Source organism: Microbispora sp. KK1-11 (genome assembly GCF_006874435.1).
Lineage (GTDB): Bacteria > Actinomycetota > Actinomycetes > Streptosporangiales > Streptosporangiaceae > Microbispora > Microbispora catharanthi.
The window spans coordinates 1-111,565 of sequence record NZ_VIRJ01000011.1 but is presented as its reverse complement, the minus strand read 5'-3'; the positions used below and the strand labels follow the sequence as shown (position 1 = coordinate 111,565).

The 111,565-nt window shown below is 71.0% G+C and carries 110 protein-coding genes, 1 tRNA gene and 2 pseudogenes (1 of these 113 cut by a window edge); 57 read left to right on the top strand and 56 right to left on the bottom strand.

The features are described 5' to 3' along the window. Both FLW16_RS17885 and FLW16_RS17880 read right to left on the bottom strand, forming a co-directional pair. Positions 1–901 carry the 5' portion of a Gfo/Idh/MocA family protein gene (locus FLW16_RS17885; RefSeq protein ID WP_142561235.1) on the bottom strand. 218 nt of this gene lie to the left of the window's left edge, so 901 of the gene's 1,119 nt are visible here — the first part of the coding sequence; its start codon is at positions 899–901; its stop codon lies off the left edge, out of view. A 103-nt stretch (positions 902–1,004) separates the two neighbouring features. Beyond that, complete coding sequence (locus FLW16_RS17880; protein ID WP_142561234.1) at positions 1,005–1,610, bottom strand: TetR/AcrR family transcriptional regulator; 606 nt, start codon at positions 1,608–1,610, stop codon at positions 1,005–1,007. A 164-nt stretch (positions 1,611–1,774) separates the two neighbouring features. On the opposite strand from FLW16_RS17880, the gene FLW16_RS17875 reads away from it, so the two are divergent. Continuing rightward, positions 1,775–2,746 carry an aldo/keto reductase gene (locus FLW16_RS17875; protein WP_142561233.1) on the top strand — a complete coding sequence of 324 codons (972 nt, stop codon included), beginning with the start codon at positions 1,775–1,777 and terminating at the stop codon, positions 2,744–2,746. A 134-nt stretch (positions 2,747–2,880) separates the two neighbouring features. Next, on the top strand, positions 2,881–3,903 hold the full coding sequence (locus FLW16_RS17870) for an alpha/beta fold hydrolase (protein WP_221891137.1): 1,023 nt from the start codon (positions 2,881–2,883) through the stop codon (positions 3,901–3,903). A gap of 905 nt (positions 3,904–4,808) precedes the next feature. Here the strand turns inward: FLW16_RS17870 and FLW16_RS17860 are convergent. Continuing rightward, positions 4,809–4,893: transfer RNA gene (locus FLW16_RS17860), tRNA-Tyr, on the bottom strand. 147 nt (positions 4,894–5,040) lie between these two features. On the opposite strand from FLW16_RS17860, the gene FLW16_RS17855 reads away from it, so the two are divergent. From FLW16_RS17855 to FLW16_RS17815, 9 genes are all read left to right on the top strand, one after another. Further along, positions 5,041–5,520: a GNAT family N-acetyltransferase gene (locus FLW16_RS17855; RefSeq protein ID WP_260615363.1), complete on the top strand. Its 480-nt coding sequence runs from the start codon at positions 5,041–5,043 to the stop codon at positions 5,518–5,520. Between the two features lie 54 nt (positions 5,521–5,574). Beyond that, positions 5,575–6,066 (top strand): YajQ family cyclic di-GMP-binding protein, encoded by a 492-nt coding sequence (locus FLW16_RS17850; protein WP_142561232.1) that lies wholly within the window; start codon positions 5,575–5,577, stop codon positions 6,064–6,066. Between the two features lie 163 nt (positions 6,067–6,229). Further along, positions 6,230–8,794, top strand: coding sequence for an MFS transporter (locus FLW16_RS17845; RefSeq protein WP_185949474.1), 2,565 nt, complete (start codon positions 6,230–6,232; stop codon positions 8,792–8,794). Continuing rightward, entirely contained in the window at positions 8,791–9,612 is an 822-nt protein-coding gene (locus tag FLW16_RS17840) for a YceI family protein (protein WP_142561231.1), read from the top strand. The genes FLW16_RS17845 and FLW16_RS17840 overlap by 4 nt, the downstream gene beginning before the upstream one ends. Before the next feature lie 35 nt (positions 9,613–9,647). Next, positions 9,648–10,130, top strand: coding sequence for a MarR family winged helix-turn-helix transcriptional regulator (locus tag FLW16_RS17835; RefSeq protein WP_142561230.1), 483 nt, complete (start codon positions 9,648–9,650; stop codon positions 10,128–10,130). A gap of 110 nt (positions 10,131–10,240) precedes the next feature. Then, complete coding sequence (locus tag FLW16_RS17830) at positions 10,241–11,134, top strand: ABC transporter substrate-binding protein (protein ID WP_142561229.1); 894 nt, start codon at positions 10,241–10,243, stop codon at positions 11,132–11,134. Further along, positions 11,131–11,970: an amino acid ABC transporter permease gene (locus FLW16_RS17825; RefSeq protein ID WP_142561228.1), complete on the top strand. Its 840-nt coding sequence runs from the start codon at positions 11,131–11,133 to the stop codon at positions 11,968–11,970. Before FLW16_RS17830 ends, FLW16_RS17825 begins: the two co-directional genes overlap by 4 nt. Next, positions 11,967–12,707, top strand: coding sequence for an amino acid ABC transporter ATP-binding protein (locus tag FLW16_RS17820; RefSeq protein WP_142561227.1), 741 nt, complete (start codon positions 11,967–11,969; stop codon positions 12,705–12,707). Before FLW16_RS17825 ends, FLW16_RS17820 begins: the two co-directional genes overlap by 4 nt. A gap of 76 nt (positions 12,708–12,783) precedes the next feature. Then, the gene (locus FLW16_RS17815; protein WP_185949473.1) at positions 12,784–13,323 is read left to right on the top strand and encodes a helix-turn-helix domain-containing protein; all 540 of its coding nucleotides are present in this window, start codon (positions 12,784–12,786) and stop codon (positions 13,321–13,323) included. Between the two features lie 4 nt (positions 13,324–13,327). On the opposite strand, the gene FLW16_RS17810 is transcribed toward FLW16_RS17815, so the two are convergent. From FLW16_RS17810 to FLW16_RS17790, 5 genes are read right to left on the bottom strand one after another with little or no spacing between them, the layout of a single operon-like run. Then, positions 13,328–14,401 carry a peptidase C39 family protein gene (locus FLW16_RS17810; RefSeq protein WP_142561225.1) on the bottom strand — a complete coding sequence of 358 codons (1,074 nt, stop codon included), beginning with the start codon at positions 14,399–14,401 and terminating at the stop codon, positions 13,328–13,330. Positions 14,402–14,409: 8 nt separating this feature from the next. Then, positions 14,410–16,143: an ABC transporter ATP-binding protein gene (locus FLW16_RS17805; RefSeq protein ID WP_142561224.1), complete on the bottom strand. Its 1,734-nt coding sequence runs from the start codon at positions 16,141–16,143 to the stop codon at positions 14,410–14,412. Further along, a complete protein-coding gene (locus FLW16_RS17800) occupies positions 16,140–16,979 on the bottom strand; it encodes an ABC transporter permease (RefSeq protein ID WP_142561223.1) in 840 nt (279 codons plus the stop codon). Before FLW16_RS17800 ends, FLW16_RS17805 begins: the two co-directional genes overlap by 4 nt. Next, positions 16,976–17,935, bottom strand: coding sequence for an ABC transporter permease (locus FLW16_RS17795; protein WP_185949472.1), 960 nt, complete (start codon positions 17,933–17,935; stop codon positions 16,976–16,978). The genes FLW16_RS17800 and FLW16_RS17795 overlap by 4 nt, the downstream gene beginning before the upstream one ends. Continuing rightward, positions 17,932–19,584, bottom strand: a complete 1,653-nt coding sequence (locus tag FLW16_RS17790) for an ABC transporter substrate-binding protein (RefSeq protein WP_142561222.1) — start codon at positions 19,582–19,584, stop codon at positions 17,932–17,934. Before FLW16_RS17790 ends, FLW16_RS17795 begins: the two co-directional genes overlap by 4 nt. A gap of 190 nt (positions 19,585–19,774) precedes the next feature. Here FLW16_RS17790 and FLW16_RS17785 point away from each other — a divergent pair, with 190 nt between their 5' ends. Then, positions 19,775–20,812, top strand: a complete 1,038-nt coding sequence (locus tag FLW16_RS17785; RefSeq protein ID WP_142561221.1) for a hypothetical protein — start codon at positions 19,775–19,777, stop codon at positions 20,810–20,812. A gap of 155 nt (positions 20,813–20,967) precedes the next feature. Here FLW16_RS17785 and FLW16_RS17780 read toward each other — a convergent pair whose 3' ends face one another. The 7 genes from FLW16_RS17780 to FLW16_RS45235 all read right to left on the bottom strand — a co-directional run bounded on the left by FLW16_RS17780 (position 20,968) and on the right by FLW16_RS45235 (position 29,016). After that, the gene (locus tag FLW16_RS17780) at positions 20,968–21,816 is read right to left on the bottom strand and encodes a M48 family metalloprotease (protein ID WP_142561220.1); all 849 of its coding nucleotides are present in this window, start codon (positions 21,814–21,816) and stop codon (positions 20,968–20,970) included. 103 nt (positions 21,817–21,919) lie between these two features. Next, positions 21,920–23,455, bottom strand: a complete 1,536-nt coding sequence (locus FLW16_RS17775) for an NADH-quinone oxidoreductase subunit N (RefSeq protein WP_260615360.1) — start codon at positions 23,453–23,455, stop codon at positions 21,920–21,922. Then, entirely contained in the window at positions 23,452–25,236 is a 1,785-nt protein-coding gene (locus tag FLW16_RS17770; protein ID WP_142561219.1) for a NuoM family protein, read from the bottom strand. Before FLW16_RS17770 ends, FLW16_RS17775 begins: the two co-directional genes overlap by 4 nt. Before the next feature lie 121 nt (positions 25,237–25,357). After that, entirely contained in the window at positions 25,358–27,244 is a 1,887-nt protein-coding gene (locus FLW16_RS17765) for an NADH-quinone oxidoreductase subunit L (RefSeq protein ID WP_142561218.1), read from the bottom strand. Next, on the bottom strand, positions 27,241–27,594 hold the full coding sequence (nuoK, locus tag FLW16_RS17760) for an NADH-quinone oxidoreductase subunit NuoK (protein WP_142561352.1): 354 nt from the start codon (positions 27,592–27,594) through the stop codon (positions 27,241–27,243). Before nuoK ends, FLW16_RS17765 begins: the two co-directional genes overlap by 4 nt. 52 nt (positions 27,595–27,646) lie before the next feature. Next, a complete protein-coding gene (locus FLW16_RS17755) occupies positions 27,647–28,186 on the bottom strand; it encodes an NADH-quinone oxidoreductase subunit J (protein WP_142561217.1) in 540 nt (179 codons plus the stop codon). Then, entirely contained in the window at positions 28,183–29,016 is an 834-nt protein-coding gene (locus FLW16_RS45235) for an NADH-quinone oxidoreductase subunit I (protein WP_260615359.1), read from the bottom strand. Before FLW16_RS45235 ends, FLW16_RS17755 begins: the two co-directional genes overlap by 4 nt. A 431-nt stretch (positions 29,017–29,447) precedes the next feature. Here FLW16_RS45235 and FLW16_RS17745 point away from each other — a divergent pair, with 431 nt between their 5' ends. The 4 genes from FLW16_RS17745 to FLW16_RS17730 all read left to right on the top strand — a co-directional run bounded on the left by FLW16_RS17745 (position 29,448) and on the right by FLW16_RS17730 (position 32,799). Continuing rightward, complete coding sequence (locus FLW16_RS17745; RefSeq protein WP_260615358.1) at positions 29,448–30,101, top strand: helix-hairpin-helix domain-containing protein; 654 nt, start codon at positions 29,448–29,450, stop codon at positions 30,099–30,101. A gap of 99 nt (positions 30,102–30,200) precedes the next feature. Then, positions 30,201–30,461, top strand: coding sequence for a hypothetical protein (locus FLW16_RS17740; RefSeq protein ID WP_142561215.1), 261 nt, complete (start codon positions 30,201–30,203; stop codon positions 30,459–30,461). A gap of 23 nt (positions 30,462–30,484) precedes the next feature. Continuing rightward, on the top strand, positions 30,485–32,467 hold the full coding sequence (locus tag FLW16_RS17735) for a hypothetical protein (RefSeq protein ID WP_142561214.1): 1,983 nt from the start codon (positions 30,485–30,487) through the stop codon (positions 32,465–32,467). Further along, entirely contained in the window at positions 32,464–32,799 is a 336-nt protein-coding gene (locus FLW16_RS17730; RefSeq protein WP_142561213.1) for a hypothetical protein, read from the top strand. The genes FLW16_RS17735 and FLW16_RS17730 overlap by 4 nt, the downstream gene beginning before the upstream one ends. 6 nt (positions 32,800–32,805) lie before the next feature. Here the strand turns inward: FLW16_RS17730 and nuoH are convergent, their stop codons facing one another. The 4 genes from nuoH to FLW16_RS17710 all read right to left on the bottom strand — a co-directional run bounded on the left by nuoH (position 32,806) and on the right by FLW16_RS17710 (position 35,236). Further along, positions 32,806–33,759 (bottom strand): NADH-quinone oxidoreductase subunit NuoH, encoded by a 954-nt coding sequence (gene nuoH / locus FLW16_RS17725; RefSeq protein WP_142561212.1) that lies wholly within the window; start codon positions 33,757–33,759, stop codon positions 32,806–32,808. Positions 33,760–33,769: 10 nt separating this feature from the next. After that, positions 33,770–34,303, bottom strand: a complete 534-nt coding sequence (locus FLW16_RS17720) for an NADH-quinone oxidoreductase subunit C (protein WP_142561211.1) — start codon at positions 34,301–34,303, stop codon at positions 33,770–33,772. Further along, positions 34,300–34,797 carry an NADH-quinone oxidoreductase subunit B gene (locus FLW16_RS17715; protein ID WP_197042778.1) on the bottom strand — a complete coding sequence of 166 codons (498 nt, stop codon included), beginning with the start codon at positions 34,795–34,797 and terminating at the stop codon, positions 34,300–34,302. Before FLW16_RS17715 ends, FLW16_RS17720 begins: the two co-directional genes overlap by 4 nt. Positions 34,798–34,864: 67 nt before the next feature. Next, positions 34,865–35,236 carry an NADH-quinone oxidoreductase subunit A gene (locus FLW16_RS17710; protein ID WP_030510087.1) on the bottom strand — a complete coding sequence of 124 codons (372 nt, stop codon included), beginning with the start codon at positions 35,234–35,236 and terminating at the stop codon, positions 34,865–34,867. Positions 35,237–35,604: 368 nt separating this feature from the next. Between FLW16_RS17710 and FLW16_RS17705 the strand changes: the two genes are divergently transcribed. The 6 genes from FLW16_RS17705 (at position 35,605) to FLW16_RS17680 (ending at position 42,487) form a co-directional block, all read left to right on the top strand. Then, positions 35,605–37,452 carry a 2-oxoacid:acceptor oxidoreductase subunit alpha gene (locus tag FLW16_RS17705; RefSeq protein ID WP_142561210.1) on the top strand — a complete coding sequence of 616 codons (1,848 nt, stop codon included), beginning with the start codon at positions 35,605–35,607 and terminating at the stop codon, positions 37,450–37,452. Continuing rightward, entirely contained in the window at positions 37,445–38,503 is a 1,059-nt protein-coding gene (locus tag FLW16_RS17700; protein WP_142561209.1) for a 2-oxoacid:ferredoxin oxidoreductase subunit beta, read from the top strand. Before FLW16_RS17705 ends, FLW16_RS17700 begins: the two co-directional genes overlap by 8 nt. 146 nt (positions 38,504–38,649) lie before the next feature. Further along, positions 38,650–39,618 carry an NAD(P)-dependent oxidoreductase gene (locus FLW16_RS17695; protein ID WP_185949471.1) on the top strand — a complete coding sequence of 323 codons (969 nt, stop codon included), beginning with the start codon at positions 38,650–38,652 and terminating at the stop codon, positions 39,616–39,618. A gap of 81 nt (positions 39,619–39,699) precedes the next feature. Then, positions 39,700–40,374 carry a polysaccharide deacetylase family protein gene (locus FLW16_RS17690; protein ID WP_142561207.1) on the top strand — a complete coding sequence of 225 codons (675 nt, stop codon included), beginning with the start codon at positions 39,700–39,702 and terminating at the stop codon, positions 40,372–40,374. 35 nt (positions 40,375–40,409) lie between these two features. Next, on the top strand, positions 40,410–41,357 hold the full coding sequence (locus FLW16_RS17685; protein ID WP_142561206.1) for a glycosyltransferase family 2 protein: 948 nt from the start codon (positions 40,410–40,412) through the stop codon (positions 41,355–41,357). Continuing rightward, positions 41,354–42,487: a GNAT family N-acetyltransferase gene (locus FLW16_RS17680; protein WP_260615357.1), complete on the top strand. Its 1,134-nt coding sequence runs from the start codon at positions 41,354–41,356 to the stop codon at positions 42,485–42,487. Before FLW16_RS17685 ends, FLW16_RS17680 begins: the two co-directional genes overlap by 4 nt. Here FLW16_RS17680 and FLW16_RS17675 read toward each other — a convergent pair. Further along, a complete protein-coding gene (locus FLW16_RS17675; protein ID WP_185949470.1) occupies positions 42,428–43,609 on the bottom strand; it encodes an acyltransferase in 1,182 nt (393 codons plus the stop codon). The two genes, FLW16_RS17680 and FLW16_RS17675, sit on opposite strands and share 60 nt — an antisense overlap. Positions 43,610–43,910: 301 nt before the next feature. Here FLW16_RS17675 and FLW16_RS17670 point away from each other — a divergent pair, with 301 nt between their 5' ends. Both FLW16_RS17670 and FLW16_RS17665 read left to right on the top strand, forming a co-directional pair. Beyond that, entirely contained in the window at positions 43,911–45,227 is a 1,317-nt protein-coding gene (locus tag FLW16_RS17670; RefSeq protein ID WP_142561204.1) for a nucleotide sugar dehydrogenase, read from the top strand. Beyond that, positions 45,217–46,395, top strand: a complete 1,179-nt coding sequence (locus FLW16_RS17665) for a glycosyltransferase family 4 protein (protein WP_142561203.1) — start codon at positions 45,217–45,219, stop codon at positions 46,393–46,395. The genes FLW16_RS17670 and FLW16_RS17665 overlap by 11 nt, the downstream gene beginning before the upstream one ends. A gap of 5 nt (positions 46,396–46,400) precedes the next feature. Here FLW16_RS17665 and FLW16_RS17660 read toward each other — a convergent pair whose 3' ends face one another. Next, positions 46,401–47,252, bottom strand: coding sequence for a glycosyltransferase family 2 protein (locus FLW16_RS17660; protein WP_185949469.1), 852 nt, complete (start codon positions 47,250–47,252; stop codon positions 46,401–46,403). A 4-nt stretch (positions 47,253–47,256) separates the two neighbouring features. Between FLW16_RS17660 and FLW16_RS17655 the strand changes: the two genes are divergently transcribed. The 3 genes and pseudogenes from FLW16_RS17655 to FLW16_RS45230 all read left to right on the top strand — a co-directional run. Beyond that, positions 47,257–47,802 (top strand): dTDP-4-dehydrorhamnose 3,5-epimerase family protein, encoded by a 546-nt coding sequence (locus tag FLW16_RS17655; RefSeq protein WP_142561201.1) that lies wholly within the window; start codon positions 47,257–47,259, stop codon positions 47,800–47,802. Positions 47,803–47,814: 12 nt separating this feature from the next. Next, the gene (locus FLW16_RS17650) at positions 47,815–48,711 is read left to right on the top strand and encodes a right-handed parallel beta-helix repeat-containing protein (RefSeq protein ID WP_142561200.1); all 897 of its coding nucleotides are present in this window, start codon (positions 47,815–47,817) and stop codon (positions 48,709–48,711) included. Beyond that, positions 48,708–49,286 (top strand): annotated as a pseudogene (locus tag FLW16_RS45230) (phosphatase PAP2 family protein); the annotation flags it as partial. The gene FLW16_RS17650 and the pseudogene FLW16_RS45230, both read left to right, overlap by 4 nt. Before the next feature lie 163 nt (positions 49,287–49,449). Here the strand turns inward: FLW16_RS45230 and FLW16_RS17640 are convergent. The 3 genes from FLW16_RS17640 to FLW16_RS17630 are packed head-to-tail and all read right to left on the bottom strand — an operon-like array spanning position 49,450 to position 52,725. Next, positions 49,450–50,970, bottom strand: a complete 1,521-nt coding sequence (locus FLW16_RS17640) for an O-antigen ligase (protein ID WP_260615356.1) — start codon at positions 50,968–50,970, stop codon at positions 49,450–49,452. Between the two features lies 1 nt (position 50,971). Further along, entirely contained in the window at positions 50,972–51,751 is a 780-nt protein-coding gene (locus tag FLW16_RS17635; RefSeq protein WP_142561198.1) for a hypothetical protein, read from the bottom strand. Between the two features lie 14 nt (positions 51,752–51,765). Next, positions 51,766–52,725, bottom strand: coding sequence for a hypothetical protein (locus FLW16_RS17630; protein ID WP_142561197.1), 960 nt, complete (start codon positions 52,723–52,725; stop codon positions 51,766–51,768). 156 nt (positions 52,726–52,881) lie between these two features. On the opposite strand from FLW16_RS17630, the gene FLW16_RS17625 reads away from it, so the two are divergent. Beyond that, positions 52,882–54,072 carry an acyltransferase gene (locus FLW16_RS17625; RefSeq protein WP_142561196.1) on the top strand — a complete coding sequence of 397 codons (1,191 nt, stop codon included), beginning with the start codon at positions 52,882–52,884 and terminating at the stop codon, positions 54,070–54,072. A 3-nt stretch (positions 54,073–54,075) separates the two neighbouring features. Here the strand turns inward: FLW16_RS17625 and FLW16_RS17620 are convergent, their stop codons facing one another. Genes FLW16_RS17620 through FLW16_RS17585 form a run of 8 tightly spaced genes read right to left on the bottom strand, consistent with a single transcriptional unit; the run spans position 54,076 to position 62,477 of the window. Beyond that, positions 54,076–54,972 (bottom strand): glycosyltransferase family 2 protein, encoded by an 897-nt coding sequence (locus FLW16_RS17620; protein ID WP_142561195.1) that lies wholly within the window; start codon positions 54,970–54,972, stop codon positions 54,076–54,078. A 32-nt stretch (positions 54,973–55,004) separates the two neighbouring features. Further along, positions 55,005–56,492, bottom strand: a complete 1,488-nt coding sequence (locus FLW16_RS17615) for an oligosaccharide flippase family protein (RefSeq protein ID WP_142561194.1) — start codon at positions 56,490–56,492, stop codon at positions 55,005–55,007. Beyond that, positions 56,489–57,505, bottom strand: coding sequence for a hypothetical protein (locus FLW16_RS17610; protein WP_142561193.1), 1,017 nt, complete (start codon positions 57,503–57,505; stop codon positions 56,489–56,491). The genes FLW16_RS17615 and FLW16_RS17610 overlap by 4 nt, the downstream gene beginning before the upstream one ends. 5 nt (positions 57,506–57,510) lie before the next feature. Next, complete coding sequence (locus tag FLW16_RS17605) at positions 57,511–58,785, bottom strand: DUF4910 domain-containing protein (protein WP_260615355.1); 1,275 nt, start codon at positions 58,783–58,785, stop codon at positions 57,511–57,513. After that, the gene (locus FLW16_RS17600) at positions 58,782–59,810 is read right to left on the bottom strand and encodes an NAD(P)-dependent oxidoreductase (protein ID WP_142561192.1); all 1,029 of its coding nucleotides are present in this window, start codon (positions 59,808–59,810) and stop codon (positions 58,782–58,784) included. Before FLW16_RS17600 ends, FLW16_RS17605 begins: the two co-directional genes overlap by 4 nt. Positions 59,811–59,815: 5 nt before the next feature. Beyond that, the gene (locus FLW16_RS17595) at positions 59,816–60,478 is read right to left on the bottom strand and encodes a PIG-L deacetylase family protein (RefSeq protein WP_221891136.1); all 663 of its coding nucleotides are present in this window, start codon (positions 60,476–60,478) and stop codon (positions 59,816–59,818) included. Continuing rightward, positions 60,475–61,254 carry a sugar phosphate nucleotidyltransferase gene (locus tag FLW16_RS17590; protein ID WP_142561191.1) on the bottom strand — a complete coding sequence of 260 codons (780 nt, stop codon included), beginning with the start codon at positions 61,252–61,254 and terminating at the stop codon, positions 60,475–60,477. The genes FLW16_RS17595 and FLW16_RS17590 overlap by 4 nt, the downstream gene beginning before the upstream one ends. Beyond that, positions 61,251–62,477, bottom strand: coding sequence for a class I SAM-dependent methyltransferase (locus tag FLW16_RS17585; RefSeq protein WP_142561190.1), 1,227 nt, complete (start codon positions 62,475–62,477; stop codon positions 61,251–61,253). Before FLW16_RS17585 ends, FLW16_RS17590 begins: the two co-directional genes overlap by 4 nt. A 122-nt stretch (positions 62,478–62,599) precedes the next feature. Between FLW16_RS17585 and rfbC the strand changes: the two genes are divergently transcribed. Continuing rightward, positions 62,600–63,190, top strand: coding sequence for a dTDP-4-dehydrorhamnose 3,5-epimerase (gene rfbC, locus FLW16_RS17580; protein ID WP_142561189.1), 591 nt, complete (start codon positions 62,600–62,602; stop codon positions 63,188–63,190). Here rfbC and rfbD read toward each other — a convergent pair. Together rfbD and rfbB are read right to left on the bottom strand one after the other, a co-directional pair. Next, complete coding sequence (rfbD, locus tag FLW16_RS17575; protein WP_142561188.1) at positions 63,172–64,014, bottom strand: dTDP-4-dehydrorhamnose reductase; 843 nt, start codon at positions 64,012–64,014, stop codon at positions 63,172–63,174. The two genes, rfbC and rfbD, sit on opposite strands and share 19 nt — an antisense overlap. Continuing rightward, positions 64,011–64,979, bottom strand: coding sequence for a dTDP-glucose 4,6-dehydratase (gene rfbB, locus FLW16_RS17570; protein WP_142561187.1), 969 nt, complete (start codon positions 64,977–64,979; stop codon positions 64,011–64,013). The genes rfbD and rfbB overlap by 4 nt, the downstream gene beginning before the upstream one ends. Positions 64,980–65,210: 231 nt before the next feature. On the opposite strand from rfbB, the gene FLW16_RS17565 reads away from it, so the two are divergent. Next, on the top strand, positions 65,211–67,079 hold the full coding sequence (locus FLW16_RS17565; protein WP_142561186.1) for a DUF4082 domain-containing protein: 1,869 nt from the start codon (positions 65,211–65,213) through the stop codon (positions 67,077–67,079). Between the two features lie 56 nt (positions 67,080–67,135). Here FLW16_RS17565 and FLW16_RS17560 read toward each other — a convergent pair whose 3' ends face one another. From FLW16_RS17560 to FLW16_RS17540, 5 genes are all read right to left on the bottom strand, one after another. After that, a complete protein-coding gene (locus tag FLW16_RS17560) occupies positions 67,136–68,200 on the bottom strand; it encodes a glucose-1-phosphate thymidylyltransferase (RefSeq protein WP_142561185.1) in 1,065 nt (354 codons plus the stop codon). A 1-nt stretch (position 68,201) separates the two neighbouring features. Then, entirely contained in the window at positions 68,202–69,599 is a 1,398-nt protein-coding gene (locus tag FLW16_RS17555; RefSeq protein WP_260615354.1) for a sugar transferase, read from the bottom strand. A 689-nt stretch (positions 69,600–70,288) separates the two neighbouring features. Beyond that, positions 70,289–70,660 (bottom strand): hypothetical protein, encoded by a 372-nt coding sequence (locus FLW16_RS17550; protein ID WP_142561183.1) that lies wholly within the window; start codon positions 70,658–70,660, stop codon positions 70,289–70,291. 123 nt (positions 70,661–70,783) lie between these two features. Next, a complete protein-coding gene (locus tag FLW16_RS17545) occupies positions 70,784–71,398 on the bottom strand; it encodes a GntR family transcriptional regulator (RefSeq protein WP_185949468.1) in 615 nt (204 codons plus the stop codon). 10 nt (positions 71,399–71,408) lie between these two features. Next, the gene (locus FLW16_RS17540; protein ID WP_142561182.1) at positions 71,409–72,335 is read right to left on the bottom strand and encodes an EamA family transporter; all 927 of its coding nucleotides are present in this window, start codon (positions 72,333–72,335) and stop codon (positions 71,409–71,411) included. 176 nt (positions 72,336–72,511) lie between these two features. On the opposite strand from FLW16_RS17540, the gene FLW16_RS17535 reads away from it, so the two are divergent. Beyond that, positions 72,512–74,611 (top strand): nitrate- and nitrite sensing domain-containing protein, encoded by a 2,100-nt coding sequence (locus tag FLW16_RS17535; RefSeq protein ID WP_185949467.1) that lies wholly within the window; start codon positions 72,512–72,514, stop codon positions 74,609–74,611. Continuing rightward, on the top strand, positions 74,608–74,961 hold the full coding sequence (locus FLW16_RS17530; protein ID WP_142561180.1) for a DUF742 domain-containing protein: 354 nt from the start codon (positions 74,608–74,610) through the stop codon (positions 74,959–74,961). The genes FLW16_RS17535 and FLW16_RS17530 overlap by 4 nt, the downstream gene beginning before the upstream one ends. A 36-nt stretch (positions 74,962–74,997) precedes the next feature. Here FLW16_RS17530 and FLW16_RS17525 read toward each other — a convergent pair whose 3' ends face one another. Beyond that, positions 74,998–75,402 carry a hypothetical protein gene (locus tag FLW16_RS17525; protein WP_142561179.1) on the bottom strand — a complete coding sequence of 135 codons (405 nt, stop codon included), beginning with the start codon at positions 75,400–75,402 and terminating at the stop codon, positions 74,998–75,000. 80 nt (positions 75,403–75,482) lie between these two features. Then, positions 75,483–75,917 (bottom strand): hypothetical protein, encoded by a 435-nt coding sequence (locus FLW16_RS17520; RefSeq protein WP_260615353.1) that lies wholly within the window; start codon positions 75,915–75,917, stop codon positions 75,483–75,485. Between the two features lie 261 nt (positions 75,918–76,178). Here FLW16_RS17520 and FLW16_RS17515 point away from each other — a divergent pair, with 261 nt between their 5' ends. Further along, positions 76,179–76,535 (top strand): hypothetical protein, encoded by a 357-nt coding sequence (locus FLW16_RS17515; RefSeq protein WP_139578999.1) that lies wholly within the window; start codon positions 76,179–76,181, stop codon positions 76,533–76,535. A gap of 70 nt (positions 76,536–76,605) precedes the next feature. Here FLW16_RS17515 and FLW16_RS17510 read toward each other — a convergent pair whose 3' ends face one another. Beyond that, positions 76,606–77,439 carry a Sua5/YciO/YrdC/YwlC family protein gene (locus FLW16_RS17510; protein ID WP_142561178.1) on the bottom strand — a complete coding sequence of 278 codons (834 nt, stop codon included), beginning with the start codon at positions 77,437–77,439 and terminating at the stop codon, positions 76,606–76,608. Between the two features lie 92 nt (positions 77,440–77,531). Further along, entirely contained in the window at positions 77,532–78,086 is a 555-nt protein-coding gene (locus tag FLW16_RS17505) for a TetR/AcrR family transcriptional regulator (RefSeq protein ID WP_142561177.1), read from the bottom strand. 102 nt (positions 78,087–78,188) lie between these two features. Here FLW16_RS17505 and FLW16_RS17500 point away from each other — a divergent pair, with 102 nt between their 5' ends. Both FLW16_RS17500 and FLW16_RS17495 read left to right on the top strand, forming a co-directional pair. Further along, on the top strand, positions 78,189–78,641 hold the full coding sequence (locus FLW16_RS17500) for a nuclear transport factor 2 family protein (protein ID WP_142561176.1): 453 nt from the start codon (positions 78,189–78,191) through the stop codon (positions 78,639–78,641). A gap of 44 nt (positions 78,642–78,685) precedes the next feature. Beyond that, the gene (locus tag FLW16_RS17495) at positions 78,686–79,201 is read left to right on the top strand and encodes a GNAT family N-acetyltransferase (protein ID WP_221891135.1); all 516 of its coding nucleotides are present in this window, start codon (positions 78,686–78,688) and stop codon (positions 79,199–79,201) included. 30 nt (positions 79,202–79,231) lie between these two features. On the opposite strand, the gene FLW16_RS17490 is transcribed toward FLW16_RS17495, so the two are convergent. The 4 genes from FLW16_RS17490 to FLW16_RS17470 all read right to left on the bottom strand — a co-directional run bounded on the left by FLW16_RS17490 (position 79,232) and on the right by FLW16_RS17470 (position 83,066). Next, positions 79,232–80,419 carry an acyl-CoA dehydrogenase family protein gene (locus tag FLW16_RS17490; protein WP_142561175.1) on the bottom strand — a complete coding sequence of 396 codons (1,188 nt, stop codon included), beginning with the start codon at positions 80,417–80,419 and terminating at the stop codon, positions 79,232–79,234. A gap of 30 nt (positions 80,420–80,449) precedes the next feature. Then, the gene (locus FLW16_RS17485; RefSeq protein WP_142561174.1) at positions 80,450–81,709 is read right to left on the bottom strand and encodes an acetyl-CoA hydrolase/transferase family protein; all 1,260 of its coding nucleotides are present in this window, start codon (positions 81,707–81,709) and stop codon (positions 80,450–80,452) included. Positions 81,710–81,799: 90 nt separating this feature from the next. After that, positions 81,800–82,345 carry a MaoC family dehydratase gene (locus FLW16_RS17480; protein WP_142561173.1) on the bottom strand — a complete coding sequence of 182 codons (546 nt, stop codon included), beginning with the start codon at positions 82,343–82,345 and terminating at the stop codon, positions 81,800–81,802. A 271-nt stretch (positions 82,346–82,616) separates the two neighbouring features. Then, entirely contained in the window at positions 82,617–83,066 is a 450-nt protein-coding gene (locus FLW16_RS17470) for a MarR family winged helix-turn-helix transcriptional regulator (RefSeq protein ID WP_260615351.1), read from the bottom strand. Between the two features lie 58 nt (positions 83,067–83,124). On the opposite strand from FLW16_RS17470, the gene FLW16_RS17465 reads away from it, so the two are divergent. Beyond that, a complete protein-coding gene (locus FLW16_RS17465; protein WP_142561172.1) occupies positions 83,125–83,724 on the top strand; it encodes a TIGR03086 family metal-binding protein in 600 nt (199 codons plus the stop codon). Here the strand turns inward: FLW16_RS17465 and FLW16_RS17460 are convergent. Further along, a complete protein-coding gene (locus tag FLW16_RS17460; protein ID WP_142561171.1) occupies positions 83,700–85,145 on the bottom strand; it encodes a S9 family peptidase in 1,446 nt (481 codons plus the stop codon). The two genes, FLW16_RS17465 and FLW16_RS17460, sit on opposite strands and share 25 nt — an antisense overlap. Positions 85,146–85,224: 79 nt before the next feature. Here FLW16_RS17460 and FLW16_RS17455 point away from each other — a divergent pair, with 79 nt between their 5' ends. From FLW16_RS17455 to FLW16_RS17445, 3 genes are all read left to right on the top strand, one after another. Next, positions 85,225–85,788: a helix-turn-helix transcriptional regulator gene (locus FLW16_RS17455; protein WP_142561170.1), complete on the top strand. Its 564-nt coding sequence runs from the start codon at positions 85,225–85,227 to the stop codon at positions 85,786–85,788. Between the two features lie 134 nt (positions 85,789–85,922). Continuing rightward, on the top strand, positions 85,923–86,357 hold the full coding sequence (locus FLW16_RS17450; RefSeq protein WP_185949465.1) for a nuclear transport factor 2 family protein: 435 nt from the start codon (positions 85,923–85,925) through the stop codon (positions 86,355–86,357). A gap of 262 nt (positions 86,358–86,619) precedes the next feature. Further along, the gene (locus FLW16_RS17445) at positions 86,620–88,773 is read left to right on the top strand and encodes a glycoside hydrolase family 6 protein (protein WP_142561168.1); all 2,154 of its coding nucleotides are present in this window, start codon (positions 86,620–86,622) and stop codon (positions 88,771–88,773) included. Between the two features lie 15 nt (positions 88,774–88,788). Here the strand turns inward: FLW16_RS17445 and FLW16_RS17440 are convergent, their stop codons facing one another. Together FLW16_RS17440 and FLW16_RS17435 are read right to left on the bottom strand one after the other, a co-directional pair. After that, on the bottom strand, positions 88,789–91,221 hold the full coding sequence (locus FLW16_RS17440) for a DUF6185 family protein (RefSeq protein ID WP_142561167.1): 2,433 nt from the start codon (positions 91,219–91,221) through the stop codon (positions 88,789–88,791). A gap of 116 nt (positions 91,222–91,337) precedes the next feature. Then, a complete protein-coding gene (locus FLW16_RS17435; RefSeq protein ID WP_142561166.1) occupies positions 91,338–92,306 on the bottom strand; it encodes a lytic murein transglycosylase in 969 nt (322 codons plus the stop codon). A gap of 152 nt (positions 92,307–92,458) precedes the next feature. On the opposite strand from FLW16_RS17435, the gene FLW16_RS17430 reads away from it, so the two are divergent. From FLW16_RS17430 to FLW16_RS17420, 4 genes are all read left to right on the top strand, one after another. Next, positions 92,459–93,586 (top strand): ThiF family adenylyltransferase, encoded by a 1,128-nt coding sequence (locus FLW16_RS17430; RefSeq protein ID WP_221891134.1) that lies wholly within the window; start codon positions 92,459–92,461, stop codon positions 93,584–93,586. A 100-nt stretch (positions 93,587–93,686) separates the two neighbouring features. Then, a complete protein-coding gene (locus tag FLW16_RS45225) occupies positions 93,687–93,812 on the top strand; it encodes a hypothetical protein (protein WP_260615350.1) in 126 nt (41 codons plus the stop codon). Between the two features lie 35 nt (positions 93,813–93,847). Continuing rightward, complete coding sequence (locus FLW16_RS17425) at positions 93,848–94,126, top strand: DUF6879 family protein (RefSeq protein ID WP_142561165.1); 279 nt, start codon at positions 93,848–93,850, stop codon at positions 94,124–94,126. A gap of 21 nt (positions 94,127–94,147) precedes the next feature. Then, complete coding sequence (locus tag FLW16_RS17420) at positions 94,148–95,401, top strand: hypothetical protein (protein ID WP_185949464.1); 1,254 nt, start codon at positions 94,148–94,150, stop codon at positions 95,399–95,401. On the opposite strand, the gene FLW16_RS17415 is transcribed toward FLW16_RS17420, so the two are convergent. Then, a complete protein-coding gene (locus FLW16_RS17415) occupies positions 95,386–96,291 on the bottom strand; it encodes an NAD-dependent epimerase/dehydratase family protein (RefSeq protein WP_142561164.1) in 906 nt (301 codons plus the stop codon). The two genes, FLW16_RS17420 and FLW16_RS17415, sit on opposite strands and share 16 nt — an antisense overlap. Before the next feature lie 161 nt (positions 96,292–96,452). Here FLW16_RS17415 and FLW16_RS17410 point away from each other — a divergent pair, with 161 nt between their 5' ends. The 4 genes from FLW16_RS17410 (at position 96,453) to FLW16_RS17395 (ending at position 99,039) form a co-directional block, all read left to right on the top strand. Beyond that, positions 96,453–97,304, top strand: coding sequence for a helix-turn-helix transcriptional regulator (locus FLW16_RS17410; protein ID WP_142561163.1), 852 nt, complete (start codon positions 96,453–96,455; stop codon positions 97,302–97,304). A 90-nt stretch (positions 97,305–97,394) separates the two neighbouring features. Beyond that, positions 97,395–97,823 carry a hypothetical protein gene (locus FLW16_RS17405; RefSeq protein ID WP_142561162.1) on the top strand — a complete coding sequence of 143 codons (429 nt, stop codon included), beginning with the start codon at positions 97,395–97,397 and terminating at the stop codon, positions 97,821–97,823. A gap of 11 nt (positions 97,824–97,834) precedes the next feature. Beyond that, positions 97,835–98,050, top strand: coding sequence for a helix-turn-helix transcriptional regulator (locus tag FLW16_RS17400; protein WP_396686467.1), 216 nt, complete (start codon positions 97,835–97,837; stop codon positions 98,048–98,050). Then, positions 98,047–99,039 carry an NAD(P)-dependent alcohol dehydrogenase gene (locus FLW16_RS17395; protein ID WP_142561160.1) on the top strand — a complete coding sequence of 331 codons (993 nt, stop codon included), beginning with the start codon at positions 98,047–98,049 and terminating at the stop codon, positions 99,037–99,039. The genes FLW16_RS17400 and FLW16_RS17395 overlap by 4 nt, the downstream gene beginning before the upstream one ends. 6 nt (positions 99,040–99,045) lie before the next feature. Here FLW16_RS17395 and FLW16_RS17390 read toward each other — a convergent pair whose 3' ends face one another. Continuing rightward, positions 99,046–99,447 carry a nuclear transport factor 2 family protein gene (locus FLW16_RS17390; RefSeq protein WP_142561159.1) on the bottom strand — a complete coding sequence of 134 codons (402 nt, stop codon included), beginning with the start codon at positions 99,445–99,447 and terminating at the stop codon, positions 99,046–99,048. Positions 99,448–99,572: 125 nt separating this feature from the next. Here FLW16_RS17390 and FLW16_RS17385 point away from each other — a divergent pair, with 125 nt between their 5' ends. The 4 genes from FLW16_RS17385 (at position 99,573) to FLW16_RS17370 (ending at position 102,059) form a co-directional block, all read left to right on the top strand. Beyond that, entirely contained in the window at positions 99,573–100,157 is a 585-nt protein-coding gene (locus FLW16_RS17385; RefSeq protein WP_142561158.1) for a TetR/AcrR family transcriptional regulator, read from the top strand. Between the two features lie 89 nt (positions 100,158–100,246). Next, the gene (locus FLW16_RS17380) at positions 100,247–101,173 is read left to right on the top strand and encodes an SPFH domain-containing protein (protein WP_142561157.1); all 927 of its coding nucleotides are present in this window, start codon (positions 100,247–100,249) and stop codon (positions 101,171–101,173) included. Positions 101,174–101,176: 3 nt separating this feature from the next. Then, positions 101,177–101,416 carry a hypothetical protein gene (locus tag FLW16_RS17375; protein ID WP_142561156.1) on the top strand — a complete coding sequence of 80 codons (240 nt, stop codon included), beginning with the start codon at positions 101,177–101,179 and terminating at the stop codon, positions 101,414–101,416. Positions 101,417–101,432: 16 nt separating this feature from the next. Further along, on the top strand, positions 101,433–102,059 hold the full coding sequence (locus FLW16_RS17370; RefSeq protein WP_142561155.1) for a GPP34 family phosphoprotein: 627 nt from the start codon (positions 101,433–101,435) through the stop codon (positions 102,057–102,059). Between the two features lie 206 nt (positions 102,060–102,265). Here FLW16_RS17370 and FLW16_RS17365 read toward each other — a convergent pair whose 3' ends face one another. Further along, the gene (locus tag FLW16_RS17365; protein ID WP_185949463.1) at positions 102,266–103,402 is read right to left on the bottom strand and encodes a PrsW family intramembrane metalloprotease; all 1,137 of its coding nucleotides are present in this window, start codon (positions 103,400–103,402) and stop codon (positions 102,266–102,268) included. A 169-nt stretch (positions 103,403–103,571) separates the two neighbouring features. Here FLW16_RS17365 and FLW16_RS17360 point away from each other — a divergent pair, with 169 nt between their 5' ends. After that, positions 103,572–104,291: a MerR family transcriptional regulator gene (locus tag FLW16_RS17360; RefSeq protein WP_142561153.1), complete on the top strand. Its 720-nt coding sequence runs from the start codon at positions 103,572–103,574 to the stop codon at positions 104,289–104,291. Positions 104,292–104,528: 237 nt separating this feature from the next. Here the strand turns inward: FLW16_RS17360 and FLW16_RS17355 are convergent, their stop codons facing one another. Beyond that, entirely contained in the window at positions 104,529–105,164 is a 636-nt protein-coding gene (locus tag FLW16_RS17355; protein ID WP_142561152.1) for an HNH endonuclease family protein, read from the bottom strand. 137 nt (positions 105,165–105,301) lie between these two features. Here FLW16_RS17355 and FLW16_RS17350 point away from each other — a divergent pair, with 137 nt between their 5' ends. Further along, complete coding sequence (locus tag FLW16_RS17350; RefSeq protein ID WP_142561151.1) at positions 105,302–106,291, top strand: pirin family protein; 990 nt, start codon at positions 105,302–105,304, stop codon at positions 106,289–106,291. Between the two features lie 84 nt (positions 106,292–106,375). Here the strand turns inward: FLW16_RS17350 and FLW16_RS17345 are convergent, their stop codons facing one another. Further along, positions 106,376–106,957 carry a TetR/AcrR family transcriptional regulator gene (locus FLW16_RS17345; RefSeq protein WP_142561150.1) on the bottom strand — a complete coding sequence of 194 codons (582 nt, stop codon included), beginning with the start codon at positions 106,955–106,957 and terminating at the stop codon, positions 106,376–106,378. 83 nt (positions 106,958–107,040) lie between these two features. Here FLW16_RS17345 and FLW16_RS17340 point away from each other — a divergent pair, with 83 nt between their 5' ends. The 4 genes from FLW16_RS17340 (at position 107,041) to FLW16_RS17325 (ending at position 111,354) form a co-directional block, all read left to right on the top strand. After that, positions 107,041–108,252 carry an FAD-dependent monooxygenase gene (locus FLW16_RS17340; protein ID WP_142561149.1) on the top strand — a complete coding sequence of 404 codons (1,212 nt, stop codon included), beginning with the start codon at positions 107,041–107,043 and terminating at the stop codon, positions 108,250–108,252. A gap of 203 nt (positions 108,253–108,455) precedes the next feature. Next, positions 108,456–109,367, top strand: coding sequence for a WD40 repeat domain-containing protein (locus tag FLW16_RS17335; RefSeq protein ID WP_142561148.1), 912 nt, complete (start codon positions 108,456–108,458; stop codon positions 109,365–109,367). A gap of 70 nt (positions 109,368–109,437) precedes the next feature. Further along, positions 109,438–110,526, top strand: a complete 1,089-nt coding sequence (locus FLW16_RS17330) for a hypothetical protein (protein ID WP_142561147.1) — start codon at positions 109,438–109,440, stop codon at positions 110,524–110,526. 387 nt (positions 110,527–110,913) lie between these two features. Next, positions 110,914–111,354 carry a MarR family winged helix-turn-helix transcriptional regulator gene (locus tag FLW16_RS17325; protein WP_185949462.1) on the top strand — a complete coding sequence of 147 codons (441 nt, stop codon included), beginning with the start codon at positions 110,914–110,916 and terminating at the stop codon, positions 111,352–111,354. A gap of 8 nt (positions 111,355–111,362) precedes the next feature. Here the strand turns inward: FLW16_RS17325 and FLW16_RS17320 are convergent. Further along, positions 111,363–111,565, bottom strand: a pseudogene (locus FLW16_RS17320) (IS5/IS1182 family transposase); the annotation flags it as partial.

Below are 111,565 nucleotides of genomic sequence, written 5' to 3'. Positions count from 1 at the left end.
GCAGGGTCAGCTCCGACGGCCGAGCACGACCGTGTGAGCCGCGTACCGTGACCGGCCCGAGATGCGGATACCCGGCGGCGGCAACCTCGAGAGTTCCCTCGGTGCCATCGACGAGCAGCGAGAATCCAGGTCCCGACAGCGTTCCGCCACGGTGGTGAACGGAGAGAACGGCTCCGTCGGGCAACGTGCCCGAGACGGCGATCTGATCCTCGGCGGTCATCGGGACCATCCGGCCGGTGCGGCCGAGAGGAACGAGCGGCCGCCTGACCGCTGTCGAGGCGACCACGTCCTGCAGCTCGCCGACGATCATCGACACCAGATCGATGGCGTGCCCGAAAGCGATGGTGAGCATCGTGGCTCCGAGGGCGCGGTCGAGCGTGTACCGCATGCGTTCGGAGACGGGGGTGCCCCACTCGACCGACGAAGCCAGCACTGTCGCGGACAGCAGCTGGCCCACGTATCCGCTGGCGACGAGGTCGGCCAGCCAGCGGGCGGTGGGAGAGGAACGCCCTTGGAGCCCGATGAAGGTACGCGTCCCGCGGACGGCTCGTTGCATCTCCTCGGCCTCGGCCAGATCAACGGCGAAGGGCCACTCGCTGAGCACCGGAACTCCCGCCTCCAGCGCGGGCAAGATCAGTTCGCGATGCCGGGGCACCTTGACCGCGACGACCACCAGGTCGACGTTATCGTCCTCGGCGAGCTGCTTGACCGACGCGTAGCCGGGCACCCCGAATGCCGCGCCGGCGGCGTCCGCCGACGTACGGGAACTCGTCGCCAGAGCCGTCAGTTCCATGCCGTCGACGGCCGACAGTGCGGGTAGGTGCGCTCCGGCCGCCCACCCTCCCGACGCGCTCAGACCCACGATCCCGACACCGATAGGCCGTCGTCCGCGTTCTCCCATCGCCTTCCTTTCGTGTTGCGTGCCATTTATGGCCCATTCGGTACAGAATTCGGCCCGGCGTGAACGGGACTACGAGGCCGTCGCCAGATGATGTACAGAGGTGCTAGCTCGGCCAGGCGAGCAGCGCCGTGTCGACGATCTCATCGAGTTCGTCGGCCCGAAGGCCGTTGGCGGCCTGAACGGCGATGCCGAAGCCCATCGTCATGACGTAGCGGGCGAGACGCCTCGGATCAGCGTCCGGCCCGAGATCGCCCTCGTCGACGGCGCGACGGAAGCGTTCCTCCAGGCGTACGCCCGCATCGTTGCGCCAGTCGACGAGCATGTCGTGCGCCGGCCGGCCCTGCTCGCTCAACGCCAGCGCTCCCTGAACGGACAGGCACCCGGCCGGGGCGCCGGGCGAGGTCGTGGTCCGGACGGCTCCGCGAAGGAACGCCTCAGCCACCCTCCGAGCCGTGGGCTCGTGCAAGGCGCGCGTCGAATAGGAGGCCGGCCCCTCGGCGTAGCGCTCCACGGCCTTGCGGAAGAGTTGCTCCTTGTTGCCGAAGGCGGCGTACATGCTCGACTTGGTGATTCCCATGGCGCCGGTCAGGTCCGTCAGGCTCGTGCCGTCGTATCCCCGAGCCCAGAACACCTGCATGGCGCGCTCCAGCGCCTCGTCGATGTCGAACTCCCGGGGGCGTCCGAACGCCGTACTCCGCGAACCACTCATGGCCGCACCCTCCTGTCGCCGGGGCTGATGCCGGCCGCGCCCATGGGCGCGGCCGACTGCTTCTCTCACACCCGACTTTAGTACCGATCGGTCCTGATGTGCTAGCGTTCTGGACCGATCGGAACTTAAAGCAGTCGGCCTCACCCCAGAAAGAGGACATCGCGATGAAAACCACCTCGCTTGGTGGGCTGGAGATCTCCCGCATCGGTCTCGGCACGATGGGAATGTCAGCCTTCTACACCGGAGCCGGCCGGCTCGACGACCAGTCGATCCGCACGATCCAGCGCGCCCTGGATCTCGGCGTCACCCACATCGACACCGCCGAGGTCTACGGCCCCTTCACCAACGAAGAGCTGGTCGGCCGCGCCATCAAGGGACGCAGGGACGAGGTCGTGCTGGCCACCAAGTTCGGCCTCGTCTCCCACACCGGCCGCCCCGGCCCGGACAGCACCCCGGCCAACATCCGGATCGCCGTCGAGGGGTCGCTGCGGAGGCTGGGCACCGACCACATCGACCTCTACTACCAGCACCGCGTCGACCAGGACACCCCGATCGAGGACACCATCGGAGCCTTGGCGGACCTGGTCGCCGAGGGTAAGGTCCGCCACATCGGCCTGTCCGAGGCCGGCCCTACGACGATCCGGCGCGCGCATGCCGTACACCCGATCGCCGCCGTGCAATCCGAGTACTCGTTGTGGACCCGCGACCCCGAGGCGGAGGTCCTGCCAGTCCTGCGGAAACTCGGTGTGGGCCTCGTCCCCTACTCGCCGCTCGGCCACGGATTCCTCACCGGCAGCATCCGCACGCTCGACGGCATGGACCCCGACGACTGGCGCCGCACCAACCCCCGTTTCACCGGCCGCAACCTCGAAATCAATCTGCGCATCGTCGACGAGGTCCACGCCGTCGCCGCCGAGGCCGAGGCCACCCCCGCACAAGTCGCCCTCGCCTGGCTGCTCGCCCAAGGCGACGACATCGCCCCCATCCCCGGCACCACGCGCATCGACCGGTTGGAGGAGAACACCGCCGCCGACCGCATCGAACTCACCGACGCCCAGATCGCCCGCCTGAACAACCTGCCGTCGGCTGCCGGCGACCGCTACGACGAAGCCAACATGGCTGCCATCGACCGCTAGCGACCTCGAACTCGGACCCGTTTCCAACCCGCGCCGAGCAGCTTCTCGTCCAGCGAGAGCCCGGGCGTCGCTCCGAACCTTCAACTGGATCCACAACGACCGGCCCGAGGCCGATCACGCCTTCTTGGAGAATCATGCGAACGAAAGTGACCGTCCTGACCAGGGCCGTCGTTACCGTCATCACCGCGGCCACCGCTGTCGTGGGGACCGGCCTGGTCTCGGCCGATGCCGCCGTGTCCACGAGGCCGGAGTCGGCCGTCGCGCAGAGCGCGGCCACCGCGACCGAGGAGTCCGTCGGCCGGCTGCCGCACGGCTACCGGTCGAACTACGCGCGGGTGAACGGTTTCCAGATGCACTACCTCCGTGGGGGCAGCGGCTCGCCCGTCGTTCTCCTGCACGGCTTCCCGCAGACGTCCGCCGAGTGGGAGCCGCAGCTCAAGGCACTCGCGAAGAACCACACTGTGATCGCGGTCGACCTTCGTGGAACCGGTGACTCCTCCGTTCCGGAGACCGGCTACGACACGGCGCAGCTGGCTGACGACGTGCATAAGCTGCTCGCCCAGCTCAAGCTCAACAAGGGCATCCAGATCGTGGCCCACGACATCGGCGCTTGGATCGCCTACCCCTACGCCGCGATGTGGCCCTCCGAGGTCAGCCGGATGGTGGTGATGGAGGGGCCCATCCCCGACCAGTCCCTCTACACGTTCCCAGCTTTCCCAGCGGAGGGTGAGCTGTCGACGTGGCACCTTGGCTTCTTCCAGAAGGACTTCGCCCAGGATCTGGTCCGTGGTCACGAGCGTGACCTGGTCAAGGGGTTCATCGAGCAGTACCTGGCCGTGGACAGCGCCTTTGATACTCGCGACTACGAGTTCTACGCCCGTTACCTCCGTGAGCCCGGCCGGTTCAAAGCGTGGATGGACATGTACCAGGCGCTTCACACCGACATCGCCCAGAACCAGAAGTTCCGTGAAGCGGGGCTACTGAAGATGCCCGTCTTGGCCGTCGGCGGCGAAGAAGCGCTGAGCAGTGCCGTCGGTACTCAGTGGAAGGGCTACGCCTCGAACGTTGAGACCCAGGTGATGGCCGACACCGGCCACTGGCTCACCGAAGAACGGCCGCGAGAGCTCACCACGCTGTTGCTCGGGTTCCTGCGCTGACGGCTGAAGACGCTGAGGTCGACCTTTGAATTGTCAAGGCGTGCACTGTTCGGGACTGTGCACGCCCTGGCCTCTCAAGGCGGTGGCCGCGCTGTGGTTGAGCCCGCCTGGGGCGCGGAGTTGGGATTGCTCCCAGTCCGTTTCCCAGACCGCTCGCCGAACCCGCCGTGCCGGTCTCCCGGCAGCGGGCTCTCCACGGTCCCTGCCGTCAGGCGTGGTTGGGTGCCCAGGGGTTGGCGATCTTGCTGCCGCGGTACCGGTGCCGAGTGACCGGGACTGATGCGATGTTGAACAGTTCGATCCCGTCCGCGGTTGGCCGTGTCCATCGGCCGACCTCATCGTTGATGGACTGTTGCTGGAGTTCAAGAGCACCCGCAGAGTCGACCGTTTCCCCTGCCAACGATCCTGCAGCTTCTGGGCTATGCGTTGATGGACTTCAGTGACCACTACCGCATCGACTGCGTCGGCGTGTACCTGACCCGCGCCGGTGCCCTCATCTCTTGGACGATCGAGGATTACCTTGCGCTTCTCGGCGCTCGCCGACGTGACCTCACCGAGTTGCGAGCTGCTTTCCAAAAACTCCTCAGCTGTCCGGGATGCTCCGCGGACAATGATCCATTGCCTGATGAACTGCCCGGCGTCGAAGCACTGTTGGCCGACTTGGCACTCCGGATCCCAAAAGGGTGCTGCCGGGTCTGCGCCCAGCCGCTCACTGAACCGATGATCGGCCCGACCCGCCCCGGGCTGTATTGCTCGCCGTTTTGCCGAAGCCGAGCACCCAGCCTGCGCTGTCACGGTTGGCTAACGTAATCCGGCAAGACTCAGCATGCGGAGCGACACCAGACAGCTGCATGGAGCCGGAAACCAGAAGAGGCCCCGGAGGGCCTCTGAGCTGGGGTTTCTGCTGGTGGCAGGTCCAGGGTTCGAACCTGGGTAGGCTGAGCCGACGGTTTTACAGACCGCTCCCTTTGGCCACTCGGGCAACCTGCCTTGTCTTCCGCTCGCTGCGGCGACAGGTAGAAGAATAGCGGACTTCCCGGGTGCACGTGACATGGGTTCCGGCTCGGCCGCCTCGCCTGCCTCAGGGCCCTGGAAATCCGGGAGCGGGCGCGGCGGCACACCGGCCATAGTGGGACGGTGATCAGACAGGCCGAGCCGGCGGATCTCGCGGCCCTTGCGGAGATCGAGAGAGCGGCGGACGGGATGTTCGTGCCGCTCGGCATCGTCTTCCCGCCGGGCACCACGGTCATCGAAGAGTGCGACGATCCCAGGCGTGTCATCGTGGCCGGCCGGCCGCCGGTGGGGTTCGCCCTGCTCGGGGTGGTCGACGGCCTGACCCACCTCGACCAGATCGCCGTACACCCCGATCACGGCAACCAGGGGATCGGGACCCGGCTCCTCGACGCCGTCTGCACGGCGGCCGCGGAGGCCGGTACTGCCGCGGTGACGCTGACGACGTTCCGGGACGTGCCGTGGAACGCCCCCTGGTATGCCCGGCGCGGGTTCCGGGTCGTACACCCTCACGAGTGGGGGCCGGAGCTCACCGCACTGGTCGAGCACGAGCGGGCCCTCGGCATAGAGGTGGCGCCCCGCGTCGTCATGAGGAAAGACCTCTGATCACATCGGGGCCCACTAATCTCGAAGGGCAACGGAGAGAGGACACGGACACCGATGGCCGACAGCAGTTTCGACGTGGTGAGCAAGATCGACCGGCAGGAGGTCGACAACGCCCTGAACCAGACGGTCAAGGAGGTCGGGCACCGCTTCGACTTCAAGGGTACGGGCGCGAGCATCTCCTGGTCGGGGCAGAAGGACATCGAGATCAAGGCGAACAGCGAGGAGCGGGCCAACGCGGTTCTCGACGTCTTCAAGGACAAGATCGTCAAGCGCAACCTGTCCCTCAAGATCCTGGACGCGGGCGAGCCGAAGCTGTCCGGCAAGGAGTACCGCCTGATGGTGTCCCTCAAGGAGGGCATCGACCAGGAGAACGCCAAGAAGATCTCCAAGCTCATCCGGGACGAGGGCCCGAAGGGCGTGAAGGCGCAGATCCAGGGCGAGGAGCTCCGGGTCAGCTCCAAGAAGAAGGACGACCTCCAGGAGGTGATCTCCCTGCTCAAGGGCAAGGACCTCGACATCGCCCTTCAGTTCGTCAACTATCGGTGATACGCGTCACAGCGCGACACCGACGGAAAGGCCCTGACCTGCGGGTTCAGGGCCTTCGTCGTTTCCGGAGGCCCCCGGACCATGACCACATGGTTGCCCCGAGCAACGATCAGCATATGATTGCTTAGGGTAACTAAGTTTGATCACACGGGGAAGGACTTCGATGGCGAATGCGATGACGCGGGAGACGCCGCCAGGCACGGCGGCCCCCGCGATGACGCACCGGGAGATCCTGGAGGCGCTCTCGGGCCTGATGCTGGGGATGTTCGTCGCGATCCTGTCGTCGACCGTCGTGTCGAACGCGCTCCCCACGATCACGGCGGAACTGCACGCGGACGAGACGACCTACACCTGGGTGATCACCGCGACCCTGCTCGCGGCGACGGTCTCGACGCCGATCTGGGGCAAGCTGTCCGACCTGTTCAGCAAGAAGCTGCTGATCCAGCTCGGGCTGATCGTGTACGTCGTCGGTTCCGCCATCGCCGGCCTGTCGCAGAACTCGTCGATGTTGATCACGGCACGGGTCGTCCAGGGCCTCGGCGTCGGCGGCCTCACCGCCCTCGCGCAGGTCATCATGGCGGCGATGATCTCGCCGCGGGAACGCGGCCGCTACTCCGGCTACCTGGGCGCGGTGTTCGCCGTCGCCACGATCGGCGGCCCGCTCATCGGCGGGCTGATCGTCGACACCTCGTGGCTGGGCTGGCGCTGGTGCTTCTACGTCGGCGTGCCGTTCGCGATTCTCTCGCTGATCGTGCTGCAGAAGACCCTCCACCTGCCGGTGCTCAAGCGCGACGTGCGCATCGACTGGGGCGGCGCGGTCCTCATCGCCGCCGCGGTCTCGCTGCTGCTGATCTGGGTCTCCTTCGCCGGCAACAAGTACGACTGGCTGTCGTGGCAGACCGGCGCGATGGTCGGCGGCGCGGTCGTGCTCGCGGTGCTCTTCCTCGTGGTCGAGTCCAAGGTGAGCGAGCCCATCGTCCCGCTGCGCCTGTTCAGGATCCGGACGGTCAGCCTCAGCGTGGTCGCCAGCGTGCTGGTCGGCGTCGCGATGTTCGGCGGCACGACCTTCCTCAGCCAGTACTTCCAGCTCGCCCGGGGCGAGACGCCGACGGTGGCCGGCCTGATGACGCTGCCGATGATCCTCGGCCTGGCGATCTCCTCCACGGTCTCCGGGCAGATCATCACCCGCACCGGCCACTGGAAGGTCTTCCTGGTCTCCGGAACCTTCTTCCTCACCGCCGGGTTCGCCCTGATGGGAACGCTGCGGTACGACACCGACTACTGGCTCGTCGCGATATTCATGTTCTGCGTCGGCGTCGGCATCGGCATGAGCCAGCAGAACCTCGTTCTCGCGGTGCAGAACCAGGTGCGGGCGGAGGACCTCGGCGCGGGCAGTTCCGTGGTCGCGTTCTTCCGCTCCCTCGGCGGCGCGATCGGCGTCTCGGCCCTCGGCGCCCTGATGGGCGACCGCGTCAAGCGCTACCTGGAGGACGCCCTGGCCGCGCTGGGCGTCCACGGCACCGGCCAGGAGAGCGGCGCGATCCCGAAGCTCTCGGCGCTGCCCGCCCCGATCCGCACGGCGGTGGAGAGCGCGTACGGCCACGGCATCGGTGACCTGTTCCTCTACGCGGCGCCGCTCACCCTCCTCGCACTGATCGCCGTGCTGTTCATCAAGGAGGTCCCGCTGCGGACCAGTGCGATCACGGTCAGCGCCGACGCGCCGGAGGCCGACGACACCCTCGACCCCGAGATCGCCCGCCAGCGGAACGGCGCCGTGGCCGGACGCCACGCCCAGCGCGACAGGCAGCGGCCGATCACGGCCGAGGCCGAGTTCGCCTCGCCGAACGGCCATGCCGCCACGCAGCCCCTGAACGCACGGCCCTTGGACGCGCAGCCCCTGAACGCGCAGGTCCTCACCGCCACGCAGGCCCAGCCGTACGCCGCGCTCGCCATGGAGACGCACGAGCCGGGCGGCGTGGACATCCGCGGGTTCGTCAAGGGCCAGGACGGCGTGCCCGTGGGCCGCGCCACGCTCACGCTGATCGACGTGCGCGGCCACCAGCTCGGCCGTACGGTCACCCGGGACGACGGGGGCTACGCGCTCCAGACGCCGGGCGGCGGGACGTACGTGCTGATCGCGTCGGCGGGCGACCGTGACCCGCAGGTCGCGACGCTGGTCGTGGGCGACCAGCCAGTCGACTTCGACATGGTGCTCGCGGCCTCGGGCCGGCTCGTCGGCACCGTACGCGGCGTCGACGGGACGCCGGTCGCCGAGGCGGTGGTCGTCGTGACCGACGTGCGCGGCGAGGTCGTGGCCAGCAGTTCGACCGACGCCGAGGGCGGCTTCTCCTTCTCCGGCATCGTGGCCGGCACCTACACGCTCACGGTCAGCGGCGCGGCGTACCGTCCGGCCGCCGTTCCGATCGAGGTGCTGGGCACCGGCCAGACCCGGCATGACGTCGTGCTGCTGCCCGGCGCGCGGGTGCGGGGCACGGTCCGCGTCAAGGACGGTGTGCCGCTGGCCGACGCCAGGGTCACGCTGCTCGACGCCGCGGGCAACGTGGTGGGCGTGGTGACCACCGGCGAGGACGGCGAGTACGCCTTCACCGACCTGACCGGCGGGCAGTACACCATCGTCGCCAGCGGCTACGCGCCCGTGGCGAGCACCGTGAACCTGGGCGGCCAGGGCGACGAGCCGTACGACGTGTGGCTGGGGCACGAGCGATGAGCGTCTCCGAGACGGTCCCCAGGGGACTGCACGCCCTGGTCAGGAGCAAGGACGGCTGGGCCGTGCAGCACGCGGTCGTCACGGTGACGGACACGACCGGCCACCAGGTGGCGCGGGCGGAGGCGGACGCCGACGGGCAGGTCGTCACCGCCCCGCTGCCGCCGGGGGTCTACACGGTGGTCGCGACCGCGATCGGGTACGCGCCCGCCGCGTCCACCGCGATCGCGACCGCCTCGGGCGCCGCCGAGGCCGGCACGCTGGTGCTGGCCCGGCAGGGCGGCACCGAGCTTCCGCCGCCCGGGGTGTGGACGATCGACCCGGAACACTCGAAGATCTCCGCCACGGCCCGGCACCTCGGCCTCAGCAGCGTGCAGGGGCGGTTCACCGAGTTCTCCGGCCGGATCGAGATGGGCGCCACGCCGGAGGAGTCGTCCGTGGTCGCCGAGATCGTCGCCGAGTCCATCGACACGGGCAGCCGGATGCGCGATGATCACCTGCGTTCCGCGGACTTCCTCGACGTCCCGGTGCACCCGGTGATCACCTACCGGAGCACCGGGCTGTCGCCGGCGGGCCCGGACCGGTGGACGGTGCACGGCGTGCTGACGCTGAGCGGCGTCAGCCGCCCGGTCGATCTCGACCTGACCTACCTGGGCACAGGCCCGGACCTGTGGGGCGGGCTGCGGGCGGCGTTCCGCGCGGTCACGGAGTTGCGCCGCGAGGACTTCGCGATGACCTACAACCAGGTCGTCCAGGCGGGGATCTCGCTTATCGGCGCGACACTGAAAGTAGAGCTGGACATTCAGGCGGTGCGCGGGTAGACCCCCTGCCACACGCAGTCAGGAGGAGGCAGGCCATGACGGAGGCGGAGATCGTTCCCCGACCGCCCACGGCCGGCGAACGCGAGGCGTACTGCGCGGTCGAGCGGCAGCTCGCCATCCTGCTCCGGCGCGCCAAGGCGTTCTCCGCGGGGATGGGGCGCAAGGTGCATCCCGAGCTGGACCCCGGCGCGTACGGCCTGCTGGTCCGCATCGACCAGAGCTCTCCGATGCGGTCCAGCGACCTGGCCGCATACCTGCGGGTCGGCCGGGCGACGATCAGCCGCCAGCTCAAGGTGCTGGAGGAGCTGGGGCTGATCAGCCGCAGCCCCGACCCCGAGGACGGCCGGGCCCATCTGCTGGCCCTCACTCCCGAGGGCAGCAGGCGGCTCGACGACGCGCGGGTCGCGCGCGAGGGTCAGCTGCGCACGCTGCTGGCCGCCTGGCCGGAGGAGGACGTACGGCTGCTCGCGCGGATGTTGGAGCGGTTCAACATGCTCACCGAGGGCATGCATCCCTGACACCAGAGGTCACAGGCGTTACTGCCTCCGTTCCATGCGGTGGCCAAACCGTCATAAGGGACGCTTAAACTGCGCCTCAGACGTTTTCGCACCACAGCAAGGAGGCCGGTGTGGCTCCCTGGTCCACCTATCGGAAAGCCGCGAGCATCGGGGCGGTGGCGCTGGCGGCGGCGCTGACCGTCACCGCCTGCGGGAGCGACTCCGCCGGCTCGGGCACGGCGACGGCTTCGGCCGCCCCCGGCGGCATCGCCCTCGTGAACGCAGGAAAGATCACGACCTGCACGAACATCCCGTACGAGCCGTTCCAGTTCAACCAGGGCGGCAAGGTCGTCGGGTTCGACGTGGACATCGTCGACCTGGTCGCGAAGAAGCTGGGCGTGACCCAGGACATCGTGGACATCGACTTCGCGGCGATCAAGAGCGGCGCCGCCCTGAACGCCCGCAAGTGCGACGTGGCCGCCGCCGGTATGACGATCACGCCGGAGCGGCAGCAGAACCTGCTCTTCTCCGAGCCCTACTTCGACGCCACCCAGGCGCTGATGGCCAAGAAGGGCAGCGGGGTCACCTCGCTGGACGACGTCAAGGCCAAGAACCTGAAGCTGGGCGCGCAGGCGTCCACGACCGGCCTCGACTACGTCAAGAAGCAGGGCCTCAACCCGATCGAGTTCGCCGACTCGCCCAAGGAGCTGCTCGGCCTGCAGACCGGCCAGGCGGACGTGATCGTGCAGGACCTCCCGGTCGTGCTGACCTGGCTGAAGAAGGCCGACATCGGCGCCAAGTTCGAGCAGGTCGCCAGCCTCGACACCGGTGAGCAGTACGGCATCGGCATGAAGAAGGACAACACGGCGCTCAAGAAGGTCGTCGACGAGGTCCTCGCCGCCGCCAAGTCCGACGGCACCTACAACGAGATCTACAAGAAGTGGTTCGGCACCGAGCCCGGCGGCGCGTCCGGCGGCGGTTCGGGTGCCGGGACCGGAACCGAGTCGCCCGCCGCCGGATCATGAGTGTTGTGAGCGAGCAGCAGGCGCCCTCCCCGGCTGAGCCCCGCAAGGGGCTCAGCCCGCGCAAGAGGCAGCGCATCAGCCGGGTCATCCAGTACGCCGTGCTGGTGGTGATCCTCGTCGTCCTGGTCGCGCTGGCCGACTGGAAGGCGATCGGCGAGTCGTTCCTCAACCTCGACGTCGCCGGCAAGGGCCTGCCCGAGCTGTTCACGGTGGCATTGCGCAACACCGTGATCTACACGCTGTCGGGCTTCGCCCTCGGCTTCGTCCTGGGTCTGGTGCTGGCCCTGATGCGGCTGTCCTCGGTCGCGCCCTATCGGTGGCTGTCGGTGATCTACATCGAGATCTTCCGTGGCCTGCCGATCCTGCTCATCTTCCTGATGATCGGCAGCCTCCCGCTGGCGTTCCCCGGCTTCGAACTGCCCGGCGGCGTGTACGGCAGCGCCGCGCTGGGGCTCGGCGTCGTCTCGGCGGCGTACATGGCGGAGAACTTCCGGGCGGGCATCCAGGCGGTGCCGAAGGGGCAGATGGAGGCGGCGCGGTCGCTCGGCATGCCGCACATGCGGGCGATGGTCTCGATCGTCATCCCGCAGGCGATCCGGATCGTGCTGCCGCCGCTCACCAACCAGCTCGTCATGCTGCTGAAGGACTCCTCGCTGGTGCTGATCCTCGGCGTCACGGCCGCCCAGGTGGAGCTGGCGAAGTTCGGCAATGACGAGTCCTCCACGTACGCCAACCCCACACCGATCCTCGCGACCGGTCTGACGTACCTGCTGATCACGATTCCCCTCGGGTACGTCGCGAGGCGGCTGGAAGCGCGTCAGGGAGCGGGCCGATGAGCACCGTCGAGATCAAGAACCTGCACAAGTCGTTCGGCACCCTCGAAGTGCTGCGCGGCATCGACTTCACGGTCGAGAGCGGCCAGGTCGTCTGCGTGATCGGGCCGTCCGGCTCGGGCAAGTCCACGCTGCTGCGCTGCGTCAACCTGCTGGAGCAGCCGACCTCCGGCACGGTGGTCGTGGACGGTGTCGACCTGACCGACCCCGACGTCGACATCGACGCCGCCCGGCGGCACATCGGCATGGTGTTCCAGCAGTTCAACCTGTTCCCCCACCTGACCGTGCGGCGCAACGTCACGATCGCCCAGGAGCGGGTGCTCAAGCGGAGCAAGGGCGAGTGCGACCGCGTCGCCAGGGAGAACCTGGAGAAGGTCGGCCTCATCGAGAAGATCGACGCCTACCCGCCCCAGCTGTCCGGCGGCCAGCAGCAGCGTGTGGCGATCGCCCGCGCGCTCGCCATGAACCCCTCGCTGATGCTGTTCGACGAGCCGACCTCGGCGCTCGACCCCGAGCTGGTCGGCGACGTGCTGTCGGTCATGCGGAAGCTCGCGGAGGACGGCATGACCATGCTGGTCGTCACCCACGAGATGGGCTTCGCCCGCGAGGTGGCCGACCGCGTGGTGTTCATGGACGGCGGCGTGATCGTCGAGGACGGGCCGCCCCAGCAGGTCATCGCCGACCCGCAGCACGAGCGGACCCGCGAGTTCCTGAGCCGCGTGCTGCACCCCGGCGTCTGACGGCACCCAGGCGTCTGACGCCCGGAGCGCCCCCTTCGTGGAACAATGGCGTACTTCGACAAGGGGGATGGGCGGGGTGGGCGCGCTCTCGGAGCAGGTGCGGGCGGCGATCGCGAGCAACGTGCGGCACGCGCGGCACACGCGCGGGCTCAGCATCCGCGACCTGGCGGACCGCTCCGGCTTCAGCAAGGCGTTGCTGTCGCAGATCGAGCGCGGCCTGGCCAACCCCACGGTCGAGGTGCTGGCGGGGCTGGCCGAGGCGCTCGACCTGTCCTTCGCCGACCTCACCCGGACGCCGCTGTACGAACCGCAGGTGACGCGCCGCGCCGGCGACGACGCGGCGCGCACCCTGCTCAGCTCCCTCGACCGGCGGCGCTTCGAGCTGTACGAGACGCCGCTGCCGCCCGAGCACGCCCACGAGAGCGCGCCGCACGGGCGGGGGTCGGAGGAGTTCGCCTACGTCCTGTCCGGGTCGGTGACCCTGGAGGTCGCCACGTACGAGGTCCGTCTCGAGGCGGGGGACGCCGTGCGGTTCTCGGCCGAGGCCGAGCACGGCTACCGGACCGGCGCGGAGCCGGCCCGGCTGCTGACGCTCGTCTCGATGCCCTCCGACTGATCCCCTACCCGAGCGCGATCATGCTCCGGTAGCTCGGCCGGCCATACCACGCGAGCCGGTCCAGCGTCGCGGCGGGCAGCGGCAGGTCGAGCGCGTCGAGGTAGGTCTCGCCCAGATGGGCGTCCGTCCAGGGGTCGTTGACGTGGAAGACGTCGCCGTCCACCCCGTGGACGGCGATCCAGTGCGGGCAGCTCTCGTCGTGCATGCCGAGCTGCTCGATCAGCACGAGCGCGACCCCGCCGCCCTCGACCACCGCGCGGAGCCGGTCGAGGTCGAAGGCGACGGTCTCCACGTCGATGCCCCTGCGGGACAGCTCGGCACGGAACCCCGTCTGGATGAAGCGCCGCAACTCGCGCTCCTCGTCCGTACGGCACAGCTCCAGCAGGGTCGGCGCCTCGGTGGACAGCAGCACCTCCGGCCGGACGCCCCGGCCGGCGGCGGCGAGCGCGAGGCCCAGGGGGTCGCAGCCGGCCACCGTGGTCGCCTCCCGCCACAGCCGCAGCTCCTCCTCGCGGGAGGGCTCGCCCCCCAGCCCCAGCCCGGCCAGGGCCATCTGCAGCGCCACCGGCCCGCAGGTGAAGTCGGTGGTCTGGCGCATGTACGGCAGCGCCCGCGCGGGGGGCCGGTCGCGCCAGCGCACCTGCCCGTAACCCGTCTCCGAGCCTGTTTCCGGGGCGCCGACGACCGGGCCCGCCCAGGTGGGCACCGGCACCTCCCGGTAGCCCCGGCCCAGCGAGCGTTCCCATGCGGCGTCCCGCGCCGCGAACCACCGCTTGACCGCCACCGCGCCCTCCCGCCAGGCGCGCTCCTCGATGGTGCGCACGAGCGTGTCGGCGACCGCCTCGTCGGACGCCCACACGTCCACGATCTTCCGGTAGGCGGTGAGCGGCCTGTGCACCTCGAAGGCGGCCCCGGCGAGCGCCCCGTCCTCCGTACGGGCCGTGACGAGCGTGCGCTCCTGCACACCGCCCGCGAGCCGCCAGCGGCGCATCAGGTCGGCGGGCACGGCGTCGAGTCCGTCGGCGACGGAGGCCACGTCCCCCGTCACGGGCAGCACGTCGACGCGTAGTTCGGTCATCAGGATCTTCACTCCGCTCGGGTCGCCGCCGGCACGGACGCCAGCAGCCGTTGGGTGTACTCGTGGGCAGGGGCGCCAAGCACGCCGCCGACCGGCCCGGTCTCGACGACCCGGCCGCGGTGCATCACGTACACGCGGTCGGCGACCTGCCGCGCGACGGCCAGGTCGTGGGTGATGAACAGCAGGGTCAGCCCCAGGTCGCGGCGCAGGTCCGACAGCAGGTTGAGCACCTGCGCCTGGACCGAGACGTCGAGCGCCGAGACGGGCTCGTCGCAGACCAGCACCTCGGCGCCGGGTGCGAGAGCCCGCGCGATCGCCACGCGCTGGCGCTCGCCTCCGGACAGCGCGCGGGGCCTGCGCCGGGCGTACGCCGCGGGCAGGCCGACCAGGTCGAGCAGGCCGGGCACCTCCGACCGGGGACGGCCGGCCGCCCTGAGCGCCTCGGCCAGCGAGGCGCCGACGGTGAGACCGGGGTTCAGCGCGGAGTACGGATCCTGGAACACGTACTGCACCCGCCTCGGGCCGGTGGCCCCGCCGCCGAACTCGACGCTTCCTCCGTCGGCCCGTTCGAGGCCGACCACGCACCGCGCGAGCGTGGTCTTGCCGGAGCCGGACTCGCCGACCACCGCGACCGCCTCCCCCGCCGCGACCTCCAGGTCGACCCCGTCGAGCGCCGGCGCGGCCGAGCCGGGGAACCGCTTGGTCAGCCCGCGTACGGTCAGCAGCGCGTGCGAGGAGCCCGCCTCCGGAGGAACGGCGGCGGCAGAAGGAACGGCGGGAAGGGGCGCGGCGACCGGACGCACGTCCGAGGGCCGCACGCACGCCGCCCGGTGCCCGCTGTTTCCTGGACCATGGGCGACCTCCGCAAGGGCCGGCTCGGCCGTACGGCACGCCTCGACCGCCAGATCGCACCGGTCCGCGAAGGCGCAGGCGCCGCTCACCGCGTACGGCCGGGGCACCGAGCCGGGGATCGTCGGCAGCTCCGGCAGGCGGTGGGTGACGGGCGGGTCGCAGGCCGCCAGCCGCGCCGTGTAGGGGTGCGCGGGCCGGTCCATCACCTCGGCCGCCGGGCCCTCCTCGACGAGCCGCCCGGCGTACATCACCATGATCCGGTCGGCCCTTGCCCGGGCGAGCCGCAGGTCGTGCGTGATCAGGATGAGGCCCATCCGACGCGCCCGCTGCAGCCCGGCGACGAGTTCGAGGACCTCGTGCTGGGTGGTCACGTCCAGCGCGGTGGTCGGCTCGTCCGCGATCAGCAGGCCCGGGCCGGCGGCCAGCGCGGCCGCGATCGCCACCCGCTGGCGCATGCCGCCGGAGAGCTGGAAGGGGTACCGCTCGGCGACCTCGGCGGGCAGTCCCACCTCGGTCAGCAGGCGGGCGACCCCGGCGGCGCGGCCGGCGCGCGGCAGCGCCCATCCGATCTGCTCACCGCAGCGGTGCACCGGCGACAGCGAGGTGAACGGGTCCTGGAGCAGCAGCGCGATCCCCGATCCCCGGATGCGCTGCCAGGGCGTGCGCGCGGCCAGGTCGTACGCCTGCCCGGACAGCTCCAGCCGTCCGGTGGCGTGCACGCCCTCGGGCAGCAGGCCGGTCAGCGCCCTGGCGGTCATCGACTTGCCCGAGCCGGACTCGCCGACGATCGCCACGGTCTCCCCCGGCGCCACCGTCAGGTCGACTCCCGCGACGAGGACGCCCGCCGCCGAGGTCACCCGTACGTCGCGGGCGTGGAGCAAGGGACTCATCGCGCCACCACCCTGCGGTCGAGCAGTTCCGACAGCCAGTCGCCGAACAGGTTCACCGCGGTGGCGGTGAGGATGATCAGCACGCCGGGCACGACGGCCGCCAGCGGGTTGTCGCCCAGCAGCGCGCGCCCGTCGGCGAGCTGGCGTCCCCAGTCCGGCGCCCCGGGCGGCACGCCGAGCCCGAGGTACGACAGCGAGGACAGCGCGACCAGCGCGAACGCCACGTTGAGCAGGAGGTTGGCGACCACGATCGGCACGATGTTGGGCGCGATGTGCCGGAACATGATCCGCGTCGGCCGGATGCCGAGGATCTTGGCCGACTCGATGTAGGGCCGGGGTGTCTGCTCCATGACCGCTCCCCGCACGAGCCGCACGTCGGACGGCGAGAACAGCACGATGAGCACGGCGACCGTGATCCAGTAGCCGCGCCCCACGAGCCCGGCGACCACGATGGCCAGCAGCACGGACGGCAGCGCCAGCAGCAGGTCGGCGTAGCGGCCGGCCAGCATGTCCACGATCCCGCCCCGGTAGCCCGCGAAGGTCCCGAGCAGGACGCCGATCACCATCGACCCCACGGCGACCACGATCGGGCCGGCCAGCGCCGAGCGGGCGCCCGCGAGCGAGAGCTGCAGGATGTCGCGGCCGAGCTGGTCGGTGCCGAACAGGTGGCCCTCGACGCCCGCGCCGACCACGCCCAGGTAGACGTCCTGGTCGAGGGCGTGCGGCGCGAGCAGTTCCCGGCCCGCCGCGCACACCACGACGGCCGCGAGCACGACGGCGGACAGGATCGCCACGACCGGCGGCCGCCGCTTCAGCCGCCGCTTCACCGGCTTCATCGGCGCACCGCCCTGGCCCGCACGCGCGGGTCGATCGCGAGGTACGACAGGTCCACGGCGAGCGCGGTCACCGACACGACCAGTGCGACGACGAGCGTCAGCGCCTGCACCACGGGGATGTCCTTGAACAGCACCGACTCCTCCATGAGCGAGCCGAGGCCGGGCAGCGCGAAGGTGACCTCGATCAGCACGGTCCCGCCGAACAGGTAGGCCACCATCAGGCCGAGGCTGGTCACGATGGGGATCGCCGCGTTGCGCAGCACGAGGCGCAGCACCCGTCGCTCGGACAGGCCGCGTCCCCGGGCGAACGTCACGTAGTCCTGGTCCAGCTCCCGGATGACCGCCGCCCTGGTCAGCTTCACGACGAAGGCGCCAAGCCCGAACGCCAGCGCCACCGCCGGGAGGACGAGATGCCAGAGGGCGTCGAGGAACCCCTCACCGGTGCCGTAGACGGGGAACCAGCCCAATCCCAGGGCGAAGACGTACAGCAGGATCAGGCCCACCGCGAAGCCGGGCGCGCTGACGCCGACGACCGAGGCCGCCACGATCACGCGGTCGAGCGGCCGGCCGCGCCGTACGGCGGTGGCGATCCCGGCCGGGACGCCGGCCAGGACCGACAGCAGGAACGCCAGCGCGGCCGTGGCCGCCGTGACGCCGGTGCGGTCGAGCAGCAGCGGCCCGACCTGCCCTCCGGTGCGGATGGACGTGCCGAAGTCACCGGTCACCGCGTGGGACAGCCACCACCAGTACTGCGCGAGGAACGGCTCGTTCAGGTGGTGCAGCTCGCGGATCCCGGCCAGGGCCTCAGGCGTGACGTTGCGGGTGCCCAGCAGGTTGCGGGCGACGTCGCCGGGGGCGAGATACAGCAGCGCGAAGACCAGCAGCGACAGCGCGAGCAGCAGCGCGAGCGTGGCGGCGGCCCGGCGCAGGGCGAAGGCGAGGACGGCGCGGTTCACTTCGCCGCGTAGACCTGCTGCGGCCAGTCGGCCAGCAGCGTGTAGGAGGTGTAGTCCCTGACGCCGATCGCGCTGCCGAACGCGGTCGCCGCCTGGCCCCACCACAGCGGCAGGTACGCGAGGTCGGCGGCCTGTGCGGTCTGGGCCTCGATCAGCAGTGCGGCCCTCTTCGCCGGGTCGGCCTCGGCGGTGGCCTTCGCCATCGTGGCGGTGATCGTGTCGTTGGCGTACTTGGCGGGGTTGCCCTCGCCGAGGAACCAGGTCGCGAGCTCGCCGGGGTCGCCGGTGGTGTTGAAGTACCACATGTAGCTCAGCGGCGGGAACTCGTTCAGCTCCGCCAGCCACTGCTCGATCGGCAGTTCCTTCACCTCGAGCGTGATGCCGATCTTCTTCAGGTCGGCGGCGAACGCCTGCGCGGCCGTCCCCAGATGCGGGCCGGTGTTCGGGTAGGACAGGCTCGCGCTGAACCCGTTCGGCACCTTCGACTGCTCCAGCTCCTGCTTCGCCTTCTCCAGGTCGTACGCGTACTGGGGGACGGCGGCGAGGCGCCCCGCCGCCTCCTGCGGCGACCAGAGCCCGCCGAACTGCTCGGGCGTGGACAGCGCGGTGGCGACCTGGCCCCGGCCGCGCAGGATCTTCTCGACGATCGCCTGGCGGTTCACCGCGTGGGCGACGGCCCTGCGGACGTGCACGTCGTCGAACGGCGCGGCCTTCGTGTTGAAGGTCAGCCCGGCGTAGGAGCGGTCGGGCGCGTAGACGACCCGGGTGCCGGAGGCGCCCTCCCACTGGCGCGACTGCGCCAGCGGCACGTTGAGCGCCATGTCGGCCTTGCCGGCCTTCCACGCCAGCAGGCGGGTGTTCTCGTCGGGCACGAACTCGAACCGGATCTTCGCGATCCTCGGCCGGGTGCCGTGCCAGGTGTCCACCCGGGAGAACTCGACGTAGGAGTCGGGGACGAACCCCGTGACCTTGTACGGCCCGGTCCCGACGGGGAGCGACTGCGGAGTGCCGAATCCGCTCTTGGCGTTCTCCCACGCGGCCTTGGGGGCGATCCACAGGGCGTCGGCGTTCGATGGGAGCCAGGCGAACGCCACGTCGGCGGCCTTGGCGGTGAGGGTGATCTCGGCGTCCCCGGTCTTCTCGGCCTTCTTCAGGTTGGCCCAGTAGGCCGCCGTGGCGGGCGAGACCTTCGCGTCCCTGGCCATCTCGATCGAGTGCAGCACGTCGTCGGCGGTCACCGGAGTGCCGTCGTGGAACCGGGCGTCGGGGCGGAGCCGGTAGACGTAGGTGGTCGGCGACGTGCGCTCGACGCCCGACGCCAGGGCGGGGACGATCTTCCCCGTGGTGTCGACGCCGACGAGCCCCTCCATGCAGATCCCGGCGACGTAGTAGTTGAGGATGCCCGACTCCTGCCCGGGATACAGGTTCGACAGCGATCCGGGCAGTGACACCCGGAGCACCTCGATCTCCTTGCCGGTGTCCGTGCCGGCGGCGGCGCTTCCGCTCGACGCCTTCGAGCCGGCCGGTGCGGACGGCGCCGCGCCGCAGGCCTCCAGCAGCGCCGCGGCCGACAGCACGGTCATGCCGGTGACCGCCGTCCTGAGGAATCCCCGGCGGGTGTGGACGCCGCGCTCGCCCGTTTCTGCCATGCCACGCCTTCCCTGTGACCTGGCTTGTCTACCAAGCCGCCCCAAATGGATAGAAGCAGTAAACACCACAGGAAGCCGGATCTTCCATACCTTTCCCGACCGAATGTGTAGAGATCTTGGCGTGGCTCATTCGTGACAGAACCTTCCGCCGTCGCACCGCATCTATCCAGGCGAGACGAAAGGAAGCCCGATGAGAAAACCCGCGATCCTCGCCCTCCCGGCGGCGGCCACCATGGCGCTGACCACCCTCGCCGGCGCCGCGCAGGCGGAGGCGCGTACGGGAGGCGCCTCCGTCACCGCCACGGCGTCGTCCTCCGCGTCGACCGTCCGGTACGCCTGGCTGAAGTCCTGCAAGAAGAAGGACGGCTACCTCCCCTGCGGCTCGTGGCGCCTCGCGCTCGGCAACGGCCGGGACAGCGCGTTGACCGACGCCCAGGTGTTCCCGCGCACGGCGAAGGGGAAGATCGACAAGCAGTCGTACACACCCCTGTCGGTCAGCGGCGACGGCCGGCAGGTGTCGTACTTCCGGAAGAAGGACGGCATGCTCGTCGTCCGCGACGTGACCACGAACAAGGTCCGCGCGCTCCCCCGCTCGGTGTCGAAGCTGCCCAAGGGCATCGGCATGGGCGACCTCGCGACGTCTCTGTCGCGTGACGGCGGCCTGCTGACCATCGACTACTACGACGAGGACGGCAAGGTGCCGTCCCTCGTCGTGAACGTCCGTACGGGAAAGGTGCGCAAGATCCCGGCCGACGCGGCGGTGGCGGGCTTCAGCCCCGACGGGAAGCACGTGCTCGTCTCCCGTGGCACCGCCGAGAACACCACTCAGCTCAGCGTGTACGACGAGGACGGGCGGCGGACGAACACCCAGGTCGTGCCGCAGGTCGTGGCCAACAACAGCCCGATTGCGCTCGCCGACGACGGCTCCTCCGTGGCGGTGCTGATCACCACCACGTCCGCGAAGCAGCGGGTGCGGGTGTACGACCTCTCGGACGACACCGTGAGCGATGCCGTGGACGTGCGCCTGCCCAAGAACGAGTCGGCCAAGCGCCTGGAGTGGACCCCCGACGGCGGCCTCAAGCTCTGGGAGACCCTGGACTGGACGAAGACCGGCGAGACCTACCGCGTCGTCGTGCGCACCCTCGACATCGGCACGGGCGCCACCGCCACGCTGGACTCCTTCCGGGTGAAGTCCAGCGTGTGGGCCTGGTGGCTGCCCGGCGAATGATCCGGGTCATCGTCCCGACATGGGCAAGGTCCACGAGAAGCTCACCGACCGGCTGTGCGAGTTCGTCACCACGCAGCCGGTCTTCTTCGTCGCGACCACCCCTGAGCAGGGCGGCCACGTCAACGTACATTCCTGAGAGCTCCGGGCTCGCCCCGTCACCGCCGGTAGCCGGCCATCCGCTCCAGACGGGCGATCCGCGCGGCGACCGGTGGGTGGGTCGCGAACAGCCTGCCGATCCGGGTGCCCCGGAACGGATTGACGATCATCATGTGGCCGGCGGAGGCGAGCCTGCCGTTCTCCGGGAGCGGCAGCCTGCGGACCTCCATCTCGATCTTGCGCAGCGCGGAGGCGAGGGCCAGCGGGTCGCCGGTCAGCCGTACCCCCGCGTCGTCGGCCGCGAACTCCCGCGAGCGCGCGATCGCCATCTGGATCACCGTGGCCGCGACCGGTCCGAGGATCATCACGAGGATGGCGCCGAAGAACCCCGGCCCCTCGTCGTCGTCGGAGCCGAAGAACAGGCCGGCGTACCCGAAGTACGTGATCATCGTCGCGAGCGCGCCCACGACCGAGGAGATCAATATGTCACGGTTGTGGATGTGCGACAGCTCGTGGCCGAGCACGCCCTTGAGTTCGCGCTCGTCCAGCAGCCCGAGGAGGCCGTGCGTGACGCACACCACCCCGTCACGCGGGTTGCGCCCGGTCGCGAACGCGTTGGGCTGCATCGTCGGGGACACGTACAGGCGGGGCATCGGCGCGCGGGCCTCGGTGCACAGCTCGCGGACGACGCGATAGAGGACCGGCTGTTCCACCTCCGCCACGGGCCGGGCCCGCATGGCCGACAGCGCGATCCTGTCGGCGCAGAAGTAGGCGACGCCGCTGACCGCGAGGGCGGCCACGACCGCGATCCGGGCACCCGTGCCACCCCCCAGCCAGGCCCCGGCCACCAGGAGCAACGAGGACAGCGCTCCCAGCAGGACCGCGGTGCGCAGGCGGTTGTGGTGCACGCCTCCTCCTCACGGCTTGGTGTGTCCGGTTCGGTGTGTCCGGCTCGGTGCGTCCAGCCCTACCAACGCGCATGGCCTGGACGAACGTTCCCCATGACGCGCCTCACCCTGTGACGGACAGCACCACCTGCGGGACGACGGAGAAGACCACGGTGACGGCGACCGCGACGGCCACGGCGACCCCCGCCGCCGTCCTCGTCGAGACCGTACGGCTCTCGCCCGCCGCGGGCGGCGCGAACAGCCGGGCGGTCCAGGCGATGTAGTAGTACAGCCCGGCCACCGTGTTGGCCGCCATGACCAGGGCCAGCCAGCCGAGCCCGCCGTCAACGACGGCCCGGAAGACGACGATCTTCGCGAACAGGCCGGCGAGCCCGGGCGGCAGCCCGGCCAGGCAGACGAGGGCGAAGGCGAGGGACAGCCCGGCGGCCGGGCTCCGCAGCGCCAGCCCCCGGTACGCCTCCAGGTCCTGGCCTTCGGGCAGCCGCGCCACCAGCAGGACCACGGCGAAGGCGATCAGGTTCATCGCGGCGTAGAAGACGAGGTAGGCGACCGACGCGCCGACGGCGGCGCGCGGTGCGACGGCGTAGACGGCCAGCGGCGCGAGGATGTAGCCCGACTGCGCGACCGACGACCAGGCGAGCAGCCGGACGGCCGCGCGCTGCCGCATCGCGAGGACGTTGCCCGCCGTCATCGTCAGTGCGGCGACGACCGCCACTCCGGGCGCCCACAGCGCCGCCTTCCCTGGCAGCGCGGACGTCAGCAGCAGGATCAGCCCGGCGAAGCCCGACGCCTTGGACACCACCGAGAGCAGCGCCGCCACCGGGACCGGTGCGCCTCGGTAGACGTCTCCCGCCCAGAAATGGAACGGCACCGCGGCGATCTTGAACGCGAAGCCCGCCACCACCAGCACGATCGCCACCGCCGTGACCTGGGCCATGTCTCCGGTCGTCCGCAGGGCGGCGTCGATCCTGTCGAGGTGGACCGAGCCGGTCACGCCGTAGAGCAGCGAGACGCCGAACAGCGTGATCGCGGTGGAGACCACCGAGACCAGGAAGAGCTTGAGTGCCGCCTCGGAGGCGCGGCCGTCATGACGCTTGAGCGCGGTCAGCGCGAAGACCGGCAGCGACACCAGTTCCAGCGACACGACCAGCATGATGAGATCACGGGAGGCGGGCAGCAGGACCGCCCCGGTCAGCGTGGCCAGCAGCAGGAAATACCACTCCCCCGCCGGAATCCGGCCGCGCTCTTCCGGCCCGGCGCCGCGTCCTGCGGCGATCTCGGTCATCGACAGCAACACGACGACCACCCCGGCGGCCAGCACGACCGCCGCGATGAGCAGGGAGAAGCGGTCCGCGACGAACGAGCACGACGCCGGGGCGGCCCGGCCCTGGGCAGGTTCGCCACCGAGCGAGGCGGGGACGCAGAACGTGCGCCGGGTCCCGCCGCCCGCGGCCTGGACGGCCACCACGGCCAGGGCGGCGACCAGGCCGCCGAGTGTGACGAGACCGAGCACCCGCGCCCCGCCGGGGCGGGCGGGCAGGAACGCGTCGAGCAGCAGCACGAGCCCGGCGACCAGCGCGAGGACCAGCGGCGCCGCCACGGCGGCGTAGTCGATGGACTGGATCACCCCGCCCGTCACGGCGCCACCCCCGATCCGAGGAGCGACTGCACGGCGGGCGTGGTGACGGCGAGCAGGGCCTTCGGCCACAGACCGAACAGCACGATCAGCGCCACCAGTGGGAGCCACGCCGCGAGCTCGTGGGCCGTGACGTCCCGGAAAGGCCGCCGTGCCCGGCCCGTCTCTCCGGTGTCAGCGGCGCCCACCCCGAGACTCCCGGCGGCATCCGCCAGACTGGCCCGTCCGTCGTCGACCGCGGCGCGCGCGCGGGCGGCCTCCTGCCCCGCACCCTCCCGGTCCAGCGCGGCCACGGCGGCTCCGGTCGCGACGGGCTCGACCGGTTCCGCGCCCTCGCCCGCCTCGCTCAGCACCTCGCGTACGCCCTCGGCGGTGGCGAGTGGCGGCCCCACCGGCCCATACGGCTCCGGCGGCGCGAGAGGCCCGGGGGGCGGGATGGTCTCGACCGCCCGGCCGTGCGTCACCCGCGAGAGCATGACCAGGAAATAGGCCGCGGTGAGCACCGTGCCGAGCCCGCCGACGGCCATGAACACGAGGAACAGCGGCCGGGAGAGCCCGGCGGCCGGGCGGAACGCGCCGAGCAGCGCGAGCATCTCCCCCCAGAACCCGGCGAGGCCGGGCAGGCCCAGCGAGGCGACGCAGGCGAAGGTCAGCAGCGAGCCGACGTACGGCAGGCGGCGCAGCATCCCGCCGCCCAGCCGGACCATGTCGGCCGTGCCGTACCGCTCCTTGACGGCTCCGGCGAGGAAGAACAGCAGGCCGGTGATCAGCCCGTGGGCGACGTTGGCGAACAGGGCGCCGTTCAGGCCCACCGGCGTGAGCGAGGCGAACCCGAGCAGCACGAAACCCATGTGGCCGACGGAGGAGTAGGCGATCATCCGTTTGAGATCGCGCTGGGCGAGACAGGCGAGCGATCCGTACGCGATGCCGGCCACGGCGAACGCGCCGAGCCAGGGGGCCAGGGCCGCCGCGCCCTCGGGGAGCACCGGGATCGCGATCCTGGCGAAGCCGTAGCTGCCCATCTTGAGCAGCACGCCCGCGAGCAGGACCGAGCCGACGGTCGGCGCCTCGGTGTGCGCGTCGGGCAGCCAGGTGTGCAGCGGCCACATGGGCGTCTTCACCGCCAGGCCGAGACCGATGGCGAGGAACGCGAGGATCTGCGCCGACCGGGCCATGCCCGAGCCGTGGCGCCCGGCCAGCGCGACCATGTCGAGCGTGCCGGCCTGGGTCCAGACGACGAGCAGGCCGATGAGGAGGACGGCCGAGCCGAGCAGCGTGTAGAGGATGAACTTCACGGCCGCCGCCCGCCTGCCCGCGCCACCCCACAGGGCGATCACGAAATACATCGGGACCAGCACGACCTCGAAGAACACGAAGAACAGCAGCAGGTCGAGGGCGAGGAACGTGCCGATCATGCCGACTTCGAGCACGAGCAGCGTGACGACCAGCGCGCCGGGTCTGCCGCCCGCGGGCGGGTGCCCGGCGAGGTGGACGAAGCACAGGAACGTCAGCAGCGCGGTCAGCACGACGAGCGGCAGCGAGACGCCGTCCACGCCCAGGTGGAACCGCAGGCCGAGGCTGGGGATCCACGGCCGGTCGGTCTGCAGTTGCATGTCGGCGGGGCGCGCGTGGTCGAAGGCCGCGGCGAGCGCGACGGCGAGGACCAGCACTCCGGCCGAGACGGCGATCCCCCAGGCCACCGCCCTGTCCCGTACGGCCGGGAGGGCGGCGACGACGGCCCCCAGCAGCGGGACGCCCACGAGCGCGATCGGCAGCCAGCTCACGTCGTCACCACCGCGCGAAGCCGCGCGCCACCGGTCCGATTCGCCGTGGCCGCGATCGGCACGATCGCAGCCGGCGAAGCGGTCGCGCGGAGCCGCGCGCCGCCGTTCCGAACCCGCCGCATCATGTCAGCACCACCGCCGCGACCGCGATCAGCACGAGCCCGGCCAGCAGGCCGGTGACGTAGAGCTGCGCGTTGCCGTTCTGGGCGAGCCGCACCAGGCCGGACAGGCCGAGCGTCGCCCGGCCGGACCCGCGGACCGCGCCGTCCACCACTCGCGCGTCCGTGCGGACCACCCCTCTGGCCAGACGCAGGACGGGCCGGACGACCAGCGCCGCGTACGCGGCGTCGACGTAGAAGGCCCGCTCGGACGGCACCCGGAACGGGCCGAGCAGCCGGGCGGGGTCCTGCTCCGGCGCGGCCCGCCACAGGGCGTACACGATCCCGGCGCCGAGCAGTGCGACGGCGAGGCTGACGGCCGCCGGCCCCCACTCGACCTCCACGCCGGCCGCCGGTCCGGCGAGGCCGAGCAGCAGGGCGGGCACGGCCAGCACGCCGGCCGGCCACAGCATCGAGGGGGGCGCCTCGCGGCCGTCGAAGACGTGGGCGACGCCCGGCGGCGGCTCCGCGAGCGGCTCGATCCGGGCGGGACCGAAGAACGTGCGCAGCCAGGCCCGGGCGGCGTACGCTCCCGTCACCCCCACGGTCAGCAGCGCCGACGCGTACACGAACGGCTGGGCCGCTCCCGTCCCGTGCTCGATGGCCGAGATCACCGCGTCCTTGCTGAAGAAGCCGCTCGCGGGCGGCAGCCCGGCGAGCGCGGCGAAACCGATGGTCATCGTCCAGAACGTCACGGGAAGGGCGGTGCGCAACCCACCCATGTGGCTGATCAGGTTCGACCCGACGTGGTGGATCACCAGGCCCGCGCAGAGGAACAGCAGGGCCTTGAACGCGCCGTGCGACACCAGGTGGAACATCGCCGCCCGATCGGACCCGGCGGCCAGTGCCGCGGCCATGTAGGCGAGCTGGCTGATCGTCGAGTAGGCCAGCACGCGCTTGAGGTCGTCCTGCGCGAGCGCGGCGAGCGCGGCGCCCAGCATGCCGACCGCCGCGACCACGCCCAGCACGTCGAGCGTGGGCGGCGCCGCGAGGAAGGCGGGATAGAGCCGGGCGACGACGAAGATCCCGGCCGCCACCATCGTGGCCGCGTGGATGAGCGCACTGATCGGGGTGGGGCCGGCCATCGCGTCGGGCAGCCAGGTCTGCAGCGGCACCTGCGCGCTCTTGCCCGCGACCCCGGCGAGCAGCAGAAGCGTCGCGACGATCAGCGTGCCCCGGGGAATGTCGGCGCGCAGCACGTCGTCGATCCGGAAACTGCCCGCCGCCGTGCCGAGGACGAAGATCCCGAACAGGAAGCCGACGTCGCCGAGCCGGGTGACCAGGAACGCCTTGACCGCCGCCCGCGAGTTGGCCCGGTCCTCCCACCAGTGCCCGATGAGCAGGTAGGAGCACAGGCCCATGATCTCCCAGCCGACGTAGAGGACGATCAGGTCCCCCGCGTAGACCACCAGCAGCATGGCGCTCGTGAACAGGCTGACGAACGCGCTGTAGGACGGGTAACGGGGTTCGTCCCGCATGTACCCGACCGAGTAGACCTGCACCGCCAGCGCGACCACGACGACCAGGATGCCCGCGAGCACTGACAATCCGTCGGCCCGCAGAGTCAGGGAGATCGGCACCGACCCCGTCTCGACCACCGTCAGCGTGCCCTCGACCCGTCCGGGGAGCAGTTCCGACCAGAACCGCCCTCCTGATGCGCCCGCTCCCCGCGCGAGGGCCGCGGCGAGCCACACCGTGAGCGCCGCCGACACCGCACCCGGGGCGATGGCGAACCACGCCGCCCGCCGGTACGCCGCCCGTTCCGTACGGGTGCCCAGGCGGGTCGCGAGCAGCCCGGCCACAGAGGCGGCGAACGGCAGCAGGACGATCAGAGCCACCACGGCGGTCACGAGGCGCCCTCCCCATCCGGGCGCTCCGAGTCGGATGTGCGCACGACCTCGGCGAGCGCCCGCAACCGGTCGACGTCGACGGTCCGGCGCGTGCGGAAGACGGCCAGCACGATCGCCAGCCCCAGGCCCACCTCGGCCGCGGCGATCACGATGACGAACAGCGTCAGCACCTGGCCGCCGTGCAGGCGGTCCCTGAGCCAGACGTCGAAGGCCACCAGGTTGAGGTTGACCGCGTTGAGCATCAACTCGACCGACATCAGCACGAGGATCGCGTTGCGCCGGGCCAGCACGCCGTACACACCGATGGAGAACAGCAGGGCGGAGACCACCACCGGGTAGACGACGTGCACCTCGCTCACCGCCTCCGGGCCGTCGGTCTGGTCGACAAGGTCGATGACCGGGTCATTCCCGCCCCCTGATGTCCGTACGGGACAGGACGATCGCGCCGATCAGCGCGGCGAGCAGGAGCACCGACAGCGCCTCGAACGGCAGCACCCAGGTGCGGAAGACGCTCGCTCCCAGGGGTTCCGCCGCCCCCTGCCCGGGATGGAGCGGCGCGTACGCCGTGCGGAAACCGGTGACGACCACGGTGACGAGCACGGCGGCGATCGCGACGGCGACCAGCGCGGCGGCCCACCGGTTGCCGGAGTCGAGGCCGGCCGAAGGCCCGATGGGCGCGCGGGTCAGCATGATCCCGAACAGCAGCAGCACCACGACCGCGCCCACGTAGATCAGCACCTGCACCCAGGCGACGAACTCGGCGGTCAGCACCAGGTAGCCGCCCGCGAGCGCGCCGAAACAGACGACCAGCCACAGCGCCGCGTGGACGAGTTGCCTGGTCGTGACGACCAGCAGGGCCGAGCCGACGGCGACGGCGCCGAGCAGCAGGAAGACGACCTCAGGCCCCGAGGGCGGCCACAACCCCGGCGCCTGGGAGGTCATCGCTCCCCCTCGGGCCCGTCCTTCTTCTGCGGCGGTGAGCCGGCGTTCTTGGGCAGCGAGCCCGGCGGCCGGATGGAGCGGATGTCGCGCATGGCTCTCGGCGGCTCACGACGCGGGCGGCTCTCCGGCCCCGGCGCGGGTTCCGCCGCCGGTCCCCGCGCCGCCTCCCGCCCTGTGTCCTGCGCTGTGTCCTGCGCTGCGTCCTGCCCGGTGTCTTGCGCAGAGTCCTGTGTGGTTTCCCGCGCGGTGTCCTGTGTCGCCTTCTGCGCGGGCCCCTGTGCGGCCTCCTGTGCCACGGACGCGCCCTCGGCCGGTCCCTTCACCGAAGCGGGCGGCGCCGTACGGCGTGCCGGTGCCGGGCGGGAACCTGCCGACAGTTCCTTCGGCGACTCGGCGCCGACCTCGTGGGCCGGTGGCGGCGGCACGGTGGCCGCCCACTCGCCCAGCCTGTCCTTCTCGTGCAGGAGATCGCGGATGTCGTACTCGGCGTACTCGAACTCGGGCGACCAGAACAGCGCGTCGAAGGGGCACACCTCGATGCAGATGCCGCAGTACATGCACAGCGAGAAGTCGATCGCGAAGCGATCGAGCACGTTGCGGGCGCGCGGGCGGCCGCCCTCGGGCGCCGGCAGGGTCTCCTTGTGGGAGTCGATGTAGATGCACCAGTCGGGGCACTCGCGGGCGCAGAGCATGCAGACGGTGCAGTTCTCCTCAACCAGGGCGATCACGCCCCGGCTGCGGGCGGGCAGGTCGGGGTGGACCTCCGGGTACTGCTGCGTCTCCGACTTCCGCAGCATGTGCCGCATGGTCACGGCCAGGCCCTTGGCCAACCCTTCTCCTGGAATGCGCGCCACAGGCTCATCATCGCGCACTATCGGCGGCGAGTGAACGTGTGACTCCATCCCAGCTGTTTTCCACATCGTCCACAGCGTCATCCCCAGGGTTGTCCACAGGGTGTGAGGAGAATGGGAAGCGCGAAGACCGACAAATCCGTATCGTCTGGGCCATGAACGGCTATGGCGGGCCGGAAGGGCGCCCCTCCGGACCACAGGGACCGCGGGAACCGTACGGGCAGCAGGGACCGTACGGACAGCAGGGGCCATACGGACAGCAAGGGCCTTACGGGCAGCGCGGGCAGCAGTGGCCGCCGAGTCCCTACGGATCCCATCCCTCGCCGCCCGTACCGCCGCCGAGCCCTTACGGCGCGGGCGCCCATCCGTCGCCGCCCGTGCCTCCGCCCGTGCCGCCGTCGCCGCCACCCGTGAAGCGGCCTTCGAGCGTCCCCGGTTTCCTGTGGGCGTTCGCGCCGCTGTACACCTGCGGCTTCGGCGCCCCCTTCACCATGCTGTACGCCGCCGTCCGCAGGCGCAGCGCGTGGTACGGGGCCGCCGCCGCCGGATACGCCGCGGCCACCGTCGTGTGGATCTACCTGTCCGAGGAGTACGAGGACACACAGGCCCCGCCCCTGGCGTCCTTCCTGATGATTGTCTGCATGCTGGCCCCCTGGCTCTTCGCCACCGTGCACTCCCTCGCGGTCAGGAAGCAGGTCTTCGGCGACGTCCCGGCGTACGAGACCGGGAACGAGCAGGCGATCGCGCTCGCGCAGCACCGCCGCGCCCTGCGGCGGCAGGCCAGGGAACTGGCGGAGCACGATCCTGTGATGGCCCGCGAGCTGCGGATCGGGCGGCCCGACCTGCCCCGGCAGTACGACGACGGCGGCCTGATCGACGTCAACCACGCCCCCGCCTCGGTGATCGCGAACCTGCCCGGCCTGACGTCCGCGCTCGCCGAGCAGATCGTGCGCGTACGCGACCAGGTCGGCGGCTTCGTCTCGGCCGAGGACGTCTCGGCCGCCGCCTCCCTGCCCCCGCACCTCACCTCGGACCTCGCCGAATACGGCATTTTCCTCCCATAGTCAGTCGGTAATCCCGATTGTCGTCGCACATATCCCTGGCTGGGCCATCGGCGTTTCCTTAGGCTTTAGGGTGCGTCAGCCGTGACAGCGGGAGGGCCAGTGACGTCATCCGAGATCGCCGAATGCAGGGCGGACATGGCCGCGGCCGCCACCGCCGTACGTGAGGTTCTCCAGGCGCTGACCGCCGTCCCCACGATGTTCGGAAACCACACCTGGCAGGGCCCGGCGGCCGACCGCTGGGCCGCCGGTTGGAACGCCCGCAGGACCCAGCTCACCAGGCTGTTCGACGCCGTACTCGCCGAGCAGCCGCACCTGATCGCCCGTGTGGAGGAGGCGGAGCGCCGGAAAGCCGCCTCGTAGGCCGCCGCAACGGAAGGAATGCCGTGGGCGAATTCGTCGGAGTCGATCCCGCGAATCTCAAGGAGCTGACCAAACGGCTCGAACAGCTCCACGATCTGCTGGCCCGGCACAGTCCGCTAATACAGCAGAAAATGCAGAAATGGGGGAGCGAGGTCGGAACCACGTCGTTGCCCGGCCTGATCGCCGCCGCGCTCGACGACGTCCGCGACATGGACGCCCGCACGACCAGGGCGTACGAGCTGGCGAGGGAGCAGGGCTGGAGCGGGCTGACCCGGGCGCCCGGCGGCCTCGGCCTCACCTTCGACCGCCCCCCGGACGTACGGCTGGACTGGGAGGCGACCGGGCAGAGCGGCTACCAGGGCAAGCGCGACGCCGAGGCACTGGCCGCCGCCGTCGCGGACAAGAACCCCGAGGACACCCGCATCGCCCTGTCAGGGCTGTCGGAGCGCCTGCAGCGGCATCTCGCCGACAAGGACTACCAGGCGGCCTTCTGGGCGGGCGCGGGGCCGCTCGCGCTGCGGGCGGCCCGTGCGCTCTACCAACGGGCCGGAGCCGCCCTGTTCAGCGCCGAGAGCGTGAGCGTACTGCGGGCGCTCGGGGCGTCCCTGGCCGCCGCCAGCCAGATGCGGGTCGGCACGGGCGAGGACCGCCGGCCCCTCCTGCCCGCCGAGACCCGCGCCGCCCTCACCGGGAACTCCGACCCCTGGTCGGTCGGGATGCTCGTGAAGTACGGCCCCGACGGCAGGTCGTGGGACTCCCACCTGCTCGCCGACCTGACCCGCGCCATGCTCGACGCCCGCGCCGCGGGCAAGACGATCTGGCCGCCTGCCCGCGGCAGGCTGGAGACCGACGCCGACGCCTCGCGCCACCAACGGCTCATGGCGGACTACGACGCCGTGGGGGCCGTCCTCCAGCGAGCCGCCGAGAACGGCATGGCCGCCCGGCACGTGCTGGGCGATCCCGCCACCGGCCCCAGGTACGCCCGCATGCTCGTCAGCGACTCCTGGCACACCCCCGGCTACGACCCCGGGCCTTTCCTGAGCTCGTACGTGCACCCGGGCGGCACACTTCCGCCCACCGGCCAGGTGGACCTGTCCGCCCCCGCCGGAGCCTTCCTCAAGGCCGCCGTCTCGGCCGAGCGCGGCACCTCGGTGGACGCCAAGGAGTCCGCCTGGTCCGTCGTCCACATCGTCCAAGCCACCGCCGACTTCTCCAAGCTCCACCCCGAGAAAACCCTCCCCACGGCGATCCGACAGTCTCTGATCCACACCGCGCACCGCTACATCGCCGACTTCGCTCAGGGGGCGAGCCGAGAGTACGGGTCGGGTGCGACTCCTCTCGGCGATGTCGGGGGCAATCCATGGGTGGCGATCGTCAACCGGTCCGAGCTGGAGAGGTTCCTCGATCAGGCGTTACGCGATCCCCGAGAACTGGGCGCGTTCAAGGGTTCGGCGGACGCCCGGATAGCGGCCGCGGTGACGGCGACGGTGAAGGCGCCGGGAGATGAGAACTTCTTGCGTGAGATGGCCGGCCTGTACGGGCTTGTTCAGCGCGTCGAGAACGGCAGGCAGTTCGCGTCGGCGCAGAAACAGGATGAGGAGGCGACCCGCAACCAAGTGGCCCTTTCCATACTTTCAGGGGGCTTCGGAGCACTGAGCTTCTCCAATCCGTGGGGCCCCGGCACCATCGCCCAGTTCCTCACAGGGGTGACAGCACCGGTCGTGAACGATTCCCTTGACACCGGGCACGCCTCCCAAGCCCTGCAGAAGAACAACGACGCCTTTCGCAACGCCGTCTTCGGCGTGGAGCTCCCCGTCGTACAAGGGTTGGTGAATGCGGGCGTCCTACGACCACCGGCGGACGCGACGTGGTTCAAGGACGGGAAGGTCGTGCCCAATCGCAATCTGACCGCCTGGCTCAGCGCACACGGAGAGACAGTGCTCGGTGGGAAACGCCTCGACGACTGGGTGGAGGAAGCCAGGAGTGCGATGAGGGGCCAGCGATGACGAGCCGCGCGGTTGTCTTGGTGAGCATCGCGGCGATTCTGGTGCTTACGGGGTGCGAGCGTGGCGAGCAGCGCCCCGTTCCGTCTCCCGACGACGTTCAGCGCCGCGGGGAGGCGCTCGTCGCTGTCGTGCAGTGCTTCGTAGACAGCGGCGTCATCCCCAGCAGCGAGCTTTCCGGCAGGAGCTGGCTGGTCAGCGGCCGGGTCGAACCCGATGCCGCTTTCACGACCTGGGTCGCAAGCCATGCGGACACCGTCTACCGGGGGAAGACGTTGCAGGCGTGGGAGGACGAGGCGACGGCGGGGTGGCCGGGGTGGAAGTGCCCGTTGTGATCGCGCTCAGGCCATGAGGACCCTCACGACTCCGGTGAGGGCGAGCTGGAGGAGGGCGAGGGGCACCAGGACGGTCCAGGCGAACTTCTGCAGCTGGTCCTCGCGCAGCCGGGGATAGCTGACGCGCACCCAGATGACGACGAAGGCCAGGGCGAAGACCTTGAGCAGCGTCCACACCGGCCCGGGCAGGAGTGGCCCCTGCCAGCCGCCGAGGAACAGCACGGTCGTGAGGGCGGACAGCACCACGATCCCGGCGTACTCGGCCAGCATGAACAGGGCGAAGCGGAACCCGGAGTACTCGGTCATCGGGCCCATGATGAGTTCGGACTCCGCGATCGGCATGTCGAACGGCGGCCGGCGCAGCTCGGCCAGGCCGGCGACGAAGAACACGAAGGCCGCGATCGCCTGCCAGGGCAGCCACCACCAGCGCCACTGCTCGGCGATGCCCTGCAGGGACAGCGTGCCCGCGGCCATCGCCACGCTGGAGGCGGCGAGCACCAGCGGCAGCTCGTACGACATGAGCTGGGCGGCGGCCCGGATGCCGCCGAGCACGCTGTACTTGTTCGCCGACGCCCACCCGGCCATGATCGCGCCGAGCACACCGACGCCCATCACCGCGAGCACGAAGAACAGCCCGGCGTCGAGGTCCACGGCCGCCAGTCCGGGGCCGACCGGGATCACGACCATCACGACGAGGTACGGCACGAGCGCCACCGCCGGGGCGATCGCGAAGATCCGCCGGTCGGCCGCGGCCGGGATGACGTCCTCCTTCTGGGCGAACTTGACGCCGTCCGCGAGCAGCTGCGCCCACCCGTGGAAACGGCCGGCGTACATCGGCCCGAGGCGGGACTGCATGTGGGCCATGACCTTGTGCTCCATCTGCCCGACGATCAGTGGCAGCAGCAGGAACGCCGCCACCACGACGACCAGCCGGACCGCTATGTCGAGCACCTCGGCCATGGAATCCCTCTCAGCCGGAGGCCCAGTCGGGTGGCACGCCCGGGGGCAGCATCCTGCGGCGGCTCGGCGAGCCGTGGTCGGACTCCCCCGGTTCCTTGGCCCCGGGCCAGGCCTTGGCGACCCGGGCGGCCAGCACGAAGTCCTTGCGCAGCGGGTGGCCCTCGAAGCCGTCCGGCAGCAGCAGCGGGCGCAGGTCCGGATGGCCGTCGAAGACCACGCCGAACATCTCGTACGTCTCCCGCTCGTGCCAGTTCGCCCCGCGGAAGACGCCGGTGGCGGTCGGCAGGCGGGGGTCCGCGCGCGGCACCCGGGTGCGCACGAGCAGGTGCGCGAACGCGACCGGGTCGAACACGTGGGCCACGACGGCGAACGCCTCGGGCGGCTCGTCCACGGCGGTCAGCCAGTCGAAGAACTCGAATCCGGCCGAGCGCGCGAACGCCAGCGCGTCGATCCACTCGCCGGGGTCCACGTCGAGCACGTCCTGGCCGAAGGAGTCGGTGACGCGTGAGCCGTACCGCTCGCGCAGGGCCTCGGCGGCGCTCATGCGTCCGCCTCCGGCAGGTAGCGGTCCTCCAGCGTCTCGCCCGCGATCTTCTCTTGGAGCTTCATGATCCCGTGGAGCAGCGCCTCGGGGCGGGGCGGGCAGCCGGGGACGTACACGTCCACCGGGATGATCTGGTCCACGCCCTTGGTGACGCAGTACGAGTCCCAGTAGGGCCCGCCCGAGTTGGAGCAGGCGCCGAACGAGATGACGTACTTCGGGTCGGGCATCTGCTCGTACAGCCGCCGTACGGCGGGAGCCATCTTGTCGGTCACCGTGCCCGACACGATCATCAGGTCGGCCTGCCGGGGGCCGTTGGCGAACGGGATCACCCCGAAGCGGATGAAGTCGTGCCTGCTCATCGACGTGGCGATGAACTCGATGGCGCAGCAGGCCAGCCCGAAGTTGAAGACCCACAGCGAGTAGCGCCGGCCCCAGTTCAACACGAACTTCATCGGCTTGGGCGCCAGCCGGGACACCGGCCCCACCGTGGGCATCGGGAGATCGTTCACGGGCATGCGGTCACCGCCATGCCGTCCATTGTCCTCCCCTGAGCCGGTCGGGTCACGTCCAGCCCAGCACCCTCTTGCGCCAGGCGTACAGGATGCCGAGCGCGATGAACGCGAGGAAGACGAACATCTCCACCAGCGTCGTCATGCCGTAACCGGGAGCGGCGAAGACGGTGGCCCAGGGGAAGAGGAACACCGCGTCGACGGCGAAGACCACGTAGAGGTACGTGAAGACGTAGTAGCGGATCTGCGACTGCGCCCAGCCCTCGCCGACGGGATCGACCCCGCACTCGTACGTCGTGAGCTTCTCGGGCGTCGGCCGACTGGGACGTAACATGCGGTTCACGAACAATCCGCCCGCAAAGATCGCCACGCCGACGAGGAAGAGGACGACGACCACGGCATATGAGCCGAAGTATCCACTCATACCGCCTCCCAGATCTCGAGGATAACCCCGGCGCGATCTCAAGGGTTGAACACCTGACGGTCACATCCGAGTCCCCCGCATATAGTTGAGGATCGTGACCCGAATCAAGCTCGTCGCCCGCTTGCACCTGGACCTGTGCCGGCTCGCGTCGGGCCTGTGTCGCCCGGACGGTTCGCGAAGCTGACGGTGCGCCGCCCCCGGCGGCCGAGGCACCAGCGGGAACGCGCCACAAGTGCGGAAAGTCCCGGTAGAGCGCACCCCAAGTGCGCATCTGCGAAAAACCAGCGTGACCCCGATGGATCTAGCATGGACATGACAACGTGCCACCAGCAGGCAGGCCTGGGCGCGTCAAGGAGGATTGAGGAGCTGTGACCAAGCAGGTTCAGCAACTCGACCGCGTGATCATCCGGTTCGCGGGTGACTCCGGCGACGGAATGCAGCTCACCGGTGATCGGTTCACGGCGGAGACGGCCCAGTTCGGCAACGACCTGTCGACGCTCCCCAACTTCCCGGCGGAGATCCGCGCTCCCGCCGGCACCCTCCCCGGGGTGTCGAGCTTCCAGTTGCACTTCGCCGACCACGACATCCTGACCCCCGGTGACGCGCCCAACGTGCTCGTCGCCATGAATCCCGCCGCGTTGAAGGCGAACCTCGGGGACCTGCCCAAGGGCGCCGACATCATCGCGAACACCGACGAGTTCACCAAGCGCAACCTGACCAAGGTGGGCTACGACGGCAACCCGCTCGAGGACGACTCGCTGGCCGAGTGGCGCCTGCACGCGGTGCCGCTGACCTCGCTGACGGTCAAGGCGCTCGAGGGCTACGACATCTCCAAGAAGGACGCCGAGCGGGCCAAGAACATGTTCGCGCTCGGGCTGCTGTCCTGGCTGTATCACCGGCCGACCGAGGGGACGATTCAGTTCCTGGAGGCCAAGTTCGCGAAGAAGCCCGAGATCGCCAAGGCGAACATCGCGGCCTTCCAGGCGGGCTGGAACTACGGCGAGACGACCGAGTCCTTCTCGGTCTCCTACGAGATCAAGCCGGCCACGCTCCGCCCGGGCACCTACCGGAACATCTCCGGCAACCAGGCCCTGGCGTACGGGCTGATCGCGGCGTCGGTGCAGTCGAAGCTGCCGCTGTTCCTCGGGTCCTACCCGATCACCCCGGCCTCCGACATCCTGCACGAGCTGTCCAAGCACAAGCGGTTCGGGATCCGGACGTTCCAGGCCGAGGACGAGATCGCCGGCGTCGGCGCCGCTCTCGGCGCCGCCTTCGGCGGGTCGCTCGGCGTGACCACGACCTCCGGCCCGGGCGTCGCGCTCAAGGCCGAGACCGTGGGCCTCGCGGTGACCACGGAGCTTCCGCTGATCGTGGTGGACGTGCAGCGGGCCGGGCCCTCGACAGGCATGCCGACCAAGACCGAGCAGACCGACCTGCTGATGGCGATGTACGGCCGCAACGGCGAGTCGCCGGTGCCGGTGCTGGCGCCGGCCACGCCGTCGGACTGCTTCACCATGGCGGTCGAGGCGGCGCGGATCGCGCTGAAGTACCGCACGCCGGTCATGCTGCTGTCGGACGGCTACCTGGCCAACGGCTCGGAGCCGTGGCGCATCCCGGACATCGACGAGCTGCCGGACATCTCGGTGCTGTTCACCACCGAGCCCAACGGCGACGACGGCACGACGTATCTGCCGTTCAAGCGTGACCCGGAGACGCTGGCCCGCCCGTGGGCGGTGCCGGGCACGGCGGGCCTGGAGCACCGGATCGGCGGCATCGAGAAGGCCGACGGCACCGGCAACATCTCCTACGACCCCGACAACCACGACAAGATGGTGCGGCTGCGCCAGGCCAAGATCGACGGCATCGACGTGCCCGATCTGACGGTCGACGACCCGGACGGCGACGCCCGGGTGCTCGTGCTCGGCTGGGGCTCGACGTACGGGCCGATCGCGGCGGCGGCCCGCCGGGTGCGCGCGGCCGGGCACAAGGTGGCCCAGGCGCACCTGCGGCACCTCAACCCGCTGCCCGCCAACACCGGAGAGGTGCTGCGCTCCTACGACAAGGTGCTGCTGCCCGAGATCAACCTCGGCCAGCTCGCCATGCTGCTGCGGGCCCGCTTCCTGGTCGACGTGATCAGCTACAACCGGGTGCGCGGGCTCCCGTTCAAGGCCGCCGAACTCGCCGCCGTCATTCAGGACGTGATCGAAAGTGACTGACACCCTCAATGGCAAGGGCCTGGCCCTGATCCCCCGTACGGACGCCAAGCAGACGCTGAAGGACTTCAAGTCCGACCAGGAGGTGCGCTGGTGCCCGGGCTGCGGTGACTACGCGATCCTGGCGGCGGTGCAGAGCTTCCTGCCCGAGCTGGGGCTCAAGCGCGAGAACATCGTGTTCGTCTCCGGCATCGGCTGCTCCTCGCGGTTCCCGTACTACCTCAACACCTACGGCTTCCACTCGATCCACGGGCGGGCGCCGGCCATCGCGACGGGCCTCGCCGCCTCCCGGCCGGACCTGTCGGTGTGGGTCATCACCGGCGACGGCGACGCGCTGTCGATCGGCGGCAACCACCTGATCCACGCGCTGCGCCGCAACGTCAACCTGAACATCCTGCTGTTCAACAACAGGATCTACGGCCTGACCAAGGGGCAGTACTCCCCCACGAGCGAGATCGGCAAGATCACCAAGTCGACCCCGATGGGGTCGCTGGACAAGCCGTTCAACCCGATCTCGCTGGCGCTCGGCGCGGAGGCCGGGTTCGTCGCCCGGACCATCGACAGCGACCGCAAGCACCTGCAGGGCGTGCTGCGCCAGGCCGCCGAGCACCGCGGCGCCTCGCTGGTGGAGATCTACCAGAACTGCAACATCTTCAACGACGGCGCCTTCGACACGCTGAAGGACCCGGGCACCCGCGACGAGATCACCGTCCGGCTCGAACACGGTCAGCCGATCGTCTTCGGCACCGGCGACAACGAGCGCGCCGTACGGCTGTCGCCCACGGGCGGCGTCGAGGTGGTGCGCCGCGCCGAGGTCTCCGACGGCGAGATCCTCGTGCACGACGCGCACAACCCGGACCCGTCGCTGGCGTTCGCGCTGTCGCGGCTGGACGAGCCGGCGTTCGAGCACGTACCGATCGGCGTCTTCCGCTCGATCGACCGGCCGGCGTACGACCAGCTCCTCAACGAGCAGGTCCAGGAGGCCACGACCGCCAAGGGCGCGGGCAGCCTCGCCGACCTGCTCCACGGCGGGGACACCTGGACCATCGGCTGAGCAGGACCACCAGGGAAGGGACCGGTCTTCGGACGGGTCCCTTTCCTTATTACCGGGCTTGAACAAGTTCGGCCTCGTCAACCCCGGTCGCCCCCCGGCCGTCCCCTTGCCGACGCACCATGATCGAGCATACGAGGAGAGCGCCCATGCCCCCGGTCCGCCCGATCGACCCCCGGCCGTCGTCACGGTCCTCCACCCGCGAGGAGGGCCTGTCCTATGCCGGGACGCGAGCCCTGGTGACGGGTGCGGCGGGCTTCATCGGTTCCCGCCTGGTCAAGCGGCTGGTCTCCCTCGGCGCCGAGGTCCACGCCGTCAGCCGCAGGCCGCCCACGGTGACGCACGTCGGCGAGGTCTGGCACCGGGCCGACCTCCGCGTCGCCTCGGCGACCGGCGAACTCCTCGGCGCCGTACGTCCCGACGTGGTGTTCCACCTGGCCAGCGAGGTGAACGGGGGCAGGGACACCGGGCTCGTGCTGCCCACCCTCGAGAACAACCTCCTCGGCACGGTCAACCTGCTGACCGCGGCGGTCGGCCGTACGGGCACGCGGGTGGTGCTCTGCGGCTCGTGCGAGGAGCCGCGGCCGGCGAACGACCACGCATCGCCGCCGTCCCCCTACGCGATGGCCAAGTGGGCCGCGACCGGCTACGCCCAGCTGTTCCAGCGGTTGTGGGACCTGCCGGCCACGGTCCTGCGGCCCACGATGGTCTACGGTCCGGGCCAGCGGGACCTCACCAAGCTCGTGCCGTACGTGGCGCTCTCGCTGCTGCGCGGCGAGGAGCCGAGCCTCACCAGCGGCGCCAAGATGGCCGACTGGGTCTACGTGGACGACGTGGCCGAGGCGTTCGTGGCGGCGGGGCGGAGCGACCGGACGGCCGGCCATGTCATGGACATCGGGACCGGCGTCCTGACATCGGTCAGGGACACGGTCGAGCTGCTCTATCGGGTCATGGGAAGCCCGCGGCGTCCGAGGTTCGGCGAGGTCGCCGACCGTCCCCTGGACAACGCCCAGACCGTCGACATCGGCCTCGCCGCCGAGGTGCTCGGCTGGCGGCCGGCCGTGGGCCTGGAGGAAGGGCTGCGGCGGACCCTGGCCTGGTATCGCGAACACAGGTAACGGACGCTTCCCGAGCGGCGATAGCGCTACCGTGACCCATAACTTCTCAGGTCCCCATCCGGCGTACGAAGGCGAGGGCTGATGGCCGCGGCGAGGAGTGTGGTCAACCTGACCGTGCACGGCATCGGCCCTTACCCGAGGACGCTCGACCCCGGGGAGGACGGCACCTGGGTCACCGTCGGCCAGTTCGAGCAGGTGCTCGACGCCGTCGTGGGCCGCCCGGACGTCCGGATCACCTTCGACGACGGCAACGCCTCCGACGTCGAGATCGCCCTGCCGCGCCTGCGGGAGCGCGGCCTCACGGCGGAGTTCTTCGTGCTGGCCGGGCTCCTGGGGCAGCCCGGCAGGCTGGACGCGGACGGCGTGCGCGAGCTCGTCCGGTCCGGTATGCGGGTCGGCTCGCACGGCTGGGCCCACCGCGACTGGCGCCGGATCGGCCGGCAGGAGGCCGACGAGGAGATCGGCGGGGCCAACGCCCTGCTGAGCGACCTGACGGGGCAGCCGGTGACGCGGGTCGCGATCCCGTTCGGTTCGTACGACAGGCACGTGCTGCGCCGGCTGCGCAGAGCGGGGCTCTCCCGCGCGTACACGAGCGACGGCGGGCGGGCCCGTCCCGACGCCTGGCTGCAGGCGCGCACCAGCCTGACCTGTGACCTGGACGACGCCTGGACGAGGGCCGTCCTCGACGGCCGCCCCTCTCTCCGTAGGCGCGCCCGCAGGGTCGCCGCCCGCGCGTTCAAGCGCCTGCGCGGCTGACCGACGAACCTCCCCATCGGGAAGAGTCTCCACATATGTCTAATGGAACGATTGAGAACCGGCTGCGGGCAGCCGTCGTGATCGTCACGTACAACAGCGCGGACGTGCTCGGCGACTGCCTGCGCTCCCTCACTGAGGGTGCGCGGGGGGTCGTCCTCGCCGGCGTCGTGGTCGCCGACAACGCCTCTGGAGACGACTCCGTGGGCGTCGCGGAACGCGCGGAGGCGCTGCCGATCACGGTCGTGCAGACCGGCAGGAACGCCGGATACGCCGCCGCGATCAATGCCGGGGTCGCCGCCCTGGACCTCGACGCCCTCGACGCCGTCCTCGTCCTGAACCCCGACTGCCGGCTGCGTCCCGGCTCGCTGGCCGTCCTGATGGAGGCCCTGCGGCGACCTGGCCGCGGCATCGCCGTCCCCCGGCTCGTCAACCCGGACGGCACGCTACAGCCGTCGCTGCGCCGGCAGCCCACCGTGCGGCGCGCCCTGGTCGAGGCCGTGATCGGCGGCACGCTCGCCGGGCGCATCGGCACGCTCGGGGAGCTGGTGACCGACCCGGTGAGCTACGAGGCGGCCTGTACGGCGGCCTGGGCCACGGGCGCGGCCATGCTGATCTCGGCACCGGCCTGGCGGGAGATCGGCCCCTGGGACGAGTCGTTCTTCCTCTACAGCGAGGAGACGGAATACGCCCTGCGGGCCGCCGACCGGGGCTGGTCGCTGTGGTATGAGCCCTCGGCCGTGTTCGAGCACATCGGCGGCGACTCCGGCGTCAACCCGACGCTCGCCGCGCTCATCGTCGTGAACAAGGTGCGGCTGTTCAGGCGGCGCAGGGGACGGATCGCGGCGGCCGCCTACTTCCTGGCCGTGGCCCTGGGAGAGGGGGTGCGCGCGCTCTCCGGCCGGCCGACCTCGCGGGCGGCGGTGGCCGCGCTGCTGCGGCCCTCCCGGCGGCTGCGCCTGATCACGCCCCCTCCGGCCTCATGAGCGGCACACCGATCAGGACCATGCGCCTGACCTCGTTCGACGCGCTGGGCGAGGAGGAGTTGGACGCGTGGCACCGGCTTCGGGAGGGCAACCCGCTGCTCGACAGCCCGTACTTCCATCCCGGCTTCGCCGAGGCCGTCCACGTGAGCGGCCGGCCCGTGGAGGTGGCCGTCGGCCGCGACGCGGACGGCCGGGTTCTCGCACTGCTGCCCTGCCACCGCGAGGGTTCGCTGCTGCGCCCGGCCGGCTGGCCCGGCGCCGACTTCCAGGGACCGGTGCTCGCCCCGGGCACGTCCTTCGCGCCGCTGCTCCTGCTGTCCGGAGGAGTGCGAGGCTTCGCGTTCGACCATCTGCTCGACGGCCACCCAGACGATCGCGTAGGCGATCACTCAGGGGATCACGAAGACGGCCACGAGGACGATGCAGCGGGCTTCGGCCCCTGGATCGAGTCGCGCCGCCCCTCGCCCTACATCGACGTGAGCGGCGGTCTCGACGCCTATCTCGGCAGGGCCTCCCGCAGTGGCAAGGACAACATGGGACAGGCCCGCCGGCGGGCGGCCAAGGCCGAGCGCGAGCTCGGGCCGGTGCGGTTCGCGGCGGACGCCGTCGACCGGAAGGCGCTCGACCGGGTCGTCGAGCTCAAGCGGGCGCAGTACGCGGCGACGGGCGTCCCCGACTACTTCGCCGCACCCGGCCGCGTCGACCTCGTCGACCGTCTCCTGCACACCCGGGACCCCGGGTTCTCCGGCATGCTGTCGACGCTGCACGCCGGCCCGCACCTGCTCGCCGCGCACTTCGGCCTGCGATCCGGCGGCGTGCTGCACTGGTGGTTCCCCGTGTACGACCCGGATTTCGCCCATCTCGCGCCCGGCTGGATGCTGCTGCGCGAGCTGGTGTCGGCGGCCCCGGCGCTCGGGGTCGGCCGCATCGACCTCGGCCGGGGCGAGGACGAGTACAAGCGACGGGCCAAAACCGGGGAGGTCATGGTCGCACAGGGCCTGGTGACGAGAAGCGCGGCCAGGCGGACCATGCGCAGAGCCCGCGACTCGATGGTCGAGGTGGCGAAGGTGTCACCCCTGGGCCCCGGCCTGCGCCGGATCGTCCGGTCGGTGCGCTCTCTCCTGCGCTGAGCTCTCAGGCCCCGATCTCTCCTGTGCGGGGGGACGGCCGAGCGGGCGACGGCCGGCGAGCAGCCGTTCCAGCGGGCGCTCGGCCAGCCGGTGCAGCAGCCAGGCCGCGGCGGTGGCGGCGAGCAGCATGCCCACCGCCGCCAGAACCGGCGCCTGCGGGACCACTCTCGCCCCGAACCTGAGGACCGGCTGGTGGACCAGGTAGAAGGCGAACGACACCTCGCCCAGGGCGACGAGCCAGACCGCGCGCAGCGGCGAGCGGCGCCCCCGCAGGTCCGCCGTGGCCGCCGCCGCGACGAGCAGCGCCAGTGGGCCGGACATCCACGCGACCCACCCCCAGCGGTCCCACACGAGCGGCTGGGTCAGGTACGCCCCGAGCGCCAGGGCCGAGGATGCGAGCAGCCCGGGGCCGTGCCACCGGCCGGACCGGATCATCAGGGCCAGCGTCATCCCCAGCAGGAACTCCAGAGCCCGGGTGACCGGGAGGATCCAGACGAACCAATAACCGAGGTCGAGCGGCATCGGCAGCGAGGCGAGCGGGACGAGCCAGATCAGCGCGTACGCCGCCGCCGCGACCGTCCACAGGCGGTGGGCGGGCACCCGGCGCAGCGCCCGCAGCAGGAGCGGGAAGGCGGCATAGAAGGCGATTTCACACGACAGCGACCACGCGGGGGTGTTGACCGCGAAATAGTAGGCCGGGTCGGGCACCCACGACTGCATCAGGACCAGCCCGGCCAGCACCGGCCCCGGCCTCTCGGGACGCGCCGTCACGACGAGGACGGCCAGCACCCCGATCCACACCAGGACATGCGAGGGCACGACACGGGCCGCCCGCCGCCGCCAGAACGCCGCCGCGCGGTCGCCCGGCCGGGCCGACCAGGTCAGCACGAGCCCGGACAGGACGAAGAAGAACGGCACGCCGGTGGCGCCCGCCCCGAACAGCACCTCCAGCACGGTCCGGCCGGCGCCGTCCCCGGCGAGTCGCGGCGTGTGGAGGACGTGGAATCCGAAGACGGCGAAGGCCGCGATCCAGCGCAGCCCGGTGAGCGACGGCAGACGGGCGGGCCCGTTTCGCCACGCGTCCTCATCCCGCTTCGCGGACGCCCCGGTTCCCTCGCGCATCCAGCACCGTCCATTCCACGGGCGTGGCCGTTCGCGGCCGTTCTTGCCGCGAGAATACACATCCGTGAAATTCCGCAGCATCGGTCCGGAACCGAAACAGACCGATTCTGAGATTTCGTATTAGGCCGTAACGAGGGGAGAGGGATGTGCGATCATATCTGTGTGACCGCGGCGAACCATAACGACATTACGCACCGTTTTTCCCCGGAGTCGCCCGGCCGCGACTGACGGCCGACGCGGTCGTCGCCTCTGAACTGGAACGATCCACGCCCGCCACGCGATTCGACGGAGGACGGCGCTTGTGAAGATCAGCGTGTTCGGGCTCGGGTATGTCGGCTGCGTCTCGGCCGCGTGTCTGGCGACCCAGGGGCATGAGGTCGTCGGGGTCGACGTGAACCCCGTGAAGGTCGACCTCATCAACGCCGGCACCGCACCGGTGGTCGAGGAGCGAATCGGCGAGCTGACCGAGCAGGCCGTCGCCGCGGGCCGGCTGCGGGCCACCCACGACGTGCACGCGGCCGTCGAGGCGAGCGACGTCTCCCTTGTCTGCGTCGGCACGCCGTCCGCGCCGAACGGCAGCCTCTCGACCGACTACCTGGAGCGGGTGGCCGAGGAGATCGGCGAGGCCCTGGCGGGCCGGGAGCGACGGCACACGGTCGTCTTCCGCAGCACGATGCTGCCGGGCACGTGTGAGAGCCTGCTCGTCCCGATCCTCGAGAAGTCCTCCGGCCGCACAGCAGGGGTGGACTTCGGGGTGGCGGTCAACCCGGAGTTCCTCCGCGAGGGCACGAGCGTGCGCGACTTCTTCGATCCGCCGAAGACAGTGATCGGCGAGCTCGACGGCACGAGCGGCGACGTGGTGGCCGCCCTGTACGAGGGGCTGCCCGGGGAGGTCTTCCGGGTGCCGGTCGCGGTGGCCGAGATGACGAAGTACGCGGACAACGCCTTCCACGGGCTCAAGATCAGCTTCGCCAACGAGCTGGGCGCGATCTGCCAGGCGCTCGGCCTGGACAGCCACCGGGTCATGGACGCCTTCCTGGCCGACCGCAAGCTCAACATCAGCCCCGCCTACCTGCGGCCCGGCTTCGCCTTCGGCGGCTCCTGCCTGCCCAAGGACCTGCGCGGCCTCGTCTACGCGGCGCGGCAGGCGGACGTGTCCGTTCCTCTGCTGTCGCACATCCTGCCGTCGAACGAGGAGCACCTGCGCCGGGCCTTCGACCTGGTGGCCGCGACCGGCAGGCGCCGCGTCGGCCTGTTCGGCCTGTCGTTCAAGCCGGGCACCGACGACCTGCGCGAGAGCCCTCTGGTCGAACTGGCGGAACGCCTCCTCGGCAAGGGCTACGACCTGCGCATCTACGACGCGAACGTCACGATGTCGCGCCTGATCGGGGCGAATCGCGACTACATCGAGGGCCGGCTGCCGCACCTGGGCCAACTGCTGACCAACTCGGCCGACGAGGTCCTCGCGCATGCCGAGGTCTGCGTCGTCGGCTGCAAGGACCCCGCGGTGCTGACCGCGCTGGAGCGCGCGGGCGACCGCGCGATCATCGACCTCGTCCGCCTTCCCGACGCGGAGGCGCGCCGGGCACAACCGGAATACGTGGGCCTTGGCTGGTAGAGCGCTCATTCTCGTCGAGAACCTGTCCGTACCCTTCGACCGCCGCGTGTGGCAGGAGAGCACGGCGCTGCGGGACGCCGGGTGGGAGGTGCACGTCATCTGCCCTACGGGGGCCAACCGCGACACCGAGCCGGAGGCCCTGATCGACGGGGTGCGGATCCACCGCTATCCCCTGCGGCCCGCGACCGGTGGCCCCGTCGGTTACCTCCGGGAGTACGGCCTGGCGCTGCTGCACACCTACCGGCTGGCGCGCAAGGTCGGCCCGGTGCAGGTCGTCCACGCCTGCAACCCGCCCGACCTGCTGTTCCTCGTAGCGCGGATGCTCAAACGGCGCGGCGCCCGCTTCGTCTTCGACCAGCACGACCTGGTCCCCGAGCTCTACCTGTCCCGGTTCGGCCGGGGAGAGGACTTCCTCTACCGGCTCGTCCTGCGGCTCGAACGGCTCACCTACCGGGCCGCGGACGTCGTCATCGCGACCAACGAGAGCTACCGCCGTGCGGCGCTGACCCGGGGCGGCAAGAAGCCGGGCGAGGTCTTCGTCGTGCGCAGCGCGCCCGTGGTCGAACGCTTCCATCAGGTGCCGCCGGAGGAGGCGCTGAAGCGGGGCAAACCCCACCTGCTGTGCTACCTGGGCGTCATGGGCCCCCAGGACGGGGTCGACTACGCCCTCCGCTCCCTGGCCCTGCTCCGCGACGAGATCGGGCGCTCGGACTGGCACGCGGTGTTCGTCGGAGCGGGCGACACCTTCGACGCCATGGTGGCCCTGTCACGCGAGCTCGGCCTGTCCGACATGGTGGAGTTCACCGGTCGCATCCCGGACGAGGACCTGCTGCGCTACCTGTCCGCGGCGGACGTCTGCCTCGCCCCCGACCCGTACAACCCGTTGAACGACGTGTCCACGATGAACAAGATCATGGAGTACATGGCCATGGCCAGGCCCATCGTGTCGTTCGACCTCAGGGAGGCGCGGGTGTCGGCCGGGGACGCCGCGGTGTACGCGCCTCCGAACGACGAGTCCGAGTTCGCCAAGCTGATCGCCCTCCTGCTCGACGACCCCGAGGAGCGGCGGCGCATGGGCGAGATCGGCCAGGCCCGGGTCAGCGGCCCGCTGTCGTGGGAGAACTCCCGTGCGGCGCTGCTGGCCGCCTACGACGCGGCCGTCTCCTGAGCGCGCTACGCCTGGACGCGACTGCCGGTGTCGGTGCCCCAACGACGGTGACTCGAGCCTCCCGACAGGGCCCGCAGCCGGGTGAGCGCGCGGTCGAGGGCGAGGACGGCCAGATAACAGGCCGCGTCGAGCCGGGTGACCGCGCGCCCCGCCACCAGGGCCCGCAGCGCGCCGAGCTCCAGCCGCCCTTCCGCCAGCGGCAGGCCCAGCGCGTCGAGCTCACGGTTGCCCTGCCGTACGCGCACGCGGCGGCGCAGGTGCGCGCGGACCGTCCGGGCGGGGCGCACCAGGGACCAGGCGCCGGCCACCACGGCCCGCTCCTTCGGCGCGAACGTCCGGTGGACGAATCCGTCGTCGGAGATCACGTCCGGCATGGGGAAGACCCGGGCGTGCCCCTCCTCGGTCAGCACGTACACGCCGACGCCGGACAGCGCGCGAGACGGGGCGATGAGCAGATCATGCACCTTGTGCACCCGCCTGGAGATCGCGCTCGCGCCGTCCAAGTCCCACCGCGGGACCGGCGCGCAGGCGAGCACCCCGGGCCGGGCCGCCGCCACGAGCGCGCGCACCGACTCCGCCGTCAGCACGACGTCGGCGTCCAGATAGACCCGCGGGAACGTCCGGCACGCCTCGTCGCCGAGCCGCAACGCGTTGGCCTTGCCGGGCGTCGCCGTCTCCAGGACCCGCACGCCGGCTCTCCTGGCCGCCTCGGCCGTATCGTCGGTGCACGCGTTGGCGACCACCACGACGTCGAACTCACCGGGCGCCGTCCCGTCCAGCAGCCGGGCGAGGTTGCCGGCGATAACGCCCTCCTCGTTGTGCGCGGGCACGACGACGCTCACGATCGGAAGGGTCACAGCATTGAGAGTAGAGCGAACGGCCATCGACGGGGCGCTGCTGTTCGTACCGACACCGCACCGTGACGAGCGGGGGCTGTTCACCCGCACGTTCGACGCGCACGTCGCGGCGAAGGCCGGGCTGGACCCGGCCGCCTTCGTTCAGGACAGCCAGTCGCGCTCCCGCGAGGGGACGATCCGCGGCATGCACGGCCGGTCCGGGCACGGCGAGGCCAAGCTGGTGCGGTGCGCCCGCGGAGCCGTGTGGGACGTGATCGTGGACGCCCGGCCGGACTCGCCGACGTTCGGCGTGCAGACGTCGGTCCTGCTCGACGACGAGACGTTCCTGACCCTGTACGTCCCCCCCGGGCTGCTGCACGGCTTCCAGGCCCTGACGGACGCCGACGTCTGCTACCGGATCGACAGGGAGCACGACCCGTCCGAGGACCTGTCGGTGCGCTACGACGATCCGGACCTGCGAATCCCGTGGCCCCAACCGGCCTCTCTCATCAGTGAGCGCGACCTGGCCGCGGGAAGTTGGGCACAATTGCGGGACCGGCTACGCACCTGAAAGCGAGCGTCCATGCGACGGCGAGGGGTCTCCCTGGCACCTGTGGCGGCGGCCCTCGCCGCCGTGCTGATGCTGCTCAGCTGCTCTCCCTCGGCGGAGAACCCCTCCGAGGCGTCCGTGTCCCCCACCAGACCGCCCGCCGCACGGTGCCCCGGGTATCCGGCGCCGGCCTGCACAGGGGTCCCTCCGGGAACACGGCTGACGCCCCTGCCCCTCACGGAGGAGGGCGCCTACCGCGTCACGGTCTCGGGGACCGTCCTCGACCGTGTGCACATCGCCGGCGACCTGCTGATCACCGCCCGCGACGTGAAGATCAGCAACAGTCAGATCGACGGCATCGTGCTGGACAGCTACGCCGGCAAGACCTACTCGTTCACCATCACCGACTCGACCGTGGGCACGGCAGGCAGGTGCCAGTCGATGCCCGGCGTCGGGGACACCGACTACACGGCCGTACGGGTGCTCGTGCGGGGCCACGGGGACGGCTTCCGCGACTCGGGGAACAACGTCACGATCCGGGACTCCTACGTTCATCTCTGCTCCAACCCCGGCGACCATTCGGACGGCATCCAGACGTACGTGGGCGGCAAGGGGCTGGTCTTCCAGCACAACACGGTCGACCAGCGCGACGCGAAGGACATCACCGCACCGATCTTCATCACCGACCCCCGCATGTCGGACGTGACGGTGACCGACAACCTCGTCATGGGCGGCACGTACAGCATCCAGGTCAGGAACGTCCGAAATCGCGCCGTGGTCCGCGACAACAAGCTGGTCGACAAGTCGTGGGTGTACGGGCCCGTCGACACGGACTGCGACAAGGTCGACTGGTCGGGCAACACGCTGGTGACGATCGACAAGGACTACCGGATCGTCTCGACCGTCGGTCCCCTCCCCTGCACGGGATGACGACGTCCCGGCGGGCCGTCCTCACCGCGTGCTGCTGCCTCGTCCTGCTGGTGGTCGTCTACCTGCTGGCGGTGTGGACGGTGCCGGGGCAGCGATTCGAGGACGCGGTGCTTGAGGATGCGCAGCGCGTGGCCGGCGGCCGGCAGGAGGAGGCCGCCCTCGCCGCCCTCGGCACGATCTCGCGTTACTCCCTGGCCGGCGTGCTGCTGCTGGTGTGCGCCGTCGCGCTGGTCCGGCGCAGTCCCCTGCTCGCGGTCGCCGGTGCCGCGGTCATCGGGGGATCGGTCGTCACGACCGAGGTGTTGCGGCACCTGGTCCTGCTGCGGCCGATCCTGCTGCCGTCCGGCGTACGGCGGGATGACCAGAGCTTCCCCAGCGGCCACACGGCGGTCGCGATGTCGGTCATGTGCGCGCTCGTCCTCGTGATCCCCCACCGGTTCCGCTGGGTCGTGGTGCTCCCCACCTCGGCCTGGGCCACCGCCGTCGGCGCCTCCACCGTCACCGCCAACTGGCACCGGCCGAGCGACACGATCGGCAGCGATCTGATCGTGCTGGCCTACGCGTGCGCGGCGGTCGCGTTCCTCGTACGCGTCGGGGCGACGCGGGAGGCTGAGCCTCTCGGCCCGCTGGGACGCGTCGAGATGCGCCTGCTCATCGGGCTGCACGTGGCCGGGGCCGTGGCGGGGCTCGCGGTCGCGGTCCTCGCGGCCCCCGGCGGAGACGGCGATCCGGCCGCGCTCAGGGCCGGCCGGGCGATCGCCCTGGCAGGGGGAGCCACGGTAGCCGCGACCATGCTCGGTCTGCTGCGCCGAACCGACCTGGGGCCCGCTCCGCGTGGTCGTCCTCCCATGCCCGCACCGCCGCCTCCCGCTGGGCCGAGCGCAGCGACGCACCCGACGCCCCGATGAGCAGGAAGGCGACACCGGTGACGGTGGCGAACGACAGCAGGTCGAAGGTCGCGGAGCCGACCAGCGGCACGACCAGACAGGCGGCGAGCGTCAGGCCGAGGTCGCGCCGGGCCGGGTCCACGCTCAACCGGCGGGCCCGCACGGCCGAGTAGATCCCGCAGAAGAACAGCGCCACGAAGACGACGACGCCGACGGCTCCGCTCTCCACCGCGGTCAGGATGTACTGGTTGTCGAAGACCTGGTATTTCGGTGCGTACCAGGTGCCGATGCCCCGGCCGAGCCACAGGTGCCTGGCGACCTCGGTAGCCGCGACATCGTAGTCGTGGGTGCGGTACTGCACGCTGCTGTCCGTGCCGGCGTTGGCGAACAGCCCGTAGAGGGTGTTGAGCAGGCCGGGGAACGTCAGCTTCGCCACGACCAGAAAGACCGCCGTGACGATCAGGGCCTGGACCTTGCGCCGCACGGGCCACCCGATGATCAGGATGATTCCGACGACTCCGACACCCAGGACCGCCGACCGCGACACGGAGAACAGCAGGCCCATGCCGATGAGCGCCGCGCACAACCACCAACGCAGGGCGCCACGGCCGCCGCGGAATCCGTAGTGGACGGCGAGGGGCAGCAGCATGGAGCACAGCACGCCGAACTCGATCGGATGCCCCGTGGTGGCGGCCACCCGCCGCATGGAGTCACGCATGTCGACCGGCCCGCCCTCCGAGGCGAAGCGCAGACCGGGCAGCGCGAGATACTGAGTGAGGTCGAGGTCGGCCATGAACTGCAGCGCGCCGATGACCGCGATCACCGCGCCGCCCGCCACCATCGTTTTCAGCAGGAAGTCCAGGCGCTCCGGCGTGCGGACCCCGTCGCAGACGGCCAGCGCGATGCCGACGCTCGCCAGGACCAGGACCAGGGCGTGGTCGGACAGCTTCAGCTCGTCGCCCGGAAGGTAGCCGTAACTGGCCACGCCGTAGGTGGCCGCCAGCGCGAGGACATAGCAGAACAGCGCGGTGCGCACGGGGGTGCGGCCCTTCGCCACGCCGAGTGTGGTGGTGAACTGCGCGCACAGCCAGCACATGCCGGCGAGCAGGCTGAGGATGTTCGCGGGCGTCAGCGACAGCGGCAGGCCCCTCAGGACCAGCCGAGCCGGGATGATCAGCAGCGACAACGCGAACAGGGCCGCCAGCGTCGCACCGTCGGCACGACGGCCCGCCCCGGGCAGGAGCGGATCGGCGAGGACCGGGTCGCCGGGGAGTGGAGCGCCGCGCATCGGCGCCGCGCCGAGCACCGGCAGGGTCAGAGTGCGGCGGGCGTCCTGGTCGTCGGCCCCGCGGGCCGGCCGGTCTGCGGGCATCTCAGCCGCTCACCGCCGGTTGGCGTCCCTCGGAGGGACGCGGTCGCGTCGGATCCGCCATGGAGACGGAGGACGGCGCGTGCCCTCCGGCATCGGCGCCTCCGCCGGCCCTGCGCACCTTCCTGCCCTTCCTCACGCGCATCGCCTGGGCGATGCTCTCGGCGGCGAAGGCCGCCACGAGGGTGGCGGCCACGCCCAGGGCCAGGGCCACGGCGGCCGACCGCATCTTGCGGCCCTTCTGCGGCTCCGGCGTGGTCGCCGGCACGGCTCGGTCGATCCTGATGAACGTGGCGCGCGGCGCCTTGAGCGCCTCCTGCCGCTGGGCCAGGACCTTCCTCGCCTGCGCTTCCACCCGCAGCACGACATCCTGGGCCGCCGCCGGGGACGTGCTCTCGCCGGTGATGAAGACGAACGGCGTCTGGGCCAGCAACTCCGGGTTGGTGCTGCCGTTGTTGACCTCGTAGCTCGGATCGCCCTCGGGCGACGCTCCGAGCGCCGCCGCGGTCTCCGGCGTGCTGAGGACTCCGATGAGGATCGAGGCCGTCATGCTGAGTCCCCGGTCGAAGTTGAGCAGGGGGTTCGTCAGCCCGTTCGGATACCTGGGGTTGCTCGGCAGGCTGCCGCCCGTCGTCGGGGTCGTCAGCACCAGAACCGTCGTGGACGTGTAGGTGACCGGGATCGACAGATAGACCGCGAGGGTCACGCCCACCGCCAGCGCGAAGGCGGGCAGCGTCACGAACCAGCGCCGGAAGACGACGACGACGGTCCCCCAGAAGTCCATGGACCGCTCCTCGCTCAGCCGGCGCGCGAGGCGGGGCGGGACACGTCCTCGCCGGACCCGTCGCCGATCGGGTCGCCGTCGGGGTCGGGCGCGAGCCGTAGCCCTCCGGAGCGGTCGCCGCCCTGCGGCTCCTCTGACACCACGACGATGACGGCGGTCGCGTCGTCGTCCCAGTTCTGAGAGGGTCTCGACGCGGGCGGAGCCGTGGTGGCCGGCGCGGCGTCGGCGTCCGGCGGCGGAACGACCGGCTCGTACACCGACGGCGTGATGGCCGGACGCTGCGGCTGAGCCACCCATGGGGCGTGGACGACGTACGACGCGCGGCGGTTGCCGCGCTGCCGGTCCACGAGGTAGGCCAGGCCGAAACCGACGACCATGACGGCCAGCAGGCCACCGGCGGCCGCGCCCCACTTGATCGTCCGCTTCGCCTCGGGCGTCCCGGGCGGCATCACGTCGGTGATGGCGATGTACGTGGACGGCGGCGCCTTCAGCGCCCGCTGCCTGGCGGCGAGTTCCGCGCGGATGAGCTGCCCGGCCTTCCGTACGGTCGCGTCGGCCACCGCCGGGGACCTGCTGTCCACCTCGACGTAGACGAACGGGCCGTTGGTGCTGACGCCGAGCAGGTCGGGATTGGTGCGGCCGTCGTTGATCGTGACCTCGGTGGAGCCGCCGGGTTTGACGCCGAGGCGGGTCATCATCTCCGGAGTGTTCATCGACAGGATGAGGATGCCCGCCGTGGTCCGCAGACCGTCGTTGAACTGCAGGAGCGGGTTGGTGAGCCCGGCCGCCTCCTTGGGATCGGGCGAAAGGGTGCCGCCGCTCGTCGGCGTCGTCAGGACCATGGCCGTGCTGGAAACATACGTGGTGGGCAGCATGAGATAAGCGACCACGGCCACGAGAATTGCGAGCGCGAATATCGGCGGGCCCACGGACCGGCGGCGAGCGAGCGTGAAGATGCTCTTCCAGAAGTCCATGCTTCCCCGCCCTCCGTGACCATATACGTCCGGCCACCCGAGAATGTACTTTACCAATCATGGGTTGGCGCGACCCGGTTCAAACGGTCCAACAAACCGTTACATCTGGCAACCCTCACGCAGCGTTACCGGCCTTCCCGAGCGGAGCGGAACGAATTGGACAAATCGTCCACGCAACGGGTCGTAAGCAGGGATTTCACCGCGCCTACGGCGCGTCGCCGGCTGGAAGGGCTGGACGGCATCCGGGGGCTGGCCGCTCTGTTCGTCGTCCTGCATCACTGCTGGCTGATGGCGTTCCCCGGGTTTCCCGGCAACGGCGGACCCTGGTGGCTCGGCTGGCTCCTCTACGGCCACTTCGCCGTGGTGGTCTTCATCGTGCTGTCCGGGTTCTCGCTCGCTGTCTCCCCTGCCCGGTCGCAGTGGCGGCTCGGCGGGGCGGGCCGTTTCGCGCGTAGGCGCGCCTGGCGGATCCTCCCGCCCTACTGGGCCGCGCTGGCGTTCAGCCTCGCCGTCGCCTGGACCCTGGCTCCCCAGCCGGGCGAGGGCCCGCCCACGGCCAGGTCGGTCCTCCTGTACGGCCTGCTGCTGCAGGACGTGGCCGGCTCCCCCAGCCCCAACGGCGCCTTCTGGTCCATCGCGGTGGAAGCCCACCTCTACATCCTCTTCCCTCTGATGCTGCTGGTTCTTCGGGGTGCGGGAGCCGCGGTCATGCTCGCCGCGGTGACCGTGCCCGTCGCAGCCGTCGGACTGCTCGCCCCCTCGGTGCCGCTGGTGGACAAGCTCCTGCGGTTCACCCCGCAGTTCGCGGTGCTGTTCGCGCTCGGGATCGTCGGCGCGGGCATGGCGGCCAGGGCGGGGACGGAGGCCGCCGGGAGACCGCCGAAGGCCGCCGCCCTCCGGCCGTGGTGGGCCCTGGCGGCGGCCCTGCCCGTGGTCGCGGTCATCGTGGCGGCGGGGCCGGTCTGGACGGTCGAGCACTACTACTGGGTGGACATCGCGATGGGCCCGGCGGTGACCCTGCTGCTCGTGTCCGTGGCGTCGGGCCGGCCGGCCCCGCTGGTCCGGCTGCTCGACAGCCGCCCGATCCGCGGTCTCGGCCACTTCTCCTACAGCCTCTATCTGATCCACGCGCCGATCGTCGTGGCGCTGAGCACGCTCGTGGTGAGCCCGGCGGCCGGACACGGCCTCACGGCGTTCCTCCTCACCACGGTCCTGGCCGTGCCGCTGAGCCTCCTGGTGGCGCGGCTGTTCGCCGCGGTGTTCGAGCTGCCCTTCCTCCGGCACCGGTCCTGGCCGGCGCTGCGGGCGGCCGCCTCCGCCCGCTTCGCGCGCGGCACCGCGCCGTAGGCGTCAGCCCCGTCCGGCGCCCACCAGTCCGGTCACGAGCCGGGCCGCCTTGCGGCCCCGCCGGACGGCCACCCGCCGCTGCCTCCGGGCGTACATCCGGTAGACGGCCGCCCGCGCCCGGGCCCGCTGCTCGGGGGTGAGCGGCGCCTCCCCCAGCCAGCGGAGCATCTCACGGCACTGCAGGGTGGTCGCGAAGCGCGCCTGCCAGGACGGCACGCCGAGGCGGCGGGCCAGCACCGGCATCGTCTCGTGCTTCCAGTTCCGGTGCCCGAGCACCTCCGCCACGTGCCCCCACGGCCCGGCGAGCGCGAGCTTCGCGGCGAAGACCTCGTCCTCCCGCAGCATGTTGCGGCGGGGGATCGGCAGCACCGCCTCCCGTCTCATCAGCCCGTAGAGCGGGTCGATCATCAGGTGGCTCTCGTTCAGCATGCGCAGCATCTCGGCGAACCGCTCGACCGGGTCGCCGGAACCCAGCGCGGCCCCCTCGTAGGCGGCGGTCTCGGTTCTGCCGTCCGGCCCCGTGTAGGCGATCTGCGTGGTCACCAGGATGAGCCGCTCGTCCTCGGCGAACAGGTCGAGCGAGCGCGAGACGCACCGGGGGTCGAGCCGGTCGTCGTCGCCCACCCACCGGAAGTACGGCCCCTCGGCCAGGCGTATCACCGCCTTGAAGTTGTTGAGGAGCCCGATGTTCTCCGCCTGCCGCCGATAGCGGATCCGGCCGTCCGAGCGGGCCAGCTCCCGGCAGACCTCCTCGGTCCCGTCGGTGGAGGCGTTGTCGGAGATGATCAGTTCGAGGTTCTCGTGGTCCTGCGCGAGCACGGATTCCACCACGTCGCGCAGCCGCCCCTCCGCGTTGCGCACGGGCAGTCCGACGGACACCAGGGTGTCGTGAGAGGCCATGACATTCCTTCCAGCCGCGACTCGGCGCGTCTTCACGAACGGGCGGGGACGAGCCGCGCCAGACGGCTGCCGAGCCCCTTGAGCTGGGCCGCGGGCACGACGATCAGCACGTAGACGACCAGGCCCGCCCCTCCGGCGGCGACGAGTTCGAGCAGGAGGATGTGGCCGGTCACCCGGCTCACCAGGAGGATGACGACCGCCGCCGCCGCGGCCCCGGCCAGCGGGCGCACCAGTGCGGGCAGGACGGGCCGCAGGTTCACCCCGGACCGCTGCAGGGCCCAGACCGCCAGCGGCAACGCGACGACCAGGCCGACGACGGCGTGCGCGATCGCGGCGCCGCGGATCCCGTCCAGCCCGATCCCGACCAGCAGCGCGGCGACCAGGGCCACGGCCCAGCCGGCGTTCAGCCACACGGTCGCGCGGGTGGCGCCGACCGAGGTGAGGATGTCGAAGGCGAGTCCGGTGAGCATCCGCACGACCATGAGGACCGCCAGGAACCGCAGCACGCCGGCCGCCATGTTCCACTGGGTGCCGTACAGGGTGATGATGATCGCGTGGGCGAGCGTGGCCATCACCACCGCCACCGGCAGCACGAACGCGACCAGGAGCGGCACCGAGCGCCGCACGCCCTCGGCGAGCGACTCCTGGTCGCCCTCCGCGAGGCGGGAGAAGCCGGCGATGGAGACGTAGCGGATGGCCGTGCCGATCAGGCCGGGCACCCAGCTGGACACGTTGAACGCGAGCAGGTAGAACCCGAGCATCGTCATACCGAGCCGGTCGCCGACGATGACGTAGTCGGCGTTCATCAGCACCGACTCCAGGCCGAGGCTCGCCGCCAGCGGCAGGCCGAACCGGAGGAGCCGTACGGCGATCGCCCGGTCGACGGCGATGCGGACGGGCACCCGGGCGAACACGAACACCAGCACGCCCGTCACCACGGAGGCGCCGAACTGACCGGCCGCGAAGCTGTAGGCGCCGGCGCCCATGGTGGCGAGCGAGACGGCGATCGCCGCGTTCGCCAGCACTCCGGCCAGGTTCGCCTTGGTCAGCTTGTCCTGCTCGAAGTGGCGCATCAGCGCGCCCGCGCGGACCGCAGTGATGCCGTCGACGAGGATGACGGCCGTGAGCAGGCGGACGACGCCGGTCGCCTGCTCGCTGCCCGCCAGGGTGGAGAAGTACGGCGCGCCGACCCAGAAGATGCCGTAGACCCCGGTGCTGAAGACGACGGCCAGCACGCTCGCCGTGGGCGCCATCTCCTCGAGTTTGCCCCGCCACTGCACTGTGGCGGCGATGAGACCCGCGTCGTTGACGTGCATGACGAACTGCGTGGCCGCGAGCGCGATCGCGTAGAGGCCGAAGTCCGCGGGGGCCAGCAGGCGGGCCAGGACCAGCCCCATGGCGAACGAGCCCATGCGCGTGAGCAGCGTGCCGAACAGGCTCCAGCGGAGGCCACGACCGGCCTGGCGGCCGATCGTGCCCACGGTACCGGCGTCGTTGCCGGGTTCTTCTTGTGCGGTCATACGGGATGCGGCTCCTCGATGCGCTCCAGCCAGATCTCTCGCCAGAAGGGGACGAACTCACGCGGGCAGTTGGAGTTGTAGACGCCGGCGCAGACGATGTCGTCGAGGACGATGCAGGGATTCTTCATCCGCAACATCCGTCCGCTCTTCTCGTCGATGCACCTGTCCACCCGGGCACGGACCCGCGCGGTGCGACCGCAGTAGCGGGCCATCTCCTCCTCGAACCCCATGCCCCGGTTGAGGAGGTCGTCGTTGAGCGTGCGGAGGATCTCCGCCTTGGACCTGATTCTGACCAGCTCGCCGGGCTGGAGGCCGAGCTCCGCGGTCGGGGTGCGCCTGCCGGCCGTCCCCCTGAGCCCTCCCCAGCGCCGGCCTCCCCTGATCCACCATGTCCGGGGGAAGACCTTCTTGCTGATGTCCTGGTAGCGGTTGAACAGCGCGATCAGGAAGGCGCGCAGCACCGGCAGCACCCCGGCGTTGCCCGTGCGCACGTCGTCGACGTACTGCCGGACGTCCCTGAACGGCAGGCAGACGGGGGCCGCGCGCAGCAGTTCGGTGGCCTGGCACGAGTAGCGCTCCTCGCCGTCCTCCGCGGGCGGCCTGCGGCTGTTGACCTCCAGGAGCGGCAGCAGGGCGCGGGCCGGCCGGGGCGCCTGCGCGGGCGGGTCGTCCGGATCCACCCGCCTGAGCCAGGCCTCCTTCCAGTACAGGGAACAGGCCGTCTGGCAGCCGCCGTGCGCCGAGCCGTCGCACCGCGCCCCGGTCAGATGCACGGCGTTGTCCATGCGCCGCATGCCGCTGCGGCTGATCGTGTCGCACAGCTTGTGCGCCACCTTGTGCACCCTCATCCGTTGCCCGCAGAAGCGCAGCATCTCCGGCATGAAGGGGAGGTTGTCCAGCTCGCCGTTCTCGTCGAGGGTGGCGAGGATCTCCTCCTCGCTCCGGACCTCCACCAGGTCGCCGACGCGCAGCTTGCGCGTGCCGGGCCTGCTGCCGGTGTCCAATTGGGTCATCCCTGTTACTCCTTGAGCAATCCGGCGCTCTGCAGCGCCAGCGCGGCGTCCGCCACGAGGGGAAAGGACAGTCCGGAGCGTTCCGCGATGTCGAGCAGGCTGTGGTCGCCGTCCGAGAGGTTGAGCACCCACAACATCGCCATCTGGTCGCGCTTGGTGTCGCTCCGGCCGCCGAGTGAGCCGTACAGGCCGCGCCGCCCGAGTTGCGGCTCGCCGTAGGGGCTGAGGTTGAGATAGCGGCGGTCGCGCTCGAGCACGTCCACCGCTTCCCAGAGGGTTTCCAGCGTCTCGGTCATCGCCTCGGGTGAGACGAAACCGGGGTTGTCCGCCGAGGTGTGGTACTCGGGATAGGCGCCGTACGGGGTCCGGGTGAGCGAGCCGACCCCGAGGTCGAACCCGGGCGAGCAGTACTGCCGCTCGTCGTAGCCGTACGGCGAGAAGTCGACGACGGTGTGCGGACGGCCTGAGGCACGCAGGACGTGCTCCATCACCCGGTCGATCTCGGCGTTCCCCCGCCTGCTGCGCTTGTAGGTGAGCGATCCCCTGTCGCCGGCGCAGGCGAGCACGAGCCCGGTCCTGATCCTGCCGACCCGGTCGCGGTTGAGCGCCAGCCAGGTGATCGCCCCGATCGTGCCGGGGGCGAAGACGAACCGGTAGGTGTGGCGAGGCCGCCGTTCCGCCAGCCGCAGGGCGAGCTCCACGGCCACCGCGACGCCGGCGAGGTTGTCGTTGGCCAGCGACGGATGGCAGATGTGGCACGACACCAGGACCTCGTCGGCCGACTCGCCGGGCACGACGTGCTCTGCGTAGGTGAGGTGCCCGTCGGCGAGCGTCGAGTCGATCACCACCTCGTACGGCCCCGGGGGCAGGGCCGCCAGCGTCTCGTGACGCAGGCAGAAGCCCCACGTCTCGGCGTAGTAGCTGGTGCGGTACGGGATCAGGTCGGGCTGCTCGGGCAGCGTGTGCAGGTGCGGGCGCAACTCGTCCAGGGTGAGAGTGGCCGACACCGGCGTGCTGTAGCCGACGACGTGCAGCGACGACTCCGAGAAGTCGATCACCTTGCGGCCGGAGGGGTCCTTGACGTACGCGTCGCGGATGTTCCACTCCTTCGGCACCGTCCAGTCGAGCACCTCCGTGCCGGTCGGCACCTCGCGGACCTCGAGCGGCAGGGACTCCCCGACGATCTCCAGCGTGCGCCGGACCCCGTCGCCCGTGATGCTCCGGCACAGCGGGTAGAGCCGCTCCACCAGTGCGTGCATCCGGCGGCCGACATCGCTCACTCGGCCACCGGCCGCAGGTCGTCGCCGATGGTGCCCGCCCCGCGGCGGTCCGACAGACGGGCGAGCCGGGTGAACCGCCGGTCGAAGTCCCCCTGCCGCAGGCCGAACCGCCGGTAGGCGTCGATCAGCTCGACCGCCCCCTCCTTGACCGTCCACCGGGCCTGGAAGCCCGGGAGCGCCGCGCGCACCCGGGAGAAGTCCACCCGGTACGACCGGGGGTCGTTCCCCGCCTCACCGGTGATGACCAGGTCCGACCCCGGCACCGCCTCGGCCACGTGGGACGCGATCTCCGCGACCGTCACGTTGTTGAGCTCGGTCCCGACGTTGAAGGCCCGGTCGTGGACGGCATCCCGGGGCGCGACCAGCGCCTGGGCGAACGCCTCGGCGATGTCGCCCGCGTGGACCAGCGGCCGCCACGGCGTGCCGTCGGAGAGCACCCGCACCTGATTCGTCAGGAGCGCGTGGCCGACCAGGTTGTTCAGCACGATGTCGGCCCGCAGGCGGGGGGAGAACCCGAACGCCGTGGCGTTGCGCATATAGACCGGCGAGAAGTCGTCGTCCGCGAGCTTCGACAGGTCGTCCTCCACCCGCACCTTCGACTCCGCGTACGGGGTGACGGGCCGCAGCGGGGCGTCCTCGCCGACGAGGTCGTCGCCGCCGGAGGCGCCGTAGACCGAGCAGGTGGATGCGTAGAGGAACCGGCGCACGCCCGCGTCCCTGGCGAGCCGGGCCAGCCGCACGGACGCGTGGTGGTTGATGTCGTAGGTCAGCTCGGGGGCGAGCGAGCCCAGGGGGTCGTTGGACAGGGCCGCGAGGTGCACGACCGCGTCGATTCCGGCGAAGACCTCGGGTCCGGCGTCCCTGAGGTCGACCGCGTGCCCGGGCGGATCGTCGGGGGCCGGGCCGAGGACGCAGTCGGCGAACAGCCCGGAATCGAGGCCGACGACCTCGTGGCCCGCCGCGGCGAGCACCGGGGCCATCACCGTGCCCAGGTAGCCCTGGTGTCCGGTCAACAGCACGCGCATCTGGGTCATTCTCCTGAAAGGTCGAGGGTGAGTTTGGTGACGTGGAACGCCTCGGCGTAGCGCGTGTGGCACTCGATCCCGCGCAGGCGGGCCAGGCCGAGGAATGCCTCCCGGTCGTACCAGGGCTTGTTCCGCTGGGAGGGGTAGTGCTCCAGCAGAAGGTCCGCCTTGGCCTCGGCCACCTCGGGAGACAGGGGGTGGTAGGCCGAGGGCCGCCCGAGGTCGCCGTCCCACTTGGCGATCTCGTAGCCCAGGGTGAGGTGGTCGCGGAACGCCGTGGTGACGAGCTGCGCCAGCCCCTGGTGATCCTGGTGGGCGTCGCCCCGCCAGGGGCCGACGACCAGGTCGGGGTCGCCCGCCGCGCGCAGGTCCTCGACCGCCTCCTTGGCCTCGTCCCAGTGCGCGGGGAGCCGGCCGTCGGGCAGCTTGAGCACGGTGACCCGCAGGTCGGCGCCCGGGCAGAACGCGGCGAGGGCGGCCCGCTCCTCGTCCTCCCGCTCGGTGCCCCCGCCGGACAGCACGAGGGCGTCGACGCGGATGCCGGGACGGGCGCGGCAGACGGTCAGCAGGGTGCCTCCTGCGCCGATGGGCAGGTCGTCGCAGTGGGCGGCGAGCGCGGCGATCCGCGCCGTGCGGCCCTGCGCGAGGGCCGGGACCAGTCCGATCACGACGCCCGCTCCCACAGCGCCCACGGCCGCTCGCCGCGCGAGTACGCGTCGTCGAGAGCCACCCGTTCCTTGACCGTGTCGGTGGGCCGCCAGTAGCCGCGGTACGGGTACGCCTGCAGGCGGCCCCGCTTGGCCAGTTCGGCGCAGCCGTCGCCCACCAGGTCGCCGCCCTCCGGGATGTGGTCGAAGATCTCCTGCCGCAGCACGAAGTAGCCGCCGTTGACCCACAGCGGCATCCGACTGACCGGCGTGATGCCGCCGACCGTCCCCGACTCGCCCAGTTCGATGCAGTGGAAGGTCTCCGACGGCGGGACGACCATCATCAGCGCCCCGGCGTCGGAGGCGGCGAACCGGTCGATCATCTCGGGCAGCGGGGCGTCGCTCAGCACGTCGGCGTAGTTGGCGAGGAACATCTCGTCGCCCTCGAGATGGGGCCGGACTCGCCTCAGCCGCTCCCCGATGGGCGAGTCGATGCCGGTCTGGACGAACGAGATCGACCAGTCGGAGATGTCGGTCGACAGCAGCTCGACCCGGCCCGCCCGCAGGACGAAATCGTTGGACGTCGTCTCCTGGTAGTTGAGGAAGAAGTCCTTGATGTGATGGGACCCGTAGCCGAGGCAGAGGATGAACTCGGTGTGCCCGAAGTGGGCGTAGTAGCGCATCACGTGCCAGATCAGCGGTCGCGGCCCGACGAGCTGCATGGGCTTGGGGACGTCACCGGCGGTGCCGGTGCGCATGCGGGTGCCGTACCCGCCACAGAAAAGGACGACCTTCACGAGACCACCTCCAATCGGGGGATGGGGAAGACCAGGCGGCCTCCCCAGTCACGGACGTGGGCGAGCTGCTCGGTGATCTCCGCACGGAGGTTCCACGGGAGCACGAGCACGTAGTCGGGCCGGTCCTGCTCGATGCGCTCCGGCGGCAGGACGGGAATGCGGGTGCCGGGAGTGAATCTGCCGTGCTTGTACGGATTGCGGTCCACCGTGTAGGACAGCAGGTCCGGCCGGATGCCGCAGTGGTTGAGCAGCGTGTTCCCCTTGCCCGGTGCGCCGTAGCCGACGACGGTCCGGCCCTCCTCCGCGGCCCGGATGAGGAAGGCCAGCAGGTCGCGCCGCACTCGGGCGACCCGGGCGGCGAACTCGGCGTAGCCGGACAGCTCGTGCAGGCCCGCGGCCTTCTCCCTGGCCAGCAGGTCGGTCACTCGCGGGCCCGGCTCCCCCGCCGCCTCGACCGGCCGGGCCCACAGCCGGATCGATCCACCGTGGGTCGGCAGCGACTCGACATCGACGAGGGCCAGCCCGCCGCTCGCCAGGGCCCGCATCGCGGAGGCGACGGTGTAGTACTGGAAGTGCTCGTGATAGATGGTGTCGTACTGCGTGCCCTCGATCAGGGTGAGCAGGTGCTGCACCTCGATCGACACCCAGCCGTCGTCGGCCACCAGGGCCCGCAGCCCCTGGGTGAAGCCGATGACGTCGGGGATGTGGGCGTACACGTTGTTGGCGACGACGAGGTCGGCCGGGCCGTGCTCGGCCCGTACGCCGGCGCCGGTATCCGGCGTGAGGAAGGCCGTGAGGGTCGGCACCCCGGCGTCCTTCGCCGCCTGGCCGACGTTGGCGGACGGTTCGATCCCGAGGCACCGGATCCCGCGCTCGACCACGTGGCGCAGCAGGTAACCGTCGTTGCTCGCCACCTCGACCACGAACGAGGCCCCGGACAGCCCCAGCCGTTCGGCGGCGCCGGCCACGAAGCGGCGGGCGTGCTCCACCCAGGACGTCGAATACGACGAGAAGTACGCGTATTCGGTGAATGTTTCCTCGGGCGTGATGAGTGGGGGAATCTGGGCCAGCCAGCAGTCCGTGCACAGACGCAGATGCAGGGGATACGTGTTTTCCGGCTCGTCCAGCTGTTCCCGCGTGAGGAACCGTTCACACGGGGGTGTCGCCCCGAGGTCGACGATGCTCGCGAGCGCCGTGGACCCGCACAACCGGCACTTTGTCATCAATATGCTCCCTCATCACATGGTTGCCGTCCGAAGACGTGCGGGATCCACGGCTGGTTGCCATGAACGTAATCGTCGTCATGAGCCGATCGAGTTACGGCGGTGTATGCGATGCTTCGACCATGGATCGGCTCAGCATCGCCGGGGCCTGGTGCCACACCCCCCGCATCCACACCGACGAGCGCGGCGCGTTCCTCGAGGCCTTCAGGGCCGCCGACCTGCGGGAGGTCGCCGGACACGGACTGGACCTCGCACAGGTCAACTGCTCCGTCTCCCGGAAGGGGGCGCTGCGGGGGATCCATTTCGCCGACGTGCCGCCGGGGCAGGCCAAGTACCTCACCTGCGTCGCCGGGAGCGTCCTCGACGTCGTCGTGGACCTCAGAGTGGGCTCTCCCACGTACGGGTCCTGGGAGAGCGTGCTGCTGGACGACACCGACCGGCGCGGTCTCTACATCGCCGAGGGGCTGGGCCACGGCTTCCTCACGTTGAGCGAGCAGGCCACCGTCGTCTACCTCTGCTCCCAGCCGTACGCTCCGGGGCGCGAACACGGCGTGCACCCGCTCGATCCCGATCTGGGTATCGAGTGGCCCTCGCACGTGGAGCCGATCCTGTCGGACAAGGACGCCGCCGCCCCGTCTCTCAAGGAGGCGCGCGAGGCGGGGCTGCTGCCGGATCATGACGCCTGCCTCGCCTTCTACGACACGCTCAGGTAGGGCCAGGCCGCGTGCAGGGCCTCGCGCCAGTGCCGCATCGGCGGCAGGCCCGCCCGTGCCCATCGGCCGTGCCCCAGCACGCTCCACGCCGGTCGCGGGGCGGGCCGGGCGAAGGCGGCGGAGGTGGTCGGGACGACCCGGCCGGGGTCCGCGCCGAGCAGCGTGAAGATCTCACGGGCGAACTCGTACCAGGTCGTCCGCCCCGCGTTGGTGCCGTGGTAGACGCCGCCCGGCGCGCCGGAACGGCCCAGCTCGACCAGGCGGGCGGCCAGGTCCGCGGACCAGGTCGGCTGCCCCACCTGGTCGGTCACCACCGACACGGTCTCCCGTTCGGCGGCCAGGCGGATGATCGTGGCCGGGAAGCTGCGGCCGCGGGCGCCGTAGAGCCAGGCCGTACGGACGACGGTGTGGCCGTGCTCCAGCGCGGCCCGCTCCCCGGCCAGCTTCGACCGCCCGTACGCGTTGACCGGGCGCAGCGGGTCGTCGTCCTCGCCGTACGGCTCGCGGCCCATGCCGTCGAAGACGTAGTCGGTGGAGATGTGGATGAGGCGCACCCCGCGCTCGGCGCAGGCCAGTGCGAGCCCCTCGACGGCGCGGCCGTTGACCTCCATGGCCTCGTCCGGGCGGGCCTCGGCGCCGTCGACGTCGGTCCAGGCGGCGCAGTTCGCCACGACGCCGGGAGCGAGGTCGTCCAGGGCGTCCCCCACGGCCCTGTCGTCCGTGACGTCGAGGTCGCGGCCGAAGCCGGTGGCGTCCTCACCGGACAGCGCCTCCATGAGATCCACGCCGAGCATGCCCTTGGCGCCCGTCACCATCCACCTCATGCGCGCGCCCGTAACGGCTTCCACCACTGGGGGTTGTCGACGTACCAGCGGACGGTGCCGGCGAGGCCCTCCTCGAAGGGGACCTCGGGGGCGTAGCCGAGGGCACGCAACTTCCGGTCGTCGAGCGAGTAGCGCCGGTCGTGCCCCTTCCGGTCGGCCACTCGTTCCACCCGGTCCCAGCCCGCGCCGAGCGCGGCCAGCAGCCGTTCGGTGAGCTCCAGGTTGGACAGCTCCGCGGTCCCGGCGATGTGGTAGATCTCGCCGGGCTCCCCCACCTCGGCGACGCGCTGGATGCCCCGGCAATGGTCGGCCACGTGGATCCAGTCGCGGACGTTTCCCCCGTCGCCGTAGAGCGGGACTCTGCGGCCCTCGATGAGGTTGGTGACGAACAGCGGGATGACCTTCTCGGGGTACTGATACGGCCCGTAGTTGTTGCCGCACCTGGTGATCGACACCGGCAGCCCGTGGGTGATCGCGTACGCCCTGGCCAGCATGTCGCCGCCGGCCTTCGCGGCCGAGTACGGCGAGCGCGGGGCCGGCGGCGCGCTCTCGTCCCAGGAGCCCGCGTCGATCGAGCCGTAGACCTCGTCGGTGGACACCTGCACGACCTTCCCGACGTCCGAGGCGAGGCAGGCGTCGAGGAGGGTCTGCACGCCGAGGACGTTGGTGCGCACGAAATCGGCCGCGCCTTCGATCGACCGGTCGACGTGGGATTCGGCCGCGAAATTGATCACCACGTCGTGACCGGGCACCACCTCGCGGAGCAGGGCCGCGTCGCAGACGTCCCCGTGGACGAAGTCGTAACCCCCCTCGACGGGAGCGAGGTTGGCGAGATTGCCCGCGTAGGTCAGCCGGTCCAGCACCGTGACCCGCGCTCCGGCGAAGGCGGGATATCCGCCGGTGAGCACGGTGCGGACGTACTGGGAGCCGATGAAACCGGCGCCACCAGTGATCAATAGCCTCACGTCAGGAATCTCCAGATGTGAATGGTTTTGCACCTAAAGAAGCAATAGGGGAGGACCGCATCGTATTTCAGTAAGGAAACGGGCGACCTGAAGGCGGAGCCCGAGTGAGTGAAAGACGTAATTTGGCCAAATTCATGCGCACTCGTCGTCTCAGGCGTCACAATAGCCCCCGGCAGTGGATCGGCAAGGACAAAACGACGAACTGAGCGTCTCGGCGCGGAGGTCGGAGATATGGCCCCCAACAAACACCCACGCCACGGAGCGAAACCCAGGTACGCCCGCACCTCTCGGTATCTGCCGCGCCCGCGTCCGGCGCTGCTGATCGCGACCGCGCTCGTCGCCGCCGCGATCCCGGTGGCCGCCGTCGTGACGCGGCACAGCGCGAACCCGGGCCCGGTCGCCGCCCCCGAGCCGCGGGTCACGCTGCAGGCCAAGGAGGTCGGCTTCTGGTCCAGGGACGACCGGCTCAGCCCGCCCGTGCACAGGGACAGGAGCCCCGTCGAACTCGGCACCCGCTTCACCGCCGCCCAGGACGGCTGGGTGATCGGCGTGCGCTTCTACAAGGCGCCCGGCGAGAAGGGCACCCACACGGGCAGCCTCTGGGACTCCTCGGGGACGCGCCTCGCCACGGTGACCTTCCGGGACGAGAGCCGTAACGGCTGGCAGGAGGCCCGCTTCGGCAGCGCGGTGCCGGTGGTGGGCGGGAAGGTCTACACCGTCTCCTACCACAGCGAGCACGGCACGTACGCGGGCCGGCCGTCGGCCGGGACACTGCGGTCGGGGCCGCTCAGCACGGCCGCCCGCCGCGTGGGGGTCTACACCTACGGCCCGAGCCGCTTCCCCCACCGGTGGAACCCGAAGAACTACACGTACTACGTCGGCCCCGTCTACCGCTGGCTGGACAGGGAGCCGGCTCCGTCCGGGCGCCAGGTCCCCTCGGCGACCCGGTCCCGGGACGATGTCGTCACGTACACGCCGAGGCCCTGGCCGTCGGTCTCGCGTGTATCGCCGAACCCCTCCGGGGAGATCACGATCGAGCCCTCGGCGCCGCCCTCCTTCGAGCCGACGCCGGGCCCCTCCGTTCCCCCGGTCGTCGAGCCGTCCGCGGAGCCGTCGGCCGAGCTCTCCGTCGTGCCGTCCGCGCGACCGTCCGAGGAGCCGACCACGGTCGTGAGCCCGTCCCGGGAGCCGTCTCGCACGCCCGGCGGCGAGCCGACCGGCGGCCGGCCCACCCAGAGCCCGGCGCACAGCCCCTCGAACCCGGCCCAGAACCCGGCCCAGAGCCCGGCACAGAGCCCGGCGCCCCCGCCGACCGCACCCGCGGGATCCGCCTGCCCCGGCGGCTACCCGACCCCGGCGTGCACCGGCGTCCCCCGCTCGGTCAGCCCCCTGCGGAAGGCGGCGAACCTCGGCGGCAACGACTACCAGGTCACCACACCGGGGACGGTTCTCGACGGCGTGCACATCACCGGCGACCTGGTGATCAACGCCGACGGGGTCACCGTGCGCAACAGTCAGATCGACGGCACGGTCATCAACGAGCGGGGCACCCGGCAGTACTCGTTCACGATCAGCGACTCCACCGTGGGCCCGGCGAACGGCTGCGTCAGCACTCCGGGCGTGGGCGAGTCGCACTACACCGCCACGCGCGTGCTGGTCCGCGGGCACGGGGACGGTTTCCGGGTCTCGGGTGACGACGTCACCATCCGGGACTCCTACGTCCACCTGTGCTCCAACCCCGGCGACCACTCCGACGGCATCCAGACGTACATGGCCGGCAAGGGGCTGGTCTTCCAGCACAACACGGTCGACCAGCGCGACGCCAAGGACATCACCGCGCCGATCTTCATCACCGACCCGCGCGTGGTCGACGTGACGCTCACCGACAACCTCGTCATGGGCGGCACGTACAGCATCCAGGTCAAGAACGCGCACGGCAGAGTGGTCGTGCGGGACAACCGGCTCGTCAACCGCTCCTGGGTGTACGGCCCTGTGGAGGCCGACTGCTCGTCGATCGACTGGTCGGGCAACACGCTCGTCACCGTCGACGACGACTACCGCGTCACGTCGACCGTCGGGGCGCTCCCCTGTCACACCTGACGGCCTGCGGGCGGGGAGCGCGCGTCCTGCCGCGCCCCCGCCCCCGATGTGTCCGCTCATGAGATGATCTGCACCTTGCTGTGGTCGCCCAGCACGAGACGGTGGGCGCGGGGCGCGTGCGGCGCGGGCGTGACTTCGACGTCGTGCCCGATCAGCGAGGCCTCGATCCTGCGCACCCCCTTGATGGAGGCGCGCGACAGCACGATCGAGTACTCGACCTCGCTCCCCTCGATGCGGCAGTCGGCGCCGATCGAGGTGAACGGCCCGATGTAGGAGCCGCTGATGACCGTCCCAGAGCCGACCACGACCGGGCCGACGATGCGGGAGCCGCGCACCGACGCGCCGGCCTCCACCACGACCCGCCCGATGAGCTCGCAGTCCTCCACGTCGCCGTCGATCCGGGGCTCCGCCGACTCCAGCACGAGCCGGTTCACCTCGAGCATGTCGGTGACGTTCCCGGTGTCCTTCCAGTAGCCCGAGATGATCGACGGCTCCACGTCGTGGCCGGCGTCGATGAGCCACTGGATCGCGTCGGTGATCTCGAGCTCCCCCCGCCAGGACGGTTTGAGGTCCGCCACCGCCTCGTGCACCGCCGGAGTGAACAGGTAGACGCCGACCAGGGCGAGGTCGCTCTTCGGCTCGCTCGGCTTCTCGACGAGCGCGACGACCCGGCCGTCGGCGTCCAGCTCGGCGACGCCGAACTGGCGGGGGTCGGACACCCGGGTCAGCATGATCTGCGCGCTCGGCCGCCGCGTCCGGAAGCGCTCGACCAGGCCCTCGATGCCGCCCACCACGAAGTTGTCGCCGAGGTACATGACGAAGTCGTCGTCGCCGAGGTAGTCGCGGGCGATCAGCACGGCGTGCGCCAGCCCGAGCGGCGCCTCCTGACGGAGATAGGTGGCCTGCAGGCCGAACCGGGAACCGTCGCCCACCGCCGCTTCGATCTCGGCGTGCGTGTCGCCGACGACGATGCCGACCTCGCGGATGCCGGCCGCCGCGATCGACTCCAGGCCGTAGAAGAGCACCGGCTTGTTCGCCACCGGGACCAGTTGCTTGGCCTGCGTGTACGTGATGGGCCGCAGGCGGGTTCCGGAGCCGCCGGCCAGGACGAGGGCCTTCACCTCAGTACGCCCCGTCGCCGCGCGTGACCGCCGACCACGTCTTCCAGAGCACCTGCAGGTCCAGCATCAGCGACCAGTTCTCCACATAGCGCAGGTCGAGCCGGACCGACTCGTCCCAGGACAGATCGGACCTGCCGCTGACCTGCCACAGGCCCGTCATGCCCGGCTTGACGACGAGGCGACGGCGCACGTCCACCGCGTACTGCTCGACCTCGGACGCCAGCGGCGGGCGGGGCCCGACCAGGGACATCTCCCCCCGCAGCACGTTGAGGAGCTGGGGCAGTTCATCGAGCGAGTGACGCCGCAGGACGGCCCCCACGCGGGTGATTCTTGGATCGTTCCTAATTTTGAACAGCACGCCGTCTGACTCGTTCTCGTCAAGGAGGACGTCGCGCTGCCTCTCGGCGTCCACGACCATCGTCCGGAACTTGAGCATGTCGAACTCCCGCCCGTGCCGGCCGACCCTGGTCTGCCTGAAGAAGGCGGGCCCGGGGCTCGTCAGGCGGATCGCGACGGCGATGGCGAGCATCGGCATCGCCAGGATCGCCAGCGCGACCGCCGCCACCACCTTGTCGAACGCGCTCTTCACGAGCTGGCGGGCGCCGTCGAGGTCGGGATGCTGCACGTGGAGCAGCGGCATCCCCGCGACCGGCCGCACGCTCACCCGGGGGCCCGCGACATCCATGAGCGCCGGGGCGACGAACAGCTCCGCTCCCCTGGACTCGATGCCCCACGCGAGGCGGCGCAGCGCGGCGCCGTCCAGTTCCGGACAGGCCAGTACGGCCACCGCGTCGGCGGACACCGTGTCGACGACCGCCGCCACGTCGGTGAAGTCCCCGAGCACGGGCACGTCGTCGACGTCGAGCCGCAGGCCGCGGTCCTGCGGACCCGGCAGGCACGCGGCGACGACCCGCATCCCGTGGTACGGCTGCCGCCGCAACTGCATGACCAGGTCGAGGACCGCGGCGCCGTGCCCGACCGCCACGACGCGCCGCAGGTACTCGCCACGCGAGCGGGACCGGTGCAGGCGCTTGCGCATGCGGTGCCGGAAGAGCAGCGTGATGAACGTCGCGAGCGGCACCATCGCCATGACGTAGCTTCTCGCGACGGTGGTCTGCGTGACGTACGCGCCGATCGCGATGGTCGCCACCAGCCCGAAGCCGCCTTGGGTGACCGCGCGGAACTCCTCCGTGCCCTCCCCATGAGCACTCCTGCGGTAGCTGCCGACCAAGCTCATGACACCGGGCCAGAGGATGGTCAAGGTGATGCCGAAGATCAGGTCCACCACGGGTATGAACGCCCCGAGCGCGAGCCGTGTCCCCTCCACCACGCCGAACGCGGAGATCGAACACGCCAGATCGCCGGCCATCAGCAGCCTGAAATAGGCCGCCGTCGCCATGCTGGCGTATCTCCGCTGTTCAACGTGCGTGGTGACAGTTCGCGTCGGGGACGACCCCAACCGCGTCTCCATCTATCACGCCCCTAGTCGCCGGACTTTGCAGACTTGACGCCTGTTGAGCCACACAGGTTGACCTGAAGCACATGCTCTTCGTCGCCCGCTATCCGACTTTGATATTAAAGAGCGATCTACGCCTACGGAACGACGGCTCCTGTCCACATTCGGCCGTCGTGACACTATCGAAATGGCTTGACGGAACGGTCCAATGATGCCGTCTTCGATGGGCTTGGAGAAATGACACCCGAAGTATGCACCCCCGTAACCTGCCGAAATGCACTCCTCGTGCGGGGGCTGCGACGGACGGGGGCATCCGAGGCGAGAGTAGACGCAGGTGACGTTACGCGTGCCCGGCCATGCGGGCCCTGACGGCGCCCTCCGAGAGCCGTGACAGGGGGCCGATACGCATCCGCCGTATGCGACGCCCTCCGGTGGGCCGGATGAGGGCGGGAGCGCCTGCCGGGGGATTTCCGTCCGTGTCCTGCGCGCCGCCCGCGTCAGCCCCTAAAGCCAGAGATAACCCCGCCACCAGGCCGAATTGGATTCGGAGTCTTATTCGCACGCGTGAACAGGAACGGCCCCGGTCGCCATCGTGATCCTGGCCCGCCCCGGCCGGCGGCGCCGCCCGGCCTCTAGTCGTATTCGAGATCGGGTAACGGGGACGGCGGCTCCGGGCTGCGCCACACGACGACATAGTCCGAGCGCGCGCTCTCGACCGCGGTGCTCAGCCGGTCGAGGTCGAAGTCCGGCAGGTAGCGCAACCGGGCCAGGAAGCTCGCGTCGGTCGCCGAGTGCGGGACCACGCAGCCCTCGCCCTCACGGTCCAGCAGGACGATGAAGACGTCCTCCGGCTGGCCGGGCGGATCCTGGTCGCCATGGCCGCCGACGCGGACCTCGACCACGTCCTCCCAAGCGAGGGCCTCGACGCTGCCGTCGGCGTAGTGACGTGTCACGCCTTCTTCGGTGACGTACACATAGGTGTCCGGCACTGGGTTGCCGTGCATGGGCGCGATTGTGACGACTTGAAGCCGCGCGGTGCAAGAGAATCGGCAACCAAGGGAAACCGTGCGAGGAAATCGGCACCCGAGAGAAAACGTGCAGAAGGAATCGCCCGAGCTCCTCCGGGCTCAGGCGTGCCGCCACCGCAGGTGCTCGCGCACCGCCAGGACGGCCGCGTCCGCCGGTCCCTCGGCGATGACGCGCAGCAGCGCGGCGTGCTCGGCCGCGAGCTCGTGGGGATCCTCGTACGCGTGCCTGAGCCCGACCAGCCCGAGCCGCGTCTCGGCCGCGAGCGTGCCGTACAGGCGCTCCAGGCGGGGGCTGCCGGCGGCGGCGACGAGCGCCTCGTGCAGCGCCATGTGCTCGGCCACCACGGCCGCCCAGGGCGCGCCCGGCGGCAGGCCGGACAGGCGGTCCAGCGCCTCCTCCGCCGCCGTCACCCGGCGCCCCGCGACGGCCCGCGCCATCAGTTCCTCCAGCGGCGCGCGCACGTACATGAGGTCGGCCAGGTCGGCGGACGTGATCACCGGGACGTACGCGCTGCGGTTGCGCTCGCGCCGCAGCAGTCCCTCGTGGACGAGCAGCGCCAGCGCCTCCCGCACGGTGGGGCGGGCCACGCCGTACCGGACGGACAGCTCCTGCTCGGGCAGCGCGGCCCCCGGCTCTATGTCCCCGGACAGCACCCGCTCGCGCAGCGCGGCGGCGAGCGCCTCGACGGTGGAGACGGGCCTCAGGGTGGTCACGGGGCCGAGCCTACTGGCGACTTCCCGCCGCCGTCCGTTCCGTGCCGGGTGCGACGGTTCGCGGGCCCCGCGCCCTGGCGGGCAGCGCCACCACGACCAGCCCCAGGGCGAGCAGCGCCAGACCGGCCCACGAGACGGGGGACAGGTGCTCGCGCAGCGCCACCACGCCCAGCAGGGCCGCGACGGCCGGCTCGGCCAGCGCGAGCGTGGCCGCCGTGGCGACGGGGGTCGTGCGCAGGCCCCGGCCGTACAGGAGATAGGCCAGCGCCGTGGTGGCGCAGCCGAGGTAGAGCGCGGTCAGCAGGCCGCCCGGGCGCGCGAGCCAGGCCGGTCCGGTCAGCACGAGGACCGGCAGCATGAGCACGGCCGCGCCGCCGAACAGAACGCCCATGACGATCCCCGACTCCATGCCCCTGCCGATGGCCCGGGCCGCCACGACCGCGTAGAAGGCGTACAGGAGCCCGCCGAGGAGAGCGAGCGCGACGCCTCCCGCGTCCGCACCGCCGACTCCCCCTCCCCCGCCGGTGACGAGCACCGCGCATCCGGCGACGGCGGCGGCCGTGGCGAGCGCCCAGCGCCCGCTCGGCCGCTCGCGCCCGACGATCCAGGACAGCAGCCCGGTGAAGACCGGGCCGCTGCCGATGGCCACCACCGTGCCGATCGCCACGCCCGTCCTGCCGACCGCGGCGAAGAAGCACAGCTGGTAGGCCGCGACCGCGACGGCTCCCAGGACCAGCGGCCGGCGCATCGGAACGTTCCCCACGGGGGTGCGGCGGTGCGTGACCAGCGCCAACGCGCCCAGCAGGGCCCCGCCGAGCACGAGGCGGGCCGCGGCCAGCGAGACGGAGCCGGCGGAGGCGAGGGTGCCCACGGTGCCCGCGGTCCCCCACAGGACGGCCGCCGCGACCACCGCGAGCGGGCCCGATCTGGAGTTCATGGAAGGATTGTCTGACAACTAGACAGCTATCAGCAAGAGCTTTCCTCCGTAACGTCGAGACTGTCCTGATATGGGGCTGTGGCCCAAGTCGTTAGGAACGATCCCTGGTGGCAGAGGCTCACGGATTGCTAGTGTTTCGCCACTATTAACACATGTGTAACCGACGGGCAGGTCTGATGGCTGGTCGGAAACGGTCCATCCGCTTCAAGATATTCGCGATCCTGCTGGTGCCTTTGACCGCCCTGGTGGTGATCTGGGGGTTCGCCGCCAAGCTGACCATCGAGCAGGGGCAGCAGCTCCTGCGCATTCAGAAGGTCTACGACAACATCGTCTATCCCGTCAGTGAGGCCATCAACGAGCTGCAGAGCGAGCGGTTCGTGTCGGTGAGCTACCTCGCCTGGCGCACCTCGACGCTGCGCACCGACCTTCAGGTGCAGCGCCGCAAGACCGACGCCACCGCGGTCCTGCTGACCCGCCTGTCGGAGCAGGCCCGGGACGAGACGCCTCCCGCCATGTGGGACCGGGTCCAGGACCTGATCCGGCAGATGGACCGGCTCGACCTCCTGCGCGGCCAGGTCGACGACCAGCGGCTCACCCGCCTCGACGCGATCGAGGAGTACAGCTCCGTCGTCGAGACCGCCCACCAGGTCTACGACCGACTGATGATCTCCCCGGACATCGACATCGTCGAGCAGACCAAGGCGCTCATCCTCATCACGCGCAGCCGCGAGGTGGCGAGCCAGGAGTCCGCGCTCGTGCTGGGCGCGCAGGCGTCCGGGCGGATGACGCAGGACGAGCGGGACGCCTTCCATGGGATGGTCGGCAAGCGCCGCCTGCTCTACCAGCTCGGCACGAGCCAGCTCGACGCCGGCCTGCTCAAGCAGTACGGCGCGCTGAACTCCACCGCGGTCTACACGTCGTTCGTCTCCATGGAGGACGACGTGGCCGCCAGGGTGCGGCCGGGCCAGCCGCTCCCGCCGGAGGCGATCGCCTGGCCGACGACGGCCCAGGCCATGACCCGCCAGCTCACCGAGACGACCAACGCGGCCGCCGACGCCACCGCCGCCCGCGCCGTGCCACTGGCGCAGAGCGTGCTCTGGGACATCGGCATCGTCGGCGGGCTCGGCCTGGCGGCCGTGCTCGCGAGCGCGTTCATCTCCTTCAGGTTCGCCCGTACGGTGACCGGCGAGCTGAGCACGCTGCACCGGGCCGCGGCCGACCTGGCCGGGCGGCGGCTGCCCGACCTCGTACGGCGGCTGCGGCGCGGCGAGGACGTCGACGTGGCGGCCGAGACGTCGCCGATGGCCCAGGCCAGCGACACCGTCGAGATCGAGAACGTCGGCCGCGCCTTCACCTCGGTGCAGCACACCGCGATCGAGGCGGCCGTCGGCCAGGCCGAGCTGCGCAAGGGCGTCAACAAGGTCTTCCTGAACCTGGCCCGGCGCAGCCAGTCGCTGCTGCAGCGCCAGCTCGGCATGCTGGACGGCCTGGAGAAGGAGATCACCGACCCCGACCTGCTGGAACGGCTGTTCGGCGTCGACCACCTCACCACCCGCATGCGCCGCCACGCGGAGGGCCTGATCATCCTGTCCGGCGCCGTTCCCGGCCGCGGCTGGCGCAACCCGGTCCGGCTGTACGACGTGGCCCGCGCCGCCACCGAGGAGGTGGAGGACTACCTGCGGGTGGACGTGAACATGCCGCACGGGTACTCGCTCGCGGGCAGCAGCGTCACCGACGTCGTCCACCTGCTCGCCGAGCTGATCGAGAACGCCACGGTCTTCTCCCCGCCGCAGACCCGCGTGCAGGTCAGGGGGGAGATGGTCGCCCGGGGCTTCGCCATCGAGGTCGAGGACCGCGGGCTCGGCATCCCTCCGGAGGAGCTGGCGCACCTCAACGCGCGGCTCGCCGACCCGCCGGAGTTCGACCTGGCCGACAGCGACAGGCTCGGGCTGTTCGTCGTCGGGCTGCTGGCCCGGCGGCACAACATCCGCGTCTCCCTGCGCACCTCGCCGTACGGCGGGACGAGCGCCGTGCTCCTGCTTCCGCAGGAGATCGTGGTGGAGAACGAGACGAGGGAACCGGCGGTCGAGCGCCTCGCCCAGCCGGAGTCCTCGCCCCCAGCCCTGGCCCTCACGCCGCCGATCGGCGGCGGCGCCCAGGACTCCCTGCCCCGCCGGGTGCGGCAGGCCAATCTGGCGCCGCAGCTCAAGGAGGAGCGGGGCGACCTGTTCTCCTCCTTCCAGGCGGGCTGGCAACGCGCTCAGGAGGACTCGTGACCGAGCACGAGGACGGGCCGCTGCTGCGCCCCTACACACTCACCCGTGGCCGTACGCGTCCGAGCGGGCCCGACTTCGACCTGATGACCATCATCAGGACGGCTCCCGCGGCGTACAGCGGGGTCTCCGGGCTTGCCCCCGAGCACTGGCGGATCCTGCAGCTGTGCCGGATCCCCCTTTCCGTGGCCGACCTGGCCTCGGAGCTCGGCATGTCGCTGAACGTCGTGCGCATCCTGCTGGGCGACCTGCGCGACCAGGGGCTGATCACCGCGCGGCCGCAGGCCACGGTCGCCCAACTGCCCGAGGAACGCATCCTCCGCGAGGTGATCCAGGGACTCCAGGCGCTGTGAGGCGTCAGGAGTCCGCCTCGCGGGACGTCGCTCCTTCTAGGAGTCCGCTTCGCAGGACTCCATGAGCCGCTGAACGTGCCAGCGGGCCGGTGTCGTGAGCTCGTCGGCATACCGGTCCAGCATGGCCGCGCACGCCACCGCGTCGGCGGTCTCGACGGACGGCAGGACCAGGATCTCCTCCTCGCCGTCCAGCACGAGGCCGCCCCGCACGCTGAACGTCTCCTCGCCGACCGCGACGGCGGTCTCGAACACGAGGTCGTGCCCCGGGAGCGCCAGCGCGGCGCCGAGCCGTACGGCGGGCCCGGCCAGGTCGGAGACGGGCTCGACGCGGACGTGGGGGAAGAAGTCGCGGGAGACGGACCGTCCCATCTCGCTGAACCGCGCCGCCGTTCGCATCAACGCTTCCAGGAGTTCGGCGGCACCCTGACTGTTGGCGTCCACCCCCGCAGGGTAGATCATGGAAAGTTGCGGTTTGGCCAAATATTTAGGTTGGACCGGAGATTTCGCCGAAAAGGGTGGCCTCAGCGGAAGGCGTAGCACTCCACCTCGGCCCGCCGGCGGGTCAGCCCGCCGCCCACCGACTCCTCGACGCAGGAGCGCTGCGAGGCGCTGAGTTCGAGCACGCCGCAGACACTGACCCCGGAGTACGTGCGGCAGTCGAGATTCGGGTTGAAGGCGCCCACCTTGTACTGCTCGCGCACCTGTGTGCGGCAGCGGTGCCGCGCCTCCGACGTCTTCGGGTAGCGGCATTGGCCGACGAGGATGTCGTACTGCTTCTGGCTCACCTCCTGCCGCTTCACACCCCCTTTGGGCAGCGTGGGGGCCTGCGGCGGACTCCCGGCCCACGGGCCGATCCTCGGGTGGCCGCCGGTCCCGGCGGCCACCGACGCGACCGCGGCGACCGTGCCGAGCATGGTCATCGCAGCGAGCACGGCGACAGCGACGATCTTTCTCATGGCGATCCTCCCGAGCAGGAACGTACCCACGGGCGAACGGCCGCCCCCTGCGCCGCGCCGGGCCCGCATGGACGGTCGTGACCTTGTGTCATGCCGAAGTCGGCGCCTGCAATACGAGGAGTAAATACACCATTGCGAAGTGTGACGGAAGACGATCAAGGGTAGGTGTGGCGACGGAACCGGCGGGGACGGCGTTGGCGCCATTCACACCCGATTCTTCGGTTCGAAATCCGGTCATTTCCGATACAACGGAGCTTTTACGTGCGATTTGTTCATGCAATCACGACAGGCGCGCTGGTCCTCACCGGCCTCACGGTCACCGGCGCGGGCGCGACCGCGCTCGCCGACGCGGGCCCGCAGACCACGTCCCGCGCCGTCGTCGACGGCTACCAGGTCGTGACGCTGCCCAACGCGAACGTGCCGAACTTCACCCGGCGCACCGTGTACTGCCCCGCGGGCAAGCGCGCCGTGGGCGGCGGCGGCGAGGCGCAGGGCAACGACGCGGTCCTCGTGGGCAGCTTCCCCACCGCGGACGGCACCGGATGGATCGCGCTCGGCCGGCAGAACTACTACAACACCGTCGGCATCAGCGTCTACGCCATCTGCGCCAACGCCTGATCGGATCACACGCCGCGCAGGGGAGCGGGCAGAGCCCGCTCCCCTGTCACATGATCCGTGCGCGTGCTGCCTAAGAAGTGCCGACGGGCGACGCCGCCGGGCTCGCGGCCGGTTCCCTCCTGATGAAGGGGGAGGAGGTCCCGCCCAGCGCCAGGCGGGCCGGCAACCCCGTCGTCCAACTCTGCCGCCCGGCGCGCGCCAGCCCGCTCACGGTCAGCGTCCCGTCGCACGGCCACCCGTCCGCCCGCTCGCCCGACCGGTCCCACACGGCCAGCGGGCCGTCCAGGCGCGCGGTGAGCAGATACTGCAGCGGGGTGCGCGGCAGGAACAGGTCGGCGTCGGGCGTCGCGCGCCGTACGGCCCGGGGCAGCACCGGCTCGCGCAGCCGCACCAGCGTGGCGGGCTCGGCACGCTCGACCAGCGCGCGGATGTCGGAAGCGGACAGGTTCGCCACCTCCCGGGCCATCGAGACGTTCCTGACCAGCACCCGCACCGGTCCGGACGCGCCGTCCATGCGCGCCAGCGCCTGCTCGGATCTGGCGTCGCAGACGACCTGGTCGGCGAACAGGTCGTGGACGCCGGCCACTCCCCCGGCCCCGATCGCCGCGACGGCCGCCTCCAGCGCGTCCGCACCCGTGGCCCCCTCCCACCGCAGGGCGGGGCCGCAGGCCGCACAGCCCGTCGCGACGGACGCGGATCTGCGGACGTCCGGCTCCCGGCTCTCCCGTCCACAGTCCTCGCACAGGACGGCGGAGGGCGCCTCGGCTGCGGGCGGGCGGCAGTCGTCGCAGCAGACGAGCGGATACAAGTACCTGCGGCCGGCCCGGTCGAACAGCTCACGCACGCAGGCCGAACAGAGCCCCCGCTCGCTTCGACGAGTGCCGGGGGAAGCCGAGATGACCATGGAAGCGGCACTGCCCCCCGCCGGTCGCTCTAATCACCCAGGTCACACGATTCTCAGGAGTGCCACACCCGCGGTCATGCGTGCGGGCCCGCTCAGCCCTCGGCAAGGGCACGCAGGGACGGGCGGAGCGTCTCGGCGATCCGTTCGGGAGACGCGCCGCGCAGGGCCGTGAGGCCGAGCAGTTGATGGGCGATCGTCACGCCCAGCATCGTGCTGACCATCAGTGCCGCCCGCAGTTCGGCCTCGTCGGAATCGATCGCCTCCGCCAGCTGCGCCACCTGGCCGTCGAGCTTGCCGCGCACCTCGTCGGCCGCGTCGGGATGCGTGAGCATGGAGCGCATCATCGCCAGCGTCGCCTGCGGCAGCGGCCCCATCTTCATGCCGATCCTGCCCAGCAGTTCCTCGACCGGCTCCAGCTCGCCGTCCAGCGGCGGGATCGACGGGATCCGCACGGCCTGCTCGAACAGCTCCTGCTTCGACCCGAAGTACTGCATGACCAGGGCCGGATCGACCTCCGCGGCCGCGGCGACGGCCCGGATCGTCGTGCGCTGGAAGCCGCGCTCGGCGAAGATCGCCCGCGCGGCGGACAGGATGCGCTCCTCGGTGCGGCGCCGGCGCTCTGCCCGGCTCGTCGGCGTCCCCTCCACGTGACGACTCTACCGGCGTTGACCACATCGGCCCGTTCGCTCTACAGTCGTTGAGTCAACAGTCGTTGAGCGAAACACCTCTCGAATGATCGGAGCGAACGGATGCAGCTCACCCCGCGCGAGGTCCTGGCCCGCTTTCACCGGGCGATGGTCGACAGGTCGGCCGACGACCTCGCCGACCTCTACGCCGCCGACGCCCTTCACACGTTCCCGTTCCGGGCGCCGCTGTTCCCCGCCCGGCTGGAGGGGCGGGAGGAGATCCGCGCCCTCTACCGCGCGTCGTGGGGCGCGAGCCCCGTACGGCTCGCCGAGATCCACGACGTCGTCGTCCACGAGGCGGCCGATCCCGAGGTCGTCACCGGGGAGTGGGAGGGCACCGGCACCCTCGAACCGGACGGCCGGCCGTTCCGGGCCACGGGCCTGCTGACCCTGCGCGTACGGAACGGCGAGATCGTGGAGACGCGCGACTACATGGACGTGTTCGGCACCTACCACGCGATGGGCCGGCTGAAGGACGTCGTGGCCGCCGCGGAGAACGCCGCCGCCACGGCCTGATCGGGGCCGTGCGCCTGCCCGCGGGCGCGGCCACAATGGTGACCATGACGATCTCGGGGACGGTGGTCCGCCGGGCGGGAGCGGCGGACGCCGCGGCCCTCGTCCGCCTGCGCGCCGTGATGCTGGAGGACATGGGGGCGGAGGTCGGGGACGAGAGCGCGCCCTGGCGGGCGTCGGCCGAGGCGTGGTTCGCCCGGCGGCTGGGCGATCCGGGGGACTTCGCCGCGTTCGTGGTGGACGACCCGGAGCTCGGCGTGGTGAGCTGCGCGGCGGGCACCTGCGACCCCCATGCTCCGGGACCGACGAACCCGAGCGGCCTGCAGGGCCACGTCTTCAACATCTGCACCGACCGGCGGCGCCGCCGGCTCGGCCTCGCGCGCGCCTGCCTCGACGCGCTGCTCGCCTGGTACCGCACCGAGACCGAGGTCCGGACGATCGACCTCAACGCCACGTCGTACGGGATCGAGCTGTACCAGTCCTTCGGGTTCGACGCGCCCCGCTATCCGGCTCTTCAGTTGCGGCTCGGCCCGCCGCTCGGGCGCGGCTTCACGAGTCGCTAGCCGGTGCCCCTTTGTGACGATCCTGATCGTTCAGTAGGAGCGGGGCAGTCCGAGGACATGCTGTCCGATGAAGGCCAAGACCAGGTTGTTGTTGACAGGGGCGACCTGATAGAGGCGGGTCTCGCGGAACTTCCGCTCGACGTCCCAGGTGTCCACGAACCCGTTGCCGCCGTGGATGTCCAGGCAGACGTTGGCCGCCTGCCAGCTGGCCTCACTCGCCAGGAACTTGGCCGTGTTCGCCTCAGCTCCGCTGTGCTGCCCGCTGTCGAACAGGGCGGCTGCGCGGGTGCGCATCTGGTCCGCAGCGGCGACCTGGGTGTAGGCGCGGGCCAACGGGAACTGCACGCCCTGGTCGGCCCCGATGGGGTGACCGAAGACGTCACGCTCCCTGGCGTACGCGACCGCCCGGTCGAGGAACCAGTACCCGTCGCCGATGGCCTCGGAGGCCAGCAGGATGCGTTCGGCGTTCCAGACGTCGATGACGTAGCGGAATCCATGCCCCTCCTCGCCGATCAGGCTGTCGGCGGGGATCCGCATACCCTTGTACCAGACCTGGTTGGTGGCGTAGTTGAACATGGTGCGGACCGGTTCGACGACCAGCGTGGCGGGCTGCTCCTCACGGACCTGACGCAGGTCGACGAGAAAGAGACCGATGCCCTCGGTCCGTTCAGCGGGGTCCTCCGCCAGCGGACGAGTGCGGGCCAGCAGCATCAGAAGGTCCGACTGGGCGATCCGGCTGGTCCAGTTCTTGTGGCCGGTCACCACGTAGTCCTCGCCGTCGCGCACCGCCATGGTCCGGATCCGGGTGGTGTTTGATCCGGCCTCGGGCTCGGTGATGGAGAATGCCTGCAGCCGCAGCCTGCCGGCCGCGATCTCGGGCAGATAGCGCCGTCTCTGCTCCTCGCTGCCGTGCCGCAGCAACGGTGCCATGGTGTACATCTGGGCGTGGCAGGCGGCAGAGTGCCCGCCGGAACGGTTGATTTCCTGCAGGATGATGCTTCCCTCAGTGACCCCCATCCCCAGCCCGCCGTACTCATTCGGGATGAGGACCGACAGGTACCCGGCCTCGGTGAGGGCGCGTACGAACTCCTCCGGATAGGCCCGCTCGCGGTCCCGGGCGCGCCAGTACTCGTCGCCGAAACGCCCGCAGAGTTCGCGCACCTCCGCGGACAGCCGCTGGTGGGCGGCGTCGCTGTCGTGAATGGCGATATCGTTCATGCCCGGTCCACTCCCTCACTGTGGACGCGTTCAATGCAACAACCCGGCGTGGCGGGCCTCATAGGTGAGCCGGTCGCGGTGATCGGGGTGCGCTATGGCGATCAGCGCGGCCGCACGCTGGGAGATGCTGCGACCCCTCAGCTCCGCGATGCCGTACTCGGTGACGACGTGGTCGATGGTGTTCTTCAACGTGGTGACCGGGGTGGCGCGGCCGAGCTGGACCTTGATTCTGCTGGTGCCGTCGCTGGTGGCCGCGTGGGTGACAAGGAACGCCTGCCCGCCGTCGGAGTACATGGCGCCGCGGGCGAAGTCGGCCTGCCCTCCCGAGCCCGACCAGTAACGACCCGCGATGGTCTCACTGGCCGCCTGGCCCATGAGGTCGATCTCACTGGTGGCGTTGATCGACATCATGGCGGGTTCGCGGGCCACCACTCGTGGGTCGTTGACCCGGTTGACCGGCAGCATGGCCACCGACGCGTTGCCGTCGAGCCAGTCGAAGAAACTCCGGGTGCCGATGCAGAAGGTGGCGACATTCTTGTTGCGTTGGTGCTTCTTGCGCGCGCCGGTGACGACGCCTTGTTCCGCCAGGTGCATGACGCCGTCGGACATCGCCTCGGTGTGCACGCCCAGATCGCGGTGTCCCGCCAGCTCGGCCAGCAGCGCGTTGGGGATGCGGCCGACGCCGATCTGCAGGCATGCCCCGTTCGGCACGCGCTCGGCGACCAGTTCCGCGATGCGCGTGTCCCGGTCGTCGGGTACGGCCGGCATCGTCTCCTGCAGGGGGTAGTCGGCGACGCACCAGCCGGCGACCTGGCTGACGTGGATCTGGTTATGTCCGAAAGTGCGCGGCATTCGCGGGTTGGCCTCCAGGAAGAACGGCACCTCACCGATGAACGCGGCCACGTAGTCGGCATTGGTGCCGAGGCTGAAGTAGCCGTGCTCGTCGGGCATGGTCGACGCGGCCAGGACCAGGGAGTGCCGGGTGTACTCGCGGAGCAGCAGGGGCACCTCGCTGAAGTGCGCCGGGACGAGCTCACACGTGCCGTTCCAGTACGCCTGCCGGCATCCCGGCCCCAGGTAGTAGCTGACATGGGTCAGCTGCCCCGGGTATTTGCCGTTGATATAGGAGCGTTCGCGGGCGGGATCCATCTGATGGATCCGAACACCGGTCAACCGGTCGGCGTGGGCCTCAAGAGCATCGATGACAGTGTGCGGTTCGCCGTTGTGGATCGGCACGATCAGGTCCGCGCCGTCTCGTACCAGGTCCAGCACGTCGGTCGGTGCGTTCATGACACCTCCTGGTGGACCGCGGCCGCTGTCGCGCCGCCGTGCCGAACCGATCGGGGCGGTCACCAGGCGTGAAGAGCCACGATCTGGCTCTCATGGACCCTGCACCGCCCGCTGTGCTCGCTCGTCCCACACCGGCCGCACGGCGGTCACGTCGGGCCCGCACCCCCGTCGGTAGATCATCATGGTGCGCTCGAAGATGATGACGATCTCACCACGCTGGTTGAAGCCGATGGTGCGGACCGTCACGATGCCCACGTTGTGGCGCGAGCGCGACTCCCGGACGGACAGCACCTCCGACTGCGAGTAGATCGTGTCGCCCTCGAACACCGGGTTCGGCAGCCGCACCTTGTCCCAACCGAGGTTCGCCATCACGTGTTGCGAGACGTCCGTGACGCTCTGACCGGTGACCAGAGCCAACGTGAACGTCGAGTCCACCAGTCGCCGGCCGAACTCGGTCTGGGCCGCATAGTGCGCATCGAAGTGCACCGGCATGGTGTTCTGTGTCAGGAGGGCCTGCCATACGTTGTCCGTGGCGGTCACCGTTCGCCCCAGCGGATGCCGGTAAACGTCGCCCACTGAGAAGTCCTCAAAGTAGCGGCCCGGCCACGAGACCCGTTCTGCCGATTCGGTGGTCATCTCGACCTCCTCTTCGGTCGGCTCCCTTCCCAGTCTGCCACCCAAGTCAGAACGACCCAGAGGTCCAGCAGGTCGAGCTCGGCGAGATGCTCGTGGCCCGCGGCGGTGAACAGGCGCAGGTACGCCGACCCGGCGGCTACGCCGTCAGGCCGGGAGGCCGGCCAGGCCGGCCGGCGACTCGATGCGCCGGTGCGCGGATCGACCAGAGGGGTCGAACGCAGAGACACGGGCGCACACCGGAGCCATCGGGCCGCTCACGGATCAACGGGATTTACCGGAACTCCTGCGGGGGCAGGGCCGACAGAACCCGCAGCGCCCGGAGGAACGCCTCCCTGTCGCCGTCCGGGAGCCGGGCGAGCAACCGCTCCTCCATCCGGCGGATGCCCGCCTGAGCGCCGTCCCGTACGCGGCGGCCCTCGGGCGTGATGGACAGGAGCCGGACGCGGCGGTCGGCCGGGTCAGGGCTCCGCTCGATGAGCCCTCTGTTCTGGAGGTCGTCCAGGACGCGGATGATGCGTGTCTTGTCCGCGCCGATCGACTCCGCCAGCGCGGCCTGCGTGCGCACCGGCCGCGCGTCCAGGCCGAGGAGCACGACGTACGCCCACATCGACAGGCCGTGCTCCCGCAGGATCGGCGTCTCGGCGGCCATCAGCGCCCTGGTCAGGGGGGCCGCCATCGCGGCGAGATCGGGGCGGTCGAGCATGACCCACAGCTTAGACATTGACAGAGGATAAGCACGCGCATATCGTCTGCATGCGCTTACGAAAATTGGAGGAGAGATGGACATCCGGGAACTGGACCGGCGGGCCGTGCAGGCGAGCGTGGAAGTGGTGGCCGAGGTGCGCCCCGGCGACCTGGAGCGGCCGACGCCCTGCGCGGGCTGGACCCTGGCCGACCTGCTCGCGCACATGACCGCCCAGCACCTCGGCTTCGCCGCCGCGGCGGAGGGCCGCGGGGCCGACCCCGACGTGTGGCGGGAGCGGCCCGGCCCCGACCCCGTCTGGGCCTACGCGGCGGCGGCCGAGCGTGTCATCACCGCGTTCGCGGCCGAGGGGGTGCTCGACCGCGGGTTCGTCCTGCCAGAAGTGGGGGTGGACGCGCCGTTCCCGGCCGTGCACGCCATCGGCTTCCACTTCATCGACTACCTGGTCCACGGGTGGGACGTCGCCCGCGCGCTGGGGATCGCCTACGAGCCCGCCCCGGACCTGGCCAAGGCCGCCTGGCCGATCGCCCTGGCGGTGCCGGACGGCGACTACCGCGAGAGGCCCGGCGCCGCGTTCGCGCCGAGCGTGCCCGCCGCTCCGGATGCCTCCCGCTTCGACCAGATCCTCGCCCGCCTCGGCAGGACCCCCGCTCACGGGAGCAGCAGCCCCCAGTAGAGGGACCAGGGGAGGAACACGGCGCCGCCGGCGAGCAGGAGCCCGAGACGGACCCGCTCACCCCTCGTCCCTGCCCGCCGCCACGCCCGGACGGTCCGTACGGAGGCGGCCACCGTGGTCAGCGCCAGGGCCTGCAGGGCCAGCCAGACGACCGGACGGCCGAGCAGCACCGGCCCCGGCGCGGCCAGCTTTCCTCCGGTCATGAGCAGATAGAACAGGAAGGCGAACGACCCGAGCACCGCCACCAGCCCGGTGGCGCCGACCACGCGCGGCGCGGCCGGCAGGGCCGTGAGGGACCGCCCGCGCAGCCGGCGGACGAGGGCGGTCACGGGGTAGGCGGCGAACGCGGCGATCAGCAGCAGCATCACGGCCAACTGCACCGGGGCCGACTCCCACGGCGCCGGACGGTCCACCGGCACGGTGGGCGTCGCCTGCTCGGGCGCGGGGCCCGAGGTGCTCGCCAGCGGCGGCCGCCCCGAGACGACCTCCCGGACCCAGGTGCCGACGAGGTCGGCGTATCCGGGAGCGAGGGCGGGCAGCCGGGTGACGCCGCCGTCGGGCGTGAGGTGGGCGGCATGGTCGGCCCCGGGGAAGAACCGGAACGTGTAGTGCCGGTTGCCGCCCTTCTCCAGCGCCCGCGCGAAGATCGGCGGAGTCTCCTTCGGCGGCGTCAGCAGGTCGTGGACGCCCCAGACGGCGAGCACCGGCTGCCGCACGGCGGAGAGGGTGGGCTCGGGGTCGTACCAGGGCTCGGGGAACATGCCGCCGTCCGCGATCACTCGGTAGAGGTTCGGCTCGGCCCGGTCCACCAGCGAGCCCGCGACCCCCGCCTTGCGCAGGCCCGCGGCGACGGCCCAGGCCTGCTGCCGCAGCGGCGCGAGCGCGTTGGCGCCGACGACCACGACGAACGCGAGGTCCCGCGAGCGGGAGGCCGCGAGGGGCGCGACCCAGCCGCCCTCACTGAGCCCCCAGACGCCCACCTTCGCCGGGTCCACACCGGGCTGCGACCGCAGCGCGGCCACCGCGCCGAGCGCGTCGTCCGCGAGCATCGAGTAGGACCGGTGGAAGGTCGAGTAGCCCTCCGACCTCTTGTCGTAGACGAGCACGGACATGCCCCTGCGGGCGAACTCCACGGCCTCGCCCATGAGCTTGGCGCGCGGCGTGCCGGTGCCCGCTCCGTGGACGAGCACCATGCCGGGCCGCCCGGATGACGCCTTCGCCGGCGTCAGCACGGTGCCGTGCAGGGTGAGGCCGCCGCCGCCGGGGAAGCTCACCTCCCTTCCGGCCAGGTCGGCGGGTACGGCGACCGCCTCTCCGGCGGCGGGGGACGGTGCGGCGGGGGACGGTGGGGCGGCGGCGGCCGCCGCGGGGGCCGCCGTCAGGGTCAGAGCGAGGCCGATGGCCAGGGCGATTCGACGCATGCTGCCGAAACTAGTCTGCAGAGAAGTCTCGGCAAAGGCTTCTCTGCAGATATCGTTCTGGAGGACTAGGGTGCTCCTCATGAAGGACGAGGAGCCGTTCCTGCTCGACGATCCGGCGCGCCTCAAGGCGCTGGCCCACCCCATGCGGCGGCTCATCCTGCGCCACCTCGACATCCACGGGCCCGCGACCTCCACGACGATCGGCGAGCTGCTCGGCGCGAAGACCGGCACGACCAGCTACCACCTGCGCCAGCTCGAGAAATACGGCTTCATCGAGGAGATCCCCGAGCGTTCCGGCGGCCGGGAACGCTGGTGGCGCAGGGCCGAGACCCCGCGCGACATGCGTGCGCCGACCCCCGCGCAGCTCGCCCCCGAGGACCGCCCGGTGCTCGAGGAGTTCCACCGTGTCGGCTTCGAGGAGGATCGGGCGCTCCTGGAGCGCTTCCCCGAGGCCTATCGGCGCGATCCCGACTGGGCCAAGGGCTCGCGCGGTCTCGGGCGGATGACGAAGGAGGAGTTCGCCGAGTTCTTCGACGCCTACGTCGCGCTGCTGCTCAAGTACAGCCACCGGGCGCAGGACGCGCCGCCCGGCGCGCGACCCCTGTACATCCGGATGTTCGCCCTCCCCGCCGACGAGCCCTGAGTCCCCGCCGACGCACACGGTCCAGCCCGTGAGCTGGGTTATCGTGAAAATGCCGCCGATGTCCGGGCTTCGCCATGCCGGTCACGGCGCACGCGCACCATCCGGCCGCTCTCGTCGGGGGAAGGGAACGTCCGATGTCCGAAGTGCTCCGTGCCGTCGACAGGCTGAGACAGGCCATCAACCGTCATGACCTCGACGCCTTGGCGCAGTGCTTCGACGAGCGGGCCGTTCTGGTGTCCCCGGACGGCCTCGCCGAGAACAGGGAGGAGATCACCTCCTACTACAGTCAATGGATGGAGGCGTACCCCAACATGGTGATCACGCCGCAGTCGGTGACCATGTTCGGAGACACCGTGGCGGCGGAGTTCACGATCAGCGGCACGCACAAGGGGCCGCTCCTCTTCCCCGGTGGGGACGTTCTCGAGGCGACCGGGCGGCCCGTCCTCCTGCGGTCGTGCAGTTTCTCCACGGTGGAGGACGGGCTGATCCTCAGTCACCGGCTCTTCTACGACCAACTGGAGGTGGCGGCCCAGATCGGCGGCTGCCTCTGTTTCAGCGACCGCCCGTAACGGCCACCGCGCCGGGCCGGACCGGGCCCTGGGCACGCTGAATATTTCACGGGATTCGGCGCCGACCGGCAGATCTCGTACGACGTTTCCCGAGGTGCCGCGCAATTCGGGCCCATTTGCCACGGAAAGGGAGATTTTCACTTCGGCGAATCGTGTACATGAACCGGGCGATTCCCGACTCTGGGGAGCGTCGGCCCCATGCGCGTACCGGAAGGGGCGCCGGCATGCCAGAGCCGTCACCTCACCCTGGAGACGATCGCCCATGCCCTTCGGCCACCATCGGTTCGCCCGCAGGATCCTGACGGCCGTCGCGGCCGTCGCCCCCGTCGCGGCTCTGGCCGCGACGGGACCGGTCCTGGGCACGACGTCCGCCGACGCCGCCGTCACCTGCCAGGTGACCTACACGAGCACCCAGTGGGGAACGAATTCTGGCGGTTTCACGGCCGGGATCACCGTCAGGAACACCGGCGAGGCGCTGACCGGCTGGAAACTGACGTTCACGTTCCCCGGCTCGCAGAAGCTCACGCAGGGCTGGTCGGCCCGGTGGACCCAGCTCGCCGACCGCGTCACCGCGCAGAACGAGCCCTGGAACGGCACGGTGGCGGCCGGCGGGTCCCTGCAGCTCGGGTTCGGCGGCACCTGGACCGGGAGCAACCCGCCGCCCACCGACTTCACCTTCAACGGGGTGCCCTGCCAGGTCATCGTGCCGGGCGCGTCGCCGAGCCCGTCCGCGAGTCCCAGCGCGAGCCCGTCCGCCGGTCCGAGCGCGAGCCCGTCGCCCGGCCCGCTGCGGATCGTCATCGAGCCCAAGACGGTCACCGTGCCCGAGGGAGGCACGGCGAGCGTCCAGGTGTGGCTCACCCGCAGGCCCGAGGGCACGGTGCGCATCGGCACCGCCAACATGTCCGGCGACAAGGACCTGACGATCGTCACCAACCCGTCCTTCACCCCGGACAACTGGAACGTCCCGCAGCCCCTCACCGTGGCCGCCGCCGAGGACGACGACACGGTGAACGGCAGCGCCACCTTCGACACGCGCAGCAGCCAGGCCACCGCGCCCAGCGCCGTGCTGTGGACCGCCACCGAGCAGGACAACGACACGGCGAGCCCGTCGCCGAGCCCCAGCCCGGGCGGGGACCTGCCGGTGGACAACCCGTTCCTCGGCGTCAAGGGGTACGTCGATCCGGACTGGGCGGCCGACGTCGAGTCCTCCGCCGTGAAGGTGGACGACGCGACCGCGCAGAAGATGCGCGGCCTGGAGAAGACGCCCACCGCGGTCTGGCTGAACCGGATCGCCGACGTCACCGGCGGCTCCGGGGTCACCCGCACGCTGAAGGACCACCTCGACACCGCCGTCGAGCAGGGCGCCGGATACGTCACCGTCGTCCTGCACGACCTGCCCGACCGCGACTGCCGCTCACGCGTCTCCGACGCCGAGCTGCACGAGCAGGACAACGGCCTCAACCGCTACAAGGCGGAGTTCGTGGACCCCGTCGCCGCGCTCCTGGCCAAGCCCGAGTATCGCAATCTGCGCGTCGCGGCCGTCATCGAGCCGCGGGCCCTGACCGACCTCACCGTGGGAGGCGCCCCGTACACCTACCCGTGTGAGCGCGCGGCGGGGTCGGGCGTGTACGTGATGGGCATCCGGTATGCCCTCGACACGCTGTCGCTGCTGCCCAACGTCTACACGTACATGGACGCGGGCAGCGCGGGCTGGGCCGGCTGGGAGTCGAACTTCACCGCGCTGGCGACCTCCATCACCGAGACCGTGCGCGGCACGACGAGGGGTCTGAGCAGCCTCACCGGCATCACCACGAACGTCGGGGACTACATCCCCCTCCAGGAGCCGTTCCTGACCGGCCCCGATCAGACCGTGAGCGGCCAGCCGATCAAGCAGAGCAGGTTCATCGACTGGAACCCCTACCTGAACGAACGGGACTACGCCCTCGCGATGCGCGCCGCCCTGATCACCAAGGGCTTGCCCGCCTCCCTGGGCGTGGTCGTCGACACCTCCCGCGACGGCTGGGGCGGACCGGCCCGGCCCACCGCGGTGAGCACCTCAAGCGACGTCAACACCTTCGTGGACCAGAGCCGCGTCGACCGGCGTCCCTCACGGGCCGCCGAGTGCAACCAGAACGGCGCGGGGCTGGGCGCCCGGCCGATCGCCGCTCCCGCTCCCGGCGTCGACGCCTACCTGTGGATCAAGCGGCCCGGCGAGTCGGACGGCGTCGGCGGACCGCTCCTGCCCGAGGGCTCCGACAGGCTGATCGACTACAGGTGCGACCCCAAGGGCTCCCTCACGCCCTGGTCGGACGGGTTCCGGCCGACCGGCGCCCTCCCCAACGCGCCGCTGGCGGGCGACTGGCACCACGAGCAGTTCGTGATGCTGGTGAACAACGCCTACCCCGCTCTCTGAGCCCGCAGTGAGTCCTCACTTGTCCACGCGGCCCAGGAGCACCTGCGCGTCGGCGCTTATCGGCGCCTGGGCCGAGGTGTCCACCTGTGAGGTGATGTCGATGCCGTTCCTGAGCTGACTCCACAGGCCGAGGATGGCCGCCGCCTGCGCGACGATGAGCGCGATCCCGCTGCCCGCCGTGCCGAGCCGGTAGACGACGGCCACGGGGGTGAGCCGCGACGCGAGGCCACCCGGGCGGGTCTGGAGGGTCCGCGCGTCCATGAGGACGGCGACGACGGTGAGCACCAGGAACAGCAGCAGCACCCGCACGAGCGAGCCGCGCACGGGGGCCTGGCCGATGACGTTGTTCAGCACGGCGTGGGCCCCCGTCGCCGCGGCGTACGCGAGGACCGGCACGACGCCCTTGAGGTAGCCGCGCCTGCCGGGCAGGCGACGCCACAGCGCGCCCAGTACGAAACCCGCCACCGGCCAGATCAGCAACCCGCCGATCAGGTCGCCGGCCAGGCCGTAGAAGCCGTTGGGATCGCCGAGCCGGTCGAGCCAGCCGTCGCGCCCCCTGCTGTCGGTGCTCCACGTGGCCCAGATCAGGAACACGGCGGCGGGCGCGCCGACGTAGGACGCGTAGCGGGCGGCGAGCCGCGCGTTCGCCCACCACGACGCGCCCGGGCCGCGCGACAGCGCCACGTCGAGCGGGCCGAGCCCGTCCTCCCTGTCGGGGTCGAGGCCGATCTCCATGCGGAGGCGGCGGATGCGGTCGACGACCGGCCCGATCTCCTTGGCGTGTTCCTCGTCGTCGATCTCCCCCGCCGCCCAGCGCCGCCGCAGTCCCTTCTCCCTCTCCTCCAGGTCCCGGTACTCGCTCACGATCATGGCGAGCCGGCGGCGTGACACGCCCGGGTCGGCGACCTCGGCCCGTCGCGCCAGCCGCAGCAGCAGGGGCAGTGCGGCCAGCCCCACGAGCCCCGCGAGCGGAAAGGGCATCCCCGCGTACGTGTTGAGCCACCTGATCGTGCCCACGACGAACAGGAACACCAGGAGCCACACGGTGGACGGCCCGACGGAGTCCGTACGCCGCCCGTGCAGGCGGAGCAGCAGCAGAAGCAGGAGCACCACCAGCGGCCACATCAGGTAGGAGAGGCCGCGCAACAGGAAATAGGGCGACGTCGCCTCGTCCGGCAGCCTGCTCCTGATCCGCAGGCTGACGACGGTCGCGTGGGCCACGTAGGCGAGGGTCAGCAGCGCGAGGCCGGGGACGCTCCAGCACAGCAGGACGCGCACGGCGCGCGGCGTCCTGCCCCGCACGCGGGCGGCCCGGACCGCGGTCGCCCACGCCGCCGCGGTGAGCAGCAGCGCGGTGACCACGACAGGAGACACCCACAGGGGTGCCTGTGGCTCGCTGTAAAGGGCGCGTGCGGCCAGGAGCGCCAGGGCGGCGGCGGCGGCGAGCACCGCGGTGACGAGCAGGGGGACTCCCCGCCGGAGGCCGGTGCGCGACAGCCCCCGCACCGCCAGGCAGAGCGGCGCGGCCACGACGAGGATCGCCAGCGTGTCCAGCACGCCGATCAGGGCGGCCAGGAACATCGTGCCGGTGAGCACGCCCACGACCAGCATCGTTTCCGCCGCCACGATCATTGCCAGGGCGCCGAGGGTGATCCGGATGAGGACGCGCTCGTCCCGGTCGGCCGAACGCCGATGGAGCAGCACGAGCAGTCCGGCCAGCAGCAGGTAGGGCAGCGCGAAGCCCAGGTAGGTCGCGATCAGGAGCACGTTCTGCCCCCGCAGGTCCACCCAGCGCTGGAACTCCGCCCGCGCGGACAACTGCAGAGCGACCTCGACGCGCGGCGGGGCGGCGTTGTCCCGCCAGACGTAGGTGCCGCCGGGCAGCACCTCCGACGGCAGGGGCGTCACGGTGCGCACCCGGGACTCCGGCGTCCTGACGACCACGGTCCGCCAGCGTGCCCCGGTCAGTCCGGAGGGCATGGCCCCGAACCCGGGCAGCAGCGTGACCGACCGGGTCCCGCCGGACGCACGGCTCGACCACAGCCCGGCGGTCTCCTGGCTCCACTGATCGTTGTCGTACAGCTCCAGCGGGTGGTCCTGCGTGCTCTGGACCACGACTTCGGTGCCGTCGGCCGACATCGTGACGCTCGGCGTACCGCCGTCCGTGCCGCCGTCCGGGAGCAGGCAGCCGACCGCGCTTCCGTCGCCGAGCAGGGCGGCGGCACCGGGCCAGTCACGAGGCACGCCGACCCGCGTCGTGCTCGTCATCACGGGGGTGTCGTGGCCGCGCTCCGCGACGGTCACGGACGTCTCCACCCACGAGGAGCGGGGCGGCCCGAACCCGCAGGCCGTGTCGTCCGCGAGCGCAGGACGCGGGTTCAGTGACAGCAGGCCGAGCACCGCCGCGATGAGCAGCGCCGCTTCGCGCAACAGCGCGATGGGCTTCATTCCGGCATCAGTCGTCAGCCGCCGCACAACCGACCTCCCGTATGCGATCGATCCCCCGAAGGATGAGTCGCACGGAAAGCGGCATTGGTTACGGATCCTCGCCTGCCGCCCTTCCGTCAGGGGCCGGTCAGGCGGCGCTCGCCCTTCGGAGTGATCACGTAGACCTGCCAGGTGTAGTAGGCGTAGTAGTTCCTAATGTCCCGCTTCATCTGGCGCGCGTGCAGCAGGACCGCGTCGACGTATGCCTGGGAGTGGTTGTAGGCGTACAGCGCGCGCCGGTAGTCGCCGGGCGCGCCCGACGCGTGGAGGTAGTTGGCCGCGGCGAGCAGGGCGTCGCCGGTGTCGTCGATGTCGCCGCCCATGCCGTACGCCTTCCAGGTGCCCGGCATGAACTGCATCGGCCCCTTGGCGCCCACGTAGCTCGGCGAGCGCACCCGCCCGAACTTGGTCTCCACGAGCATCACCGCCGCGAGCACCTCCCACTCGACGCCGAAGCGGCGCTCGGCGCGCCGGAAGTCGGCGAGCAGTGCGTCGGCGGGCTCAGGCGACTCGACCTTGATCTTTATGGGGCCGCTGACGGGATGGGCGAGGGAGAGCAGGTCGCGGATGGCCGTCACGTTGTCCCGCGCCCGCGAGGCCATGTCCTTCGGCAGTTTTCCGTAGGTGCGGGACGCGACCGTGGGATTGCGGGCGAGATAGCGGTAGACGCGCTGCTCGTAGAGGGACAGCAGGACCACGGGCTCGGGCGCCTCCCCCTTCGCGGGGTCGCCCGTACGCCTCCAGTCGTCGATCGCGTCACGCAGCCGCCCCGCCGTACGGGTGAGGGCGTCGGCCAGCCGCTTGGGGTCCTTGGGGATCGCCTCGTCCGGCGCGGGCAGGTCCCGTACGGACGGCTCCGGCCCCTGCGAACTCGCGGAGGGCCGTTCCGACGCGGGCAGGGTCACGCTCTCGCGGGGAGCGACAGAGGCGGCCTCGCCCGCTGCGCCTCCACATCCCGAGAGCGGGACGACCACGGCGGCGAGCGCGGCGGCCAGCATCGTGCGGCGCGGCATCGGCGGTGAGATCACGGCAGGCTGATCGTTCATCGTCCCCAACGTATGCCCAGCGGTGACGTTCCATGCCCTCTTCGTGGCGGAGCGGCGCCTCCGCGAGGCGGGAACGTTACGGCCGACCCCTTTTTCCTTCTTGCAGAAATAAGTGTTGACTCGCGCAGTTATCGCCCACTAATCGTCGTCACGTGCGACTGCCCCGCGTGAAATTCGAGCACCGGCCTCACCGATACGAGGACGGCACCATTCGCATCGGCGGCGAGATTTACGGGATCGCCGCCGAAATCGCGGACCCGTACGGCTGGGCGTGGACGGCCCTCACATTGATGGACGGCACGCGTTCTCGCGACGAGATCGCCGAACGGCTGCGTCTGGCCCATCCGGAGCTGCCGGACCCCGCGTCGATCGTCGAGCAACTGTCCTCCACCCGATATGTGGAGGACGCCGCGGCGGTGCCGCCCGGCGAGCTGAGCGAGCGCGAGCTCGACCGCTACAGCAGGAATCACGCGTTCTTCCGCACGGTCGACGTCGTGCCGCGCGGCCACGGCTGGGAGACCCAGCTCCGGCTGAAGTCCGCGCGGGTCGTGGTGCTCGGCCTCGGCGGCACGGGCTGCCACGCGGCCTGGGCGCTCGCCGCCGTCGGCGTCGGCGCGATCCACTGCGTGGATCCCGACCTGGTCGAGCTGTCCAACCTCAACCGCCAGGTGCTCTACGGCGAGGACGACGTGGGGCGCCCGAAGGCGGAGGCGGCCGTCGCCCGGCTGCGGACCGTCAACTCCGACATCTCCGTCACTGGAGCACGCCGCCACATCGGCAGCAGGCGCGAGCTGGACGACCTGATCGCGGGCTACGACGCGCTCGCCCTCTGCGCGGACCGGCCCACCGGGCACGGCATCAGAGTGTGGGCCAACCGTGCCTGCGCCGCCGCGAACATCCCCTGGGCGGGTGGCGGATACAACGGGCCGCTGGTCACCGTGGGGTGCTTCGCGCCGGGAGCGGGCGCCTGCTACGAGTGCCTGAGCAGCGGCGAGGAGGCGCGGCGCCGCCCCGGCACGCCCGTGCACCTCGGCGGGCCCGGCGTGATCGCCACCTCGGCGGGCGTGTCCGGCCAGCTCGTCGCCCACGCGCTGCTCGGGCTGCTGACCGGGGTGCCCGTGCCGCCGGTCGGCACCATCCAGGGGGTCAACCTGATCGCCGCGGACCACCACGTGTGGGTCCGGCATCCGCCTCGCCCCGGCTGCCCGGTGTGCGGGACCCGGGCCGGCGGATCGGAGCACAATTCCATGCGGCGAATGACCGAAATCGACGCCGGCTGAATGAACAAAAGAAAACCTTGACCGTCTCCGGTCAACGGACGAATCATGAACGGGTTCTCGCGAGAACATCCTTGTCCCCTCCCCTCCCGAGAGGAACCGGATGAACACGAACGAGCACGAGACCGAGCCCGTCGACGAGGCCGTCGTGCCGGTGAAGACGACGATCACCATCCGGCTGCTCGACAAGATCGAGACCACGACCAGCAGCAACAGCGTCGGCAACTGACGAAGCGCCGGCAGCCGGAACCCAGGGAGGGAAGGGTGGCGAACGCCGGCACCGTCTTCGTCGTGCTCGGCCCCGCGCTGCTCTACGAGGTGCGCTACGACGAGATCGGCGCACACGTGGGCGCCCGGCGGATCACCGATCCCGCTCTCGTCGGCCCCTGCCTGGCCGCGATCGAGGAACTCTACGGCCGGGGAGAGGACGTGCGGGCGTACGTCGAGCGGGAGGTCGCCCCGCTGCCGCCGCCCGTGATCTCCGACCGGACGCGCGACCTCCTGCCCGGCTGTTCGCACCGCACCGGGACCTTCCGCCCCTGACTCCGCGTCTGGAGGCCCGCGATGGGAGAGCCGACCGTGGTCCGGCTGCGCGACCTCGCGTTCCGGCAGGACGGCTCCCAGTGGATCGTCGGCCGCCCGGACGGGGACGCGTTCGTCGCCGTGCCGTACGAGGGGATGCGGGCCATCAGGCTGCTGTCGGCGGGCGCCACGGTCGAGGAGACGGAACGGCGGCTGCGGGCCGAGACCGGCGCGGAGCTCGACGTCCGCGGTTTCGTCCGCGCCCTGGGCGAGCTGGGCTTCCTTGAGGAGCCCGGCGGGCCGGCCGCCCCCGCCGCGCCGCCGACCTTTCCGTGGCTGCGCCCCGGGCACGTGCGGTGGACGCTGCACCCGCTGGCCCACCTGCTGGTCGCCGGCCTGATCGCCGCCGGGATCGCGACGGCGGTCGCGCGGCGGGAGACGCTGCCGGGCTGGCGCGACCTGCTGTGGAGCGAGCGCGGCACGCTCGTGCTCGCGTCGCAGATCGCGGTCGGCTGGATGCTGATCTTCCTGCACGAGATGGCCCACCTGTCGACCGCCAGGGCCGCCGGGGTGCCGGGCAGGATCCGGCTCGGCACCCGGCTGCAGTTCCTGGCCGTCCAGACCGAGGTGTCCGGCGTGTGGCTGGCAGGCCGGCGGGTCCGCCTGACGGTCTACCTCGCCGGGATGGCGACGGACGCGGCGGTCTGTTCCGCCGCGCTCCTCCTGACCGCCGTCCTGGGGCGCCATCCCGCGCTCTCGCTGGTCGCGCTGACCTCGCTCGGCATGCTGGCCACGCAGTTCCTCGTGTTCATGCGCACCGACGTCTACTTCCTGCTGCAGGACCTGAGCGGGTGCCGCAACATGTACGGCGACGCCTCCGCCTACGCCCGCCACCTGGCGCTGCGGCTGCTGCGCCGCCCCTCCTCCGACCCGATCGCCGGGCTGCCGCGCCGGGAGCGCCGCGCCCTCAGGGCGTACGCGGTGCTGCTGGTCGCGGGCACTGCGGCCTGTCTGGGAGTGGCGTTCGCGGTGACGGCGCCCGCGACGCTGACGCTGCTGTGCAGGGCGGTGGCCGCGCTGGCCGCCCCCGCCGGTCCGCTCGCCGAGCTGGACGCCGCGGTGGTGCTGCTGTCCGCGGTCGCGTTCCAGGCGCTCTGGGCGCGGGCCTGGTGGCGCAGGCACGGCCCGCGCGTACGGCGTGCCCTGTGTCTCAGCCCGCGCCCAAGACCGCGCCCAAGACCGCGCCTCGGACCGTGCCCGAGGACGGAACGAGCCGCCGATCAGGACCGCGCGTAGGAGCCGGTCGTCAACTCCTCGATCAGTCCGGGCCGCTCCGGGGCCCACCCGAACAGCCGTCGCGCCCGCGAGGCGTCCATCGGCGACGAACGGGTGAGCGCGCCGACGGCCGGCCCCATCGCGCCGACGGCCGGCCCCATCGCGGCGACCGCCTGCTCCAGCGTCAGCGACACGGCCTGGGCGCCGGTCAGACCGGCGACGGCCTCGGCGATCCGCCGGATCGGGGTCCGCTCGGCCGAGGCGGCGTTGACGACGACCCCGGGCTCGCGGTGCTCCAGCGCGGCGACGTACAGTGCCGCGAGGTCGTCGACGTGCACCGACGACCACTTGTTGGCGCCGTCGCCGATGTAGGGCACCATCCCGTTCTGCCTGCCGGCGCCGATGAGCCCCTGGAGCAGGCCCGACCCGCCGCGCCCGTAGACCAGCGCCGCCCGGATCACGGTGCCCGCCACATGGCCGGCCGCCAGGACCTGCCGCTCGCCGAGGACCTTGTACGGCTGCGCCGACGTCTCCGGGGTGACGGGGTGGTCCTCGTCCACGGTCGCGCCCTGCCGGTCCGGGTAGACAAGTCCCGTGCTGGTGTAGACGAACGCGCCGCCGTCGTCCAGGCCGCCCAGCAGCGCCGCGAGGGTGTCGCGCTCGATCTCGCCCATCTCGGGATCGGTGTAGTCCACGGCGGTGTGGACCACGGCCTCGGCCGCCGCGGCCGCGCCGCGCAGCACGTCGAGGTCTCGCAGGCTTCCGGGCACCGCCTTGGCGCCCAGCCCTTCGACCCGCTCGCGCGCGTTGTCCGAGCGGGCCAGGGCGACCACCTCGTGGCCGGCCCTGACGAGGTGCTCGGCCACGACTGCGCCGACGTAGCCGCTCGCACCGGTGATGAAGATCCGCATGATCGTGTGCCTTCCGTGAGGTCGGTGACCGGCGGAGCGTCCGTGTGCGCCGTCGGCCGGTGCCGACCTCACCGTCGCCCCGGGCCGTGCCGCACAACCAGGGACCAGGAGTCCTTGGCTATGCGGTCGGTGCAGTCGATTTCCGACGTACGGTCACAGGCATGGACAAGCTTGGCCTGGCGAAGTTCCTGCGTGGCAAGCGTGAGCAGGTCAGTCCCGCCGACGTCGGCCTGCCGGAGGGACGCCGCCGCCGCACCCCCGGGCTGCGGCGCGAGGAGGTCGCCCAGCTCGCGTACATCTCGGTGGACCACTACACGCGGCTGGAGCAGGCGCGGGGCCGGCACCCGTCACGGCGCGTGCTCGACGGGATCGCCCGCGCCCTGCGCCTGTCGGACCAGGAACGGGCCCACCTGTTCCACCTGGCCGGGGAGCGGGAGGAGAGCCGGTCCGCCGAGCCCGTACGCGAGGTGCGGCCGAGCACCCTGAACCTGCTCAACCGGCTGACCGACGCCGCCGCGATCGTCGTGGACGACACCTGCGCCGTGCTGGCCTGGAACCCGCTGGCCGCGGCCCTGTTCGAGGACTTCTCCGCGCTGGCGGGCCAGGAGCGCAACGTCATCCGGCGCTACTTCCTGCACCCCGACCCGGAGCGGCGGCACTACGGCATGGGCAGCCCGGAGCGGTTCGTCGTCACGGCGGTCAGCTACCTGCGCGTCGCCGTCACCCGTTATCCCGGCAGCCGCGAGCTGAGGAGCCTGGTCGAGGAGCTGCTGGCCGGGAGCGAGGAGTTCGCCCGCCTCTGGAACTCCCAGCGGTTCCACATCGAGCGGCACCTGCGCCAGACCGTGCGGCACCCGCGCGTCGGGCCGATCGAGCTGGACTTCGACGTGCTGACCGTGCCCGACCAGGAGCAGCAGGTGGTCATCTTCACCGCCGAGCCCGGGTCCCCGGCCTACGAGTCCCTGCAGTTCCTCAAGGTCATCGGCGCCGAGCAGGTGTCCGCCGGCGCCTGACCGCTGGCCATGTAAAAGATTCTGTACACGAGGTCAAAGATTCGCTACCTTGGTGATGTCAAAGATTTTGTACATCACAAGGAGCGGATCGTGACTCACATCGAAAAGCGCGCCTGGATCAGGCTGGTCGTCGCCGTGCTCGCCTACGCCGCGTACGTCGTCGCCGTCCTCAGACGGGCGGACGGAGGCCCGTTACCCGACGTGCCGTACACCGCCGCCCTGCTGTGGTCGGTCGGCGGGGCCATCGCCGCGTCGATCGTGGCCGAGATCGGGATGGCGATCGTCACCCCCGGGGCATCGAGGGTCGTCGACGTCCGCGACAGGGAGATCGGACGGCTCGGCGACCACACCGGTCAGGCGTTCGTCGTCCTCGGCGCGCTCGCGGCGATGCTCATGGCCGTGGCCGGGTGGGACCGGTTCTGGATCGCGAACGTGGTCTACCTCTGCTTCGTGCTGTCGGCGATCCTCGGCGGAATCACCAAGATCATCGTCTATCGCAGGAGCCTTCCGGAGTGGTGAAGCCCACACGCGTGACGAATCGCATCCGCGCGCTGCGGTTCGCCCACGACGAGATGACCCAGGCCGAACTCGCGGAACGCATCGGCGTGACCAGGCAGACCCTCATCGCCATCGAACAGGGGCGATACTCGCCGTCTCTGGAGATGGCATTCCGGATCGCCCGGGTGTTCGATGTTCCGCTCGACGACGTGTTCCAGTACCCCGACCTCCCGGAAGGAACGCCATGAGAGCCATCGTCCAGGACGCGTACGGCCCGGCGGACGTGCTCCGCCTGCGCGACGTCGACCGCCCCTCGATCGGCGACGAGGAGGTGCTCGTCGAGGTCCGCGCCGCCGCTGTGGACCCCGGCGTGTGGGTCCTCATGACCGGCCGGCCCTACCTCATGCGCCTCGCGGGCTTCGGGCTGCGCCGGCCCAAGGTCGCGGTCCGGGGCCGTGACGTGGCCGGAGTGGTGGCGGCCGTCGGCGCCCGTGTGACCCGCTTCCAGCCCGGCCAGGAGGTGTACGGCACCTGCGAGAGCGGCTCGTACGCCGAGTACGCGAGCGCGCGGCAGAGCAGGCTCGCGCCAAAGCCGGCCGGGCTCACGTTCGAGCAGGCCGCCGCGATACCCGTCTCGGGCATGACGGCGCTGCAGGCCGTCCGCGACGTCGCCCGCGTCCGGCCGGGACAGCGGGCGCTGGTCATCGGCGCGGCGGGGGGCGTGGGGTCGTTCGCCGTGCAGATCGCCAAGGCGTCCGGCGCGAGCGTCACCGGCGTGTGCTCGGCGGCGAAGGCCGGGCTCGTCCGGTCGCTCGGCGCCGACGACGTCATCGACTACGCCCGCGAGCAGATCGACCGCGACGGCGCACGTTATGACGTCGTGGTCGACACCGCCGGCAACCGGCCGCTGTCCCTGCTGCGGCGCGCCCTGACCCCGCGCGGGACGCTGGTGATCGTCGGCGGCGGGCACACGGCGTACCGCTTCACCGGGGGCATGGGACGCACGTTCCGGGCGCCACTGCTGTCGATGTTCACCGGGTCGATATTCAGGGGTCAGCGGCTGCGCCCGGTGATGAGCAGAGAGCGCGCCGAGCACCTGGAGGAACTCACGCGGCTCGTCGAGTCGGGCGCCGTCGCCCCCCTGATCGACCGCGTCTTTCCTCTGAGCGAGGCGCCCGACGCGATCCGCCATCTCATCGAAGGACACCCCGCCGGCAAGGTCGTCGTCACCGTGTGACCACCCTCAGGGAGTCAGGGGGATCCGGCGGGCGCGGACCGTCCGGTGACTGATCCGCCAGCCGTGGTCGCCGCGCACGAGCGTGTCCTCGTAGGTCACACTGCCCGTGGTCCCGTCGGCGTTGACCCCGAGGCCCTTCGACAGCGCCCGCGCCCGGCCGTCCGCCGCCTCCGTGACGACGATGTTGGTGACGTGATGGGCGACGGGGTTCGCCTCGCCCAGGGCGAGCGCGGCGTCGCGCAGCGCCGCAAGCCCGACGATCACCCCGCCGCCGAGATCGCTGACGTCGTAGACCACGCCGGGCACGAACACCTCGCGCAGGCCGTCGAAGTCGCCACCGTCCGTGAGGTGGCCGTGCAGGTTGATCAGGTCCGCGATGGCCGTGCGGTCATCGGCACTCAGGGTCATGGTCCTCCGCCGTCCGTCGAAATGGGGAGCTCCCCGGTTCGGGCTGCTACCGTAAACGGGGAGCTCCCCGGATAGCAAGGAACCCGGATGGCAAGGAACCCGGATGGCAAGGGAAGGGAGCGCGGATGACGTCGAGTGGTCCCGAGCCCGCGCGGCCCGGCCGTACGCGCAGGGCGGACGCCTCACGCAACGCCGCGCTGCTGCTCGCCGCCGCACGCGAACTCGTCGCCGATTCGGGGCCCGAGGTCGCGCTGGACGAGGTGGCCCGGCGAGCCGGCGTCGGCAACGCGACCCTGTATCGGCACTTCCCCACCCGGGCCGACCTGCTCGTCGCCGTGTACGCGGACGAGGTGGCGGAGTTGTGCCGCCAGGGCGCCGGCCTGCCGGCCGACGCGTCCCCGGCCGACGCGCTCTTCTCCTGGCTGGACGCGTTCGTCGTCCACGTCGCGACGAAGCGGCCGCTCGCCCTCGCGGCCACGGAGGGTCCCACCGGCCGTCGTAGCGCGTTGTTCGACCAGTGGCACACGTCGATCCACGCCACCGCGTCGGACCTGCTGGAACGAGCGCAGGACGCCGGTGCCGTACGGCCCGGACTCACCGTGACCGACCTGCTGGCCCTCGTCGGCGGCGCGGCACTCACCGCAACCGACGTGGCCCACGCCCGGCGGCTCACCGCGCTCCTGCGCGGCGGCCTGGAAACCGGCGTCTGAGGGTTCGGTCGCGGCTCGGGCGACCAGGTCGGGTCTGGCTAAAAGTGATATCACTTTGCTAGTGTCGTGCTAGACACCGAGGAGAAGACATGACAGACCTGCAGATCGCCGTCGACATGCCGGCCCCCCAGACCCACGAACGGACGGCGCGAGCGGTCTCGGGGTGGCCGATGCTGATCCTGGCCCTGATCGGCCTGCTGAGCCCGGCCGCGCTGATCCCCGTCGGAGCCGGCCTCGCGGCCGACGGCAGCGGCGGACCGGGAGTCGCCCTGATCGCCGCCGGGGTGTTGCTCTTCCTGGCGGCCCTCGTCGTCCTGACCGGGCTCACCGCGGTCGCTCCGGGTGAGGCGCGGGTGATCCAGCTGCTCGGCCGCTACGTGGGCACGGTCCGCACGCCCGGCCTCCGGTTCGTGGTGCCCTTCACGCAGAAGCGCCGGGTCTCGACCCGGATCCGCAACCACGAGACCGACGTCACCAAGGTCAACGACGCCGACGGCAACCCGATCGAGATGGCCGCCGTGGTGGTGTGGCAGGTCGAGGACACGGCGAAGGCCGTCTTCGAAGTCGACGACTTCGTGGAGTTCGTCGCCTTCCAGACCGAGACCGCGGTGCGTCACATCGCCGGCAGCTACCCGTACGACGGGCACGACGACATGCTGTCCCTGCGTCAGAACGCCGACGAGATCACCGGCCGCCTGTCGGCCGAGATCGAGGCCCGGGTGGCGTCGGCGGGAGTCAAGGTGATCGAGTCGCGCATCACCCGCCTGGCGTACGCTCCCGAGATCGCGCAGGCGATGCTGCGCCGCCAGCAGGCCGGAGCGGTCGTCGCGGCCCGCCAGCGGATCGTGGACGGCGCCGTCGGCATGGTCGAGGCCGCCCTGGCCCGCCTGGACGAGCACGACGTGATCGAGCTCGACGAGGAGCGCAAGGCCACCATGGTCAGCAACCTGCTCGTCGTCCTGTGCGGCGACCGCGACGTGCAGCCCGTGGTGAACACCGGCTCCCTGTACCACTAGACCGTGGCGACGGAAAGAAAGAGCATCCTGTTGCGGCTGGATCCGGCGGTGCACGACGCGCTGGCCCGCTGGGCCGGTGACGAGCTGCGCAGCACCAACGCCCAGATCGAGTTCCTGCTGCGCCGGGCGCTGTCGGAGGCGGGACGGCTCCCGGGCGACGCCGGCCGCATCCCCCGGCGCGGCCGGCCCCCCAAGAAGACCCCGCCTCCGGAAGCTCCCACCGCCGATCCACCCGACGACTGATAAGGAGGGCAGTCGCGTGGACGTTCCCGGCTCCCTGACGGCACAGCTCTACCTGCTGGCCTACGACCCCCGCAAGGAGCGGGTGGTGACGAACTACCGCTTCCCCTACCTGCTGCGCGCGGCCGCGCTCACCGACCTGCTGCTGACCGGCCGGATCGCCGACGACGGAGGCAAGGTGCGCGTGGTGTCGGAGGACCGGCTCGCCGACCCGGTCCTCGACGGCCTGCTGCACCAGATCGCCCGGTCAGGGCCCCGGCCATGGCGGCACTGGATCAGCAAGGACGGCCGCGCGACGGTCCGGGCGGTCCGCAACGAACTCGAGACGGGACGCTGGGTCAGGGTCGAACTGCGCCAGCCGTTCCTCGTCTTCAACAGGAGCCACGTCCGTGTACGCGACACGCGTGTGGTGAAACGGCTCACGGCGCAGGTCGCCACCGCTCTCACCGGCCCGGTCTCCCGGGTCGGCGACCGGGAGGCCGCCCTTGTCGGCCTGGCCGCCGCGGGAGAGCTCGGGACGATCCTCCCGCGGGCCAGACGACGGGCGCACAAGCAGCGCATCGCCCTGCTGTCCGAACGCGGCGGTCCGGCGGCCCCGGCCCTCCGCAAGGTCATCCAGCAGGCCCGCGCCGCGAGCGCCGGCTGACCTCGGAACGAATCGGGCTCCCGCCCGGGACAGGCCGGGCTTGTCTCGCTCGGCCTGACGCCCGAACCGAGGACGAACGATCGCGCTGGCCACGTCTTACGAACGGCACCCACGCATCTCTGTGCGCCGACGGTCAGCTTTGACGGCCCCCAGGCCACTCCAGGAGCCTCACGCCGCGTCCGCGCCGAACGTGACGGTGGGGGCGATCACCACCGCCGGTTCGGATGCGGGTAGCGGCGGCCCTGATGTGACAGGCCGCTTCGGGTCGTGAGTGCCTCAAGCATGTCTGCTCTCGCTGCGGCCGTCGCCCGCGTCTGCTCGTCGAGCCCTTCCCGGTCACCGGTGGACCGTGAACGGGCCGCCCGGATGCCGAGCGCGCTCGCCTCCGCCTGGTAGCGGCCGGTGGCGCGAGCCGCGGCTCGGCCCGAGCGGCGTCGGACGGCTCGCCTCCAGCGGCGGCGTTCTGCGAGGTTCGCGAGTGGTGTCACCTCTTCGGGAGCGACGTGGCCGTCGCGTGCCAGAGCCGGCAGGGCCGCGGCGATCACCTTGGCCTCGCGCTTGCGCAGCACCAGCGCCAGGACCAGCATCGTGAGGAACACCGGCACCATGACGGCGCCGTAGATCTTGTAGATCAGGAACGGATCGCTCCCGGCGAGCCCCGCCCAATCCCACGCGCCGTGCAGGACGATCGCGACGAGCAGCCCCGCGAGGGCGAGTCCGACGCGTGCGCCTCTGCCGCGCTTGTTCGCGGCTGCGGCGATGCCGAGTCCGAACACGGCGACCATGAGCGGGTGGAAGAACGGCACCATCACCACGCGCAGGAAGAAGCTGAATCCGAGCAGGGCGATGGCGTTGACGTCGGACCCGTCCGACGCGGCGAAGGTCGTGATGATGCGGCCGAAGTAGAGGACGTTCTCCGCGAACGAGAACCCCGCTCCGACGAGTCCGGCGTAGACGACGCCGTCGAGCAGGCCGGTGATCTGCCCGCGGCGGTACTTCAGCAGCCACACCAGGAACAGGCCCTTGAAGGTCTCCTCGGTGACAGGGGTGATCACCAGCGGGCGGAACCACGCGCCGAAGTCCGTGCCCATGGTGGTGTCGACGACGGCCTGGAGTCCTTGCTGCGACCAGATCGAGCAGAACGCAGCGAACGACGCTCCCCACGCGAACGCCGACACCAGGCGGTGCGGACGCTCAGGCTTCCAGCGGTCGAGCCAGAGGAACGCGCCTACGACCGGAAGGGTGACCAGGGCGGAAAGCGGCACACCGGTGGCCACCCCGCCCACGCCGACCTGCGTGACCACCCAGAGTACGGAGAGGAGCCACGCGGCTCCTGCCGACACGGGCCAGAGAGTCCGCACGCGGCTGCGCGCGGGTCTCGTCGATGTTCGCATTGCTGTGTTCCTTCGTCGGCACCTCGACGCCGCGGTGTGCGGTCGCCGGTCCAGGGGACACTGTGCCGTTGCGGCATACTCAAGTCGGCTGGTGGTGGAACGCGGGAAGGGGGCCGGCGTGAGCTGGAGCACGCGGGAAGTCGCGCAACTCGCCGGGACGACCCTGCGTACGGTCCGGCATTATCACGAGATCGGCCTGCTCGACGAACCGGAGCGACTGTCGAACGGCTACAAGATCTACCGCACCGAGCACCTCGTGCGGCTGCTGCAGATCCGCCGTCTCACCGGGCTCGGCTTCTCGCTCGCCGCGATCGCGGAGATGGAGGACGAACCGGAGCAGCTCGACGAAACCCTGCACGCCGTGGACGAGGAACTCGCCGCCACGATCGCGCGACTGGAGGAAGCGAGAGCGGAGATCGCGAAGCTGCGGGATCGGCCGGTACCGACCGACCTGCCCTTCGGCGTCTCGGCCGCGGCGACCGACGCGCGGCTGTCGCGGGCCGACCGGTCGCTGTTCGCCGTGCTCACCCAGGTGGTCGGCGACGACAACGCCCCGCACTGGCAGGCGCTCTTGCAGGACTTCGAGCGAGATGACGTGACCGACGAGTTCGACGCGCTCCCGCCGGACGCCGGCGAGGAGACCCGTGAGCGACTCGCGCGACACATCCTCCCGCAGATGATCGTCCTGAACGGGAAGCACCCGGCACCGCCCCGCACCGTCGAGCACGCGGCGGCCGGTCAGCAGGCGGCGACCGCCGCGATAATCAACGCCGTGCTCGATCTCTACAACCCGGCACAGCTCGACGTGCTCACGCGCATCTGGAAACAGCTGGGCTGATCCCAGGCCATCGATCGCCTCGCGCCGCCGTGGCGGCGCTGCTCGCCGCCCGTGTCCTGCAGACCGACGCCAATGCTCAAGAAGCGACAGCCGCGCACGTGAACGCGACGGGACAGCGCGGGGGATCTTGAACAGGGCGTGTTCATCATCGACGGCCTGACCGACATTCCAATCGGACGCGTCGAAAGCGACGATCCACGGCATCACCGCCCCCGGCGCCGGCGCCACCGGGTCCGTTCACCTGCCGCAGGTGCGGAGCATGTTGAGCAGGGCGACCTTCTCCGCACGGGTCACCAAGAGCCGGTAGTGGTGCTTCACGGTGATCCATGAGGTCGCGTAGCGGCACCAGTAGGCACGGCGCGGCGGACGCCAGCTCTGCGGTCCCTGGCCTCCCTTGGCCATGTTCACGGAGTGGCTCACGACGACAAGCTCGGGGCGGCTGAGGTCGTTGGCGAACGCCCGCCGCTTCGCCTGGCTCCATCTCTTGGCGCCGGAACGCCAGGCGTACGCCAGGGGAACGACGTGGTCGACGTCGACCTGCTTCACGCTCTTCAGCACCTTGCCGTCGTACGGGCTGCGCCAGACGCCCTTCACGGACTGGCACGTCCCGTTCCTCCGTACGCCCCGGCCCTGGCGGGCGAGAACCACCTCCCGCGCGTCGCACTCCCCCTTGTGGTGCGCCCAGCGCGGCTGGAACCGCCGGTGGCTGTAACCGCGAAGCGACAACGGCTTGGCGACCTTCAGCTGCGCCAGCATGCGGCGGGCCGGCGCCCCGGCGTCGGCCGCGGCCTGCGGAGCGATCGCGACAGCGGTGATCGGGAGGACCACAAGGGACAGTACGGCGACCTGGAAAGCACGGCTTATGGAGATCATGGTTCCACCCATACCAGTCTCTCCCCACCGGCCGTGACGATATGCGACGGGCGCACAACGATCCGCAGGCGGGAATGTCCGGCGATCTCGGGTGGTTCAAGGCGACGGAAGTTGAATATTCAATTAGGAGGGCGGCCATGCCCGCTGTCACCGCCGACACCCTGACGCTGCCACGCGTCGCCGCACCGGATCCCGCCGTCGCGGCACCACGCCCCGTTCGCTCGGTGACGACCGCGCCCAGCGGCTTCGAGGGTGAGGGCTTCCCCGTACGGCGCGCGTTCGCCGGAGTGCCGCAGTCGACGCTGGACCCGTTCATCCACATGGACCAGATGGGCGAGGTCGAGTACGCCCCAGGCGAGCCGAAGGGCACGCCGTGGCACCCGCACCGCGGCTTCGAGACCGTCACCTACATCATCGACGGCGTCTTCGAGCACCAGGACTCCAACGGAGGCGGCGGCACCATCACCAACGGCGACACCCAGTGGATGACCGCCGGGTCCGGCCTGCTGCACATCGAGAAGCCGCCGGAGCACCTGGTGGTCTCCGGCGGGCTCTTCCACGGCATCCAGCTGTGGGTGAACCTTCCTCGCGCGCACAAGTTCCACCTGCCCCGCTACCAGGACATCCGGGGGCGGGAGGCGGCGCTGCTCGCCTCCGCCGACGGCGGCGCGCTGCTCCGAGTGATCGCCGGGGAGCTGGACGGGCACGCCGGCCCGGGCGTCACGTTCACCCCGATCACGATGGTGCACGCGACCGTCAGCCCCGGGGCCCGGCTCGACCTGCCGTGGAACCCGGAGTTCAACGCCCTCGCCTACGTGCTGGCCGGTCAGGGCTCCGTGGGCGCCGAGCGGCGGCCGGTCCGCAAGGGGCAGCTCGCCGTCTTCGGCCCGGGTGGGTCGCTGACCCTCGCGGCGGACACCGCCCAGCCCCAGGCCGAGCCCAATCTGGAGGTGCTGCTGCTCGGCGGGCAGCCGATCCGCGAGCCGGTCGTGCACTACGGGCCGTTCGTGATGAACACCCGCGCCGAGATCATTCAGGCGATGGAGGACTACCAGGCGGGCCGCCTGGGCGTCATCCCCGCCGAGCGGGTTCCGCACACCGACGGACCCCTGACCGCGACGGACTGACACGCCCGTCGAAAGGCCGGCCGAGGAACGCGCCCACCCGCCGCTCGGCCGGCCTCGATCGGCGGAGCCACCGATTCCCGCCGGTCACTCCGTCCCGAGCCGCGCGCTGATCGTACGCAGGGCTTCGAGGAGATCGCCGGCCGACGGAGCCTGCTCCGGATCGACGAGCCACTGGGACGCCATCCCGCCGAGCAGTGCCTGGTAGAACGCGCCGACGGCCATCGCCTTGCGTTCGTCCGCGGCCGGATCCAGGTGTTCGAAGATCGCCGCCAGGCCCAGCTTCGCCTGCCGGTTGGCGATCGCGAACGCCTCGCGCAACTCCGGGAGCCGGTCCATCTGGGCGATGAGCTCGAACTGGATGGCCCACAGCGGTCTCATCCTGGCGAAGGACTCGATGATCCGCGTCCAGGTCGCCTCGAATCGCTGCGCGGGTGCGCCGTCGAGCGACGCGTCGGCGGCGAGAGTCTGCTCGATCTCCTTTCCCCATTCCTCCATCGCCTCGATGAGGGCCGCGTCGAGCAGGGCCTTCGTCGATCTGAAGTGATAGCCGATGGCGGCGAGGCTCGTGCCGGCGGCCGCCGCGATGTCACGCGCGGTGGTGCCGGAGTATCCCTTCTCCATCAGGCACCGCTTGGCGCCCGCGAGCAGATCTTCCCGGTTTCCCATGCTCAGAGCCTAGCCCATGTCGGCACAAATGTCTTGCACATCTGTACTAGACAAGTGATTGAGACGTTTGTACAGTTCGGGACATGACGAAGAACATCTTGATCTCCGGGGGAAGCGTCGCCGGCCTGACGCTGGCTTTCTGGCTCCGCGAGCACGGCTTCGCGGTGACCGTCGTCGAACGCGCGCCCTCGCTGCGGGACGGCGGCTACAAGATCGACATTCGGGGCGCGGCACTCGACGTCGCCGCCCGCATGGGGCTGCTGGACGAGGTGCGGCGGCACAGCACGGACATGCAGGTCGCACGCTTCGTCGACGCACGCGGCCGGCAGATCGGCACGATGAGCGCGCAACTGTTCGGCGGCCGCGAGGGCGACGACGTCGAGATCATGCGCGGCGACCTCACCCGGCTCCTGCACGCGGCGACCGGAGACGGCGTCGAGTACGTCTTCGACGATTCCATCACGGCTCTACGGGAGACCCCCGAAGGTGTGCGGGTCGCCTTCGCGAACAGCGCTCCGCGTACGTTCGACCTGGTGGTGGGCGCCGACGGCCTGCACTCCAACGTGCGCGCGCTGGCCTTCGGCGAGGAGTCCCGGTTCGTCCACGACCTCGGGCACTACATCTCGATCTTCACGGTGCCGAACCATCTCCGCCTGGACCGTACGGAGATGATGTATCCGGCACCGGGCAGAAGCACCGGGATGTACAGCACCGGGCGCGGTGACGACGCCAAGGCGATGTTCCTGTTCTCCTCGCCGCCCCTGGAGTACGACCGGCGGGACGCCGCCCAGCAGAAGAAGCTGCTCGCCGACCTGTTCTCCGGCCAGGGCTGGGAGGTTCCGCGCCTCCTCGACGCCATGGAGGACGCGCCGGACTTCTATCTGGACTCGATCAGCCAGGTGCGCATGGACCGCTGGTCGTCGGGCCGGGTGGCACTCGTGGGCGACGCCGCCTACGCGGCCTCACCCGCGTCCGGCCAGGGCACCAGCCTGGCCCTGGTCGGCGCCTACGTTCTCGCGGGCTGCCTCGCCGAGGCGGCGGGAGACCACGCCACGGGGTTCGCCGCCTACGAGCGCGAGATGCGGCACTTCGTGGAGGAGAACCAGAGGCTCGCCGCGAACAACCTCAAGGGCATGGTGCTGAAGTCCACGGCGCAGATCCGGTTCCAGATGCTGATGCTGCGGCTGATGCCGCATCTGCCGGGAAAGAACCGCATGATCGAGCGGGTCACCGAGCCCATCCGCAAGGCCGCGACCGCGATCACGATCAGGGATTACCGAACGCCGGCCTCGTAGCCGTGCACACCGTCATCCGCACGATCGCCATGAGCCCCGAGGCCGTCGTCAGCACGAGCGAGACCGGCATCAGCGGCGTACCGCTCGGCGAGCCGCGCCGCAGGAGGCGGAGGCGAAGGCGGAGGCGGAGGCGGAGGCGGAGGCGGAGGCGATGTAGTTTCAGGTCCGGCAACATTTCGGGGTCGTCCGGCATCTCACCCCGTATGAGATTGCGTACGGTTCTCGCGACACTTCTCCTGGCCGCCGTTCCGCTGAGCGGACAGCCCGCGGCGGCCGCCACGCCGGTCACGATCGCGTACGCCCAGCGGACGCAGACCTGGGAACTGGTGCTCACCAACGGAGACGTGGTGAAGGTGCCGGAAGCGCTCGCCGTGGCGCCCCGCGACGCGGTCAACGCCGGGGCGCGGGCGGCGTTCCTGATCAGCGGGGACGGCCGGCACTTCTTCTATTACCGCAAGTCGGACGGCCGGTTCGCCGAGCGGACTCTGCACGGCAAGGAAAGAGTGATCCGGGCCATCGAGGCGTACACGATCGGCGAGGAGTGGCCGTCGGTGTCGGGCGACGGCAGTTTCGTGGTCACCGGGACCTCGGCCCCGGGGCTGGGGGTCCTGGTGGACCTGCGGAAAGGCAAGACGTTGCCCCTGCCCGGAGGGACAGACTGGAGCTTCGGGGGGTTCAGCCCGGACAGCGAGCGACTGCTGCTGCAAGGAGCCGACGGGGGCCGGGTGACGGTGTTCGACCGGGGGCTGCGCACTCGGCTGCGGTCGAAGACGCGACTGTGGGCGACGGCCCTGGCGAACGACTATGTGACGGCGGCGGCGCCTGTCGGTTCGTGGCCCGAGTCTCGCAAGCTGCGCCTGCTCAACCTGCGCACCGGCAAGGCGAGCGGCACCATGACCGTGCGGTTGCCGCGGGGACAGCACATCGACGACCTCGACTTCGACAAGGCGGGACACCTGGTCGTCCGGTCCAAGACCAAGACGGGGGTGGCGGTCTACCGGGTCTCGAAGACGACCGGCAAGGCGACGCTGCTACGGAGGATGACCAGGCCTGACGCGAAGGTCTGGGTGCTCCCCGGGGACGACGAATACGAGCCGTGGACGGAGAAGAAGTGAGTCCGACCCTCACCCGCGTGAACGGACGCCCTCTCCCAGACGTCGTACTGGTGAGCGAGAGGGGAGCATCGTGCGTACCGTATTCGTCTCGGTGGCGGCGCTCGGGCTGGCGTGCATGCCGGCCGTGGCGGCCTCAGGCGTGACCGACCAGGGCCGCCAGGCCGGGGAGAGCGCCCCGGCGTGGCGGCTGACCAGGGTGAACACACTGCCCGGCGACGACGTCCTCAACGACGTGACGGCCCTGGGCAACGGGTCGGTGTGGGCGGCCGGTCACCGGGTCGTGAACGGCAGGCAGCGGGGCCTGGTCCAGTGGTTCGACGGCGGATCGTGGAAGGTGATCCCCGGCGCCCCGCCGTACGAGCTGAAGGCCGTGACCGCCACCTCGAACAGGGACGTATGGGTCTTCGGCCCGGGGAAGGCCGCTCGGTGGAACGGCCGCGCGTGGACCACCGCCTCGCTCGGCAGCGGCTTCTCCGCGACGGACGCCGACGGAACGGGCGCGAAGGACGTCTGGGCGGTCGCCGAGTCCTCGGCCTCGGCGAGGCACTGGAACGGGTCCTCGTGGAAGAGCGTCCGGCTGCCGGCCCGCGCCGCCGCCGTCGACGCGTACAAGGCCGGTGACGTCTGGGCGGCGGGGACCAAGGGCGACCATCCCGCGATCATTCGCTGGAACGGAAGGTCCTGGGCGCCGGCGCCCACGCCCGCGATCAAGCTGCCCGCCCCCGACGCCGCCGCGGTCCTCAACGACATCGCCGCCGTGGGCCCCCGCAACGTGTGGGCCGTCGGCGGGATCAGCTGGGAAGGCGCCGACGACGAAGGTGACGACGTGACCTACAGCCGCACCCTGGTCATGCGCTGGAACGGCAGCTCATGGACCACCTCGATCGGCGCTACCAACGCGCAGCCGTACACGGAGGTGGAGCCCGACGGCAAGGGCGGCGTGTGGGTCGTACAGGGCAACTGGAACCCCACTCTGTGGCACGTCACGGGTTCGGCGTGGCGGAGCACCCCGGTCCCGCGGAAGGCCGGCACCGACGCCGTCCTGTTCTCGATCGCGCGCAGGCCCGGGACGACGACGGTGTGGGGCGCGGGGTTCACCGTGCCACAGGGCGACCCCGACGACCCCTCGGCCGACGGCACGTTCTGGCGTACGCGCTGACCGGCTGGAATCGCCACACCGCGAACCGGTAGGAGTGGCCGAAGGCGGAGAGGTGGGCATGCGGCGGAGCGAGTCCCTCATCGCGCGGGGCGTCCTGGCGCTGACTGTCGCGGCCGCCGCCTTCGGCTCGGCGTGCTCGGCCGGCCGATCGCACGGGCTTCGCCGTCGGTCTCGCCCAGGACGCGGCCCCCGGAGACGTCGGTCAGGTCATCCAGGTCGATCCCGGCTCGGACACGGTCGTCGTACGGCTCGGACGGAACGTTCCGGGAGACCGATACGGACCCGCAGAAACCGCCGAAGTAGTGACCACGGCCCTCGTGAAGTCCTGAAGGCCGGCGAACTAATCGTTCAGAGTTCAAATGGTATTGAGACGGTAGCATTGGAGGAATGAACGCCGTCACGCTGACGTCCACTCTGGCCTTCCGGCTCGGCGCACTGGGGGCCGTGATGACCGAGCGGTTCTCGGCCCGCCTGGCCGCCCACGGCCTCAAGCCCAAGCACGTGGGGCTGCTGGCGCTGCTGGAGACTGGAACGGCGACCTCTCAGCTCGACATCGCCAAGCTCATGAACGTGGCGCCCAGCCTGGTGGTGTCGCTGGCCGACCGCCTGGAGGAGCTCGGCGCCGTACGGCGCGAACGTGACCCCATGGACCGGCGCAGGCAGACGCTCGCGCTGACCGAAGAGGGCCGGGAGCTGCTGGCCACGTGCACCGCGGCGGCGGCCGAACTCGACGCGGAACTGACCGACGGCCTCAGCCCGGAGGAGACAGAGGCACTGCGGAGCGTTCTGGGCACACTGGCCCGCCGCAACGGCCTGCCCGCCGACTAGGGCCTGTCTCAAAGCCTGGTGAGCCAGTCGTTGATGGCGGTTATGTGGATGGCGGCTTGGTAGCGGACGGCGAGTTTGTCGTATCTGGTTGCGATGGCGCGGTGGCGTTTGAGCCGGTTGATGCCGCATTCCACAGCATGACGGGCGCGGTAGTCGTGGGCATCGAAGGCGAAGGGTCGACCGCCGCGGCTGCCCCGCCGCAGGCGCGCGG

Excerpts from the sequence above, each read along its gene's own strand:
- FLW16_RS17880 (WP_142561234.1), bottom strand. The coding sequence starts at position 1,610 with ATGAGTGGTTCGCGGAGTACGGCGTTCGGACGCCCCCGGGAGTTCGAC.
- FLW16_RS17875 (WP_142561233.1), top strand. The coding sequence starts at position 1,775 with ATGAAAACCACCTCGCTTGGTGGGCTGGAGATCTCCCGCATCGGTCTC.
- FLW16_RS17870 (WP_221891137.1), top strand. The coding sequence starts at position 2,881 with ATGCGAACGAAAGTGACCGTCCTGACCAGGGCCGTCGTTACCGTCATC.
- FLW16_RS17850 (WP_142561232.1), top strand. The coding sequence starts at position 5,575 with ATGGCCGACAGCAGTTTCGACGTGGTGAGCAAGATCGACCGGCAGGAG.
- FLW16_RS17845 (WP_185949474.1), top strand. The coding sequence starts at position 6,230 with ATGGCGAATGCGATGACGCGGGAGACGCCGCCAGGCACGGCGGCCCCC.
- FLW16_RS17840 (WP_142561231.1), top strand. The coding sequence starts at position 8,791 with ATGAGCGTCTCCGAGACGGTCCCCAGGGGACTGCACGCCCTGGTCAGG.
- FLW16_RS17835 (WP_142561230.1), top strand. The coding sequence starts at position 9,648 with ATGACGGAGGCGGAGATCGTTCCCCGACCGCCCACGGCCGGCGAACGC.
- FLW16_RS17825 (WP_142561228.1), top strand. The coding sequence starts at position 11,131 with ATGAGTGTTGTGAGCGAGCAGCAGGCGCCCTCCCCGGCTGAGCCCCGC.
- FLW16_RS17820 (WP_142561227.1), top strand. The coding sequence starts at position 11,967 with ATGAGCACCGTCGAGATCAAGAACCTGCACAAGTCGTTCGGCACCCTC.
- FLW16_RS17810 (WP_142561225.1), bottom strand. The coding sequence starts at position 14,401 with ATGACCGAACTACGCGTCGACGTGCTGCCCGTGACGGGGGACGTGGCC.
- FLW16_RS17805 (WP_142561224.1), bottom strand. The coding sequence starts at position 16,143 with ATGAGTCCCTTGCTCCACGCCCGCGACGTACGGGTGACCTCGGCGGCG.
- FLW16_RS17800 (WP_142561223.1), bottom strand. The coding sequence starts at position 16,979 with ATGAAGCCGGTGAAGCGGCGGCTGAAGCGGCGGCCGCCGGTCGTGGCG.
- FLW16_RS17790 (WP_142561222.1), bottom strand. The coding sequence starts at position 19,584 with ATGGCAGAAACGGGCGAGCGCGGCGTCCACACCCGCCGGGGATTCCTC.
- FLW16_RS17785 (WP_142561221.1), top strand. The coding sequence starts at position 19,775 with ATGAGAAAACCCGCGATCCTCGCCCTCCCGGCGGCGGCCACCATGGCG.
- FLW16_RS17755 (WP_142561217.1), bottom strand. The coding sequence starts at position 28,186 with ATGACCTCCCAGGCGCCGGGGTTGTGGCCGCCCTCGGGGCCTGAGGTC.
- FLW16_RS17730 (WP_142561213.1), top strand. The coding sequence starts at position 32,464 with ATGACGAGCCGCGCGGTTGTCTTGGTGAGCATCGCGGCGATTCTGGTG.
- nuoH (WP_142561212.1), bottom strand. The coding sequence starts at position 33,759 with ATGGCCGAGGTGCTCGACATAGCGGTCCGGCTGGTCGTCGTGGTGGCG.
- FLW16_RS17720 (WP_142561211.1), bottom strand. The coding sequence starts at position 34,303 with ATGAGCGCCGCCGAGGCCCTGCGCGAGCGGTACGGCTCACGCGTCACC.
- FLW16_RS17715 (WP_197042778.1), bottom strand. The coding sequence starts at position 34,797 with ATGCCCACGGTGGGGCCGGTGTCCCGGCTGGCGCCCAAGCCGATGAAG.
- FLW16_RS17710 (WP_030510087.1), bottom strand. The coding sequence starts at position 35,236 with ATGAGTGGATACTTCGGCTCATATGCCGTGGTCGTCGTCCTCTTCCTC.
- FLW16_RS17695 (WP_185949471.1), top strand. The coding sequence starts at position 38,650 with ATGCCCCCGGTCCGCCCGATCGACCCCCGGCCGTCGTCACGGTCCTCC.
- FLW16_RS17690 (WP_142561207.1), top strand. The coding sequence starts at position 39,700 with ATGGCCGCGGCGAGGAGTGTGGTCAACCTGACCGTGCACGGCATCGGC.
- FLW16_RS17685 (WP_142561206.1), top strand. The coding sequence starts at position 40,410 with ATGTCTAATGGAACGATTGAGAACCGGCTGCGGGCAGCCGTCGTGATC.
- FLW16_RS17680 (WP_260615357.1), top strand. The coding sequence starts at position 41,354 with ATGAGCGGCACACCGATCAGGACCATGCGCCTGACCTCGTTCGACGCG.
- FLW16_RS17675 (WP_185949470.1), bottom strand. The coding sequence starts at position 43,609 with ATGCGCGAGGGAACCGGGGCGTCCGCGAAGCGGGATGAGGACGCGTGG.
- FLW16_RS17650 (WP_142561200.1), top strand. The coding sequence starts at position 47,815 with ATGCGACGGCGAGGGGTCTCCCTGGCACCTGTGGCGGCGGCCCTCGCC.
- FLW16_RS17640 (WP_260615356.1), bottom strand. The coding sequence starts at position 50,970 with ATGCCCGCAGACCGGCCGGCCCGCGGGGCCGACGACCAGGACGCCCGC.
- FLW16_RS17635 (WP_142561198.1), bottom strand. The coding sequence starts at position 51,751 with ATGGACTTCTGGGGGACCGTCGTCGTCGTCTTCCGGCGCTGGTTCGTG.
- FLW16_RS17630 (WP_142561197.1), bottom strand. The coding sequence starts at position 52,725 with ATGGACTTCTGGAAGAGCATCTTCACGCTCGCTCGCCGCCGGTCCGTG.
- FLW16_RS17620 (WP_142561195.1), bottom strand. The coding sequence starts at position 54,972 with ATGGCCTCTCACGACACCCTGGTGTCCGTCGGACTGCCCGTGCGCAAC.
- FLW16_RS17615 (WP_142561194.1), bottom strand. The coding sequence starts at position 56,492 with ATGACCGCACAAGAAGAACCCGGCAACGACGCCGGTACCGTGGGCACG.
- FLW16_RS17610 (WP_142561193.1), bottom strand. The coding sequence starts at position 57,505 with ATGACCCAATTGGACACCGGCAGCAGGCCCGGCACGCGCAAGCTGCGC.
- FLW16_RS17600 (WP_142561192.1), bottom strand. The coding sequence starts at position 59,810 with ATGCGCGTGCTGTTGACCGGACACCAGGGCTACCTGGGCACGGTGATG.
- FLW16_RS17585 (WP_142561190.1), bottom strand. The coding sequence starts at position 62,477 with ATGACAAAGTGCCGGTTGTGCGGGTCCACGGCGCTCGCGAGCATCGTC.
- rfbC (WP_142561189.1), top strand. The coding sequence starts at position 62,600 with ATGGATCGGCTCAGCATCGCCGGGGCCTGGTGCCACACCCCCCGCATC.
- rfbD (WP_142561188.1), bottom strand. The coding sequence starts at position 64,014 with ATGAGGTGGATGGTGACGGGCGCCAAGGGCATGCTCGGCGTGGATCTC.
- FLW16_RS17565 (WP_142561186.1), top strand. The coding sequence starts at position 65,211 with ATGGCCCCCAACAAACACCCACGCCACGGAGCGAAACCCAGGTACGCC.
- FLW16_RS17555 (WP_260615354.1), bottom strand. The coding sequence starts at position 69,599 with ATGGCGACGGCGGCCTATTTCAGGCTGCTGATGGCCGGCGATCTGGCG.
- FLW16_RS17550 (WP_142561183.1), bottom strand. The coding sequence starts at position 70,660 with ATGCACGGCAACCCAGTGCCGGACACCTATGTGTACGTCACCGAAGAA.
- FLW16_RS17540 (WP_142561182.1), bottom strand. The coding sequence starts at position 72,335 with ATGAACTCCAGATCGGGCCCGCTCGCGGTGGTCGCGGCGGCCGTCCTG.
- FLW16_RS17535 (WP_185949467.1), top strand. The coding sequence starts at position 72,512 with ATGGCTGGTCGGAAACGGTCCATCCGCTTCAAGATATTCGCGATCCTG.
- FLW16_RS17520 (WP_260615353.1), bottom strand. The coding sequence starts at position 75,917 with ATGAGAAAGATCGTCGCTGTCGCCGTGCTCGCTGCGATGACCATGCTC.
- FLW16_RS17510 (WP_142561178.1), bottom strand. The coding sequence starts at position 77,439 with ATGGTCATCTCGGCTTCCCCCGGCACTCGTCGAAGCGAGCGGGGGCTC.
- FLW16_RS17500 (WP_142561176.1), top strand. The coding sequence starts at position 78,189 with ATGCAGCTCACCCCGCGCGAGGTCCTGGCCCGCTTTCACCGGGCGATG.
- FLW16_RS17495 (WP_221891135.1), top strand. The coding sequence starts at position 78,686 with ATGACGATCTCGGGGACGGTGGTCCGCCGGGCGGGAGCGGCGGACGCC.
- FLW16_RS17490 (WP_142561175.1), bottom strand. The coding sequence starts at position 80,419 with ATGAACGATATCGCCATTCACGACAGCGACGCCGCCCACCAGCGGCTG.
- FLW16_RS17485 (WP_142561174.1), bottom strand. The coding sequence starts at position 81,709 with ATGAACGCACCGACCGACGTGCTGGACCTGGTACGAGACGGCGCGGAC.
- FLW16_RS17480 (WP_142561173.1), bottom strand. The coding sequence starts at position 82,345 with ATGACCACCGAATCGGCAGAACGGGTCTCGTGGCCGGGCCGCTACTTT.
- FLW16_RS17470 (WP_260615351.1), bottom strand. The coding sequence starts at position 83,066 with ATGTCTAAGCTGTGGGTCATGCTCGACCGCCCCGATCTCGCCGCGATG.
- FLW16_RS17465 (WP_142561172.1), top strand. The coding sequence starts at position 83,125 with ATGGACATCCGGGAACTGGACCGGCGGGCCGTGCAGGCGAGCGTGGAA.
- FLW16_RS17460 (WP_142561171.1), bottom strand. The coding sequence starts at position 85,145 with ATGCGTCGAATCGCCCTGGCCATCGGCCTCGCTCTGACCCTGACGGCG.
- FLW16_RS17455 (WP_142561170.1), top strand. The coding sequence starts at position 85,225 with ATGAAGGACGAGGAGCCGTTCCTGCTCGACGATCCGGCGCGCCTCAAG.
- FLW16_RS17450 (WP_185949465.1), top strand. The coding sequence starts at position 85,923 with ATGTCCGAAGTGCTCCGTGCCGTCGACAGGCTGAGACAGGCCATCAAC.
- FLW16_RS17445 (WP_142561168.1), top strand. The coding sequence starts at position 86,620 with ATGCCCTTCGGCCACCATCGGTTCGCCCGCAGGATCCTGACGGCCGTC.
- FLW16_RS17440 (WP_142561167.1), bottom strand. The coding sequence starts at position 91,221 with ATGAAGCCCATCGCGCTGTTGCGCGAAGCGGCGCTGCTCATCGCGGCG.
- FLW16_RS17435 (WP_142561166.1), bottom strand. The coding sequence starts at position 92,306 with ATGAACGATCAGCCTGCCGTGATCTCACCGCCGATGCCGCGCCGCACG.
- FLW16_RS45225 (WP_260615350.1), top strand. The coding sequence starts at position 93,687 with ATGAACACGAACGAGCACGAGACCGAGCCCGTCGACGAGGCCGTCGTG.
- FLW16_RS17420 (WP_185949464.1), top strand. The coding sequence starts at position 94,148 with ATGGGAGAGCCGACCGTGGTCCGGCTGCGCGACCTCGCGTTCCGGCAG.
- FLW16_RS17415 (WP_142561164.1), bottom strand. The coding sequence starts at position 96,291 with ATGCGGATCTTCATCACCGGTGCGAGCGGCTACGTCGGCGCAGTCGTG.
- FLW16_RS17410 (WP_142561163.1), top strand. The coding sequence starts at position 96,453 with ATGGACAAGCTTGGCCTGGCGAAGTTCCTGCGTGGCAAGCGTGAGCAG.
- FLW16_RS17395 (WP_142561160.1), top strand. The coding sequence starts at position 98,047 with ATGAGAGCCATCGTCCAGGACGCGTACGGCCCGGCGGACGTGCTCCGC.
- FLW16_RS17390 (WP_142561159.1), bottom strand. The coding sequence starts at position 99,447 with ATGACCCTGAGTGCCGATGACCGCACGGCCATCGCGGACCTGATCAAC.
- FLW16_RS17385 (WP_142561158.1), top strand. The coding sequence starts at position 99,573 with ATGACGTCGAGTGGTCCCGAGCCCGCGCGGCCCGGCCGTACGCGCAGG.
- FLW16_RS17380 (WP_142561157.1), top strand. The coding sequence starts at position 100,247 with ATGACAGACCTGCAGATCGCCGTCGACATGCCGGCCCCCCAGACCCAC.
- FLW16_RS17355 (WP_142561152.1), bottom strand. The coding sequence starts at position 105,164 with ATGATCTCCATAAGCCGTGCTTTCCAGGTCGCCGTACTGTCCCTTGTG.
- FLW16_RS17350 (WP_142561151.1), top strand. The coding sequence starts at position 105,302 with ATGCCCGCTGTCACCGCCGACACCCTGACGCTGCCACGCGTCGCCGCA.
- FLW16_RS17345 (WP_142561150.1), bottom strand. The coding sequence starts at position 106,957 with ATGGGAAACCGGGAAGATCTGCTCGCGGGCGCCAAGCGGTGCCTGATG.
- FLW16_RS17340 (WP_142561149.1), top strand. The coding sequence starts at position 107,041 with ATGACGAAGAACATCTTGATCTCCGGGGGAAGCGTCGCCGGCCTGACG.
- FLW16_RS17335 (WP_142561148.1), top strand. The coding sequence starts at position 108,456 with ATGAGATTGCGTACGGTTCTCGCGACACTTCTCCTGGCCGCCGTTCCG.
- FLW16_RS17325 (WP_185949462.1), top strand. The coding sequence starts at position 110,914 with ATGAACGCCGTCACGCTGACGTCCACTCTGGCCTTCCGGCTCGGCGCA.